At 71.7% G+C, this 115343-nt stretch carries 97 protein-coding genes and 1 tRNA gene (2 of these 98 only partly in view); 61 read left to right on the top strand and 37 right to left on the bottom strand.

Annotation, left to right across the window (positions count from 1 at the left end):
- Positions 1-2070: the 3' portion of a DUF4132 domain-containing protein gene (locus tag ABGB05_RS00995; protein ID WP_347651156.1), read on the top strand. It extends 360 nt beyond the left edge of the window; the window shows 2070 of its 2430 coding nt (coding positions 361-2430); its start codon lies off the left edge, out of view; its stop codon occupies positions 2068-2070.
- 60 nt (positions 2071-2130) lie between these two features.
- Here the strand turns inward: ABGB05_RS00995 and ABGB05_RS00990 are convergent, their stop codons facing one another.
- From ABGB05_RS00990 to ABGB05_RS00970, 5 genes are all read right to left on the bottom strand, one after another.
- On the bottom strand, positions 2131-4068 hold the full coding sequence (locus ABGB05_RS00990) for a hypothetical protein (protein ID WP_347651155.1): 1938 nt from the start codon (positions 4066-4068) through the stop codon (positions 2131-2133).
- Between the two features lie 225 nt (positions 4069-4293).
- Positions 4294-5181, bottom strand: a complete 888-nt coding sequence (locus ABGB05_RS00985; RefSeq protein ID WP_347651154.1) for an oxidoreductase — start codon at positions 5179-5181, stop codon at positions 4294-4296.
- Between the two features lie 201 nt (positions 5182-5382).
- On the bottom strand, positions 5383-7251 hold the full coding sequence (locus tag ABGB05_RS00980) for a serine hydrolase (RefSeq protein WP_347651153.1): 1869 nt from the start codon (positions 7249-7251) through the stop codon (positions 5383-5385).
- A gap of 296 nt (positions 7252-7547) precedes the next feature.
- Complete coding sequence (locus tag ABGB05_RS00975; RefSeq protein ID WP_347651152.1) at positions 7548-8348, bottom strand: ABC transporter permease; 801 nt, start codon at positions 8346-8348, stop codon at positions 7548-7550.
- Positions 8345-9316 carry an ATP-binding cassette domain-containing protein gene (locus ABGB05_RS00970; protein WP_347651151.1) on the bottom strand — a complete coding sequence of 324 codons (972 nt, stop codon included), beginning with the start codon at positions 9314-9316 and terminating at the stop codon, positions 8345-8347. The genes ABGB05_RS00975 and ABGB05_RS00970 overlap by 4 nt, the downstream gene beginning before the upstream one ends.
- Positions 9317-9581: 265 nt before the next feature.
- On the opposite strand from ABGB05_RS00970, the gene ABGB05_RS00965 reads away from it, so the two are divergent.
- Complete coding sequence (locus ABGB05_RS00965) at positions 9582-9725, top strand: hypothetical protein (protein WP_347651150.1); 144 nt, start codon at positions 9582-9584, stop codon at positions 9723-9725.
- On the opposite strand, the gene ABGB05_RS00960 is transcribed toward ABGB05_RS00965, so the two are convergent.
- Together ABGB05_RS00960 and ABGB05_RS00955 are read right to left on the bottom strand one after the other, a co-directional pair.
- Positions 9709-10569: a DUF4097 family beta strand repeat-containing protein gene (locus ABGB05_RS00960; protein WP_347651149.1), complete on the bottom strand. Its 861-nt coding sequence runs from the start codon at positions 10567-10569 to the stop codon at positions 9709-9711. The genes ABGB05_RS00965 and ABGB05_RS00960 overlap by 17 nt on opposite strands.
- Before the next feature lie 54 nt (positions 10570-10623).
- The gene (locus ABGB05_RS00955) at positions 10624-11172 is read right to left on the bottom strand and encodes a toxin-antitoxin system HicB family antitoxin (protein WP_347651148.1); all 549 of its coding nucleotides are present in this window, start codon (positions 11170-11172) and stop codon (positions 10624-10626) included.
- Between the two features lie 169 nt (positions 11173-11341).
- On the opposite strand from ABGB05_RS00955, the gene ABGB05_RS00950 reads away from it, so the two are divergent.
- The 3 genes from ABGB05_RS00950 (at position 11342) to ABGB05_RS00940 (ending at position 15791) form a co-directional block, all read left to right on the top strand.
- Positions 11342-13321 (top strand): ATP-binding cassette domain-containing protein, encoded by a 1980-nt coding sequence (locus ABGB05_RS00950; RefSeq protein WP_347651147.1) that lies wholly within the window; start codon positions 11342-11344, stop codon positions 13319-13321.
- The gene (locus tag ABGB05_RS00945) at positions 13318-15147 is read left to right on the top strand and encodes an ABC transporter ATP-binding protein (RefSeq protein WP_347651146.1); all 1830 of its coding nucleotides are present in this window, start codon (positions 13318-13320) and stop codon (positions 15145-15147) included. Before ABGB05_RS00950 ends, ABGB05_RS00945 begins: the two co-directional genes overlap by 4 nt.
- A gap of 74 nt (positions 15148-15221) precedes the next feature.
- The gene (locus ABGB05_RS00940) at positions 15222-15791 is read left to right on the top strand and encodes a nucleosidase (protein WP_347651145.1); all 570 of its coding nucleotides are present in this window, start codon (positions 15222-15224) and stop codon (positions 15789-15791) included.
- Between the two features lie 21 nt (positions 15792-15812).
- Here the strand turns inward: ABGB05_RS00940 and ABGB05_RS00935 are convergent, their stop codons facing one another.
- The 3 genes from ABGB05_RS00935 to ABGB05_RS00925 all read right to left on the bottom strand — a co-directional run bounded on the left by ABGB05_RS00935 (position 15813) and on the right by ABGB05_RS00925 (position 20084).
- Positions 15813-16775 carry a hypothetical protein gene (locus tag ABGB05_RS00935; RefSeq protein ID WP_347651144.1) on the bottom strand — a complete coding sequence of 321 codons (963 nt, stop codon included), beginning with the start codon at positions 16773-16775 and terminating at the stop codon, positions 15813-15815.
- Entirely contained in the window at positions 16772-18367 is a 1596-nt protein-coding gene (locus ABGB05_RS00930; RefSeq protein ID WP_347651143.1) for a cellulose binding domain-containing protein, read from the bottom strand. The genes ABGB05_RS00935 and ABGB05_RS00930 overlap by 4 nt, the downstream gene beginning before the upstream one ends.
- 397 nt (positions 18368-18764) lie before the next feature.
- Positions 18765-20084: a cellulose binding domain-containing protein gene (locus ABGB05_RS00925; RefSeq protein ID WP_347651344.1), complete on the bottom strand. Its 1320-nt coding sequence runs from the start codon at positions 20082-20084 to the stop codon at positions 18765-18767.
- Positions 20085-20461: 377 nt separating this feature from the next.
- Between ABGB05_RS00925 and ABGB05_RS00920 the strand changes: the two genes are divergently transcribed.
- Positions 20462-21829, top strand: a complete 1368-nt coding sequence (locus ABGB05_RS00920) for a PHB depolymerase family esterase (protein ID WP_347651343.1) — start codon at positions 20462-20464, stop codon at positions 21827-21829.
- A 21-nt stretch (positions 21830-21850) separates the two neighbouring features.
- Here the strand turns inward: ABGB05_RS00920 and ABGB05_RS00915 are convergent, their stop codons facing one another.
- From ABGB05_RS00915 to ABGB05_RS00870, 10 genes are read right to left on the bottom strand one after another with little or no spacing between them, the layout of a single operon-like run.
- On the bottom strand, positions 21851-22645 hold the full coding sequence (locus ABGB05_RS00915) for a MaoC/PaaZ C-terminal domain-containing protein (RefSeq protein WP_347651142.1): 795 nt from the start codon (positions 22643-22645) through the stop codon (positions 21851-21853).
- Positions 22645-23820: a thiolase family protein gene (locus ABGB05_RS00910; protein ID WP_347651141.1), complete on the bottom strand. Its 1176-nt coding sequence runs from the start codon at positions 23818-23820 to the stop codon at positions 22645-22647. The genes ABGB05_RS00915 and ABGB05_RS00910 overlap by 1 nt, the downstream gene beginning before the upstream one ends.
- On the bottom strand, positions 23817-24302 hold the full coding sequence (locus ABGB05_RS00905) for a maleylpyruvate isomerase N-terminal domain-containing protein (protein WP_347651140.1): 486 nt from the start codon (positions 24300-24302) through the stop codon (positions 23817-23819). The genes ABGB05_RS00910 and ABGB05_RS00905 overlap by 4 nt, the downstream gene beginning before the upstream one ends.
- Positions 24299-25120, bottom strand: coding sequence for a fumarylacetoacetate hydrolase family protein (locus ABGB05_RS00900; protein WP_347651139.1), 822 nt, complete (start codon positions 25118-25120; stop codon positions 24299-24301). Before ABGB05_RS00900 ends, ABGB05_RS00905 begins: the two co-directional genes overlap by 4 nt.
- Before the next feature lies 1 nt (position 25121).
- Positions 25122-25949, bottom strand: coding sequence for an SDR family oxidoreductase (locus ABGB05_RS00895; RefSeq protein WP_347651138.1), 828 nt, complete (start codon positions 25947-25949; stop codon positions 25122-25124).
- Positions 25946-27565 carry a long-chain-fatty-acid--CoA ligase gene (locus tag ABGB05_RS00890; protein ID WP_347651137.1) on the bottom strand — a complete coding sequence of 540 codons (1620 nt, stop codon included), beginning with the start codon at positions 27563-27565 and terminating at the stop codon, positions 25946-25948. Before ABGB05_RS00890 ends, ABGB05_RS00895 begins: the two co-directional genes overlap by 4 nt.
- A gap of 24 nt (positions 27566-27589) precedes the next feature.
- On the bottom strand, positions 27590-28000 hold the full coding sequence (locus ABGB05_RS00885; protein WP_347651136.1) for a thioesterase family protein: 411 nt from the start codon (positions 27998-28000) through the stop codon (positions 27590-27592).
- A gap of 9 nt (positions 28001-28009) precedes the next feature.
- Positions 28010-29227 carry an FAD-dependent oxidoreductase gene (locus ABGB05_RS00880; protein WP_347651135.1) on the bottom strand — a complete coding sequence of 406 codons (1218 nt, stop codon included), beginning with the start codon at positions 29225-29227 and terminating at the stop codon, positions 28010-28012.
- The gene (locus tag ABGB05_RS00875) at positions 29224-30246 is read right to left on the bottom strand and encodes a cupin domain-containing protein (protein WP_347651134.1); all 1023 of its coding nucleotides are present in this window, start codon (positions 30244-30246) and stop codon (positions 29224-29226) included. Before ABGB05_RS00875 ends, ABGB05_RS00880 begins: the two co-directional genes overlap by 4 nt.
- Before the next feature lie 43 nt (positions 30247-30289).
- The gene (locus ABGB05_RS00870) at positions 30290-31198 is read right to left on the bottom strand and encodes a PaaX family transcriptional regulator C-terminal domain-containing protein (RefSeq protein WP_347651133.1); all 909 of its coding nucleotides are present in this window, start codon (positions 31196-31198) and stop codon (positions 30290-30292) included.
- A gap of 173 nt (positions 31199-31371) precedes the next feature.
- Here ABGB05_RS00870 and ABGB05_RS00865 point away from each other — a divergent pair, with 173 nt between their 5' ends.
- From ABGB05_RS00865 to ABGB05_RS00820, 10 genes are all read left to right on the top strand, one after another.
- A complete protein-coding gene (locus tag ABGB05_RS00865) occupies positions 31372-32562 on the top strand; it encodes an ABC transporter substrate-binding protein (RefSeq protein ID WP_347651132.1) in 1191 nt (396 codons plus the stop codon).
- Positions 32559-33332 carry an ABC transporter ATP-binding protein gene (locus tag ABGB05_RS00860; RefSeq protein ID WP_347651131.1) on the top strand — a complete coding sequence of 258 codons (774 nt, stop codon included), beginning with the start codon at positions 32559-32561 and terminating at the stop codon, positions 33330-33332. The genes ABGB05_RS00865 and ABGB05_RS00860 overlap by 4 nt, the downstream gene beginning before the upstream one ends.
- Positions 33329-33982, top strand: coding sequence for an ABC transporter ATP-binding protein (locus tag ABGB05_RS00855; protein ID WP_347651130.1), 654 nt, complete (start codon positions 33329-33331; stop codon positions 33980-33982). The genes ABGB05_RS00860 and ABGB05_RS00855 overlap by 4 nt, the downstream gene beginning before the upstream one ends.
- Positions 33979-34839, top strand: a complete 861-nt coding sequence (locus ABGB05_RS00850) for a branched-chain amino acid ABC transporter permease (RefSeq protein WP_347651129.1) — start codon at positions 33979-33981, stop codon at positions 34837-34839. Before ABGB05_RS00855 ends, ABGB05_RS00850 begins: the two co-directional genes overlap by 4 nt.
- Positions 34839-35831, top strand: a complete 993-nt coding sequence (locus ABGB05_RS00845; protein WP_347651128.1) for a branched-chain amino acid ABC transporter permease — start codon at positions 34839-34841, stop codon at positions 35829-35831. Before ABGB05_RS00850 ends, ABGB05_RS00845 begins: the two co-directional genes overlap by 1 nt.
- A gap of 16 nt (positions 35832-35847) precedes the next feature.
- Complete coding sequence (locus ABGB05_RS00840; protein ID WP_347651127.1) at positions 35848-36000, top strand: hypothetical protein; 153 nt, start codon at positions 35848-35850, stop codon at positions 35998-36000.
- A gap of 196 nt (positions 36001-36196) precedes the next feature.
- Positions 36197-37369 (top strand): FAD-dependent oxidoreductase, encoded by a 1173-nt coding sequence (locus ABGB05_RS00835; RefSeq protein WP_347651126.1) that lies wholly within the window; start codon positions 36197-36199, stop codon positions 37367-37369.
- A 29-nt stretch (positions 37370-37398) separates the two neighbouring features.
- The gene (locus ABGB05_RS00830) at positions 37399-38295 is read left to right on the top strand and encodes an RNA polymerase sigma-70 factor (RefSeq protein WP_347651125.1); all 897 of its coding nucleotides are present in this window, start codon (positions 37399-37401) and stop codon (positions 38293-38295) included.
- An 80-nt stretch (positions 38296-38375) separates the two neighbouring features.
- Positions 38376-39362: a hypothetical protein gene (locus ABGB05_RS00825; protein ID WP_347651124.1), complete on the top strand. Its 987-nt coding sequence runs from the start codon at positions 38376-38378 to the stop codon at positions 39360-39362.
- A gap of 172 nt (positions 39363-39534) precedes the next feature.
- Positions 39535-40230, top strand: a complete 696-nt coding sequence (locus ABGB05_RS00820; RefSeq protein ID WP_347651123.1) for an NAD(P)H-binding protein — start codon at positions 39535-39537, stop codon at positions 40228-40230.
- 370 nt (positions 40231-40600) lie between these two features.
- Here ABGB05_RS00820 and ABGB05_RS00815 read toward each other — a convergent pair.
- From ABGB05_RS00815 to ABGB05_RS00800, 4 genes are all read right to left on the bottom strand, one after another.
- Positions 40601-40672, bottom strand: a tRNA-Arg gene (locus tag ABGB05_RS00815).
- Positions 40673-40790: 118 nt separating this feature from the next.
- A complete protein-coding gene (locus tag ABGB05_RS00810; protein WP_347651122.1) occupies positions 40791-41474 on the bottom strand; it encodes a winged helix-turn-helix domain-containing protein in 684 nt (227 codons plus the stop codon).
- A gap of 190 nt (positions 41475-41664) precedes the next feature.
- Positions 41665-42474: a DUF305 domain-containing protein gene (locus ABGB05_RS00805; RefSeq protein ID WP_347651121.1), complete on the bottom strand. Its 810-nt coding sequence runs from the start codon at positions 42472-42474 to the stop codon at positions 41665-41667.
- 5 nt (positions 42475-42479) lie between these two features.
- Positions 42480-43379, bottom strand: a complete 900-nt coding sequence (locus tag ABGB05_RS00800) for a DUF3105 domain-containing protein (protein ID WP_347651120.1) — start codon at positions 43377-43379, stop codon at positions 42480-42482.
- 95 nt (positions 43380-43474) lie between these two features.
- Here ABGB05_RS00800 and argS point away from each other — a divergent pair, with 95 nt between their 5' ends.
- The 4 genes from argS (at position 43475) to thrC (ending at position 49165) form a co-directional block, all read left to right on the top strand.
- On the top strand, positions 43475-45136 hold the full coding sequence (gene argS, locus ABGB05_RS00795) for an arginine--tRNA ligase (protein ID WP_347651119.1): 1662 nt from the start codon (positions 43475-43477) through the stop codon (positions 45134-45136).
- A gap of 122 nt (positions 45137-45258) precedes the next feature.
- On the top strand, positions 45259-46644 hold the full coding sequence (gene lysA, locus ABGB05_RS00790; RefSeq protein ID WP_347651118.1) for a diaminopimelate decarboxylase: 1386 nt from the start codon (positions 45259-45261) through the stop codon (positions 46642-46644).
- Positions 46641-47990 (top strand): homoserine dehydrogenase, encoded by a 1350-nt coding sequence (locus ABGB05_RS00785; protein ID WP_347651117.1) that lies wholly within the window; start codon positions 46641-46643, stop codon positions 47988-47990. Before lysA ends, ABGB05_RS00785 begins: the two co-directional genes overlap by 4 nt.
- Before the next feature lie 125 nt (positions 47991-48115).
- Entirely contained in the window at positions 48116-49165 is a 1050-nt protein-coding gene (thrC, locus tag ABGB05_RS00780) for a threonine synthase (protein ID WP_347651116.1), read from the top strand.
- A 12-nt stretch (positions 49166-49177) separates the two neighbouring features.
- Here the strand turns inward: thrC and ABGB05_RS00775 are convergent, their stop codons facing one another.
- Positions 49178-52000, bottom strand: a complete 2823-nt coding sequence (locus ABGB05_RS00775) for a BTAD domain-containing putative transcriptional regulator (protein ID WP_347651115.1) — start codon at positions 51998-52000, stop codon at positions 49178-49180.
- A gap of 143 nt (positions 52001-52143) precedes the next feature.
- Here ABGB05_RS00775 and ABGB05_RS00770 point away from each other — a divergent pair, with 143 nt between their 5' ends.
- The 9 genes from ABGB05_RS00770 to rho all read left to right on the top strand — a co-directional run bounded on the left by ABGB05_RS00770 (position 52144) and on the right by rho (position 71587).
- The gene (locus tag ABGB05_RS00770) at positions 52144-55497 is read left to right on the top strand and encodes a LamG-like jellyroll fold domain-containing protein (protein ID WP_347651114.1); all 3354 of its coding nucleotides are present in this window, start codon (positions 52144-52146) and stop codon (positions 55495-55497) included.
- Positions 55498-55520: 23 nt separating this feature from the next.
- Positions 55521-61766, top strand: coding sequence for an RHS repeat-associated core domain-containing protein (locus tag ABGB05_RS00765; RefSeq protein ID WP_347651113.1), 6246 nt, complete (start codon positions 55521-55523; stop codon positions 61764-61766).
- A 311-nt stretch (positions 61767-62077) separates the two neighbouring features.
- Positions 62078-65401 (top strand): efflux RND transporter permease subunit, encoded by a 3324-nt coding sequence (locus tag ABGB05_RS00760; RefSeq protein WP_347651112.1) that lies wholly within the window; start codon positions 62078-62080, stop codon positions 65399-65401.
- Positions 65402-65574: 173 nt separating this feature from the next.
- Complete coding sequence (locus ABGB05_RS00755; protein WP_347651111.1) at positions 65575-66783, top strand: MFS transporter; 1209 nt, start codon at positions 65575-65577, stop codon at positions 66781-66783.
- 48 nt (positions 66784-66831) lie between these two features.
- Positions 66832-67071, top strand: coding sequence for a hypothetical protein (locus ABGB05_RS00750; RefSeq protein WP_347651110.1), 240 nt, complete (start codon positions 66832-66834; stop codon positions 67069-67071).
- 95 nt (positions 67072-67166) lie between these two features.
- Positions 67167-68033, top strand: a complete 867-nt coding sequence (locus ABGB05_RS00745; RefSeq protein WP_347651109.1) for an SPFH domain-containing protein — start codon at positions 67167-67169, stop codon at positions 68031-68033.
- Positions 68034-68047: 14 nt separating this feature from the next.
- Complete coding sequence (locus tag ABGB05_RS00740) at positions 68048-68314, top strand: hypothetical protein (RefSeq protein WP_347651108.1); 267 nt, start codon at positions 68048-68050, stop codon at positions 68312-68314.
- Positions 68315-68376: 62 nt separating this feature from the next.
- Positions 68377-69360 carry a homoserine kinase gene (gene thrB / locus ABGB05_RS00735; protein WP_347651107.1) on the top strand — a complete coding sequence of 328 codons (984 nt, stop codon included), beginning with the start codon at positions 68377-68379 and terminating at the stop codon, positions 69358-69360.
- A gap of 295 nt (positions 69361-69655) precedes the next feature.
- On the top strand, positions 69656-71587 hold the full coding sequence (rho, locus tag ABGB05_RS00730; RefSeq protein ID WP_347651106.1) for a transcription termination factor Rho: 1932 nt from the start codon (positions 69656-69658) through the stop codon (positions 71585-71587).
- An 88-nt stretch (positions 71588-71675) separates the two neighbouring features.
- On the opposite strand, the gene ABGB05_RS00725 is transcribed toward rho, so the two are convergent.
- On the bottom strand, positions 71676-72566 hold the full coding sequence (locus ABGB05_RS00725) for an NAD(P)-binding domain-containing protein (protein WP_347651105.1): 891 nt from the start codon (positions 72564-72566) through the stop codon (positions 71676-71678).
- Positions 72567-72722: 156 nt separating this feature from the next.
- On the opposite strand from ABGB05_RS00725, the gene ABGB05_RS00720 reads away from it, so the two are divergent.
- Positions 72723-73025 (top strand): helix-turn-helix domain-containing protein, encoded by a 303-nt coding sequence (locus tag ABGB05_RS00720; protein WP_347651342.1) that lies wholly within the window; start codon positions 72723-72725, stop codon positions 73023-73025.
- A gap of 65 nt (positions 73026-73090) precedes the next feature.
- Complete coding sequence (locus tag ABGB05_RS00715; RefSeq protein WP_347651104.1) at positions 73091-76555, top strand: phosphodiester glycosidase family protein; 3465 nt, start codon at positions 73091-73093, stop codon at positions 76553-76555.
- Between the two features lie 60 nt (positions 76556-76615).
- On the opposite strand, the gene ABGB05_RS00710 is transcribed toward ABGB05_RS00715, so the two are convergent.
- The 4 genes from ABGB05_RS00710 to ABGB05_RS00695 all read right to left on the bottom strand — a co-directional run bounded on the left by ABGB05_RS00710 (position 76616) and on the right by ABGB05_RS00695 (position 79292).
- Positions 76616-76858, bottom strand: coding sequence for a hypothetical protein (locus ABGB05_RS00710; RefSeq protein WP_347651103.1), 243 nt, complete (start codon positions 76856-76858; stop codon positions 76616-76618).
- Between the two features lie 71 nt (positions 76859-76929).
- The gene (locus ABGB05_RS00705; RefSeq protein ID WP_347651102.1) at positions 76930-77136 is read right to left on the bottom strand and encodes a ribbon-helix-helix domain-containing protein; all 207 of its coding nucleotides are present in this window, start codon (positions 77134-77136) and stop codon (positions 76930-76932) included.
- A 96-nt stretch (positions 77137-77232) separates the two neighbouring features.
- Complete coding sequence (locus tag ABGB05_RS00700) at positions 77233-78132, bottom strand: AAA family ATPase (protein ID WP_347651101.1); 900 nt, start codon at positions 78130-78132, stop codon at positions 77233-77235.
- A gap of 56 nt (positions 78133-78188) precedes the next feature.
- Positions 78189-79292, bottom strand: coding sequence for an RNA ligase (locus tag ABGB05_RS00695; RefSeq protein ID WP_347651100.1), 1104 nt, complete (start codon positions 79290-79292; stop codon positions 78189-78191).
- Between the two features lie 232 nt (positions 79293-79524).
- Between ABGB05_RS00695 and rpmE the strand changes: the two genes are divergently transcribed.
- Both rpmE and prfA read left to right on the top strand, forming a co-directional pair.
- Entirely contained in the window at positions 79525-79749 is a 225-nt protein-coding gene (gene rpmE / locus ABGB05_RS00690) for a 50S ribosomal protein L31 (RefSeq protein WP_120780597.1), read from the top strand.
- A 97-nt stretch (positions 79750-79846) separates the two neighbouring features.
- Positions 79847-80941: a peptide chain release factor 1 gene (prfA, locus tag ABGB05_RS00685; protein ID WP_347651099.1), complete on the top strand. Its 1095-nt coding sequence runs from the start codon at positions 79847-79849 to the stop codon at positions 80939-80941.
- Positions 80942-81052: 111 nt separating this feature from the next.
- Here the strand turns inward: prfA and ABGB05_RS00680 are convergent, their stop codons facing one another.
- Complete coding sequence (locus ABGB05_RS00680; RefSeq protein ID WP_347651098.1) at positions 81053-82615, bottom strand: GGDEF domain-containing protein; 1563 nt, start codon at positions 82613-82615, stop codon at positions 81053-81055.
- A gap of 191 nt (positions 82616-82806) precedes the next feature.
- On the opposite strand from ABGB05_RS00680, the gene prmC reads away from it, so the two are divergent.
- From prmC to ABGB05_RS00665, 3 genes are read left to right on the top strand one after another with little or no spacing between them, the layout of a single operon-like run.
- Positions 82807-83883 carry a peptide chain release factor N(5)-glutamine methyltransferase gene (gene prmC, locus ABGB05_RS00675; protein ID WP_347651097.1) on the top strand — a complete coding sequence of 359 codons (1077 nt, stop codon included), beginning with the start codon at positions 82807-82809 and terminating at the stop codon, positions 83881-83883.
- Positions 83883-84524, top strand: coding sequence for an L-threonylcarbamoyladenylate synthase (locus ABGB05_RS00670; RefSeq protein WP_347651341.1), 642 nt, complete (start codon positions 83883-83885; stop codon positions 84522-84524). The genes prmC and ABGB05_RS00670 overlap by 1 nt, the downstream gene beginning before the upstream one ends.
- Positions 84524-85156 (top strand): phosphotyrosine protein phosphatase, encoded by a 633-nt coding sequence (locus tag ABGB05_RS00665; protein WP_347651096.1) that lies wholly within the window; start codon positions 84524-84526, stop codon positions 85154-85156. The genes ABGB05_RS00670 and ABGB05_RS00665 overlap by 1 nt, the downstream gene beginning before the upstream one ends.
- Before the next feature lie 62 nt (positions 85157-85218).
- On the opposite strand, the gene ABGB05_RS00660 is transcribed toward ABGB05_RS00665, so the two are convergent.
- Positions 85219-85515 carry a hypothetical protein gene (locus ABGB05_RS00660; protein ID WP_347651095.1) on the bottom strand — a complete coding sequence of 99 codons (297 nt, stop codon included), beginning with the start codon at positions 85513-85515 and terminating at the stop codon, positions 85219-85221.
- Between the two features lie 298 nt (positions 85516-85813).
- Here ABGB05_RS00660 and ABGB05_RS00655 point away from each other — a divergent pair, with 298 nt between their 5' ends.
- On the top strand, positions 85814-86278 hold the full coding sequence (locus tag ABGB05_RS00655) for a hypothetical protein (protein WP_347651094.1): 465 nt from the start codon (positions 85814-85816) through the stop codon (positions 86276-86278).
- Positions 86275-86622 (top strand): hypothetical protein, encoded by a 348-nt coding sequence (locus tag ABGB05_RS00650; RefSeq protein ID WP_347651093.1) that lies wholly within the window; start codon positions 86275-86277, stop codon positions 86620-86622. The genes ABGB05_RS00655 and ABGB05_RS00650 overlap by 4 nt, the downstream gene beginning before the upstream one ends.
- A gap of 582 nt (positions 86623-87204) precedes the next feature.
- Here the strand turns inward: ABGB05_RS00650 and ABGB05_RS00645 are convergent.
- Positions 87205-87558, bottom strand: coding sequence for a cyclic-phosphate processing receiver domain-containing protein (locus ABGB05_RS00645; protein ID WP_347651092.1), 354 nt, complete (start codon positions 87556-87558; stop codon positions 87205-87207).
- A gap of 475 nt (positions 87559-88033) precedes the next feature.
- On the bottom strand, positions 88034-88198 hold the full coding sequence (locus ABGB05_RS00640) for a hypothetical protein (RefSeq protein WP_347651091.1): 165 nt from the start codon (positions 88196-88198) through the stop codon (positions 88034-88036).
- A 454-nt stretch (positions 88199-88652) separates the two neighbouring features.
- Between ABGB05_RS00640 and ABGB05_RS00635 the strand changes: the two genes are divergently transcribed.
- The 3 genes from ABGB05_RS00635 to ABGB05_RS00625 all read left to right on the top strand — a co-directional run bounded on the left by ABGB05_RS00635 (position 88653) and on the right by ABGB05_RS00625 (position 93584).
- The gene (locus tag ABGB05_RS00635) at positions 88653-89438 is read left to right on the top strand and encodes a helix-turn-helix transcriptional regulator (RefSeq protein ID WP_347651090.1); all 786 of its coding nucleotides are present in this window, start codon (positions 88653-88655) and stop codon (positions 89436-89438) included.
- Positions 89429-89617 (top strand): DUF397 domain-containing protein, encoded by a 189-nt coding sequence (locus ABGB05_RS00630; protein ID WP_347651089.1) that lies wholly within the window; start codon positions 89429-89431, stop codon positions 89615-89617. The genes ABGB05_RS00635 and ABGB05_RS00630 overlap by 10 nt, the downstream gene beginning before the upstream one ends.
- A 901-nt stretch (positions 89618-90518) precedes the next feature.
- Positions 90519-93584, top strand: coding sequence for an ice-binding family protein (locus ABGB05_RS00625; protein ID WP_347651088.1), 3066 nt, complete (start codon positions 90519-90521; stop codon positions 93582-93584).
- Positions 93585-93706: 122 nt separating this feature from the next.
- On the opposite strand, the gene ABGB05_RS00620 is transcribed toward ABGB05_RS00625, so the two are convergent.
- Positions 93707-94513 (bottom strand): hypothetical protein, encoded by an 807-nt coding sequence (locus ABGB05_RS00620; RefSeq protein ID WP_347651087.1) that lies wholly within the window; start codon positions 94511-94513, stop codon positions 93707-93709.
- A 76-nt stretch (positions 94514-94589) separates the two neighbouring features.
- Between ABGB05_RS00620 and ABGB05_RS00615 the strand changes: the two genes are divergently transcribed.
- The 3 genes from ABGB05_RS00615 (at position 94590) to ABGB05_RS00605 (ending at position 97068) form a co-directional block, all read left to right on the top strand.
- Complete coding sequence (locus ABGB05_RS00615; protein ID WP_347651086.1) at positions 94590-95147, top strand: TetR family transcriptional regulator; 558 nt, start codon at positions 94590-94592, stop codon at positions 95145-95147.
- Positions 95148-95174: 27 nt separating this feature from the next.
- Entirely contained in the window at positions 95175-95981 is an 807-nt protein-coding gene (locus ABGB05_RS00610) for a maleylpyruvate isomerase family mycothiol-dependent enzyme (RefSeq protein WP_347651085.1), read from the top strand.
- 139 nt (positions 95982-96120) lie between these two features.
- On the top strand, positions 96121-97068 hold the full coding sequence (locus ABGB05_RS00605; RefSeq protein WP_347651340.1) for an aldo/keto reductase: 948 nt from the start codon (positions 96121-96123) through the stop codon (positions 97066-97068).
- Between the two features lie 298 nt (positions 97069-97366).
- Here ABGB05_RS00605 and ABGB05_RS00600 read toward each other — a convergent pair whose 3' ends face one another.
- The gene (locus ABGB05_RS00600) at positions 97367-97666 is read right to left on the bottom strand and encodes a helix-turn-helix transcriptional regulator (protein WP_347651084.1); all 300 of its coding nucleotides are present in this window, start codon (positions 97664-97666) and stop codon (positions 97367-97369) included.
- 280 nt (positions 97667-97946) lie between these two features.
- Here ABGB05_RS00600 and ABGB05_RS00595 point away from each other — a divergent pair, with 280 nt between their 5' ends.
- From ABGB05_RS00595 to ABGB05_RS00525, 15 genes are all read left to right on the top strand, one after another.
- A complete protein-coding gene (locus tag ABGB05_RS00595; RefSeq protein ID WP_347651083.1) occupies positions 97947-100349 on the top strand; it encodes a transglycosylase domain-containing protein in 2403 nt (800 codons plus the stop codon).
- 67 nt (positions 100350-100416) lie between these two features.
- The gene (glyA, locus tag ABGB05_RS00590; protein WP_347651082.1) at positions 100417-101694 is read left to right on the top strand and encodes a serine hydroxymethyltransferase; all 1278 of its coding nucleotides are present in this window, start codon (positions 100417-100419) and stop codon (positions 101692-101694) included.
- Positions 101687-102337 (top strand): hypothetical protein, encoded by a 651-nt coding sequence (locus tag ABGB05_RS00585; RefSeq protein WP_347651081.1) that lies wholly within the window; start codon positions 101687-101689, stop codon positions 102335-102337. The genes glyA and ABGB05_RS00585 overlap by 8 nt, the downstream gene beginning before the upstream one ends.
- 217 nt (positions 102338-102554) lie before the next feature.
- Entirely contained in the window at positions 102555-102788 is a 234-nt protein-coding gene (locus ABGB05_RS00580) for an AtpZ/AtpI family protein (protein WP_331212841.1), read from the top strand.
- A 12-nt stretch (positions 102789-102800) separates the two neighbouring features.
- Entirely contained in the window at positions 102801-103604 is an 804-nt protein-coding gene (gene atpB, locus ABGB05_RS00575; protein WP_347651080.1) for a F0F1 ATP synthase subunit A, read from the top strand.
- 67 nt (positions 103605-103671) lie between these two features.
- Entirely contained in the window at positions 103672-103911 is a 240-nt protein-coding gene (locus ABGB05_RS00570; RefSeq protein WP_347651079.1) for a F0F1 ATP synthase subunit C, read from the top strand.
- A 27-nt stretch (positions 103912-103938) separates the two neighbouring features.
- On the top strand, positions 103939-104502 hold the full coding sequence (locus tag ABGB05_RS00565; protein WP_347651078.1) for a F0F1 ATP synthase subunit B: 564 nt from the start codon (positions 103939-103941) through the stop codon (positions 104500-104502).
- On the top strand, positions 104502-105323 hold the full coding sequence (locus ABGB05_RS00560; RefSeq protein ID WP_347651077.1) for a F0F1 ATP synthase subunit delta: 822 nt from the start codon (positions 104502-104504) through the stop codon (positions 105321-105323). The genes ABGB05_RS00565 and ABGB05_RS00560 overlap by 1 nt, the downstream gene beginning before the upstream one ends.
- Positions 105324-105405: 82 nt before the next feature.
- Entirely contained in the window at positions 105406-107055 is a 1650-nt protein-coding gene (atpA, locus tag ABGB05_RS00555; RefSeq protein WP_347651076.1) for a F0F1 ATP synthase subunit alpha, read from the top strand.
- Between the two features lie 9 nt (positions 107056-107064).
- Positions 107065-108003, top strand: coding sequence for a F0F1 ATP synthase subunit gamma (locus tag ABGB05_RS00550; protein ID WP_347651075.1), 939 nt, complete (start codon positions 107065-107067; stop codon positions 108001-108003).
- Positions 108003-109433 (top strand): F0F1 ATP synthase subunit beta, encoded by a 1431-nt coding sequence (gene atpD / locus ABGB05_RS00545; RefSeq protein ID WP_347651074.1) that lies wholly within the window; start codon positions 108003-108005, stop codon positions 109431-109433. Before ABGB05_RS00550 ends, atpD begins: the two co-directional genes overlap by 1 nt.
- A 314-nt stretch (positions 109434-109747) precedes the next feature.
- Positions 109748-110965 (top strand): LCP family protein, encoded by a 1218-nt coding sequence (locus tag ABGB05_RS00540; protein WP_347651073.1) that lies wholly within the window; start codon positions 109748-109750, stop codon positions 110963-110965.
- A gap of 260 nt (positions 110966-111225) precedes the next feature.
- Complete coding sequence (locus ABGB05_RS00535; RefSeq protein ID WP_347651072.1) at positions 111226-112473, top strand: LCP family protein; 1248 nt, start codon at positions 111226-111228, stop codon at positions 112471-112473.
- A gap of 111 nt (positions 112474-112584) precedes the next feature.
- Positions 112585-112866: a F0F1 ATP synthase subunit epsilon gene (locus tag ABGB05_RS00530; protein WP_347651071.1), complete on the top strand. Its 282-nt coding sequence runs from the start codon at positions 112585-112587 to the stop codon at positions 112864-112866.
- A gap of 12 nt (positions 112867-112878) precedes the next feature.
- Entirely contained in the window at positions 112879-113316 is a 438-nt protein-coding gene (locus ABGB05_RS00525; protein WP_347651070.1) for a DUF2550 domain-containing protein, read from the top strand.
- Between the two features lie 68 nt (positions 113317-113384).
- Here ABGB05_RS00525 and ABGB05_RS00520 read toward each other — a convergent pair whose 3' ends face one another.
- Positions 113385-113993 (bottom strand): SAM-dependent methyltransferase, encoded by a 609-nt coding sequence (locus ABGB05_RS00520; protein WP_347651069.1) that lies wholly within the window; start codon positions 113991-113993, stop codon positions 113385-113387.
- 165 nt (positions 113994-114158) lie between these two features.
- On the opposite strand from ABGB05_RS00520, the gene ABGB05_RS00515 reads away from it, so the two are divergent.
- Both ABGB05_RS00515 and ABGB05_RS00510 read left to right on the top strand, forming a co-directional pair.
- A complete protein-coding gene (locus tag ABGB05_RS00515) occupies positions 114159-115337 on the top strand; it encodes a histidine kinase (RefSeq protein ID WP_347651339.1) in 1179 nt (392 codons plus the stop codon).
- Positions 115334-115343 carry the 5' portion of a response regulator transcription factor gene (locus tag ABGB05_RS00510; RefSeq protein ID WP_347651068.1) on the top strand. The gene runs 791 nt beyond the window's last position, so only the first 10 of its 801 coding nucleotides appear in the window; the start codon lies at positions 115334-115336; its stop codon lies beyond the right edge, outside the window. The genes ABGB05_RS00515 and ABGB05_RS00510 overlap by 4 nt, the downstream gene beginning before the upstream one ends.

The following is a 115343-nucleotide window of genomic DNA, read 5'->3' as shown; positions in this document are numbered from 1 at the left end:
GCCCACCCCGACGGCAATCCGCCGGACGAGGTACGCGAGCTGGTGCAGGACCGGTCCGGGGAGAGCCCGCACCTGCGGCAGCTGCTCGCCGACCTGGTGGGGCCGGCGGTGCGCGGGGGTGACCCGTGGGCCGACCGGATCCTGGCGGACCTGCCCGGCCTGGAGCCGGTCTGGACAAAACTGGTCGGCCACGCCAGCACCGCGACCAGCGCCCGTCCGTCCGCCGACTGGCGTCGCGGCGCCGAGGCTCTCCTGTCCACGATGGACGCGGCACGGGTCCGGGCCGTGCTCGGCGACTGGGTGGCGACGGGGACCCGGACGCCGCACCGGCAGCCGGACCCGCTCAACGCCGACACCCTGCGCGGGCTGCTCTGGACCCTGGAATTGGTCGGCCCCGCACCGGAGCAGGTGCGCATGCTGGCCGCCCTGGTCGAGGCGATGCTGCGCCGGCTGCCCGGGATCGGGCCGGCCAGCCCGAAACTGGCCAACGCGGCGGTCGGCGTACTGGGCAGGCTCGACGGAGAGGACGCCCTCGGGCAGCTCGCCCGGCTCGCCAACCGGGTCAGCTACCGGGGCACCCTCAACGAGATCGACAAGGCGCTCGCGGTCCGGGCCGAGGCGCTCGGACTCTCCCGGGACGAGATCGAGGAACTCGCCGTACCCGACTACGGGCTCACCGACGTCGGCCGGCACACGGTGCGGTTCGCCGCCGGCCGGGCCGAACTGGAGATCCAGGCGAGTGCGGTCACCGTCACCTGGTTCACCGATGCCGGTCGCCAGGTCAAGAGCCCACCGGCGGCGGTACGCCGGGACCAGCCGGGTGAGCTGGCCGAACTCAAGGCCATGGTCAAGGAACTCTCGGCGATGCTGAGCGCCCAGTCCGCCCGGCTGGACGGGCTGTTCCTGGCCCGACGGGAGTGGTCCGCGCCGGTCTGGCGGGAGCGCTACCTCGACCACCCACTGGTGGGCACGCTGGCCCGTCGACTGATCTGGGTGGTCGACGGGGTGCCCTGCGGGTACGTCGACGGCGTCCTGCGTACCGTCTCCGACGCCGAACACGTCGTCGGCGCCGCTGCCCGGGTCGAGCTGTGGCATCCGATCGGCCGACCGGTGCCGGAGGTGGTCGCCTGGCGGGAGTGGCTGGAGCGGCACCGGGTCGTGCAGCCGTTCAAGCAGGCGCATCGCGAGGTCTACCTGCTCACCCCGGCGGAGGAGCAGACCGGGACGTACTCGAACCGGTTCGCCGGCCACGTCCTGCGCCAACACCAGTTCCATGCCCTGGCCGCGGCTCGGGGCTGGCGGGACAAGCTCCGGCTCTCGGTCGACGACACCTATCCGCCGCCGGTCCGGGAGCTGCCCCGGTGGGGCCTGCGAGCCGAGTACTGGGTGGAGGGCGTCGGCGACGAGTACGGCGTGGACACCACCGAGTCCGGGGCGTACCTGCGGCTCGCCACCGACCAGGTGCGGTTCTATCCGATCGACGCCGACTCGAACTGGACCCATGCCTGGACCGGGGGATATTCCGCCTCCGGGGCCGCCTGGGACAACCCGGAGCCGGTGCCGGCGCTGCGATTGGACCAGATTCCGGCCCTGGTGTTCAGCGAGATCATGCGGGACGTCGACCTCTTCGTCGGGGTGGCCAGCATCGGCAACGACCCCACCTGGTCGGACGGCGGGCCGCAGGGCCGGTTCCGCGACTACTGGACGTCGTACAGCTTCGGCGAGCTGTCCGAGACCGCCCGGACCCGGCAGCAGATCCTGACCCGGCTGCTGCCCCGGCTCTCGGTCGGTGCCCGGGCGACGATCGACGGACGGTTCCTGGTCGTCCGGGGCGACCTGCGGACCTACAAGATCCACCTGGGGTCGGGCAACATCCTGATGAGCCCGAACGACCGGTACCTCTGTGTGGTGCCGGCCTGGGGCGCCGCCGCCGGTGGCGGCACCGAGCGGCAGTTCCTGCCCTTCGAGGGGGACGGCCTGCTCGCGGTGATCCTTAGCAAGGCGATGCTGCTGGCCGACGACACCGCCATCACCGATCCCTCGATCACCCGACAGTTCGAGGCCGGCTGAGCCGGCCCGGCTCCGCACCACCGGGTGTCCGGTGGTGCGGGGCCGGCCTTCCGACACCCGTCAGGGCTGGCTGCGCGGGCTGTCCGGGTCGAGGCTGTCGATGAACTCGTGCGGCTCGCCGAGCTCCACGCTGGAGCGGGCCACCTGGGCGTTCCGCCTCAGTTCGGCTTCGGCCCGGTCGGCCGGGACCCCGGCCTCGCGGGCACCTTCGACCACCTGGCGGTAGGCCTGGTCGGCGTACTCGTACGCCGCCGGGTAGTCGTGGGCGGCGAGCGCGCCCCTGGCCCGGCCGAGCAGCCGGTCCGCCGCCTTCAGCTCGTCGGACGCCCGGTGCGCCCGGGGGGCGGCGAGCACGTCGGCCGCCAGCCGGTTGGCCGCCTCGTTGTACGCGGCGGTCAGGAACCGGTCGCTGTTGTCGTGGTCGAACTGGCTGAAGTCCCAGTTCAGGTCGATGTAGCTCATCATCGAGTTGACCTGGTCACCGGCGTTGACAAAGTAGAACTCGTCGGCTGGGGCGTAGTCGACCCCGGTGCTGCTGTCGTAGCCGTCGTGCGGGTGGCTCATCCCGATGTGGTGCCCGACCTCGTGGATCAGCGTGGTGGTGAGGCCGTACCCGAACTCGACGATCTCCGGCGAGACGAACGCGAAGACGTACGACTGGGTGCCGTCGACGTAGTTGTCGTCGGCGAAGCCGAGCCCCGGAGTCGGGGTGCCCTCCGGCAGCGCATAGCTGAAGATCGGCAGCTCGTAGTCGACCCGGCCCTGGTCGTCCTGGGTCCGCGCCAGCTCCTTGGTGTTCTGCAGGTAGAAGTTGGCGAACCCGGGATAGCCCTCCTCCGGATAGCAGGACTCGTCCGCCTCGATAGCCAGGAAGTAGCAGCGCTCGGCGTCACCGGTGAACGGCAGGTCCTGGCTGTCGTAGTCGAGCGTGTTCCGCCAGCGCAGCTCCCGCAGCTCGTCGAGGAGGAGCTTCGGCTTGACGTACGTGGCGGAGGCATCGACGCCCGGCCAGCCCTCGTAGACGTTGCTGTCCAGGTTGATCGAACGGGGCGGTTCCGCCGTCGGCAGTTCGGCCGGATAGAGCGGGGAGGTGGTGAAGAGCAGGTTCAGCGCGACGTACCGGGTGATCTTGCTGAGGTCGCCGGCGAGCGCGTCCGGCGCCCGGTAGCCGCCCGTCCGGTACTCCCAGGTCGCCGGCATCCGGTAGTCCTCGACGCCGTTGCCGTCGAGGTCCGGCTCGTCGACGTTCCAGTTGGAGGTCCAGGACTCGGGGCCGGCGGAGAGGTCGTGGAACCAGATCCGGCGGGTCGAGCCGAGGCCGTTCTCCTCGTCCCGGGCGGTGGTGCCACCCCAGGCGATGATCTTGCGGCTGTCCCGTTCGACGCCGAAGTTGTAACCGGTGTCCGGGTCCGGCTCGTCGGTCTTGGTGTAGACGTGGAACCGGAAGTCGGACCGGCCGTACCAGTTGATGAAGAAGACCGTGTTGCGGCGGGTGTCGACCCCGACCGGCGGGTTCTTCGCCAGCCAGCGCTCCACGCTCGGCGCGTCGATCTCGTGGTTGTCCGTGACGTCGAGGACGTTGTTCTGCTGCTCGTTGTACGCCTGCTGGTAGTCGGTCAGCGGCGCGGGCCGGGCCAGCCGCTTCAACTCACCGAAGAACCGGTCCTCGTAGCGCCGGTCGGCGTAGCTGATCCGGTAGTCGTACGTGTACTGCAGTCCGAGCTTCTCCTCGATGCCGTAGAAGAGCCGATACCGGACCGCGGGCTCGTAACCCGACGGAAGGCCGGCCCGGAACGTCGGCTGCGGCACCTGGGACGGCGAGTAGCCGACGAAGACCACGTTCACCGGGACCCGCTCGGTCAGCCGGGGCTGCCCACCCGGATCCAGGTGCGTGTAGCGGTCCTTCCCGGCCGCGGTGGCCTGGCCCGCCGGTGCCAGCGCCAGCACGGTGAACACCGCGGTGGCCGCCGCCACCAGAATCCTGCGTTTTCCTTTCATGCCTGCCCCTCCCGCCATGACGACTGGTCGATTCCTCAGTCGCGCCGAGGCGAGCGTACGTCTGACGTGGATCTATGAACAGGGCGTCGACACTGGACGGATCGAATCGCCGGGGTCGATTCCCCAGCGGAGTGGGGCAGGCCGGACAGGGCGCCGGGCCGTCCCCGGAGGAGGGACGGCGATCCGCTCGTCACCGTACTGGACCCGGCAGGACGTGCTCCGCCGCTACCCGGTACGCGGGGCCAGCATCGCGGCGACCGGCGTCTTCGCGAGGTCGACGCTGCTGTCGAAGTCGGTGCTCCGGCTGAGGTCGGCCCAGGCGGTCGTCTCCTGGGCGCGAGCCTTCGCCGACTGTTCGGTGAGCTGCACCGCGTCCGAGCCGAGCAGCAGCCGCAGCGGCGGCGCCGCCAGGTCGACCAGGTCGACCAGGATCCTCGCCGCCCGCGCCGGGTCGCCGGCCTGCTTGCCGTCCATCTCGCGGCGGAAGTCGTGCATCCGGCCCACGGTCTGCCGGTAGTCCTCGCCGACCTCGGCGATCCGCATCGACGAGCCGCCCCAGTCGGTCCGGAACGCGCCCGGCTCGACGATGGTGACCCGGATCCCGAACGGCTTGACCTCGTTGGCCAGCACCTCCGAGAATCCCTCGACGGCGAACTTCGCCGACTGGTACGCGGCCAGCCCCGGCGTGCCGCCGACCCGGCCCCCGACCGAGGAGAACTGCAGGAAGTAGCCCGAACGCTGGGTACGCAGGATCGGCAGCGCCGCCTTCGTCACGTTGACGACCCCGAAGAAGTTCGTCTCGACCTGGGCCCGGAAGTCGTCGTCCGGGGTCTCCTCGATCGGCGCGCTGTTGGCGTACCCGGCGTTGTTGGCCACCACGTCGAGCCGGCCGAAGGTCTGCACCGCCGCCTCGACCGCAGCCCGGGCGGCGGCCGGGTCGGTCACGTCGAGCGGGTACGGCCGCACCTGGTCGCCGTACTGGTCGGCGAGGTCGGCGAGCTGGTCGGGCTGGCGGGCGGTGGCGAGCAGGTTGTCGCCCCGGATCAGGATCTCCCGGCACAGTTCCCGGCCCAGTCCCCGGGAACTTCCGGTGACCAACCACGTCCTGGTCATGTTGTTTCCTCCTCGGGGCGCCCCGCTCGACTCTGCTACGCGCCGGGCGGCGAACCCGGGGGAACATCGGGTTTCACCCGACCGGGCGACCCGGTCCGGTAACAGGGGAGGGTCCCCGACCGGTCGGCCGGGGACCCTCCACCGCCTGTTCCGCCCCACCCGACCCGGGGATGTACCCCGGGGGAACGGACCGTCGGGACGTCAGTCCCAGGTGGCCAACGCCGCCCGCAGGTACGGCCGCAGCGTCTCGGCCATCGCCGCCTGCACCGCCGGCCGGGTCGCCGCCGACTCCTGGCTGCAATCCTTGTCCGAGCCCGCCCCGCAGTCGAACTCGCCGTCGATGAAGGCGCCGTAGACGTACCGCCGCTCGGTGACGGTGCCGTCGGCGGCCCGGTGCGGCAGGGCGATCATGCCGCCGCCGGTGGTGCGCAGCAGGAGCGCCGTGCAGCCGGTCGTGTCGCAGGTCGAGTTGGGAGCGGCGTTGGCGTACCCGCCGGGCTTGTACGCACCCCACCACGCCGCGGTGAACGCGTTGCGCTGCGCGGTGGTCAGTCCCAGCGCCGTCGCCTCCTCCTGCAGCACGGTGCTGAAGATGCCGAGCCCGGTGGCGGCGAGGTCGGTGAAGGCGTCCTGCTCGGCACCGGTGCCGAGGTACGGCGAGCCGGCCCGGTAGACCGCCTCGTAGAGCCGGCCGGCGTCGGCCAGGGTCAGCTCGTTGCTGGCCTTGACCTGGCCGGGTGCCTCCCAGGTGCAGCCGATCCGGTGGTTGAGCTGGGTACGGCTCATCCCGAGCGCGTCGGCGGTGTTGTTCAGCGCGGTCGGGCCGTAGCGGTCGTAGATGGCGTCGGTCTGCCGGTTGTCCGAACGCTCCATCATCCCGCGCAGGGTGTTGCCCAGGGTGTCGTTCACCGGCAGGGTCCGGATCGGGGTTCCGTTGTCGGCGTAGGCGCAGACGCCGCCGTTGTCGCTGAGGTCGGGGTCCGAGTGCCGGTACCAGGTCACCGGGTCGGTGAGTTCACCGCTGCCGAGGAAGACCCGCCGCATGGCGTGTACGTGGTGCAGTGCCTTGAGCATGCTGGCCGGCTCGAACGTGGTGTCCGGGTTGAGTGCGGCCAGCACGTTGCCGTCGACGCGTTTCAGGTAGAAGCCCCGCTTGACGGCGCTGCTGCCGTTCACGCCCTCCTCGATGGCGTCCCGGGCCCGGACCGAGGTCGCGTCGAGGTTGTCGACGAAGATCGCGGAGTATCGGGTTCCGCCGTTGAAGGCGAACGGCTTGAGGTGTACCGGCCGCAGGCCGCGGTTCGCCTGCAGGTCGGCCGCCTCCTGGGCGGTGATGTTCGGGTGCCACTCGGAGTGGAAGTCACCCTCGTCGGCCACCAGCACCGCCGACCACTTGCCGTCGGAGTGCCGTTCGATGTCCACCACCCGGGCGTCGTGGGCACCGATGCTGCTGGTGATCTCGGTCATCGTCTTGCCGAACAACGCCCACGAGTCGCGCTGGTCGACCCCGACGTTCGGGATCATGATCGCGTCGTACCGGTCGCCGGAGACGTGGTCCAGGTCGATGATCCGGGCGTTGTGCTCGGTCATCTTGTCCCGGATGTAGCTCTCGGTGCTGTTCAGCCACCACCAGTAGCCGTGGTTGTTGCTCGCCGGGTTGTCCACCCAGGCGGCGGCGAACCGGGTCTGCCCGTTCACCGTGTAGCGCTCCAGGTCGAGCAGCCGCTTGTCGGCGAGCTTGCCGCCGAGCGACTCGGCGGTCTCGTCGACGGTCCAGGAGGCGCTGCCGGAGACACCGCGCTGGTAGACGCCGGAGTTGTGGACGGCAACCGCGGTGAAGTCGTCGGGCCCGTTCACCTCGATGCCGGTGATCCGCATGTGGTGTTCGTCGGCCCAGTCGTTGATGGTGGCCTGGGTGGCCGAGAACCACCATCCGAAGCCGGTCGGGTTCGCCGAGTAGCGTTCGGGGTCGATGACCGCCGCGGCCGAGGCCGGGGTGGCGGCCCAGCCGAGCAGTCCGGCGGCCAGGGCGGTGACGACGCCGCTGGCCAGTAGTCGTCTCGTTCGCATGGAACTCTTCCTCCACCGTGTTGTCCGGTGCCGCGGTCCGATCGCCGAACGCGGCCTGGCAGGCCGGGGCACGCTGACTGCGGCATCCGGGGGCGCGGGCGGACCGCACCGCCGGAGCCCCCCGGAACCGGCGGACCGTGGTCGCGGTCGTGGTCGCCGGCCCGGGGCCGGCCACCGTGTTCGGCCGGGTTCGAGAATGCGGCGCCGGCGTGCTCCGCGACGGCGATCCTGGACCGGGCTGGACAGCGCTGGACACGGCATGGACCGTCGGGTGCCGTGGGTGGTCGGGTGGTCGGTTACCGGTTCGGCAGCCGCTGGTACGACGTCCGGGCCCACAGGTAGCCGACCAGGGTGATACCGACGCACCAGGCGGCGGCGAGGTACCCGCTGTTGCCGATCGGAGCGCCGCTGAGCAGGCCACGCAGCGTTTCGATGATCGGTGTGAAGGGCTGGTACTCGGCGAACCAGCGCAGCCCGGTCGGCAGCGAGTCGGTGGGTACGAAGCCACTGCCGAAGAAGGGGAGCAGCATGAGTGGCATCGGGATGTTGCTCGCGGACTCGACCGACTTGCTGATCATGCCGAGCGCCACCGACAGCCAGGTGAGGGCGAAGGCGACCAGGGTCAGCAGCCCGAGGACACCGAGCCACTCGACCGGGGTGGCGTCCGGGCGGAAGCCGATCAGCACCCCGACGCCGAGTACCACCGCCACCGCGAGCAGCGCCTGGATCACGCTGCCGACGACGTGTCCGGTCAGCACCGCCGCGCGGGAGATCGCCATGGTGCGGAACCGGGCGATGATCCCCTCGGACATGTCCATCGCGACCGTGATCGCGACCCCCTGGGCGGTGCTGGTCAGGGCGAGCAGGATGATGCCGGGCAGGACGTACTCGACGTAGGCGGCCCGACCTCCGGAGCCGATGGCGGGCCCGCCGATGCCGGCCCCGAGGGTGCCGCCGAAGACGTAGACGAAGAGCAGCAGGAGGACCAGCGGCATCGCGACCAGGATCGCGGTCATCGAGGGGTAGCGCTGCATCCGTCGGAGGTTGCGGCGCAGCATGGTCATCGAGTCGGTCACGGCGTAGCCGAGGGCGCTCATCGTACGGCTTCCTTCTCCTGGTCGGGTTGGCCGGTGAGGGCCAGGAACACGTCGTCGAGGTCGGGGGTGTGCACGGAGAGTTCGTCGACCTCGACCGTCGCGTCGTCGAGGTGGGCGAGCAGGGTTCGCAGCGACCGGACACTGCCGTCGGTCGGCACCCGCAGGGTGAGGGTGTCGTGGTCCGGCGTGGCCCCGTCGACGACGTGGGCGGCCCGGTTGAAGCCGTACGTGTCGGAGAACCGCAGTTCGACGTGGCCGCCGGGGACGAGTCGTTTGAGCTGGGCCGGGGTTCCCTCGGCGACCAGCCGGCCGTGGTCGAGTACGGCGATCCGGTCGGCGAGCTGGTCGGCCTCCTCCAGGTACTGGGTGGTCAGGAAGACGGTGGTGCCACCGGCCACCAGATCCCGGATGATCTGCCACATGGTGCGTCGGCTGCGCGGGTCCAACCCGGTGGTCGGCTCGTCGAGGAAGATCACGCGTGGCTCGCCGACCAGCGTCATCGCCAGGTCGAGCCGACGACGCATCCCGCCGGAGTACGTCGCGGCCGGCTTCCGGGCCGCCTCGACCAGGTCGAACCGCCCCAGTAGCTCCTCCGTCCGCTGCCTGCCCTCGGCCCGGCCCAGGTGGCGCAGGTTCGCCATCAGCCGGAGGTTCTCCTCACCGGTGAGCAGGTTGTCCACTGCGGAGAACTGTCCGGTGACGCCGATCGCGGCGCGTATCCCGTCGGGGTCGGTGTCGAGGTCGTGACCGGCGATCCGTACCTGGCCGGCGTCCGCGTCGACCAGGGTGGAGAGGATGTGCACGGTGGTGGTCTTGCCGGCACCGTTGGGGCCGAGCAGTGAGAAGACGGCTCCTTCCGGGACGGTCAGGTTGATGCCGTCGAGGACGACCTTGCTGCCGAACGACTTACGTAGGCCCGTCACCTCGATGGCGGGTGGGGGAATGGCCACAACCTGTCCTTTCGTCATGTTCTGTCCTGTCGGAGTGTGTGGTCGTCCCACGGGCGGGCAGGGTCGTCCCGACCGTGGGCAGGGTGGGATCACGGATGACGCCGTCGGCGGTGGGCCGGGGGTGGTGTGTCGGTCGGGCCGCGGGTCGGAGGCGCCGTCGCGGCGGCGGACCGTGGGGTACGTCGGGAGACCGGCCGCCGGTGTGTGGTGCGGCCGTGGCGAGGGGGCCGGGCGTCAGCGACGTCGGACCCTGGGCTCACCGGACGGGTGGAAGGGAATTCAGGTGCGGGAAGAACGGCAGGTGGGGGGGATCGCCCGGGCGGGAGGGCGGCGGGTGATCCAGGTGCGGGCCGAGGCGGTGCCGGTGGGACCGGCGGATCGGGTGGCGGGACTGGGCCGGGAGCGGCGGATCAGGCGGCGGGGCTGAGCCAGGAGCGGCGGATCACGATGTCGCCGGAGTAGGTACGGGCCTGGATCCGGACGGTCTCCTCCGACTGTCCGGGCGCACCCGAGGTGTCGAGCGAGTTGCGGACCTGCCCGGACATCGTGGCCAGGTCGAGCCAGGCCGCGCTGCCCTCCCGGATGCCGACCTCCAGTTCGCCCGAGGCGGCGCCGACCGTGACGTCGCCCCGGGCCACCTCGGCGAGCCGTACGCTGCCGTTGGCGGTCTTGGCGCTGACCCCGCTGCCCGCCCGGTCGACGGAGATGTTGCCGTTGGCCGCGTTCAACCGCAGGTCGCCGGCGACCGCGCCGACGTACGTGTCGCCGTTGGAGTTCTTGACCACCGCGCTGCCGTCGACCTGGCCGACCCGGACGTCGCCGGAGTGGGTGGTCACCTCGGCCCGGCCGTCGACCCGGTCCACGGTGATCGCGCCGTTGCTGGCGTACAACTGGACGGAGCCGGCCTGCGCGACCCGGAGCTGTCCGGAATGGGTCTTCAGTCGGCAGTCGCCGACTCGGCCGTCGCAGTGGATGTGGCCGGCCGTGGTGCCGGCCTGCACGGACGAGCCGGTGGGCAGCGCGATCGTCAGGTCCACCGAACCGACCCGGACGTTGAACAGCGACAGCGGCTTGTACCCCTTGACCAGGAGCTTGCCGTTGCCGAACTCGATGCGGGTCTGCTCGGCCGCCCGTACGTCCAGGGCGCTGCCGGGGTCGGTGGGGTGGACCTCGACGACGGTGTCGGCCCGGTCGGTGGCGGTGATCCGGATGTCGCCGAGCGCGAGGTCGACAGTGGCGGAGATGGGGTCGGGTGTGTCGTACGTCGGCATGACAGGTGCCCTTCCATGGGAGTTCGGTGCGGACGGGGGAGGATTCGGGCGCGGCTAGCGGACCCAGCCCGTGTAGCGCTGGCCCAGCGCGCTGCCCCGGCCATCCGGAGCCGGTCTGGGATGGGTGTCGGCCAGGGCGGCGGTGACGACCCGGACGAGCCAGGCGTTGACGGAGAGCCGCTCCCGGCCGGCGGCCTCCTCGATTCGGGCCTTGAGCTGCTCGGGCACCCGGAGGTTGATCCTGGACACGGTGCCCTCGTCCGGCTCGGCCGGTGACGGACCGCCGAGCGGGCCGGCCGTGGTGTCGGTACCGGCTGTGCCGGTCGGCGGCGGCACCGGTGACTCGTACGACTGTGCGGTCGGCGGCGGCGTCACCACGAAGTCGGGCTCGCCGCCGCGTAGCCGCAGGTCGACCGAGCCGGGGGCAAGATCCCGGGTGATCTCGTCGGCGGCCGCCGAGAGTGCCTCCAGCAGGGTGAGTCGGACCGCCGACTCGAGTGGCACGGCCAGCCGTTCGGCGAGCGCCCGGGTCTCCTCGCCGCCCATCTCGGCGGAGAGGGCGAGCTGGTGTCGCAGGCGGTCGACGTACTGCGAGATTTCCATGGCGCCACTATGGCACCTCTGTGGCGCCATCGCAAGTGCTTTGGCGCTTGAGTGGCGCCAGTCGTGGCGTCTGGCTGGTGGCTGACAAATCCGTTGCGGTACCGGCGGCGGGTGGCCACCATCAATACGGGTCGATCGGGGGAGGCGGATCCGGAGTGGTGAGCGGCTGATGAGAAGTGCCGTACGGCTGTTCGCCACCCGGATCCGGCTGTTGCGGCTGCTCGCCGGTGGCGGTGGCATCCCGACCGGAGCCCTCGTCGGTGTCCAGCTCGTCCGGGCGGTGGTGCCGACCGCCCAGGCGCTGTCGGTCGGCCACCTGGTCGCCGTCTTCGGGCGGGGGGAACTCGGCGGTCCGGTCTTCGTCGCGGCGGCCCTGGTCGCCGGTCTGCTTCTGGTCGACCAGTGGGTCTGGCTGACGCTCGCCGCCGTACGGAACCTGGTGGTCAGACGGATCGACGGCGGACTCCGGGCCGGACTGCGTACCCTCGCGGTCAACCTGCCCGGCCTCGACCGGCTGGAGAGCCGGGAGTTCCAGGACCGCGCCGCCCGCGCGGTGGACGTCGGCTCCGGGTTCGGCCGGGACCGCTCGCCCGGCACCGCCGCCACCGGCCAGCTCGAACTGGTGTTCCGGATGGTGGGCGCGGTGAGTGCCACGGTGCTGCTCGCCACCTTCTCGGTGCCGCTCGCGGTCGGCCTGCTCGCGGTGTCGCTGCTGATCCGGGCGACCCTGCGCCGGCAGTGGCTGGGCATCATCGACGTCCTGGACGCGGACACCGTCGGGCACCGCCGGAACTACTACGTCTCGGAGCAGGCCGTCCACGGTGCCGCGAAGGACGTCCGGCTGTTCGGGCTCAGCGACTGGTTCGCCGGACGACTGCGGGCCACCTCGGCCCGGACCTACGGGCCGGTCTGGCGCCGGCAGTTGGCGGTGCTGCGGCGGCAGTGGTGGATCGTACTGCTCGCGGCCGGCTTGGCGGTGGCGACGATGGCCGTACCGGCCGGCGCGGTCTTCGCCGGTTCGCTCGACCCGGCCCGGATGATCACGTACGTGCTCGCCGGCTTCGGGATCATGGAAATCGGCCGGATGGGCGAGGAGGCGTTCGACATCGAGTACGGCCTGCGCGGCATCCAGGCCACCGACGAACTCGCCGCCGAGTACCGGGCCACCGGCCGCTCCGGCACCCCGACGACCACGACCCCCCGCCGACCCGCCGGACCGGAGCCGGCCAGCGGACCGGCGTCGGCAAGCGGACCGAAGTCGCCCACCGGACGCGAAGGCGGGACACCGGAGTCGGCCGCCGACCGGGGCGGGGCAGGATCGCCGCCGGTCGCCGGGCCGCCGACGATCCGGTTCGAGGAGGTCGTCTTCCGGTACCCGGGCGCGACCCGCCCGGTCCTCGACGGGCTGACCCTGACCCTGCGACCGGGCGAGACGGTCGCCCTCGTCGGGGAGAACGGCGTCGGCAAGACCACCTTCGTGAAACTGCTCGGCGGGCTCTACCGTCCCGACTCGGGTCGGATCACCCTGGACGGCGTCGACCTCGCCGCCCTGGACCCGGCGCTGTGGCGGCAGCGGCTCGCCGTCCTCTTCCAGGACTTCGTCCGGTATCCGGCGAGCCTGCGGGACAACGTGGCGCTGGCCGCCGCCGAGCGGATCACCGGCGGCCCGGCCGACGACCGCGCGGTACGGGACGCCCTGGACCGGGCCGGCGCCACCAAGCTGCTCGCCGGCCTGCCCGACGGGCTGGACAGCTCGCTGTGGCGGGCGGGGACCGGTGGCACCGACCTCTCCGGCGGGCAGTGGCAACGGGTCGCCCTGGCCCGGGTGCTGTACGCGGTGGCCGCCGGCCGGCGGGTCCTCGTCCTCGACGAACCCACCGCCCACCTCGACGTCCGGGCCGAAGCCGAGTTCCACGAGCGGGTGGTGTCCCGGGTACGGGAGACGACGACCCTGCTCATCTCACACCGGCTCGCCACGGTGCGGCCGGCCGGGCGGATCATCCTGCTCCGCGCCGGCCGGGTCGCCGAGGACGGCCCGCACGACGAGCTGATGGCGCTCGGCGGCGGCTACGCCCGGTTCTTCACCGTCCAGGCCGAGGCCTTCACCGCCGCCGGGGAGCGCCGACGAGCCGCCGGGGAGTGCCGGTGAGTGGCCGGGGAGCGCCGACGAGCCGCCGGAGGGCGGCGACGCGAGACTGGTACCAACTGCTGCGTCACGTCACCCGGACGGCGCTGCGGGCCGACCGACGCTCGGTCACCATCCTCTGTGTACTGACCGTGGGGCAGGCAGGCATCATCGCCGCGCTGGGGCTGAGCCAGCGCTGGCTCGTCGACCACAGCGCCGGCCGGGACCTCGCCGGAGTGGTCGGCGCAGTCGCGCTCGGCGCCGCCGCGTTCGGGCTGTCGGCCGGGGCGGGCCGGATCCAGAGCAACCTGATGCTCTACGTCACCTACCGGACCCAGGGGAACCTGAACGAGGAGACCCAGCGCCGGGTCTCCGCCATCCCGACCATCACCCACGTGGAGCACGGGCCGTATGTCGACCGGTGGAACCGGCTGTTCCAGAACGCCTGGTCGATGGCGTCGATGCCGTGGTCGGTCCTGAACGCCACCGCCGCCCTGTTCAGCCTCGCGGTCACCATCGGCCTGCTGGCCTGGGTCAGTCCGGCACTCTGCCCACTGGCCCTGCTCGCCGTACCGCTCTTCCTGGCCAACCGACGGGCCGACCGGCTGCTGCGGGAGGCCCGCGACGCCGGCACCGAGCTGCTCCGGCACGAGCGACGGCTGCACGAGCTCTGCGTCGATCCGGAACCGGCGAAGGAGGTGATGCTCGCCGGCAGCGGCGGGATCCTGAGCGGACGGGCGACCGAGTCCTGGGACGCCGCCGTGGCCCGGGAGAACAGCGCCCGGCTGCGCGGTGCCGCGTACCAGGGAGGTGCCTGGCTGCTCTACACCACCGCCCTGGCGGGCGCGCTGGTGGTGGTCGCGGGCCTGATCGCCGACGGTCGGACGACGGTCGGCGCCGTGGTCATGGTGATCACGCTGGCCACCCAGCTGCAGCACCAACTGCACACCGTCCTGCAGAACCTGAGTGTCGTCGCCCAGGCCGGCCAGGTGGTGGAGAACTACTGGTGGCTGCGGCGCTACGCCGAGGAGGCGGACCGACCCGGCGACCCCGCCCCGGCCACCCTGACCGACGGGATCAGCCTGCACGACGTACGGTTCCGGTATCCCGGCGCCGACCACGACGTGCTGCACGGCGTCACCCTGCACCTGCCGGCCGGCAGCACGGTCGCGGTCGTCGGCGCCAACGGGGCCGGCAAGTCGACCCTGGTCAAGCTGCTCACCGGCATCTACCAGCCGACCTCCGGGACCATCACCGTCGACCGGCGGCCCCTCTCCGGACTCGACTCCACCAGCTGGCGGTCCCGACTGACCGGGGTCTTCCAGGACTTCGCCCGGCTCCGGCTGCTGACCTGGGAGACCGTCGGCGTCGGCAGCGCCCGGCACATCCGGGACCGGGGGACGGTCCGGGCCGCCGTCGACCGGGCGGACGCCACCGACGTGGTCACCGGCCTGCCGGACGGGCTCGACACCCAGCTCGGGGCCTCCTTCGACGGGGTCGAACCCTCGCTCGGCCAGTGGCAGCGGCTGGCTCTCGCCCGGTCCCTGATGCGGGAGGTCGGCGGCGGCCGGCCGCCGCTGCTCGTGGTCCTCGACGAGCCGACCGCCGCGCTGGACCCGATCGCCGAACACGACCTGTTCCAGCACTTCACCGCCCAGGTCCGGGCCGCCACCCGGCAGGGCGCGGTGACCGTACTGGTCTCGCACCGGTTCACCACCGTCCGGATGGCCGACCTGATCGTGATGCTGGTTGACGGGCGGGTGGCGGAACTCGGCTCCCACGCCGAGCTGATGGCGGCCGACGGCTGCTACGCCGAGCTGTACCGGCTCCAGGAACGGGCGTACCGGTAGGTCCGGTTGTGGGCCGTTCCACCCCACGTCACGGGAGCACCGGGGGATGGCCGGAGCCCGGATAGCATGCCGCCGTGGAACTGACGGGAGTGCTGACTCCGGACCGGCCGCTGCTTGTCGTCGCGCTCGCCGAGGAGGCGGCGTACCTCGACCGGAGCCTGCCGGTGCTGGTCACCGGGATGGGCAAGGTCAACGCCACCCTCGCGCTGGCGACCACCCTCGCCCGGGGACCGCTGCCGTCGGCCGTGGTCAACCTGGGCACCGCCGGGGCGCTGCGGTCCGGGTGGACCGGCCTGCACGAGGTCGGCCAGGTCTTCCAGCACGACCTCGACACCGACTTCCTCCGGGCCCTGACCGGCCTGACCGTCGGCGCGCCGGTCACCCTGGCCGGCGACGGTCCGGTGCTGGCCACCGGCGACCAGTTCGTCGCCGAGGAGTCGGCCCGGGCCCGACTCGCCGAGCAGGCGCACCTGGTCGACATGGAGGGCTACGCCGTGGCGTCGACCGCGGCGCGGTTCGGCGTACCGGTCCGACTGATCAAGCAGGTCAGTGACGAGGCGGACGAGTCGGCGGCCCGGAGCTGGCAGGAGTCGGTGGACGGCTGCGCCCGGATCCTCGCCGAGTGGGTCCGTACCCACCTCTGAGCGGTTCCGCAGCCCGGAGCCTCACCCGGCGTACTCCGCCGCCTTCGCCCGGACCGCCGGGTCGGCGGAGCCGAGCAGCGCGGTGACCACGGCCGGGCGGTCCGCGGGCCCGAGCCGGTCGAGCAGGTCCTCGATCGGATCCCAGTTCCACAGGTACGGGCCGACGGCGTAGCCGTCCTCGACCGGGGTGCGGTCGAACCACGGGTCGCCGTCCGCCCAGCCGGCCCGGACCGCCTCGACCGCCGGCGTACCGGGCCAGGGGCCGGCACGCCGGGCGGCGGCCAGCGCGGCCGCGGCGCGTACCGGGGCCGGCTGGCCCCCGACGAGCGCCTCGGCGAGCAACGCGGTCTCCGGGTCCAGTGCGGCGGCCGAGATGACCAGACCACCCCGGACCTGCGGATCGGTCTCGACCGCCCACCGGTGGTACAGCGCCGGCAGGATGTCGTCGGCCCGGCCCGGACAGTTCCCGAGCGCGTAGCCGGCGGCCAGCCGGGTCCACTGCTCGGGAGCGGCCAGCAGCGGCAGCAGCCGGTCGACCTCGGCGGTGACCGCGGCCCGGAGCGCGGCCAGCACGGGATCGTCCGGGTCGACGATGTCGGCCATGTCGCCGAGCAGGTGCGCGATCCCGTCCGGGAACGTGGTGGCGGGGTCGGCGAGCAGCGCACCCAGGAACGGCACCACCGGGGCGGTGGCCGAGCAGACGTTGCCCTGGTGCAGCACGCTGGCCCGCAGCTCGTACAGCGCGTGGACCGCGTCCTCCTCGTCCGGCCCGGCGACCCGGCGCAACAGCCCGGGTACGTCGTCGGCGGGACCGTACGCGTGCCTCAGCTCCGCCCACGGCACCCGGTCGAGATCGTCGAGCAGCACGACGCGACCGTACCCGGCCGGCGCCAACGCCCGGACGGCGGAGCGGGCCGGGCCCGGTGTGGCGGCGGTCGGCCACCACACCGGGCCCGGGAGGAACGCGTCGGGCGTGACGGTCACCTGGCGGTACAGGTGGGACTGAGCCCGGTGCCGGTACCGGTGCCCTGGAAGCCGAACTCGGTCGACTGTCCGGCGGCGATCGATCCGTTGTAGCCGACGTTGGTGAACTGGACCGCTCCGCTGTTACCGCTGCGGTTGACGTTCCAGGCGTTGGTGACGCTGACCCCGGACGGCAGGGTCAGCGCAACCGTCCAGCCAGTGACCGGCGCGGAGCCGGCGGTGACCCGTACCGTGGCGACGAAACCGCCGTTCCACTGGTTCACCGACATCGACGCCGCGCAGCCCGCCCCACCGGCCGGCGGAGTGGTCGGCGGCACCGTCGGCGGGGTCGCCGGCGGGGTGGTCGGGTTCACCGGCGGGGTGGTCGGGGTGCCGGTCGGCGGCGTGGTCGGCGGGTTGGTCGGGCCGTCGGCCAGCGTCGGCGTGGTCCAGTCCCGCCACTCGGCCAGGTTGCCGGCCTTCCGGCTGGAGATCCGGAAGACGCCGGCGGCGTTGCCGGTCTTCACCAGGAACTTCTGGATGTTCTGCTGCAGCGGGGTACGCCACTCGTTGCGGGTGGCGCAGTGTGTGCCGTCCTGGACGTCGGACCAGTAGCTGATGTTCTCGCCCGCACCGAGCGCCTTGTAGATCTCCGCGCCGCCCAGCGCCGCCACACTGCCGGAGCGCGAGCCCAGCCAGTCGACGTGCGGGTTCTCCATGATGAATAGGCCACGCGGGGCGACCATGCCCACCATCTGGTGGGTGTCCACCGGCAGTCCGTTCGGGTTGCCCGTGTAGGAGCCGAACGCGTCGCCGAGCCACGGCTGCTCGCCGTACGCGCTGCTCAACGGCTGTGCGCCGCTCTCTGCGGCGATCGCCCGGAAGGCGGGTACGCCGGCGCTGCCGGACTCGATCGGCATGGTCAGCGCCACCCGCTGGTCGAAGACGCCGGCGGTGAAGGCGCCCTTGCCGTACCGGGAGCAGCCGGTGACCCCGATGTCGGTCCGCAGGACGTTGCCGCCCGACTGCTGGATGACGTCGATGATCCGGCTGACGCCCCAGGCCCAGGCCATCAGCAGCCCGGTGCTGCTGTTGTTGCCGTAGATCGTGTAGAACGCGCCCTGCTTGTTGTTCCGGGGCGTGCCCTCCCGCCCGACCGTGAACGGGTCGTAGTTGATCACGGCGGCGCCGGCGGACCGGATGGTGGCGGTGTCCGCCCCAAATCCGCCGTAGACGATGACGGCGGGGAAGGGACCGGTGCCGCTCGGCAACTGGACGCTGGCGGAGAAGCTCGCACTCCGGCCGTTCTGCGAGACGTTCACCGTGATGCTGGAGCTGGAGACCGTACCGCTGACGGTCGCCGGCTTGGCGGGTTTGTCGCCGTAGACGTACCGCTCGGCCAGTTCCCTGGTCTCGGCCCGACGGCAGCGCCAGTCGGCCTTGCTGGTGATCCGCGAGCCGTCGAACTTCCGGAACGGGTCGGGGAGTCGTGAGCTGGACGGGAGTGAGCCGGGCGGGTTCACCGGGCAGTCGGCGCCCTCGTCCTCGACGGTCGAGGCGGCCAGGACGACGTCGCCGGGGGCGGCTTCGGCGACGGTTGACTTCGCTACCACTGAGACTGCTCCGCCGACCGCGAGTGCCGCTGCCGCCAGCACGACGACCGTCGAACGGATCTTTGAGCGGCCCGAGCTGATGATCACTAGGGCCTCCTTCCGGATAGGGTGAGGGACGACGACGGCGATCGATGATCACGGATGTCGATAGTCAAGTTTCGAACGGAACAGCGAAACATGTCAATGCTGTTGCGTTCGCCGCCCGGTTTCGGTCAGGCGGCGTGGACCGGACCGCCCGGGCGGCGGGCCTGACAGGGCGGCGCGCGTTTCCCCGGTTGCCCGGTGGCAGCAGGTCGGCGTCATGCCACGGGTGGGTACGGAGCATGTCGATCGAAAAACGAGCCGAGCCCCGGGGCGCCTGGTCGTCGCCTCCGGGGCTCGGTTCGGGTGCTGTTGATCAAGTGGTGGTGCAGGTGGCGCCGTTGAGGGCGAACGAGGTCGGGATTCCCGTGTTGCCGGTGTGGTTGGCCTGGAAGCCGATGGTCACCGAGGCGTTGGGGCCGATCGTGCCGTTGTAGGAGACGTTGCGGGCGGTGACCTGTCCGGAGGTGGGGGAGTAGCTGGCGTTCCAGCCGCCGGTGATGGTCTGGCCGCCCGGCAGGGTGAAGGCCAGGGACCAGCCGTTGACCGCGCTGCCGCTCGTGTTGGTGATGGTGATGTTCGCGGTCAGGCCGGTGTTCCAGGCGTTGATCGCGGTGCTGACCCGGCAGGCGCCGGTCGCCGGCGGAGTGGTGGGCGGCGTGGTCGGGGTGCCGGTGGGCGGGGTCGTCGGCGGCGTGGTGGGTGGCGTCGTCGGGGCGGTGCCCTCGAACTGGGTGAAGAACTTCCAGGTCTCCGCCGGGACCCAGGTCCGGGAGCCGCTGGGGTTGGACCCGTCGACCGGGCTGGGGGTGTGGTCGCCGTCGAACGCCGCCCAGACAACCGGATATCCGGCCCGGCATCCGCTGTACGCGGTCAGGGTGTGGGTTCGGCTGCCCTGCCCCGGCTCCGGCGGGTTCTGCCGGGTGCAGCCGTTGTTGGTGACGAACCGGTCGCGCAGGGATCGCCCCTGGGAGATGTTCAGGACCGAGTCGCCGATGCCGTGCACCCCGAGGTAGGCGACCGGCTGGCTACCGCCGCTGCACCCGCTGAGCTGGGCTCCGGCCAGCACCGCGACCGCCCGGAACACGGTCGGTCGGGCGCACGCGAGCGCGAAGCTCATGCCGCCGCCGTAGCTGAAGCCGGTGGCGAACCGTTGGGCCGTGTCGATGCACAGCGCCCCGTCGAGCAGCCGGATCATGTCGTCGACGAAGGTCACGTCCTGGCCGCCCGAGTTGGCCCAGCCGGCGTTCAGACCCTGGGGGGCGACGAAGATCGTGCTGTTGTTCGCCAGGCGGTGGAGCCCGTAGTAGGCCCAGGCCGCTCCGTCGCTTCCGCCCGAGGCCACGTCGTTGGCTGAGCCGTTCAGCCAGTGGAATCCGAAGACCAACCGGTAGGGCCGGTTGTTGTCGTAGTTGTCGGGCAGCCGCAGGATGAACGAGCGGTTCATGCCGCCGGTCTGGATGGAGTGTGTCCCGTTGGCCAGGGTCGGGGCCCGGCCACATCCGGCGGTTGCCGCGAGGATGCCGGCGTCAGCGGCCGACGCGGTCGTACCGGCGTTTCCGACCAGCGTCGTGCTGGCGGCGGTCAGCAGGAGCGCCGCCGCGGCCACGACGGGCCCGAGGGTGAGCTTGGGCATGGACATCGCGAAGCTCCGTCTGTCGATGATCGATGTTTGTGGGAGGGGATCGGGGACGCGGGCGGGCGTGCCGCTGACGGCCCGGGCCCGGTCGGTTGGTCAGGTGGCTGCCCGCTCCCCCGGGTATGTATCGATGACAGTCACTATGGACGGTCGTCGGATGAAAGTCAACGATCCGCTTTGTTCCTGCTGGTGGCCGCTCCGCCCGGGTCGCTCCGGTCTGCTGGCCGGTCCGCGTCACCCCCGGGGTGGGTGGGGTGTCGGCGGTCGGTCCGGCTCGCCGTGTGCCCCGGAGTCGATCGGCGCCGGGCTGTCGATCCGGAGAAGCCATACACTTTATTGACGACCGTCGCTCAAGTTGCTAGCTTACGGCAATGATGACAATCAATATGTTGCGCGCGCGTCGGGGACGCGCCGCGCTCATCGGACTGGCCGCCGCGGCGCTCGTGGCGGCAGGCGGGGTGGTGGCGTTGCCGACCCCGGCCGCCGCGGCGTCGCTGGTCGAGGTGACCGGGTTCGGCGACAACCCCGGTGGCATGCGCATGCACGTCTACGTGCCGGACAACCGGCCGGCCAACCCGGCGATCGTGGTCGCCATGCACGGCTGCGGCGGCTCGGGCCCGGGCTTCTACTCGGGCAGCGAGTTCGCCTCGCTCGCCGACCGGTACGGGTACGTGGTCATCTATCCCAGCGCGACCCAGCAGGCCGGCTTCGGCAACTGCTTCGACACCTGGTCGGCGGCGGCCAAGCGGCGGGGCGGCGGCAGTGACCCGGTGTCGATCGCCTCGATGGTGGCCTACGTGCAACGGCAGTACGGCGGCGACGGCAACCGGGTCTACGCCACCGGCAGTTCGTCCGGCGGCATGATGACCCAGCACATGCTGGCCGTCTATCCGGACCTGTTCCGGGCCGGTGCCTCGTTCATGGGGGTGCCGTTCAACTGCTTCGCCAACGCGGCCGACTACCCGCCCGGCGCCAGCCAGTGCACCAACGGGCGGATGGACCGGACCCCGCAGCAGTGGGGCGACGCGGTACGCCAGGCGTACCCGGGCTACACCGGCCGCCGGCCGCCGATCCAGCTCTGGCACGGCACCAACGACACGCTGGTGCCCTACCAGCTGCTGCAGGAGTCGGTCGACCAGTGGACCAACGTGCACGGGTTGAGCCTCAACCCGACCTCGACCGACACGCCCCAGTCGGGCTGGAACCGCCGACGCTGGACCAGCGGCGGCAGCACCCTCGTCGAGGCGATCGCGGTCAACGGTGCCGGTCACAGCCTGCCCTCGAGCGGCATGGCCCTGGCGGCGATCCAGTTCTTCGGGCTGACCACCCCGCCGACCACGCCACCGACAACTCCACCGACCACCCCACCGACCACCCCGCCCACGACCACCCCGCCGACCACCCCACCGACGACTCCGCCGGGCACCGGCACCTGCCGGGTCAACTACACGGCCAACAGCTGGGGCAACGGTTTCACCGCCAGCGTCACGGTGACCAACACCGGTACCAGCGCGGTGAACGGCTGGACCGTGCAGTGGTCCTGGTCGGGCAACCAGCAGGTGACCAACGCATGGAACGCGCAGGTCAGCCAGTCCGGCCCCCAGGTCTCCGCGCGCAACGTCTCGTACAACCCGTCCATCGCGCCGGGCGCCAGCGTCAACTTCGGCTTCCAGGGCACCTACAGCGGCAGCAACCAGACGCCGACCCAGTTCACCCTGAACGGCACGGGATGCTCCCCGTGATGGCGTCCTGACAAACGACGATCAACGAACATGTCGCAGTTCGGCCAGGCCGGCGCCCAGCACCGGGGCGCCGGCCCCGTCCTGACTCTCGAACCGGTACCCACCCTCGTGCTTCCAGACCCGGGTGGTCAGCGTGTCGCCCGGGGCGATCGGACGGGTGAAACGACAACTCAGCCGCGTCACCTGCGAATCGGCGCGCAACACCGTCTGCCCGGCGAGGGCGAGCAGGGCCAGGCCGTGCACGATCACCCCGGGCAGCCCGGCCGCCCGGGCGACCGCGTCGTCCAGGTGGATCGGGTTGTGGTCACCGGAGGCGGCGGCGTACCGGCGGGGAAGGTCCGCCGGAAGCGGGACGATGCTGACCCGGACCGGCTCGCCGGCCGGCGGGTCGACCGGCAGGGCGGGGGAGGACACACCGAGCCGCAGATCCGTCGGGACCCCCCGGTAGAACTCGGTGACGTACTGCTCGTTGAGCAGGTCGCCGTCGACGGTCCGGGTCTGTACGCCGATCGTCGCCACCGTGCCGCTGCGCTTGCCGTGCAGGCCGACCACGGCGGCGCGTACCGTCACCCGGCCGTCGACCGGCAGCGGGTGGTGGAAGAACATGTCCTGCTGGCCGTGCACCACCCGGGTCCGCAGGTCGGCCGGTGCGGCGGTGCCGGCCACCGCGAAGACGAGGTCCATCGCCGGTACGACGGCGTACACCGGGGAGGGCCCGCCGACCGCCTCGGCATAGTCGGCGACCCCGGCGGGCGTCACGTCGAACAGGTGGTCGTCGCTCCAGCGCCCGACCACCGAGGTGTCGAAGGGCGCCATCAGTCGGTCACCTCCACCACGACCGCACCGGCGGTGTCGCCGGCCGCACAGCCGGTGAACAGCCCTCGGCCACCGCCCCGGGCGTGCAGGGCGGCGACGAGTTCGGCCAGCGCCCGCATCCCGGTGGGCCCCTGCGGGTGGCCGTAGACGAGGCTACAGCCGTACGGGTTCATCCGGTCGAGCGGAAAGCCGGTCTGGCGGGAGAAGTACAGGTCGTTGACGGCGAACGGATTGTGGGTCGTCACCACGTCGACCGCGTCGATGTCGAGGTCGGCTGCGGCGAGGGCGGCCCGGGCCGCCGGTACCGGCGCCTTCGGCATCCGGGCCCGCCCGGCCCGGGCGAACCCGACCGCGCGCAGCCGGGCGACCCCGGCGCCGCCGCTCAACTCGCGGGCCCGGGCGACGGTGGTGACCACCAGGCCGGCGGTGCCGTCGCCCGGATGGGTCTGCGACCCGTACGTCACCACGCCGTCCGGCCGTACCGGGGACAGTTTGGCCAGGCCCTCGGCCGTGGTGTCGTGCACGCCCTGGTCGTCGGTGACCACGGTGTCGCCGCGTCGACCCGGCACGTGGACCTCGACCAGGTGACCGGGCCGCCGCGCCGCCGCCCGGTACTGCTCGTGGCGCAGCAGGGTGACGGCGTCGATCTCGGCGCGCGGATAGCCCTCCTCGGCCGCGACGTTCTCCGCGGTGTCCAGCATGGACTGACCGGTGTTCGGGTCGTGTCGCATCGGGTCGAGCACCCAGTGCTCGGTGACCGGCGCCGCGCCGGGGGTGCCCTGCGCCGACCAGACCATCAGCGGGCCGTTGCTGGTCCGGTCGGTGGTCAGCGCGAGCACCGTCCGGTGCGCGCCGAGTTCGACCTGTACGGCGGCGGCCTGCAGCACCGCGACCGAGGTGGCGCACGCCTGGGCGATCGTGGGGCCGGTGACCCCGTCGAGCCCGAGCCGGGGGGTGACGGTGGTGACGCCGTAGAAGGAGGTCGGCTGCGGCACGGTGGTGCCGAGCACCACCTGCGTCACCTCCGTGACGTCGAAACCGCGCGTCTCGAGGGCCCGGCCGGTGACGTCGACCAGCAGGTCGACGCTGGACATCCCGGCCAGTGCTCCCTGCCAGCGGCAGAACGGCGACGACCAGGCGAAACCGATCGGCACCGCCACGTCGGAGAGTCTCATCGCGTCTCCTTGACCAGGTCGGCGAGCTGCTGGGCGTGGCCCTGCTTGTGCCCGAGGACGTAGCGGTCCAGGAACGCGGTCAGCGGCTCCGGGCCGTACCGCCGGTTGTTGGTCCGCACGGCCAGGTGGTCGTCCTCCAGCGCGTCGAGCGCGGCGGCGAGGTTCGCGAAGGCCGCGGTGACCTCGGCGCGCAGCTCGTCCAGCGAACGGCTCCCGGCGGCGGCGACCGCGGCGAGCCGCTCCGGATGCTCGTGGGTGCGCCCGACCGCGACGGCCGGGTCGGCGAGGAGCCGGCGCAGTTCGGTGGCGAAGAACCGGGAGAACTCGGCGACGTGCGCGAGGACCGTCGCGGCACTCCAGGCCTCCACCCCCTCGGGCTTCTGCTCCGGTACGTGCAGTCGGCGCGGGTCGATCAGATCCACGATCGAGAGCAGGTGGTCGTCGAGTTCACCGTTGCGGCGACGGACCTCGTCGGCGTTCATCCGACCTCCTTGACGCACTCGTTCACACACTCGCCCAGCCCTTCGATGCTGGTGCGGAGCACCTGCCCCGGGCGGAGGAAGACCTTCGGGTCGCGGGCGTTGCCGACCCCGCCGGGGGTGCCGGTGGCGACCAGGTCGCCGGGGCGCAGGGTGGTGAACCGGCTGATGTAGGCGAGCGTCTCGGCCGGCCCGAAGAGCAGGTCACCGGTACGGGCCCGCTGCATCACCTCGCCGTCCACCGCGCAGCGCACCTCCAGGTCGGGCTCGGCGCCGACCTCGTCGACGGTGGTCAGCCACGGCCCGACCGGGGTGCTCGCCTCGAACGCCTTGCCGGGCAGCCACTGTGTGCTGTGCGTCTGCCAGTCCCGCATCGACACGTCGTTGAGCACCGTGTAGCCGGCGATCGCGGCGGCCGCCTCGGCGGCGGTCCCCCGGCGCAGCGGCCGTCCGACCACCACGGCCAGCTCGACCTCCCAGTCGACCCGGTCGCTCACCGCCGGCAGGACGAGCGGGTCGCGGGCGCCGAGCAGCCCGGCCGGGAACTTCGCGAAGAGGGTCGGCGTGGTCGGCATCTCCCGGCCCATCTCGACGATGTGGGCGCGGTAGTTCAGTCCGACGCAGAAGATCTGCGACGGGCGGGGCACGACCGGGGCGAGGTCGAGTTCGGCGACGGGCAGCCGGGGTCCGCCGGTCGGGGCGGACCGGTCCGGGTCGGCGAGCAGCGCGCCGACGTCGGGTGCGGAGAGCAGGACGGCGTGCTCGCCGACCAGGCGGGCGGCCCGGGTGCCGCCGTCGGTCCGGATGGTGGCCAGGCGCATCTCAGCTCATTCCCTCGGCCTGCCCACCGGCGACGGTGAGCACCTGTCCGTGGACGAAGTTCGACCACGGTGTGCAGAGCAGGAAGACGCCGCCGGCGGCCTCGGCCGGGGTGGCCGGCCGGCCGAGCGGGATGCCGGCGGCGGCCCGCTCGCGTACCGCACCGGGGATGCCCAGCGGTATCCGGCGGTCGCCGTACGCGAAAGCGCCGCCCTCGTCGGCGTCCGCGGTGAGCCGGGTCTGCACGAACCCGAACGCCACCGCGTTGACGTTGATCTTCAGCGGTCCCCACTCCTTGGCGAGCGTCTTCGTGAGCCCGACCAGCGCGGACTTGGCGGCGGCGTAGTTGGCCTGGCCGACGTTGCCCATGGTGCCGGCGATCGAGGTCACGTTGACCACCTTGCGGAACACCTCCCGCCCCTGCGCGGCGTCCCGCTTGGCCGCCTCGCGCAGCACCGGGGCGGCCGCGCGCAACAGCCGGAACGGGGCGACCAGGTGGATGTCGAGCATCGCGGTCAGCTGCTCGTCGCTCATCTTGTGGAAGATGCCGTCCCAGGTGTAGCCGGCGTTGTTGACCACGATGTCGAGCTGCCCGTACCCGTCGACCGCCCGGGCGACCACCTCGGCCGGCGCCGCCGGGTCGGTCAGGTCGGCGGTGACCGCCGTGCCCTGGCCGCCGAGCAGCTCCACGGTCTCCCGGGCCGCGTCGCCGTCCAGGTCGGCGCAGACCACCCGGGCGCCGTGTACGGCCAGCAGCTCGGCCGTGGCCCGCCCGATGCCCCGGCCGGCGCCGGTGACCACGGCCACCCGCCCGTCCAACACTCCACTCACGACTGCCCCTTCCGGCCTGCCGGCCCGGTTCGGTCGGCGAGGATGTCCCGCCACAACGCACGTGCCGTCTTCTTGTCGAACTTCCCGGTGGCCGTCGTGGGCAGCGTCTCGACGAACCGGATGACGTCGGGCAACCACCAGCTCGCCACCCGGGGGCGCAGGTGCGCCAGCAGCGTCCCGGCGGAGACCGGCTCGGCGGCCACGACCAGCGCCGCCGGACGTTCACCCCAGATCGGGTGGGGCACCGCGATGACCATCGCCTGCGCCACGGCGGGGTGGTCCATCAGGTGGTTCTCCAACTCGATCGAGCTGATCCACTCGCCGCCCGACTTGATCAGGTCCTTGGTCCGGTCGACCAGGTGCAGGTAGCCGTCGGGGTCGACGGTGCCGACGTCACCGGTACGCAGCCAGCCGTCCCGGAACCGGGTGCTGTTCGTGTTGTCGTCGGGCCGGTGGTAGGAGGCGGTGACCCAGGGGCCGCGTACCTCGATCTCGCCGGCGGACACGCCGTCGTGCGGCAGGACGCGGCCGTCCGGGTCGACCACCCGCAACTCCACCCCGGCGGTGGGTACGCCCTGGGTGGCGTGCCGGGCCAGCCGCTCCGCCTCCGGCCGGTCCTCCAGGTGGCGGCGGACCATGGTCAGGTTGCCGGACGGCGACATCTCGGTCATGCCCCAGCCCTGCCGCATCGTCACCCCGCGTGCGTGGTACCGGTGGATCAGCTCCAGCGGGATCGCCGCGCCCCCGCACAGGATCCGGTCCAGGCTGGCCAGGTCGTCGGCGGTCGGCCCGAGCTGGTCGACGGCGAGCCAGAACGTCGGCACCCCGGCCGCCACGGTCACCCGCTCCTCCCGGATCCGTCGGACGACGGTGGCCGGGCTGGTGTCCGCGCCGGCCAGGACCAGGCCGGCGCCGGCCAGCGCGGCCGCGTACGGCATGCCCCAGGACAACGCGTGGAACAGCGGGGTGAGCGGCAGCAGGACGTCCCGTTCCCGGATCCCGAACGAGTCGACGAACAGCCCGCTCATCGCGTGCAGGGTCAGCGAGCGGTGCGAGTAGACCACCCCCTTGGGGTGGCCGGTGGTGCCGCCGGTGTAGCAGAGGCAGGCCGGCGTCCACTCGTCCACCTCGGCCGGCTCGTCGGTCGACGCGCCCGCCAGGAGCTGCTCGTAGTCGACCGCGTCGGCGAAGTCGGGATGCGGGTCGGTGCCGTCCGGCAGCACCACGTAGCAGCGGACGCCGGACAGCATGGGCCGGATCGGCGCGAGCTGCGCGGTCAGTGCCGCGGCCACGAAGATCACCCGGTCCTCCGCGTGCGCGACCACGGCCGCCACCTGGTCGGGGTGCAGCCGGATGTTCACCGGCTGCAGCACGGCACCGGCCAGCGGCACGCCGTAACAGAGCTCCAGGTGCGGCAGGCAGTTGCCGGCGAAGGTGCCGACCCGGTCACCCGGGCGGACACCCAGGGCCGGCAGGGCGTTGGCGAGCCGCCGGGCCCGGACGGCCAGCTCCGGCCAGGTCCGGGTGTCGCGGCCGGCGGCGGTGAAGTCGACAAGCCGCGCGTACGGGCCCATGGCGTCGCCGCGACGCAGCACCATGGCCACGGACAGCGGCATCGATCCCATCGTGCTGCGCATCGGTCAGCCCTCCTGCGGCCCGGCCTGGGTCAGGAGCGTGCGGAGCCGGTCCGGCCACGGTGCCCCGCGTCCGGTCGCCGGGTCGAGCAGCACCACGGTCAGCGTGCCGCGCGCCAGCGGTGTGCCGTCCCGGGCGACGTGGAAGGCGTACCGCAGGGAGGTGCGTCCGACGTCCTCCACCGCGAGCGTGGTCTGCCCGACCTCGCCGAAGTGCAGGGAGCCGAGGTAGTCGACGGTGAGGTTGACCCGGACCATCCGCCGGAAGTCGGCGTCCGGGACGCCGAGCCGGTGGTGCAGCAGGGTCTCCGCGCTCTCCACGAAGCGCAGCACCGCGCCGTAGTGCCACCGGTCGGCCGGGTCGGTCTCCGACCACTCGAGGCGGCGGCTGGTGACGATCGACGCTGGCTCGGCCATCACGCTCTCTCAGTACTTGTGGATGGTGTTGCCGGGTGGCAGCCCCCGTGGCCCGTACGGCGTGGTGTCGAGCCAGTGCCCACGGCTCTCGTCGGTCGGCGCGTCCCGGGCCGCCTGCTCCAGCACCGCCCGCTCGGTCGGGCCGGGCCGCAGGTGGGTCAGCGCGGCACCGGCCGCGTCCCGGTTGAACAGCGCGGCCCGCCGCCGGGCGAGCACGAAGTCCTCCACGGCGGCCCGGGCCCGGGCCGGTACGACGGTGGAGAGCGCGACGTGCACGGCGGTCGCGGCCGCCTCCGCGTCGGCGACGCCGGAGTTCAGGCCCCGGGCCCCGAACGGTGCGAACAGGTGCGCCGCCTCTCCGACCAGCAGGGTGCGCCGGGCCGGTTCGGCGAAGTCGTCCGCCACGACCTGGAGGAAGCGGTAGGTGGAGGCCCAGCCGACCCGGTCCGCGTACGCCGGTGGCAGCACGGCCCGCAGCCAGTGGCGTAACCCGTCGCCGTGGCCCAGTTCCTCCGGATCGTCGTCGTCGTGCAGTTGCAGGTCGACCCGCCAGCCGCCGGCGAACGGCACCAGCAGCACGTTGCGGCCGCCGACGGCCGGGTGCGCGTAGTGGAAGACCCGTTCCACCGGCAGCGGTGTGGCCGGATCCTCCTCCACGTCGACCACGACGTACCAGCCGTCGGAGCGGCTGCCCTCCATCGGTACGCCGAGCGCGCGGCGGACCCCGGACCGGGCGCCGTCGGCGGCGATCACGTAGTCGGCGGTCCACCGGGCGCCGGCGCCGGTCCGCAGTGTGACGCCGTCCGGGCCGGAGTCGACCTGCGCGACCTCCGCGTTCCAGGCGAACTCCACGCCGGCGGCCTTGCACGCCTGCAGCAGGTAACGCTCGGTCTCCACCTGCGGCAGGCTGGTGAAGTGCGGCAGCGTACCGGCCGGTGGCGGCGGGTAGCTGCGGGCGAAGACCTGCCGGCCGGCGTAGAAGGTGCGCTTGGTCTGCCACACCAGCCCGTACGCGGCGAGTTCGGCGGCGAGCCCCGGCGCGGCGCGGTCGAGTATCTCCAGGGTGGCCCGGTGGACGAAGATGGCGCGGCTGCCGGGCCGCAGCCGGTCCTCGGCGCCGGCCTCCAGGACGGTGGCCGGTCGGCCGAGCGCACGCAGCGCGAGTGCGGCGGCCATCCCGACCGGGCCGGCCCCGACCACGACCACCGGTCGGTGCCCGCCGCTCACGCAACCTCCTCGCGGTAGAGGCCGAGTGCGGTGATCGCGGGTGCGTCGCTGTACGAGAAGAGGATGGCGTCCTCGCTCGCCGAGGAGTTGACGTGCTGGTACCGGGCCCAGCCGGGAACGGCGAAGACGTCCTTCTCGCCCCACTCCAGCAGCTGTCCGTCCACCATGGTGGTTCCGCTGCCACGTACCACGTGGTAGATGGTGCTCGGGGTCTGCCGGCGGGTGACGCCCCGGAAACCGGGGCGCAGCCGGGCGATCCGGCAGCCGATGGTGGGCATCACCGGCCCGCCGGTCCACGGGTTGGTGTATTCCAGCACCACGCCGTCGGCGTCGCTGCCGGTGGCGTCCTCGGCGATGGCGTCGAAGGCGCGGACGGTCTCCGCCCAGGGGTAGTTGCCGATCGGCGAGGTGGGGCCCGGGCGGGGATCCCAGGCGGGGGTCAGCCGTCCGTGGATGAACTGCCGCGAGGAGAGGTCGTCGGGCACCTCCGCCTTCTGTGTCCGTTCGCCGAACAGCTCGAAGAACCCGGCCTCCACTGCGTTGACCAGGGGGAAGTCCAGGCCGTCCAGCCACAGCATCGGGCCGTCGCCCTCGTGGGCGTGGTCGTGCCAGTGCCAGCCGGGGGTGAGCAGCAGGTCGCCGGGGTGCATGTGCACCCGCTCGCCGTTGACCGTGGTGTACGCGCCGCGCCCCTCGATGATGAACCGGAACGCGCCGGCGGTGTGCCGGTGTGCCTGCGCGGTCTCGCCGGGCAGGATCACCTGGATGCCCGCGTACAGCGTGGTCGTGGTCGCCGGTGGGTCGGGCAGGCCGGGGTTGACCAGCATCAGTACCCGACGTTCGGCCTCCTCCAGGGAGAGCACCTCGGCGAAGTGCAGCAGGTACGGCCGCAGCTCCGCATAGCGCCACAGGTACGGGACGGCCCGGCTGTGCGGTTCGGCGTTGAAGAGGTTGCCGAAGTATCGCCAGAGTGGGGCTGTGCCGAGCCGGGCGATGGCTTGGTAAGCCTCCTCGGTCATGCGCCGAGTCTGACTCCATCGATGCCTGGCGTCAAGACTAGTGTCACATGTCCCGGGTGGTGTGGCTGCGGACGAGCGCGGCCAGCGCGGGGTCGTACGCGGCGACCACCTGGACCACCCGCTGCTCGGCCAGGCCGGCGAGTCCGTCGTACAACTCGACGAAGAGTTGCCGGGCCCGCGCCCGGGGCCAGCGGGGCGGCAGCAGTTCGGTCGGCAGTTCCGGGTCGAGGCTCGGCAGGGTGCGCCACTCGTCCATCAGCGCGGTCCGGGAGACCAGCGCCTCCGCGGTGCCGATCCGCCCGCCACGCCACTGCCGCAGGACCGGGTCGAACCTCGACAACAGACGTTCGTAGCCGGCCCGCAGCGCGTCGAGGTCCCAGGCCCGGATCGGGTGGCCGGCCACCGGTCCGCCCTCGGCCAGTTCGGCGGTGAAGACCGTCGCCCGGTCGATGCCCAGCTCGGACAGGATCGCGGTCACCTCGGTCACCCGCTCCTGTGGGGAGACCCAGAGCCCGTCGTAGAGCGGCGCGAAGCCGTACCAGCCGAGGCGGGTGCGCAGCGCGTTGCGGCGGGAGCGGTCGTCCTCCGGCACGGAGAACGCGGCCACCGTCCACCGCCCGGTCCAGCCGGTCCGGTCCGCGCCGAACGACAGGATGTGGGCCCGGCCCTCGGTGAGCACCTCGGCCGCCCGGGGGCTCAGCGCGTAGGAGGTGCGCCGGCCGGTCTTGGACTGCTCCAGCAGGCCGCGGCGGGCCAGCCGGCTCAGCGCCGCGCGGGCGCCGACCTCGGTGATGTCGAACTCGCCGAGCAGCGCCACCAGCGCGGCCGAGGGCAGCGGTGCGCGCTGGCCGTACCAGTAGTCGCCGAGCAGGGTCAGCAGCAGGTGCTGCGGGCTTCCGCCGGTCTGCATCCGGGGCAGGTCGGCGGCGGGCGCGGCGGGCGGGACCGACATGCCGGTAACTATACAGTTGGCGTGTCGTGCGCCATCTCATCAGCTTCGCGCCTTGCGGCGACGTCGGTGACGCTACTGCACCGGTTAACAGAAGGCATGAATATTGACCGGCGTGCAATAGGTGTCTAGCGTCCTGGTAACACACCCGTCCCCCTCGTGGTGGGAGGCACCCCGTGCGACGTACCGCCGTACCCGTCGCCGCGCTCGCCGTGGTCCTCGCCACGGCCGCCTGCGCCGACGACTCACCCGCCGGGACCGGCGCGGGACCGATCAGGGTCGGCCAGATCGTGTCGCTGACCGGCAACTACGCCCCGCTCGGCACCGAGAACGAGAAGTCCGTCGCGCTCGCCGTCGAGCAGGTCAACACGGCCGGCGGGGTGCTCGGTCGGCAGATCGAACTCGTTGTCCGGGACGACAAGAGCCAGCCCGACCAGTCGGTGCTGGCCTTCAACGACCTCCGGGGCCGGGACGCGGTCGCGGTGATCGGCTCGCCGTTCTCCAACTCCGCGCTGGCGACCATCCCACTGGTCGAGCGGGAGAAGATTCCGTACATCTCGTTGACCCCGGCCGACGAGCAGGTCGACCCGGTCCGCCCGTACGTCTTCGTCGTGCCGGCCACCTCCGCCACGTACGCGGACCGGATCCTGCAGTACCTGAAGGCGGAGCGGATCAGCCGGGTCGCGGTCGCGTACGACGGCAAGAGCTCGTACGCCCGGGCCGGCTTCGACGGAACCAGGGAGAAGGCCGCCACGTACGGCATCACGCTGACCGCCACCCCGGAGTTCCAGACCACCACGACCGAGTTCTCCGCGGTCTTCAACCAGGTGCGGTCCTCAGGTGCGCAGGCCCTCGTGGTCTGGGCGACCGGCCCGCCCGGCGTCGCCCTGGCCAAGCAGTACGCCACCGCGGGCCTGGACCTGCCCGTCGTCTTCACCGGGGCGCAGGCCAGCAAGCTGTGGCTGGAGCCGGTCGGCGCCGCCGCCGAGGGGGCGCTGGTGGCCAGCTCGATCGGGGTGGTCGGTGCCGAGCTGCCCGATGGTGCCCAGAAGCGGGCGATCGACGAACTGGCCGGCCCGTTCCAGAGCAAACACGGCTACGCACCGCCGCAGTTCGCCCAGGACGGCTACACCGGGGTGAAGCTGCTGGTCGCCGCGATCGAAAAGGCCGGCAGCACCGATCGGGAGAAGGTCCGGGCCGCGCTGGAGGGGCTGACCCTGACCACCCCGAACGGCAGCTACGCCTACAGCGCCACCGACCACGCCGGCCTCAGGGCCGACTACATCTCGATCAACGTGGTGAAGGGCGGGGGGTTTTTACCCACCGAGTGGGCGCGGGAGCAGTTGGCCACGGTGGCGGGCCGGTGACCGAGCCGCTGCTGCGGGTGGCCGGCGTCGCCCGGTCCTTCGGCGGCGTCTACGCCGTACGCGACGTCCACCTCGACGTCGCCCCCGGGGAACTGCGCGGAGTGATCGGGCCGAACGGCGCCGGCAAGTCCACGTTGTTCGGCCTGATCGGTGGGCAGTTGGCGAGCCAGGCCGGCACGATCACGTACGCGGGGGAGCGGATCGACCGGCTGCCGCCGCACCGCCGGGCGACCCGGGGCATCGCGATCGTCTTCCAGGGGGCCCGGGTCTTCCGGGGCATGACCGCGCTGGAGAACGTGATGGTGGGTGGGCACGCCACCACCCGGGGCGGCTTCCTCGGCGCGGCGCTGCGGCTGCCCCGGCACCACCGGGAGGAACGGGAGATCCGGCAGCAGGCCCGGACGGCACTGGACCGGGTCGGGTTGGCCGACTGGGCGGACCGGCCGGCCGAGTCCCTGCCGCTGGGTCAGCAGCGGGCCCTCCAGGTGGCCCGGGCCCTGTGCGGCCGGCCCCGGCTGCTGCTGCTCGACGAGCCGGCGGCCGGCCTGCGGGCCGCCGAGCGGGAGGCGCTCGCGCAGCTCATCGAGGAGCTGAAGGCCGACGGCCTGACCATGATCAAGATTGAGCACGACGTGGCCTTCGTGACCCGGCTCGCCGACCGGGTCACGGTGCTGGACCTCGGCCGGGTGATCGCCGAAGGCACCCCGGCCGAGGTCCGCGCCGACCCGGCCGTGGTGGCCGCGTACCTCGGTGCGGAGGTGAGCAGGTGATCGAGGTCCGCGAGCTCACCGTCCGGCACGGGGCCGCGGTCGCGCTCGACCGGGTCGACCTCACCGTGGCGGCCGGCGAGATGGTCGCCCTGATCGGCCCGAACGGCGCCGGCAAGTCCACCCTGGCCGACACCCTGGCCGGGATCCTCCGCCCGGCCGCCGGCACCGTCGCGGTCCGGGGCCGACTCGGGTACGTGCCGGAGGGGCGCCAGATGTTTCCCGACCTGACCGTCGACGACAACCTCCGGCTCGGCGGCTGGGCGATCCGCAACCGGACCACCGCGCCGGTCTACGACATCCTGCCCCGCCTCGACCCGCTGCGCCGCCGCCGCGCCGGCTCACTCTCCGGCGGCGAACAGCAGATGGTCGCGGTAGGCCGGGCGCTGATGGCCCGCCCGGAGGTGCTCGTCGTCGACGAACTCTCCCTCGGCCTCGCCCCGCTGGTCGTCGCCGACCTGGCCCGGCACCTGCGCGAACTCAACACCGACGGCCTCGCCGTCCTGCTCGTCGAACAGAACGCCCGGCTCGCCCTCGACCTCTGCGGCCGTGGGTACGTGCTCGAAGCCGGCCGGGTCGTCGCCACCGGCACCGCCGCCGACCTCGCCGCCGACCCCCGGGTCGCCGACGCCTACCTGGGGGCGGCCCGGTGAGCGACCTCCTCCAGTACCTGATCACCGGACTCGGCGGCGGCTGCGCCTTCGCCCTGGTCGGCAGCGGCATGGTGGTCATCCACCGGGTCACCCGGGTGGTCAACTTCGCCCAGGGCAGTTTCGCGGTGCTCGCCGCCCTGACCACCTCGACCCTGCTCGCCGCCGGGCTGCCGCACGGGCTGTCCGAACTGCTCGCCGTGGCGGTCGGTGCCGGGGCCGGACTGCTGGTCGGCCTGGTCGCGATCGGGAAACCGGGTACCCCGCCCGGCGCCTCGCTCATCATCACGCTCGGACTCGCCGTCGCCGCGTACGCGGTCGAGGTGCTGATCTGGGGCGACCAGCCCCGCTCGTTCGCCGGTGTGCCCGGCGCCGTGGAGCTGGCCGGCGCCCGGTTCCAGGCCCACTACCTGCTGATCATCGGCGCGACGGTGGCCGTCTTCGTGACCCTGGCGATCCTGTTCGCCCGTACCGACGTCGGCCGAGCGCTGTCGGCCTGCGCGTCCAACCCGTACGCCGCGAAGGTGGTCGGGATCAACGTCACCCGGATGGGCCTGCTCTCCTTCGCCGTCGGCGGTGCGCTCGGCGGCCTCGCCGGGGTGCTGGTCACCCCGATCCAGCTGGTCACCTTCGACTACGACGTCACCCTCATCGTCGGCGGCTTCGCCGCCGCGATCCTCGGCGGACTGGTCCGGCCGGCACTCACCCTCGCCGGTGGACTGCTGCTCGGCGTCGCACAGGCACTCGTCGCCGGCTACGGCAACGCCGCGTACCAGTTGGAGGTCGCCCTCGTGCTGATGCTGGCCGCGATGATCTGGCAGGCCGCCCGCCAGCCGGCCGCCCAGCGGGAGGTGGCCTGATGACCCGGTGGGCACCGGTGGCGGCGGTGGCCGCGCTGACCCTCGCCCTGCCGCCGCTGCTCTCGGCCAGCCACCTGGCCATGTACATCCTGCTCGGCCTCGCCGCGATGGTCACCGTCGGACTGTCCCTGCTGATGGGGTACGCCGGGCAGGTCTCGCTCGGGCAGGCGTCGTTCTACGCCATCGGCGGTTACACCGCCGGCCTGCTCAGCGTGCACAGCCTGCCGCCGCTGCTCGGGCTGCTCGCCGCGCCGCTGGTCTCCGCCGCGTTCGCCACAGTGGTCGGGGTGCCGCTGCTGCGACTGCGCGGCCACCACCTGGCCTTCGCCACCCTCGCCATGCAGCTGATCCTGCTGTCGCTGCTCAGCCAGGCGGAGTGGGCCGGCGGCGCGATCGGCCTGCAGGGCATTCCCCGGCTGTCGGTCGGCGGCTACGAGTTCGCCGACGATCTCTCGTACGCGTACCTGGTCTGGGCGGCGGTCGCGCTCACCCTGCTGGTGGCCCGCAACGTCGTCGCCTCCCGACCCGGCCGGGCGCTGCGCGCCCTGGCGACCAGCGAGACCGCGTCGGCCGCCAGCGGCGTCCCGGTCGGCCGCTACCGGCTCACCGTCTTCGCGCTGGCCGCCGCCTGCGCCGGCCTCGCCGGCGGCATCTACGCCTTCTATCTCGGCTATCTCGCGCCGGGCTCGTTTCCGGTCCTGCTCTCCATCGAGTACGTCGTGATGGCCGTCGTCGGCGGTCTCGGCACCCTGTGGGGGGCCCTGGTCGGGGCGACCGCCATCGTCCTGCTCGTCCAGCTGCTCAACACCCTGGGCACCCAGCCCGGCATGCCCAGCTACGCGCCCAGCGTGCTGTCGTACGCGGTGTACGGGCTGCTGCTCGTCCTGGTGGTGCTCTTCCTGCCGCACGGCATCGTCCCCGCCGCCCGGGACCGCCTGACCCGGTTCCGGTTCCGTACCCGGCCGACGGAGCCGGTCGCCCCGGAGCCGTGAGCATGCCCGGCGCCGCATGACCGCTGCCCGCTGCCGCGCCGGCGCAGTCGACCCGGCGTCCGCCCGCAGGATCGTCGAGGAGTTCCTCGCCGCCCCCACCCGCCTCGCCCGTCTCACCGCAGCCTGGCGGCGACACGAACCGGACACGCCGCTCAGCACCTGGTGGTGACCCGACGCCGACCGCGGCCAGGCGTGGCACCCGCGCTGGTTGTCAGCCTCGGCTACCACGGCGCTTGGTTGCCTATCGGCCCGCCGCTTGTCGAACGCCGGCCGTTGGCCGGGACGAGTGACCCGGCTCACGCGCTGTTATGCCAGCCCCTCAGGCGGTGTCCTGTGGCCGAACACCGAAACACGAGGGAGACACGATGACGGAGAACATCAGTGTGGTCGTGGTCGGCGGCGGATACGCCGGTGTCATGGCGGCCAACCGCCTCACCCAACGCGACGACGTGACCGTGACCCTGATCAACCCGCGGCCGGACTTCGTTCACCGCATCCGCCTGCACCAGCTCGTCGGCGGAACCGGCGACGCGGTCGTCGGCTACCGCGACGTCCTGGCCGACCGCGTCCGGCTGATGGTCGACACCGCCAGCCGGATCGACGCGGCCGAGCGCACCGTTTTGTTGGCGAGCGGTGGCACGGTTGGTTACGACTACCTCGTCTACGCGGTGGGCAGCGGCAGCGCCGACCCGGGTGTGCCTGGGGCCGCCGAGTACGCCCACAACATGGCCAGCCTGGAGGAGGCGCAGCGGCTGCGGGCAGTGCTCGAGACCACGCCCACGACGGACGTGGTGACGGTGGTCGGAGCCGGCGCGACAGGCATCGAGGTCGCCACCGAACTGGCGGCCGAGGGCCGCGCCGTGACGCTCGTGTGTGGCAGGGTGCTCCACCCGTACCTGCACCCCCGGGTTCGCCGCAGGTTCGCCAAGCGGCTGGCCAAGCTCGGGGTGACCGTCATCGACGGTCCTGGTGCGAAGGTTACCGCGGTGAGCCGAGACGCCGTCCTACTGGCGGACGGCCGGGAGCTGCCCAGCACGGTGACCATCTGGACGGCCGGGTTCAGCATTCCCGACCTGGCCGCCCGCAGCGGGCTCACGACCGACGTGGCCGGACGCCTCCTGACCGACGAGACGCTCACCAGCATCGACCACGACCACATCGTCGCCGCTGGCGACTCGGCGGCACCGTCGAATCTGCCGCTGCGAATGAGCTGTCAGGCCGCCAATCCCCTCGGCGCACATGCGGCCGACACAGTGCTCGCCCGGATCGCGGGCAGGCAACCGGCGACCATCGCCATCGGCTTCTTCGGGCAGTGCGTCAGCCTGGGCCACGGCGCCGCCACCGTACAGATCGCCTCGAGGAACGACCTCGCCAAAGGCTTCGCGATCGGCGGCTTCCTCGGCGCGAAGATCAAGAGCGGCAGCTTCCCGGGCCTGGTCGAGCACCTGGCGCACGAGGCGCACAAGCCCGGCTCCTACACCTGGAAGTTCCGCGACGACACCCGTCGTCAGCGGCTCCAGGCGCGCGCCGCCCGCTGACCTGACCCGTCGGAATGGAAGGTCCTGCAGTGGACACACCCCCCGCCGACCCCGCCACCGAAACCTTTGTGGCCCACCGGAACCTGCTGTTCACCGTCGCCTACGAGATGCTCGGATCGGCGGCCGACGCCGAGGACGTCCTCCAGGAGACCTGGCTGCGCTGGGTCAAAGTGGACCTGGCGCGGGTCAGCGACGAGCGGGCCTACCTGGTCCGGATCACCACCCGACAGGCGCTCAACCGGCTGCGTACCATGCGGCGTCGCAGGGAGGCGTACGTCGGCTCCTGGCTGCCGGAGCCGCTGCTCACCGCGCCGGACGTGGCCGACGACGTCGAGCTTGCGGAGAACATGTCGATGGCGCTCATGCTCGTCCTCGAAACGCTGACGCCGACCGAACGCGCCGTCTTCGTCCTTCACGAGGCCTTCGACGTCAGCTACGACGAGATCGCGGCAGCCCTCGACAAGACCCCCTCGGCGGTCCGCCAGATCGCCTACCGCGCCCGCCAGCACGTCGACGCCCGCCGCCCGCGCCAGGTGGTCCCGGCGAGCCTGACCCGGGCGGCGCTGGACTCGCTGCGGCACGCGATCGAAACCGGTGACCTGCAAGGCCTCCTCCACGTGCTCGCCCCAGACGTGGTCCTGGTGGCCGACGGCGGCGGTATCAAACAGGCCGCGCTGCGGCCGGTGACCGGTGCCGACAAGGTGGCCCGCATGTTTGTCGCCGGCATCGGCAAGGTGGACAGCATCCTCACCGCCGAACCCTCCGTGGTCAACGGCAACCCGTCACTGGTGTTGCGCCTGGACGGCCAGCTCGACGGCGTCCTCGCCGTCCGCGTCGAGGACGCCCGCATCACCGGCCTCTACTACGTCCGCAACCCGGAAAAGCTCACCCGTGTCGAGTCCGCAACCCCACTCACCCTGCGGTGAACACCGACTATCTTGGAGAACACGACATGGCCGTTCAGGCCCAGCCCGTAACCGATGCATCACCGTCGCCCTGGACGGCGGTGGCCCGGGCCGTCGCCCTGCTCACGGCGGTCGTCAGCGTGCTCCTGACCGCCTTCGCCTGGCCCTCGGTGCGATCGTCGATGCACGACGTGCCAATCGCCGTCGCCGGGCCGGCACCCGCGGTCAGACAGCTCAGCGTCGCCCTCGACGAACGCCTTCCCGACGCCTTCGACATCACCGAAGTCGCCGACACCGCCACCGCCGAACAGTTGATCCGCAACCGCGATGTCTACGGGGCGATCGACGTAAGCTCCGGCGCACCGCAGGTCATCCTCGCCTCGGCAGGCAGCGCAGCCGTCGCCCAGACCCTCAACGGCATCGCCACCGCGCTCAGCCAGGCGCAGTCCCAGGGCGTCAGTTCGCCGTCCGGCGTCCGCGACCTTGTCCCGTTGCCGGCCGACGACCCGCGTGGCGCCGGGCTGGCCGCCGCGGCCCTACCCTTGGTCATGGGCGGTCTGCTCGCCGCGTTTCTGCTGACGAGACTCGTCCTCGGCGCCACCCGCCGGGTCGTCGGAGCGCTCGCCTTCGCCGTCACCGGCGGTCTCGCCGTGGGGGGCATTCTGCAGTTCTGGCTCGGCTCCCTGACCGGCTCCTACTGGGCGAACACCGGCGCGGTCGCCCTGACCATCGCGGCCACCTCCCTGAGTATCCTCGGGCTGGAGGCCCTGCTCGGATCCGCCGGGCTCGGCCTGGGTGCGGCCATCATGATGCTCCTCGGCAACCCCCTGTCGGGCACCGCGACCGCGCCCGAAATGCTGCCCGGCTGGTCCGGCACGCTCGGCCAACTGCTACCGCCCGGTGCGAGTGGCGGGCTGCTGCGGTCCACCGCGTTCTTCGACGGCCACGGTGCCACCCATTCGGTCATCGTCCTCGCCACGTGGCTAACGCTCGGCATACTGTTGTGTCTCGCCGGCGGCATGCTTCGGCGGCGCCCGGCCGCCGACCGAGTGACCACCACCGGGCAGCCCGCACAGGCGACCGTATGAGGCGCGGCGCTGCTGGTGGTCCTGGAAACCCTCACCCCGCTGGACACCCGCTACTTGCGGTATCGAGTTCGCCAGCGCCACGGCCACTTCGGCGAACGAGGAGCGGCACCGCTTACCGGACAACGTCTCCAGCTTCTGATCAAGAAACAGACGCCACAGGAGAACAGTCATCATGCGTATCACAATCTTCGGCGCCAACGGTCCCACCGGCCGCCTGCTGACCGGCCAGGCACTCGCCGCCGGGCATCAGGTCGTCGCGGTCACCCGGCAGCCGGACGCGTTTCCGCTGCACCATGATCGCCTCGAGGTGGTCGGTGCCGATGTGCTCGATCCGGTGGCCGTCGACGCCGCCGTGGCGCAGCGGGATGCGGTGCTGTCGACGCTCGGAGTGCCCGCTGGGAAGAGCCCGATCAGCACCTACTCACGTGGTGTGACGAATATTGTCGCCGCGATGGGTCGGCATCGGGTACGTCGCCTCGTCGTGGTCAGCTCAAGCGGGGTCGCTCCGCACCCGTACTCCGATGGCGGGTTCCTGTTCAACCGGGTACTACTGCCGTACGTGACGCGGGTGCTGGGGAAAACGCTGTACGACGACATGCGGCGGATGGAAACGCTGGTCCGCGCCAGCGATCTGGACTGGACGATCGTGCGCCCGAGCGGCCTCTACCACCTGCCGTCGCCCACCGACTACACCCTCGTGGAAGGCCATGCCGACGGCAGGTTCACCGCCCGCACGGATCTGGCCGCGTGCATGTTGGCCTTGCTGGACGACGACCGCTACCTCCGCACCACCGTCGGCGTCATCACCACCGTCGACAACCCCACCCTGCTCCAGTGGATCCGCCGCGAAGCACTCGCCAAGCGCTGAGCGACCGCCCGGAGTACCGGAAGCCTTCACACGCCGGTCGCCGCCTATGGCGACGCGGTGCGCCGCCGGAGTTGGACGTGACCCACAAGGCTGGCTTCGCCAACCTCGCGGCCACTCTGGCCCGGACGCCTTGTGGCTGACCTGAGGCACGCGGCGGTGTCGACGTGGCTCAACGGGGGAGTGCCGCAGACTTGGATCATGCCGTTCCAGGTGCTCGGCAGGCTGCGAGAAACCTGGCCGCGTATGTGCCGTGACTGGCTGCCGACGGCCGTGGATCATCGGACACGGCCGGACAGACGAAGAACGCCCCTGACCGGGTTGCGCCTGGTCAGGGGCCTTTTCGTGCTGCTCAAAGCTTTCTTAGCAAGTGTGCCCCCGGCAGGATTCGAACCTGCGCCCCCGCCTCCGGAGGGCGGTGCTCTATCCCCTGAGCTACGGGGGCTCAGCGACTGGAGAAGAGTAGCAAACGAGGGCGGCGGACGCCGAATCGGTATCCGTCGTGGCGTCCGGCGCCGCCACAACCGCCCTCGTCGAACCGCGTGCCACCAGCCCGGGTCACGTCACCGGCCGCAGCTCGGCAGCGGGTGCGCGACGATGTGCGGCGGCAGTCGGCGCGGCCACTCGGTACGGGTCCAGGACCCGTCGACCACCACGTGCAGGGCCCGGTTCTCGCTGCCGCTGAGCCGGAGCAGGAAGTCCCGGGGCAGCGGCGGGTCGACGTTCGGGGTGGCGATCAGGAACCGTACCCGGCCCCGGGCCGAGAGCGCGGAGAGAACGTCGGCGGCCGGCACCACGCCGTGCAGCCGGGTACGCCCGATCCACCAGACCTCGGCCCGGTGTTCCAGGGCCGACCGGAGGATCGCCGGGTACTCCTGCTCGACCCAGCTGGCCACCGACTCGACGCAGAGGCCGCAGGCCCGGTCGGTCGGCTGGCGCGGGCCGAGGCCCCAGGCGCGCAGGTAGCCGCTCATCTCGGCGTCGTCGGCGGAGAGACCGTACTGCCGCTGGGCGAGGGCGGCGACGCTCTGCCGGCTCCAGAGCTCGTCGTCGAGGCCGTGCTGGTCGGGGTAGCTGCCGCGCAGCGTTTCGATCAGTTCCAGTTCCTGGTCGCGGCTGAGGCCCCCGGTGGCCTCGCCCGACCGCTGTCCGCGACGGGCGGCCGCCACCGCGCCGTCGCCGCCGATGGTGTGTCGACGGCACCAACTGGTGGCCGACCGACGTCCGTCCCGGAGAGCAACCGTCATGTCTAGGACAACGAAGGCAGATCGGACCCGTCACGTTATGTACGGAGAAAACTCGTCAAACTGGGCAAGTCCTACAAGCCACCCTTAAGCGGACGTACCGTCGGCAGGGCGCGAGACGGGCGGTGATCATCAAAACGGCGGCCGCCCCGCAGGACGGCCGCCGTGGTGACGGTGCTGGTGATCTGGGCCGCTACCGGGCCCCGAGCTTGCCGAGCAGCGACTGGATCAACTGGATCTCCTTCTGCTGGCCGTTGATCATCGACTGGGCCAGTGCGGTCACCTGGTCGTCGTCGCTGGCCTCGGTGACCGCCTCGGCCATGTGGATGCCGCCGATGTGGTGGTCGAGCATCAGCTTCAGGAAGAGGACGTCGAAGTCACGGCCGGTGGCCGCACGCAGCTCGGTCCGCTGCTGGTCGGTGGCCATCCCGGGCATCAACCCGTTGCGGACCATCGCCGTACCCTCCGGCATCCAGGCCATCCTCGGCTGGCTGCCGGTCGGGTTCAGACCCCAGGTCTTCAACCAGGTCTGCATGGTGCCGATCTGCGCCTGCTGGGTGAGGGCGATGTCGGCGGCCAGGGTCCGGACGTCCGGGTCGGTGGCCCTCTCGTGGGCGAGGATCGACATCTCGACCGCCTGGGCGTGGTGCGTCGACATGTCCCGGGCGAAGCCGGCCTCGGCGGAGTCGTCACCGGGCTTGAACAGGTTCGGTGCGAGCAGGCCGGCGGCCAGTCCGAGCACCAGCCCCAGTACGACGCCGAGCGCCAGCAGGCCGGTGCCCGGTCCACGCCGCCCCGGACCGTCCGCCACGTCGCCGCCACCGGGGCCGCCGACCGACGGCCCGCCGGTGCCCGGCTCGCCGACCGACGGCTCACCGGTCCCGGTCACGTCCGGGCCGGTCGCGGTCGATCCTGCCGGGCCGGACGCGGTCGATTCCGCCGGCCCGGCCGACGTCGTCAACTCCGCCGGGCCCGCGGTCACCGTCTCCGACCTGCTGGTCATGGTGGTCAGCTCCCCGGCGGCGGCACCGGCTGGTCACCGGGGGCGCCGCCCGGCGGCATCGGCTGGTCGCCGGGGACGTTGTCTCGCGGCGTGGTGCCGGTGGCGGTGATTCCGCTGGAGCAGGGCGCACCCGGCTCCATGCTGGCGTTCTGCCGCAGGGCGGTGATGAACTCGTCGATCCGGCCGTCGTCGGCGCTGTCGACCTTGAGCTGGTAGCCCCAGGCCTGCAGCGAGATCGGCTTGTCGAGGCCCTCGACCGGGCTCATCAGCATGAACTCGTTGTTCCGGACCTTGCCGGCGAGCTGCTCCACCTGCTCGGCCGGCAGGCTCGGGTTGTAGGTGATCCAGACCGCGCCGTGCTCCAGGCTGTGCACCGCGTGCTCGTTCGCGATCGGCGCGTCGTAGACGTCGCCCATGCAGTTCTGCCAGGCGTTGTTGTGGGTGCTGCCGACCGGCGGGTTGATCTTGTAAGTCTGCGGGCCCGGCTCGTGCGACTGCTTGCCCGGCAGCGGGTCGACCACCGACGGGTCGCTCTTCCGGTAGTTGACGATGCCGCTGATCGCCTCCGCCTTGTCCTCCCAGCTCTTGCCGTTCTGGATCACCGCGTACGCGCCGTACCCGATGATGCTGGCGGCGATCACGCCGACCGCGACGAAGATGGCGATGTTCGGCCATGAGCGACCGCCGCTGACCTTGACCGGGGCGACCGGGCGACGCGGCGGCTTCTTGCCGCTGCCGGTACGGCCGGCCGGCACCCGCCCGGCGGAGGCGCCCTTCGCCGTGCTGGTCGCGGTCTTGGTCCCGGCCGCCTTGCCCTCGGAGGGCTTGCCGCCGGCCGGCGCCTTCTTTCCGGTGCTGACCACGGACGGGCGGCGCTGTTCGCCACCCGAGGTGCTGATGCTCATGGTCCCTCGTCAGGTCGGTCGGTCAGGGGATGGCGGCTGGCACACCTGCAGGGTCGCCACCGAGGGACCGAGTCTACCCCCGGTAACATGTTTCGGTGACTCCCGCCAACCTCGCCGAGGCCGTTCTCGCCGCCGCCCACGCCGTCTTCACCCGGCGTGGCCTGGATCACACCATGCTGCCGGAGTCGGTGACGCTGGAGCGACCCCGCAACCCCGAGCACGGCGACTACGCCTCGACCATCGCCCTGCAGCTGAGCAAGAAGGTCGGCGTCCCGCCCCGGGACCTCGCCGCCGCGCTCGCCGAGGAGCTGGCCCGGACTCCGGGGATCAAGTCGGTCGAGATCGCCGGCCCCGGCTTCCTCAACCTCCGGCTCGACCCGGCCGCCGCCGGGCAACTCGCCCGCGAGGTGGTCGAGGCCGGCGGGGCGTACGGGCGCAGCGACCGGCTCACCGGCCAGAAGGTGAACCTGGAGTTCGTCTCGGCGAACCCGACCGGCCCGATCCACCTCGGGCACACCCGGTGGGCGGCGGTCGGCGACTCGCTGCGCCGGATCCTCACCGCGGCCGGCGCCGAGGTCACCAGCGAGCACTACATCAACGACGCCGGCGCCCAGATCGACCGCTTCGGGCAGTCGCTGTACGCGGCCGCCAACGGCGAGCCGACCCCGGAGGACGGCTACGGGGGCGAGTACGTCGCCGAGATCGCCGAGCGGATCGTCCGCGAGCAGCCCGACCTGGCCGGCCAGCCGGCCGGGGAGGCGCTGCCGGTCTTCCGGGACCGGGGCTACCAGCTGATGCTGGACGAGATGCGGGCCAGCCTGGAGCGGTTCGGCGTGCACTTCGACGTCTGGTTCTCCGAGCGCACCCTGCACAGCAGCGGGGCGATCGAGCACGCCCTGGGCCGGCTGCGCGAGCAGGGCCACGTCTACGACGCGGACGGGGCGATCTGGCTGCGCACCACCGACTTCGACGACGACAAGGACCGGGTGCTGATCCGCAGCAACGGCGAGCTGACGTACTTCGCCGCCGACTCGGCGTACTACATCAACAAGCGGGAGCGCGGCTTCGACAAGTGCGTCTACCTGCTCGGCGCCGACCACCACGGCTACGTCAACCGGCTGCGGGCGATCGCCGCCTGCGCCGGTGACGACCCGGACTTCAACATCGAGATCCTGATCGGCCAGCTGGTCAACCTGGTCCGCGACGGTCAGCCGGTCCGGCTCTCCAAGCGGGCCGGCAACATCATCACCCTGGACGAACTGGTCGACGCGGTCGGCGTGGACGCGGCCCGGTACTCGCTGGCCCGCTCCTCCACCGACTCGCCGCTGACCCTCGACATCGAGGTGATCACCCGGCACTCGAACGACAACCCGGTCTACTACGTCCAGTACGCGCACGCCCGGATCGCGTCCCTGCTGCGCCGGGGCGCCGACCTGGGGGTGGTACGGGGTGCCGACTTCGACCCGGGGCTGCTCAGCCACGAGAAGGAGAACGAGCTGCTCAAGACGCTCGGCGAGTTCCCCGAGGTGGTGGCCACCGCGGCCGAGCTGCGCGAGCCGCACCGGATCGCCCGCTATCTTGAGGAGCTGGCCGGTACGTACCACCGGTTCAACGACGCCTGCAAGGTGCTGCCGCTCGGCGCCAACCCGCCGGCGCCGGAGCTGACCCAGGCCCGGTTGTGGCTGGTCGACGCGACCCGGATCGTGCTGGCCAACGGGTTGGCGCTGCTCGGTGTCTCCGCGCCGGACCAGATGTGAGCGACGCGCCGGACCAGATGTGAGCGACGTGCCGGACCAGATGCGAGCGACGTGCCGGACCAGATGCGAGCGGCGAACCGGAACAGATGTGACCCACAGGCGGCGAACGGAAGGCTGAGCTGATGCGCGCGCACGAGGCCGGGGCACTGCACGGCGAGATCGGGGTACGGGGGCCGGCGTGGCTGCGTACCCCGGAGGACGTCAACGCGCTGGTGCCGCGACTGTGGCCGCGGACCGTGGCGCGCGGCGCCGAGGGCGCGCTGACCGTCGCCGGCCTCGACGTCCGTGAGCTGGCCGCCGAGTACGGCACCCCGGTGTACGTCCTCGACGAAGACGACCTGCGGGCCCGGTGCCGGGAGTTCCGGGCGGCCTTCCCGGACGAGGACATCTTCTACGCCGGCAAGGCGTTCATCTGCAGGGCGGTCGTCCGGATCATCGCCGAGGAGGGGCTGCACCTGGACGTCTGCTCCGGCGGTGAGCTGGCGGTGGCGCTGGCCGCCGGGATGCCCCCGGAGCGGATCGGCTTCCACGGCAACAACAAGTCGGTGGCGGAGCTGACCCGGGCGGTGGACGCCGGGGTCGGGCGGATCGTCGTCGACTCGTTCCAGGAGATCGACCGGCTGACCGCGCTGGCCCGGGAGCGGGGTGTGCGGCCCCGGGTGCTGGTCCGGGTCACCGTCGGGGTCGAGGCGCACACCCACGAGTTCATCGCCACCGCGCACGAGGACCAGAAGTTCGGCTTCTCGCTGGCCGGCGGCGCGGCGGCGACCGCCGCTTTCAAGATCCTCGACGAGGACGTGCTGGAGCTGCGCGGGCTGCACTCGCACATCGGTTCGCAGATCTTCGACACCAGCGGTTTCGAGGTGGCCGCCCGGCGGGTGCTCGCGCTGCAGGCGCAGATCCGGGACGCGCGCGGCGTCGAGCTGCCCGAACTGGACCTCGGTGGCGGCTTCGGGATCGCGTACACCACCCAGGACGACCCGTCGACCCCGCACGAGCTGGCGAAGCGGCTGCACAAGATCGTCGAGGGGGAGTGCGAGGCCGAGCGGCTCGGCGTACCCCGGCTGTCGATCGAGCCGGGCCGGGCGATCATCGGCCCGGCGATCTTCACCCTCTACGAGGTCGGCACGGTCAAGGACGTGGACGGGATCCGGACCTACGTCAGCGTCGACGGCGGCATGAGCGACAACATCCGGACCGCGCTGTACGGGGCGTCGTACTCGGCGACCGTCGCCTCCCGGGCGTCGGCGGCGGAGCCGATTCTCGCCCGGGTGGTGGGAAAGCATTGCGAGGCCGGGGATGTGGTGGTGAAGGATGAATTCCTGCCCGCCGACGTGCAGCCCGGAGATCTTGTCGCCGTGCCCGGCACGGGCGCCTACTGCCGGAGCATGGCCAGCAACTACAACCATGTTCCCCGGCCACCCGTCGTCGCGGTCCGCGACGGCCGGGCGCGGCTGATCGTCCGGCGGGAGACCGAAGACGATCTGCTCGCATTGGATGTGGGATGACAAAGCCTGTCCGCCTGGCCCTGCTCGGCTGTGGGACCGTCGGTGCCGAGGTGGTCCGCCTGCTGCACGAGCAGGCCGACGACCTGACCGCGCGGGTCGGCGCCCCGCTGGAGCTGGCCGGCATCGCCGTACGCCGGGCGGGCCGGGACCGAGGGCCGCTGCCGGTCGACCCGACGCTGTTCACCACCGACGCGCTCGGCCTGATCAAGCGCGACGACGTCGACCTGGTCATCGAGGTGGTCGGCGGGATCGAGCCGGCCCGGGGCTGGCTGGTCGAGGCGATGCGGGCCGGCAAGAGCGTGGTCACCGCCAACAAGGCCCTGCTCGCCGAGGACGGCGGCACGCTGCACGACGCCGCCGCCGAGGGTGGGGTCGACCTCTACTACGAGGCGGCGGTGGCCGGCGCCATCCCGCTGCTGCGCCCGCTGCGGGAGTCGCTGCACGGCGACACGATCACCCGGGTCACCGGGATCGTCAACGGCACCACCAACTTCATCCTCTCCGCGATGGACGCCAGCGGCGCCGGCTTCGCCGAGGCGCTGGAGGAGGCGACCGAACTCGGCTACGCCGAGGCCGACCCGACCGCCGACGTGGAGGGCTTCGACGCCGCCGCCAAGGCCGCGATCCTCGCCTCGCTCGCCTTCCACACCCGGGTCACCGCCGCCGACGTGCACCGCGAGGGGATCACCGAGGTCACCGCCGCCGACATGGCCAGCGCCAAGGCGATGGGCTGCACGATCAAACTGCTCTGCATCGCCTCCCGGGGCCCGGACTCGGCCGGCGTCGAGTCGGTGAGCGTCCGGGTGCACCCGGCGATGATCCCGGTCGGCCACCCGCTGGCCAGCGTCGGCGACGCCTTCAACGCGGTCTTCGTCGAGGCCGCCGCCGCCGGACAGCTGATGTTCTACGGCCGGGGCGCCGGCGGGGCGCCGACCGCGAGCGCGGTCCTCGGCGACGTGGTCGCCGCCGCCCGCAACCACCTGGCCGGGGTCCGCGCGGCCAGCGAGTCGGCGTACGCGGCACTGCCGATCCGGCCGATGGGGGAGGCGGTCACCCGCTACCACATCAGCCTCGACGTGGCCGACCGTCCCGGTGTGCTCGCCGCCGTCGCCGGGGTCTTCGCCCGGCACGACGTGTCGATCGCGACCGTACGGCAGGCGTCGGTGCCACCGGGACCGGCCGGTGGGCCGACCGGCTCGGCGACCCGTGGCGGCGACGCCGACCTGGTCATCGTCACCCACGCCGCGCCGGACGCGGCGCTCGCCGCGACCGTCGCCGAACTGCGCCGACTGGAGATCGTCCGGTCGATCGCCAGCGTGCTGCGGGTCGAGGGCGAGGGCGGCTGACCCCGGTCGGCCGTCCCGCCAGGTGGTTACCGGCTGGTGCGCGGAGAGCCGATCGACGACGGTGGGTCACCGTGGAGAGAGGCCGCCGCGGGTGCGGCCGACGCGGGAGTCGCGAGGAGAGCGTTATGTGGCGGGGTCTGATCGAGGCGTACCGGGACCGGCTGCCGGTCAGCGAGGCCACGCCGGTGATCACCCTGTACGAGGGGAACACGCCGCTGATCCCGGCGCCGGTCCTCGCCGACCGGCTCGGCTGTGACGTCTACCTGAAGGTCGAGGGGGCGAACCCGACCGGTTCGTTCAAGGACCGGGGCATGACACTTGCCGTCTCCAAGGCGGTCGAGGCCGGCAACAAGGCGATCATCTGCGCCTCCACCGGCAACACCAGTGCCTCGGCGGCGGCGTACGCGGCCCGGGCCGGGCTCACCTGCGCGGTCCTGGTGCCGCAGGGCAAGATCGCGCTCGGCAAGCTGGCCCAGGCCCTGGTGCACGGCGCCCGGCTGCTGCAGATCGACGGCAACTTCGACGACTGTCTGGCGCTCGCCGCCAAACTGGCCGTCGACTATCCGGTGGCGCTGGTCAACTCGGTCAACATCGACCGGCTGCACGGGCAGAAGACGGCGGCGTTCGAGATCGTGGCCGCCCTCGGTGACGCCCCGGACATCCACTGCCTGCCGGTCGGCAACGCCGGCAACATCACCGCCTACTGGATGGGTTACCAGGAGGAGGCCGAGGCCGGCAACACCACCCGCCGGCCGAGGATGTACGGCTTCCAGGCCGCCGGCGCCGCACCGATCGTCACCGGCCAGGCGGTACGCGAACCGTCCACCATCGCTACCGCGATCCGGATCGGCAACCCGGCGAGCTGGACGAAGGCGGTCGACGCCCGGGACGCCTCCGGTGGGCTGATCGCCGCCGTCACCGACCGGGAGATCCTCGCCGCGTACCGGCTGCTCGCCCGGGAGGTCGGGGTTTTTGTCGAGCTGGCCAGCGCGGCGAGTGTCGCCGGGCTGTTGCAGCAGGCCGCCGCCGGACTGGTGCCGGCCGGCTCCACGGTGGTCTGCACGGTGACCGGGCACGGGCTCAAGGACCCGGAGTGGGCGATCTCGACCGCGCCGTCGCCGATCACCATCCGCAACGACGTACTGACCGCGGCGCGGGCCCTCGACCTCGCCTGAGCGGTCGACAGGTCAGGCGGCGGCGAGTCTGGCGCGAACCTCGGCCGCGTCGGGATGGTGGAGTTCGGTGAGGATCTCCAGCGCCTGACGCCAGGCCCGGTCGGCGGCGGACCGGTCACCGGACTCGGCGTACAGGTCACCGAGGCGGGTCAGGGTACGTGTCTCGTAGTAGCGGCTGCCGGATTCGCGGTGCAGGTCGACCGCCTGCGCGTAGTGCGCGACGGCCCGCCCCCGGTCGCCGAGCCGGTGGTACGTGTAGCCGAGGCTGTCGTAGGCGTTGGCCCGGTACGCGGCGTCGTCGTACCCGTCGCACAGCCGCAGGCTCTCCTGGCAGTAGCGCAGCGCCTCGGCGTGGTTGCCGAGCCGGGCGTGGGTCCAGCCGACGCTGTTCAACGCGGCGACCTGCCCGGCGTGGTCGTCGATCCGGCGGGACAGCTCCAACGCCCGCAGGGAGTGGTGCAGCGAGGTGTCGTGGTCGCCCTGCCGGTCGCTCAACCAGGCCAGTCCGTGGTGCACGTCGGCCTGGTGCAGCGGGTCGGCCACCTCGGCGAACAACTCGAGGGCACGGGTGAGGTGGTGCTGGGCCTCCTCGTGGCGCAGCGTCCCGGCGTACGCGACGGCGAGGCCGCGCTGCATGTGCGCCTCGCCGGCCCGGTCGCCGAGGCGTCGGGTCGCCGCCAGCGCGGTCCGGTGCGCGGCGATCGTGCCGTGCCAGTGTCCGCCGCGACGCAGGAAGGTCGCCAGGCACCACGCCAGCTGCCAGGCATGGGTGTCGAATCCGTGCGCCGCCGCGTACTCGACGGTGGCGAGCAGGACCTCCTGCTGGTCGGTGAACCAGGCGAGCGCCGGTGCCCGGTCGGCGAGCCGTTCCGCCGCGGCGCCGGGCTGGACCGCCGACAGCGTGATCGACATCCGGTACGGGTACAGCATGTGGTTGGCCTGGTAGGCGCTGTGCAGGTAGTGGTCGAGCAGCCGGTGCGCGGCAGCCCGGCGGGCCGGTTCCGGCTCGTGGCCGTCGAGCAGTTCCCGGGCGTACGCGCGGAGCAGGTCGTGCATCCCGTACCGCCCCGGGGCCGGTTCGGTGACGAGGTGGGCCCGGGCCAGTTCCATCAGCAGCGGACGTACCCGGTCGGCCGGGACCCCGGCGAGGCTGGCCGCGCCCGCCGTCGTGCTGGTACCGGCCGGGTGCAGGCCGAGCAGCCGGAACAGCCGCTGGCTCTGCGGGCTGAGCGTGCGGTACGACCAGGAGAACGTGGCCCGTACGTCGGTGCCGCGGTCGCCGTCGTCGAAGACGTCGAGGCTGCCGCGTGCCTCGTCCAGTTCGGTGGCGATCGCGGCCAGCCGGAAACCGGGGTTGGTGGCGGCCCGGGCCGCGACGATGGCGAGGGCGAGGGGAAGCCGGGCGCACTGGGTGACGATCCGGGCCAGGGCCTCCGACTCGGTGGCGAGCCGGTCCGGGGCCAGCCGGGCGGCCAGCAGTTCCCTGGACTCGGCGGCGGTGAGCAGGTCCACCTGCACCGGCTGGGCGCCCTCGGTGGTGACCAGGCTGGTGAGCCGGTTCCGGCTGGTCACCAGGACGAGGCTGCCGGAGGTGCCCGGAAGCAGCGGCCGGATCTGTTCGGCGTCGCGGGCGTTGTCCAGGACGACCAGGACCCGGCGGTCGGCGAGCAGGCTGCGGTACAGGCCGGCCTGTGCGGTGAGGCCGAGTGGTACCCGCCCGGCCGGTGCGGGCAGGGCGGCCAGGAAACCCTGGAGCGCCTCACCGGGGCTCACCGGGGCGGCGCCCGGGTCGAAGCCGCGCAGGTTGACGTAGAGCTGACCGTCCGGGAAGAGGTGCCGGACCCGGTGTGCCCAGTGGACGGCGAGGGTGGTCTTGCCGATGCCGGCCGTCCCGGTCAGGCTCAGCACCAGCGGGGCGGCCGGGGCGCCGGACCAGCGTGTGACCAGCCCGTCGAGCCGGTCCAGGTACGCCCGCCGGCCGACGAAGCTGGGCAGGTCGATCGGCAACTGTGCGGGGACCACCGGCTGGGCCGCGACCGGGGTGGTCGCGGTGTCCGTCGTCGCTTGGGGCGACCCGACCTGCGCGACGGTGCCGTTCAGGATCGCCACGTGCAGCTCCCGTAGCTCCCGGCCGGGGTCGAGGCCGAGTTCGTCCCGGAGCAGCGCCCGACCCGTGTGGTACACCGAGAGGGCCTCCGCCTGCCGCCCGCAGCGGTACAGGGCGACCATGAGCTGGCCACGCGGCCGTTCGCGCAGGGGATGCTCGGCGAGCAGTCGGGCCGCCTCGCCGGCCACCTGCCGGTGGTCGCCGGCCCGGAGCAGCGCGTCCAGCCGGGTCTCGGTGGCGATGACCCGCTCCTCGTCGAGCGCGGCGCTGAGTCGCTGCCCCCGGGCGGTCCCGGTCAGCTCCGCCAGGGCGGGGCCGCGCCAGAGGCCCACCGCCTCGGCGAGCAGCCGGGCGGTGGCCGCCGGGTCGGATCCGGCCGGCTCGGCGGCGGCCCGTGCGGTGAGGTCCCGGAAGCGTCGCAGGTCGAGGGTGTCGGCGGGAACCTCCAGGCGGTACCCGTGCCGCGATCCGTGGACGACGACCCGGGGTACGTCGGCGAAGAGTCGCCGGAGCTTCGACACGTAGACCTGGACGGCCTTGCGGGCGGTCGGTGGCGCCTCGTTCTCTCGCCACAGCAGCTCCAGCAGGGTGTCGACGGAGACGACCTGGTTGGCGTGCAGCAGCAGGGCGGTGAGCAGTTGTCGCGGGCGCCCCTCCGGGACCCGGACGACCGCGTCGGGAACCCGGACCTCCAACGGGCCCAGCACCCGAAACCAGACCTCTGGCATCGGCAGCTCCATTCCCGGGCGTCACCAGGGGATTTACCGCGGACCAGGCTCGGATTTACCACCGGGCCAAGGATGAATTGTGGTCGATCTTGGCTCGGTGCACCACCACCAGGTTCGACGACCTTCTATCGGAGGAGTGTGTGATGCGTACTCGGCTGTGGCACGGGTCGCGCGGGTCCGGCCCGTCCGGGCGCGGCTTCGGGCGGCGGATCGCGACCGGATCGGTGCTGGCCCTGCTGGCCGGTTCGCTCTCCGTCGCCGCCCCGGCCACGGCGGCGCCGGTTCCGCTCGCGGCGGAGCTCGACGAGGCGGCGGCCCGGGCGGCGGCGGTGAGCTCCGGCCGGCCGGTCGAGGTCACCGCGATGAGCGACGAGCGGCAGCGGGTCGTGGCGAACCCGGACGGCAGCTTCACCCTGACCCAGACGGTGGTGCCGACCCGGGTACGTCGTGGCGACGGCTGGGTGCCGGTCGACACCACCCTCCGGTTCTCCGCCGACGGCCAGGTCGCGCCGGTCGCCACCCCACTGGAGATGACCTTCTCCGGCGGCGGTACGGCGCCGATGGCCCGGCTGCGCCGCGACGGCACGGAACTGGCGCTGAGCTGGCCCACCCCGCTGCCGAGGCCGGTGCTCTCCGGTGACACGGCGACGTACCCGGAGGTGCTGCCCGGCGTCGACCTGACCGTACGCGCGCTGGTGGAGGGCTTCTCCGAGCTGCTGGTGGTCAGGTCGGCGCAGGCGGCGGCGAATCCGGCGCTGGCCCGGCTCCGGCTGCTGACCTCGACGGCCGGACTGTCGGTGCGGACCACGGCGGACGGCAGCCTGGCGGCGCTGGACGCGGCGGGGCGGGCGGTCTTCGAGGCGCCGGCGCCGTACATGTGGGACTCCAGCGGCTCGGGTCGACGTACCGTGCCGGGCGGTCAGGTGCGGTCGGTCCGGGCCGCGGTGAGCACCGGCGAGGTGGCCCTGGTGCCGGACCGGGGCCTGCTGACCGGCAGGAACACCAAATATCCGGTCTACATCGACCCGTCCTGGACGGGGTCGCGGACGGCCTGGACCCAGGTGTGGAGCAACTATCCGACGCTGTCGTTCTGGAACGGGGCCAACGACGCCGAGGACGAGGCCCGGGTCGGGTACGACGCCACCGACCGGAAGACCACCCGGTCGTTCTTCAAGTTCAACGTGAGCGGGGTCAAGAACAAGCACATCCTCGGCGCGACGCTGCAGACCCACGAGGTGTGGTCGCGTTCGTGCACGGCGCGGGAGGTGCAGGTCTGGGAGACCGGCGGCATCTCGTCGTCGACGACCTGGAAGAACCAGCCGAGTTGGATCACCAAACTCGCGGCCAAGAGCGTGGCGAAGGGCTACTCGTCGAGCTGCCCGGCCGGCGGGATCGAGTTCAACGTCACCGCACATGTGGTCAAGGCCGCGGCCGCCGGACGGGACACCCTGGACCAGGGCCTGAAGGCCTCGGCCACCGCCGAGTCGAACAAGGACACGCTGTCCTGGAAGCGGTTCCGCAACAACCCGTCGATCAGCATCACCTACAACACGGTGCCCGGGGTGCCGACCAGTCTGACCACCGACGGCGCCAGCGTCTGCAAGACCGGCACCGGACGTCTGGTGATCGGCACCACGACCCCGACCCTGCGGGCCACGGTGAGCGACACCGACAACTCGGTGAAGGCCCGCTTCCAGTGGTGGACCCTGGACGGGACCGCGCCGGTCGGGGAGTTCCTCTCCGCCTCGGTCGCCGGCAAGACACCGACGATCGTCGCGAAGCAGATCCCGTCCGGGGCGTTCGCGAACGGCGCGACCGGCCGGTGGCGGGTACGCGGTGAGGACGGCACGGACAACAGCGCGTGGAGCGCCTGGTGCGAGTTCCAGGTGGACACCAGCCGTCCGCCGATCCCGACGGTGACGTCGACGGCGTTCCCGGACGGTGCCGAGGGGACCGCGGTGATGGGCCGGGGTGTGCCCGTCGGGTTCGGTCCGAACGGCGGAACCGACGTCGCCAGCTACGAGTACGTGCTCAACGGCGACTCGACCGCGTTGTCCGGCCGGGTCACCCCGGCCGCCGACGGTACGGCGACCGTGTCGGTCACCCCGGACCGGTTCGTGAACTGGCTCCACGTCCGGTCGGTGGACCGGGCGGCGAACCGGTCGACGGTGGCGACGGTGGTCTTCTACGCCGGGGCGCCGTCCGGCCCGGTCGCCGACTGGACGATGGACGAGTCCGGGGACGGTACGACGGCGGTGGACGGCACCGCCAACGGCCGGCACGCCACACTGGTCGGCGGTGCCGCCTGGGCCGACGGGGTGACCGGCGGGGCGCTGGACCTGGACGGGGTGAGCGGGCACGCGGTGACCGCCGGCCCGGTGCTGGACACCATGCGGTCGTTCTCGGTGAGCACCTGGGCGCGGATCGACGACCTGTCCCGTAACTCGGTGCTGTTCACCCAGCCGGGCAACCGGGCCAGCGCGTTCGCGCTCTACTACTCCAGCGCGTACAGCCGGTGGATTTTCAACCGGACGTCGGCGGACGTCGACAAGCCGACCTTCGTCCGGGCCACCTCGACCACCGTCGCGGTGGCCGGTACCTGGATTCACCTGGCCGGGGTCTACGACGCGTCGGCGCAGCGGATCCGGCTCTACGTCAACGGTGTGCTGGAGGCGGAGACGGCGTTCACCACCCCCTGGAGCGCCACCGGCCCGTTCCAGATCGGGCGGGCGCAGGTCGCCGGGGTCTGGGGCGAGTACTGGCCGGGTGAGATCGACGGGGCCCGGGTCTACGACCGGGTGCTGCTGCCGGGCGAGATGCAGCAGGTACCCCGGCTGGCCGGGCACTGGAAACTCGACGAGACCAGCGGTACGACCGCGGCCGACCCCGTCGGCGGACATCCGGCGACGTGGTCGTCGACCGGGGTCACCCGGACCACCGGGGTCAGCGGCAACGCGGTGGTGGTCAACGGCAGCACCGGCGTGCTGACCGCCTCCGGCCCGGCGGTGCGTACCGACGCCAGCTACACGGTGACCGCCTGGGCCCGGCCGGACGCGCTGACCAAGAACGGGATCGCGGTGAGCCAGCTCGGTGCCGCGGTCGCCGGCTTCAACCTCGGCTACTCCTGGAACGACGACCACGCGGCCTACCTGTGGTCGGTGCGCAGCTCGACCACGGACGCCGCCGGCGCGGAGCTGCGACAGGCGGAGAACCTGTTCGACGCCCCGGTCGCCGGGACCTGGACCCATCTCGCGGCGGTCTACGACGCGCAGGCGCACCGGCTGCGGCTGTACGTCAACGGCCAGCTGGCGGACGAGACGCACCACGCCGGTTCGTGGCACGCGAACGGCGCGCTGCTGATCGGCCGGGGCCAGGTCTCGAACGTGAGCTTCTCGCAGTACTTCACCGGCGGGATCGACGACGTGCGGGCCTATGCCGGCGTCCTCTCCGACCAGGAGATCTTCGATCTCCACAACGCCGTCGCCAACCCCAACTGACGCGTCCGGGACAGGGGAGAGTCGTGCAGAGACAACTGTGGAACGGCAGGACGTCGGTGGCGGCCGCGCTGACCGCGGCGGTGATGGCGGCGGGCCTGCTGGTCGTGCCCACGCCGCCGGCCTCGGCCGCGCCGGCCTTCCGGGCACCCGACACCCAGGTGGAGCGTTCCGTGCCGGGTACCGACTTCGTGCCGCGTGGCACGTCGGCGGGCCGGACCGCCGCCGGGGTGGGGTCGGCACCGGCGTCGGTGACCTGGCCGGCCGGGACCGCCGACACGGTGCTGTCGGCCGGCAGCCGGGCCCGGGCCGGCCACCTGCCGGTACGCGTCGGCGTGGCGGCCGGGCAGCGGTCGCGGGAGACGGACGGCGTCGGTCGGGCGGCTGACCCGGCACCGGTGCCGGGCCGGGCCCGGGTGCGGGTGCTGGACCGGGCGGCCACCGAGCGGGCCGGTGTCGCCGGGCTGCTCCTCACCGTCACCCCGGACCGGGCCGGTGAGCTGTCGCTGGAGGTCGACTACTCGGCGTTCCGGTCGGCGTACGGCGGGGACTGGGCCGCCCGGCTGCGGCTGGTCCGACTGCCCGACTGTGCGCTGACCACCCCGGACGAGACCGACTGCCGGACGGGTACGCCGCTGGCCACCACCAACTCGGTCCGCGACGCGCGGCTGGCCGCCGACGTGTCGGCGGGGGCCGGAGCGACGCTGCTGGCGGTGACCGCCGCCCCGGCCGGCAGCGCCGGTGACTACCGGGCGACGAAGCTGTCGGCGTCGTCGTCCTGGCAGGCCGGCGGCTCGGCCGGCGACTTCACCTGGTCGTACCCGCTGGAGGAGCCGCCCGCGTTCGGCGGCCCGACCCCCGACCTGGACCTGCAGTACTCCTCCGGCAGCGTCGACGGGCGTACCGCGTCGACGAACAACCAGTCGTCCTGGGTCGGCGAGGGCTGGGACCTCAGCGAGGGCTTCATCGAGCGGCGCTACAAGTCCTGCTCCGACGACGTCACCACCACCCCGAAGCCGTACGACCTCTGCTGGGAGACCGACAACGCGTTCCTGAACACCGGCGGCCGGACCGTCGAACTGGTCCGGGACGCCACCTCCGGCAGCTGGCGGCTGCGTAACGACGACGGCTCCCGGGTCGAGCGGCTGACCGGGGCGAGCAACGGCGACAACGACGGCGAACACTGGCGGATCACCACCCGGGACGGCACCCGGTACCACTACGGGCTGCACCGGCTGCCCGGCTGGGCCAGCGGCAACGAGGTGACGAACTCGACCTGGACCTCGCCGGTCTTCGGCAACGACTCCGGCGAGCCCTGCCACGCGAGCAGCTTCGCCGCGTCGTACTGCACGCAGGCGTGGCGGTGGAACCTGGACTACGTCGTGGACCCCAACGGCAACGCGATGTCGTACTTCTACGAGACCGAGACGAACCACTACGGCCGGAACCGGACCGCGAGCGCCGGTACGTCGTACGTCCGCGCCGGTCATCTCAAGCGGATCGACTACGGGCAGCGGTCCGACACCATGTACTCCGCGTCGGCGCCGATGCGGGTGGTCTTCGGCACCGAGGAGCGCTGTGCCGCCGGGGCGACCTGCGGCACCGGCGCGATCACCAAGGACACCGCGAAGAACTGGCCGGACGTGCCGTACGACCAGTCGTGCGCCGCCGGCGCGACCTGTACGGACCTCTTCGCGCCGACGTTCTGGAGCCGCAGGCGGCTGGCCAGCGTGACGACCCGGGTGCTGGCCTCCGGCACCACCTACCGGGACGTGGACACCTGGACGCTCGGCTACCAGTTCCGGGACCCGGGCGACGGGACCTCGCCGGCGCTCTGGCTTGCCTCGATCACCAACACCGGCAAGGTGGGCGGCAGCCTCGCCCTGCCGGCGGTGCGCTTCGAGGGAATCCAGTTGGAGAACCGGGTGGATGCCGAGGAGGGCATCCCACCGATGTACAAGTGGCGGCTCAGCGACGTGTACGACGAGTCCGGCGGGCATGTCCGGGTGAACTACTCGGCGAAGGACTGCACCCGTTCGGCGACCCCGACCCCGGACTCGAACACCCGACGCTGTTTCCCGCAGTACTGGGTTCCGGAGGGCGCCCTGTCGCCGAAGCTCGACTGGTTCCACAAGTACGTCGCGGTGCAGGTGTTGGAGGACGACCAGTCCGGGCTGGCCGGCATCGAGCAGACCGACTACGCGTACCTGGGCGGCGCGGCCTGGCACTACGACGACAACGAGCTGACCCCGGCGAAGTACCGGACCTGGAGCGAGTGGCGCGGTTTCGCCCGGGTCCGGACCACCCGGGGCGCCCCCGGCGGGGTGCGGTCGCAGCACGAGGAGCTGTATCTGCGCGGCATGGACGGCGACCGGCTGAGCAGCGGTACCCGCAGTGTCTCGGTCACCGACTCGGAGGGGGTCGCGGTGACCGACCACCCGGCGCTCGCCGGGTTCGTCCGGGAGGAGATCACCTACGACGGCGTCGGCGGCGCCGTCGTGGACGGCGAGATCCGCGACGGGTGGGTCTCGGCGGCGACCGCGACCCGGGGTGCCACCCGGGCGTACCTGACCGGGGTGGCCCGGGAGCGGAGCCGGCTCGCGCTGGCCGCCGGCGGCTGGCGGCGTACCGAGACCCGGACCGCCTTCGACTCCTACGGTCTGCCGAGCCAGGTCGACGACCTGGGTGACCTGTCGACCACGGCGGACGACGAGTGCCTGCGGACGACGTACGCCCGCGACACCGGCGCCTGGATGATCGAGTTCGTGGCCCGGCAGGAGCGGGTCGGGGTGGCCTGCGGCACCACCCCGTCCCGCCCCGGCGACGTCATCTCCGACCTGCGGACCTTCTACGACGGCGCGACGACCTTCGGTGCCGCGCCGACCCGGGGCGACGTGACGCTGACCCAGGAACTGTCCGGCTACTCCAACGGCAACCCGGTCTACGTCCAGGCGACCCGGGCCCGGTACGACGGCTACGGCCGGACCGTCGAGGCGTACGACGCGCTGGACCGGAAGACGACGACGGCGTTCACCCCGGCCAGCGGCGGCCCGACCACCGGCACCGTCGTCACGGACGCGCTCGGACACACGGTCACCACGACCCTGGAGCCGGCGTGGGGCCAGGAGACGGCGATCGTCGACGCGAACGGCCGCCGGGTCGACCAGACGTACGACCCGCTCGGTCGGGCCACCGCGATCTGGTTCGCCGACCGGTCGAAGGCGGGCGGGGCGTCGCCGAACCAGAAGTACTCCTACCTGGTCCGGACCGACGCGCCGAACGTCGTCACCACCCAGACCCTGCGGGACGACGGCGGCTACGAGTCGACGTACGAGTTCTACGACGGCCAGTTGCGGGAGCGTCAGACGCAGGCGCCGGCACCCGACGGCGGCCGGACCGTCACCGACACCTACTACGACTCGCGGGGCCTGGTGTCGAAGGAGAACGGCGCCTACTGGAACGAGGGTGCCGCCGGGACGACGCTGCTGGTCGTCGCCGACAACACCGTTCCCGCCCAGACACGGTACGTCCACGACGGCGTCGACCGGGAGACCGTCGAGATCCTGGTCTCGTACGGCACCGAGAAGTGGCGTACCACCAGCTCCTACGGCGGGGACCGGACGCACGTCACCCCGCCGGCCGGGGGCACCGCCACGACCACGGTCTTCGACGCCGAGGGGCGGACCACCGAGCTGCGGCAGTACACCGGGCCGACGCCGTCCGGCGGCTACGACGCGACGACCTACACGTACGCCCGGGACGGGCAGCTCGCCTCGGTGACGGATGCGATGGGCAACGTCTGGCGGTACGGCTACGACCTGCGGGGCCGCAAGGTCGAGGAGCGGGACCCGGACCGGGGAACCGTCCGCTACAGCTACGACGACGCCGACCAGCTGCTCACCACCACCGACGCCCGGGGCGTGACCCTGGCGTACGGCTACGACCAGCTGGGCCGCAAGACCGCCCTGTACGAGGGGTCGACGTCCGGTCCGAAGCGGGCCGAGTGGACGTACGACCGGCTGGTCAGCGGGGTGACGGTGAAGGGACAGCTGGCCAGCTCGACCCGGTACGTGAACGGCAACGCCTACGTCGTCTCGGTCAACGGCTACGACACCCGGTACCGGTCGCTCGGCACCACGGTGACGATCCCGGCGGCGGAGGGGGCGTTGGCCGGCAGCTACCGGCTGGACAGCGGCTACACCGACACCGGGCTGGACCTGGCGGTCGGCTATCCGGCGGTCGGTGGGCTCGCCGCGGAGACGCTGCGCTACGGCTACGACGCGCACGGCCGGCTGCAGTCCGCCCAGTCCGGGCTCGGTACCCAGCTCGTCGCGGCCAGCTACACCCCGTACGACGAGGTGTCGCAGTACACCCTGCAGGCGGCGGCCGGGAAGCAGTTGGTCCAGACGTTCTTCTACGACGACACGACCCGGCAGCTCAGCCGGGCTCTGGTCGACCGGAGTGTGTCGCCGACCCGGCTGGCCGACGTCAACTACACGTACGACCCGGCCGGCAACGTCACCCGGATCTCGGACCGGCCGACCGCCGGCACGACCGACACCCAGTGTTTCCGGTACGACCACCTGCGTCGGCTGCGCGAGGCGTGGACGGCGACCGACGACTGTGCCGCCGCACCGACGCCGGCGGTGCTCGGCGGCCCGGCCCCGTACTGGCAGTCGTGGGAGTACGACAAGACCGGCAACCGGTTGACCGAGACCAACTACAGCACCACCACCGGGGCCGGGGTGACCAGCCGGTCGACGTACCCGGCGGCCGGCGGTGCCCAGCCGCACGCGCTCGCCACGGTCACCACCGGGGACCGCACCGACCGGTTCGGCTACGACGCCACCGGTAACACCACCGGCCGGACCGTCGGCGGGTCGTCCCAGGTCCTGACCTGGGACGCCGAGGGTGATCTCAGCCGGGTCACCGAGGGCGCCAAGGTCACCGAGTTCCTGTACGACGCCGACGGTGACCGGCTGATCCGCCGCGATCCCACCTCGGTGACCCTCTACCTGCCGAACACGGAGGTGAAGCTTACCCGGTCGACCGGTGCCGTCTCGGCGGCCCGCTTCTACGACCTCGGCGAGGTGACCGCGGTCCGGACCAGCACCTCCGGGCTCGCCTTCGAGGTGGCCGACCGGCACAACACCGCGCAGCTGTCGGTCGACGCCGCCGACCTGGCGGTGACCCAGCGCCGGTTCCTGCCGTTCGGGGAGCTGCGTGGCGCGGGATCGGGTGGCTGGCCCACCGATCGGGGGTACGTCGGCGGCACCGTCGACGCGTCCACCGGGCTGACCCATCTCGGCGCCCGGGAGTACGACCCGGAGCTCGGCCGGTTCCTCTCGGTCGACCCGCTGATCGACCCGGAACAGCCCCAGCAGATGAACGGGTACGCCTACAGCGACAACACCCCGGTGACGATGAGTGACCCGGACGGCCAGTGGCGGATCCTGCCGGGCGGGCACTACTGCGACGGCTGCGGCGGCTACAACAACCCGCCCCCGAAGAAGGGGAAGAAGGCCAAGAAGAAGACCAAGAAGAAGGCGACCCACCGGAAGAGCCCGGCCCGGAGCTACTACTGCGACAGCTGCCACTACAGCAAGCCGAAGCCCAAGGTCTACCCCGGTGACCTGCGCCAGCACGACCAGGCGATCGCCGCGGAGGCCCGCCGGCTCGCCCGGGAGTACGCCGCGAAACAGCAGCGGAAGGAGCGGGAGAAGAAGGCGCGGGAGGCGGCGGAGAAGCGGAAGAAGAGCAGCAGTTGCAAGTTGACCAGCTTCTGGAGCAGTGCCTGCCGCAACGCCGCCGGACGGGCCGTCAAGTCGGTCGGTCGCGGCGTCAAGAAGGTCGGCAAGTGGGCCTGGAAGAACCGGTCGACGATCCTCGCGGCCTGCTCGGCCGTTGCCGTGGTGGTCTGCGGGATCGGCGCGGCGATCAGTTCCGGCTACGACGCCTACAAGGATTTCAAGAGCGGCAACTACCGGTCCGGGGCGCTCAACGCGCTCTCCGGTCTCAGCGGCGGTCTGGGCGCGGGCTTCGCGGCCGGGTCGAAACTGGCGGCCCGGGGCGCGAAACTGGTGAACAAGATCCCCACTCCGAACCTCTGGACGAAGCGGGGCTACCGGGTCAGCTCCTCGATAGCCCGGGGACTGGGCCGTTCCGAGGCGGCGCTGCGGCGCGGCACCGTCGGCGGCAACTTCAAGTCCAACATGTGGGGCACGGCGAGCTTCGGGTTTGGGGTGTCGAACACCGCCTGGAACATGTGGTGAGCCGGACCGGCGAGGGCCGGCACCGACACACCGACCTGGTGGGCTGACCACCGTGGCCGCCGCCGGAGGACCGGCGGCGGCCACCGTCGTCCGGTGGCGCGGGGCCGGGAGCTGAGAGGACCCTGAGGCGGGTTGGCGAGGGGCCGGGCGGGCCCCGGACGATGGGGGCGGCGCCACCGTGGCGGGTGCTGGACGCGTCCGCCCCCGCAGCGGGGACAAGATCGGCGTCAGGCACACTGCTGGTGCCGCGCAGCCTCGAAGCCCGCGTGAGCGTCACCTCGCGCTACTCATGCACAGGAGTGAGCCGCCGCATGTCGTTGCTCGCCAGACTCAGTCTCGCCAACCGGGGGCTCGTCGCCCTCGTCGCGATAGTGATCACCGGGTTCGGGGCGTTCGCCGTACCGTCGCTGAAGCAGCAGCTGCTGCCCTCGCTGGAGTTCCCGGCGGCGTTCATCGTCGCGCCGTTCCCGGGTGCCGGACCCGAGGTGGTGGAGGCGCAGGTCGCCGAACCGATCGAGAACAGCATCCAGGGCATCGCCGGACTGTCCAAGGTCACCTCGACGTCGCGGGAGGGCAGCGCGACGCTGCAGGTCGAGTTCGAGTTCGGCACCGACCTCGACGACGCGGTCAACAAGCTGCAGACCTCGATCAACCGGATCGGGGCGCAGCTGCCGGCCACCGTGGAGCCGCAGGTCCTTGCCGGCAGCACCGCGGACATTCCGGCGGTGGTGCTGGCCGCGGCCGGCGCCGGCGACCAGCAGGCCCTCGCGGACCGGCTCGCCGAGACCGTCGTACCGGAACTGGAGGCGATCGAGGGGGTCCGCACGGTCGAGGTGACCGGGGCGCGTGACCAGCAGGTGGTGATCACCCCCGACCCGGCGAAGTTCGCCGCCGCCGGGGTCGCGCCGACCGCGATCGGTGCGGCGCTGCAGGCCAACGGCGTGACCATCCCGGCCGGCGCGGTCACCGAGAACAACCAGACCCGGACGGTGCAGGTCGGCGGCCGGATCGCTTCGGTCGAGGAGTTGGCGGACATCTACCTGCCGCCGTCCGGGCGGGGCAAGGCGCCGGTACGACTCGGCGACGTCGCCACCGTGCGGCAGCAGCCGGCCGCACCCACCTCGCTGACCCGTACCGACGGGGTGGACAGCCTCGGCATCATGGTCACCGCGACCCCGGACGGCAACGCGGTGCGGATCTCGCACGAGATCCAGGACCGGCTCGACGACCTCACCGCCGCCTCCGGTGCGACCCTCACCGTGGTCTTCGACCAGGCGCCGTTCGTCGAGAAGTCGATCGAGAGCCTCACCACCGAGGGCCTGCTCGGCCTGGTCATGGCGGTGTTGGTGATCCTGGTCTTCCTGCTCTCCGTCCGGTCCACCCTGGTCACCGCGGTCTCCATCCCGCTGTCGGTGCTGGTGGCGCTGCTGGCGCTCTGGATCGGCGACTACTCGCTCAACCTGCTCACCCTCGGCGCGCTGACCATCGCGGTCGGCCGGGTCGTCGACGACTCGATCGTCGTACTGGAGAACATCAAACGACATCTCGGGTACGGCGAGGACAAACGCGCCGCGATCCTGACCGGCGTCCGGGAGGTGGCCGGCGCGGTCACCGCCTCCACCCTCACCACGGTCGCGGTCTTCACCCCGATCGTGCTGGTCGGCGGTTTTGTCGGGCAGCTCTTCGCCCCGTTCGCGATCACCGTGACGGTGGCGCTGCTCGCCTCGCTGCTGGTCTCGCTGACCATCATCCCGGTGCTGGCGTACTGGTTCCTCCGGCCGGCGAACGGCGGTGCGGACGCCGAGGAGATCCGTCGCGAGGCGGAGGAGAAGGAGTTGCGCAGCCCGCTGCAGCGGGCGTACCTGCCGGTGATCGACTTCGCCACCCACCGGCGTTGGCTCACCGTCGGTATCGGCCTGGTGGTCCTCTTCGGCACCTTCGGTCTCGCCACCCGGCTGGAGACCAACTTCATCGACAGCTCCGGACAGGACACCCTGAGCATCAGCCAGGAGCTGCCGGTCGGCTCCAGCCTGAACGCCACCGACGCGGCGGCCCGGCAGGTCGAGGGGGTGCTGTCCCGGACCGACGGTGTCGAGTCGTACCAGGTCACCGCCGGTGGTGGCGGTGGACCGTTCGGCGGTGGAGGCGCCGCCAACACCGCCAGCTTCTCGGTCGCCCTGGACGAGGGGACCGACGCCGAGCGGGTCGAGAAGGCGCTGCGGACGGAGTTCGACAAGCTCACCGGCGTCGGTGACCTCCGCTTCGGCGGAGCCGGCGGACCGGGCGGCGGCTCGACAAACGAGATCCAGGTGATCGTCCGGGCGCCGGACGCCGACGTGCTGGCCCGGGCGAGCGAGCAGGTCCGGCAGCTGATGGCGGACGTGCCCCGGGTGACCGACGTGCGGAGCAGTCTGGCGGAGAGCGCACCCCGGATCGACGTCACCGTCGACCGGGCCGCCGCCGCCCGGGTCGGGCTCACCGAGGCCGCCGTCGGGCAGTTGGTCGCCCAGCAGTTCCGGGGCACCCCGCTCGGCCAGGTCGCCCTCGGCGGCGAGCCACGGGACGTGGTGCTGCGTGGTGGGCTGCCGCCGGCCGGGATCGAGGCGCTGCGGGCGCTGCCGATCGGGCCGGGCGGTGCGGTCAAGCTCGACGACATCGCCGACGTGGCCGAGGTGCAGGGGCCGCTGGCGGTCACCCGGATCGACGGCGAGCGCAGCGTCACGGTGAGCGGCACCGCCGCCGGGTCGAACCTGGGTGCGATCACCGCCGACCTGCGGGAGCGGCTCGACGGGCTGGACGTGCCGGGGGCGACGTTCACCATCGGCGGCGTCAGCGCCGAACAGCAGGAGGCGTTCGCCGACCTGTCGCTGGCCGTACTCGCCGCGATCGCGATCGTCTTCGTGATCATGGTGGCGACCTTCCGCAGCCTGATCCAGCCGCTGATCCTGCTGGTCTCGGTCCCGTTCGCGGCCACCGGTGCGGTCGGTCTGCTGCTGGCCACCGGTACGCCGCTCGGCGTACCGGCGCTGATCGGGATCCTGATGCTGGTCGGCATCGTGGTGACCAACGCGATCGTGCTGCTCGACCTGGTCAACCAGTACCGCGAGCAGGGGATGGGGATCGTCGAGGCGGTGGTCGAGGGCGGCCGGCGGCGGCTGCGGCCGATCCTGATGACCGCCATCGCGACCATCTTCGCGCTGCTGCCGATGGCGCTCGGCCTGACCGGCGAGGGCGGCTTCATCTCCCGGCCGCTGGCCATCGTGGTGATCGGCGGGCTGGTCAGCTCGACGCTGCTCACCCTGGTGCTGGTGCCGACCCTCTACACGATGGTGGAGAACACCAAGGAGCGGTTCCGGCGGCGGCGGGCCGGCAGGGCCGGCCAGGACGTCGCCGTCGCCCCGGAGACGCCGACCGGCGGTGCCGGGTCGGCCGGGCCGGTGCCGGCCGGCGCGGGTGTGGCCGGTTCCGGTGCGGTTCCGGCGGCCGCCGGTACGACCGTGGCCGCCCCGGCGTCGGCACCGGTCGCCGGTCGGCCGGCGCCGTCCGGTGCGCTGATCGACGGCACCGACCAGTTCGAGGTGCTGCGGCTGCCGAAGAGCCGCCGGTCACCGCTGCCCCCGCCCGGCGAGAACTGACCGTCGGGGATCGGTCGCCGATCCCGCGGGCTCCGCGCCGCACACCGGCCCCGGGCCGGACCGGATGTGATCCGGTCCGGCCCAGGGGCCGGCTGCGGGCCCGGGGTCCTGCTGCTGGCGCAGGGCGGGCGCTGCCGGTCGACCCCGGACGCCGGCCGGTAAGGTTCGCGTACGTGTCGTCACCCCTTTCGGTCCTTACCGGTAATCGGGACTTCCGTCGCCTCTTCGCCGCCGAACTGGTGGTCTTCGGGGCGGACTGGTTCGTCATGGTGCCGCTGCTGGTGCTGCTGCCGAAGCTGACCGGCAGCGGGGTCTGGGGCGCCCTGGTGCTCGCCGTGGACACCGGGGTCCTCGCCCTGCTGCTGCCGTACGCCGGAACGGTGGCCGACCGGGTCGACCGCAAGAAGATCATGATCGTGGCGAACCTGACCGCGCTGGCAGCGGTCCTGCTCCTGTTCGGCGTCCGCAGCGCCGCCACCGCCTGGCTGGCCCTGCTGGCGATCGGGGCGGTCGCGGTCGCCAAGGCGTTCTACTCGCCGGCCGCGCAGGCGGCCCTGCCGAACGTGGTCGACCCGGTCGACCTCGCGCCGGCGAACGCGGTCGCCGGTTCGGCCTGGGGCACCATGACCGTCGTCGGCGCCTCGCTCGGCGGGGTGTTGACCGCCGCCGTCGGCCCGTACGCCTGCTTCTGGGTGGCGGCGGTCGGCCTGGCGGTGGCCGCCGGCCTGGCCTGGCTGATCCGCCGGCCCCTGCAGGCCCCGCGCGACCACACCGCACCGGTCCCGCGGCCCTGGGCGGCGATCCGGGAGGCGCTCGCCTACATCGGCGCCCGTCCCCGGGTACTGGCGCTGGTCACGGTCAAGAGCGCGGTGGGGCTCGGCAACGGCGTCCTGACCGTCTTCCCGCTGATGGCCGCCCTGTACGGGGTCGGGGCGATCGGTACCGGGCTGCTCTTCGCGGTACGCGGGGCCGGCGCCCTGGTCGGTCCGCTGCTGATGCGCCGGGTCCTGGGCCACCGCTCCTGGCTGCTCACCGGCCTCGCCGTCTCGATGTCCGCGTACGGCATCGCGTACCTCGGGGTGTCGCTGGTCCGGTGGTTCCCGCTCGTGCTGCTGCTGGTCTTCGTCGCCCACTTCGGCGGTGGCGCCAACTGGGTGATGTCGAACTTCGCCCTGCAGGGCGAGGTGCCGGACCGGTTGCGGGGCCGGGTCTTCGCCACCGACATGATGCTCGCCACCCTCGCCATCTCGGTGAGTCAACTGGGGGTGGCCGCGGTGGTGGACCACGTCGACGAGCGGGTGGTGATCGCCGGCTGCGGCCTGGTGACCGTGGTCTACGCGGCCGGCTGGTGGGTGGCGACCCGCCGCCTCGACCGGTCCTGAGCTGAGGGGGTGGCAGCCGGGCGGGCGCCCGGGGCCCGGTTAGGCGTGGTGGCGAACGGGTACCGCCCCACCGTCGACACACTGCCCCGGACCCGGTACGCCAGCCGCCTCGCCAGGTGGCGGGGCGGTCGACTGCTGCACCCGCGCGGGATGTCGTTCTTCGACCCGGCCGGGAACCACTGTTCGGAGCTGCGTCCGCGTGGAGTGGCGCCGTGGCTGCGTACGGTCAGCTATCCGTACTCGCAACGCGTCCGGGGCGCGGCCCGCGACCAGAACAGCCTGCCCTGAGACCGGCCGTCGCGGTGGCGGCAGCGAATCCCGCTTGAACCGGGTTGCGGGCGCTCGCTATCGTAGTGATATCACTTTAATAGCGAGGAGATGTCATGGAGCGATCCGCCTTCCGGCTCTCGGGCTTCGCCGCGATCGGAGCGCTGCTGATCCTGACCGCCGTCGGGCTGGCAGTGACCGTCCCGGTCCTGGCCAGCTCGGGGCCGGCGCCCTGGATGCTCGCCGTGGTCATCGGCTACGGCCTGGTGGTCCTGCCCGCCGCCACCGGATTCATCGTGGTCAACCCGAACGAGGCCCAGGTGGTGCAGTTCTTCGGTCGTTACGTCGGCAGCATCCGGCAGCCCGGCCTGCACTGGACCTGGCCGCTGACCGACCGCAAGAAGGTCACCCTGCGGGTCCGTAACTTCGAGACCGACCGGCTCAAGGTCTCCGACGCCGACGGCAACCCGGTGGAGATCGCGGCCGTCGTCGTGTGGCAGGTGGTCGACACCGCCAAGGCCGCGTTCGCGGTGGACAACCACGTCGAGTACGTCGCCGTGCAGTCCGAGGCCGCCGTCCGGCACCTCGCCACCAGCTACCCGTACGACGCGCACGACTCGGCCCGGGCGAGTCTGCGGGACAGCACGGTGGTCAGCGACGAGTTGACCCACGAGCTGCGGGAACGGGTCGAGTTGGCCGGTGTCGAGGTGCTCGAGTCGCGGACCACCCACCTGGCGTACGCGCCGGAGATCGCCCAGGCGATGTTGGCCCGTCAGCAGGCGAACGCCATCGTGTCGGCCCGGTTCAAGATCGTGGAGGGGGCGGTGGGCATGGTCTCCAACGCCCTGGAGCGGCTGCGCGAGGAGCACGTGGTGGAGTTGGACGAGGAGCGGAAGGCGCAGATGGTGTCCAACCTGCTGGTCGTACTCTGCGGCGACCGGGCCGCCCAGCCGGTGGTGAACGCCGGATCCCTCTACAGCTAGGACCTCCCTCTCCCATGGCCGAGCGTAAGAAGCTCCTGCTGCGGCTTGACCCACAGGTCTACGACGCGATCGCGAAATGGGCCGCGGACGACCTCCGTAGTGTCAACGCCCAGATCGAGTACGCGCTGCGCCTGGCGCTCCGGACGGCCGGCCGCACGCTGCGGCCGGCCCGTGGCGACGACGCGGCGGACGGCCGTACCCCGGAACCGGAACGGTCCGACGCGGCGAAGGCACCGGACGGCGGTGCCGGGTCGGCGGCCGGTCCGGCGGAATCCGGGTAGCCGACGTCCCAGGGCGCGGACACCGCGACGGCGCCGGACCGGCCGACGCCTAGCATGAACCGGTGCGCCCGTCCTTCCTCTCCGAGCCGGTCCGGGTCCGGGTGCCCGCGACCAGCGCCAACCTCGGCCCGGGTTTCGACACTCTCGGCCTGGCCCTGGCGCTGTACGACGACGTCAGCGCCCGGGTCGCCCCGGCCGGTTGTCACGTCGACGTCACCGGCCAGGGCGCCGGTGAGCTGCCGACCGACGACGGACATCTCGTGGTACGCGCCATGCGGGCGACCTTCGACCTGCTCGGCGGCCAGCCGACCGGTCTGGCGGTGGAGTGTGTCAACCGGATCCCGCAGGCCCGTGGCCTCGGCTCCTCCTCGGCGGCGATCGTCGCCGGGGTGACGCTGGCCCGGGCGCTTGTCGTCGACGGTGACCAACGGTTCGACGACGCGGCCGTGCTCCGGCTGGCCGCCGAACTGGAGGGGCATCCGGACAACGTCGCGCCGTGCCTGCTGGGCGGCTTCACCATCGCCTGGACAGCAGGGCCGCAGGGCTCGGACGGTGCCGGGGGCGCCGGTGCTGGTGGCGGGGCCGGGGCGTGCCGGCTCGAGGTCGCGCCCGGGGTTCAGCCGACCGTGCTGGTGCCGGACGAACGCGGGCTGACCTCGGAGGCCCGGGCCGCCCTGCCGGCGGTGGTGCCGCACGCCGACGCGGCCCGCAACGCCGGCCGGGCGGCGCTGCTGGTGCACGCGTTGACCGCGGCGCCGGAACTGCTCTTCACCGCCACCGAGGACCGGCTGCACCAGGACTACCGGGCGCCGGGAATGCCGGCGACGGCCGCCGTGTTGGCCGGGTTGCGTGCGGCGGGTGTGGCGGCTGTGGTCAGTGGGGCGGGACCGACGATCCTCGCCCTGACCAGCATCCCCGACGAGCACCTGCCGGGAATGGGATGGGCCGCGCAAAGGTTGGCGGTAGACGTAGCCGGGGCCCGGGTTGATAGGGGTAGACTGGGACACGCCGAGCGGGACCCTGTTGCCGCAGGTCGGAAGAGTTGATTACGCTCTAGACCTAGCACAGCCGCGAAGCAATGCGACTCCTGCGGGTCGGTGCACCCCCGAAGCTTTCGGCGGTCAGCCCGTCTCACCCCTGCCTAGGTTCACGCCGCACCGCAGTTTCCACAGGTCGCCGCAGGCGGCGAGACCTGCCCACCGATGTTGGTGGGTCGGAAATCTACCGGCTGCTGTGTTACAGACTCCCGCGACGCGTCAGGCGAGGCGGGTGCACCGAGGCCGCCCGGCCCCGTTATTCCGGGCCAAGGGCAGCCCCGGCCTTATCGAGGGAAGGACTCCATTGAGCGACACCACCGACGTGACGTCGGATGTTTCCAACGTCGCTGGCGAAGCCACCGCAGGTTCCACCCGCCGTCGGCGGACCGGGACCGGGCTGTCGGCAATGCTGCTGCCCGAGTTGCAGAGCCTGGCCGCGTCGCTCGGCATCTCCGGTACGGCCCGGATGCGCAAGGGCGAGCTGATCAGCGCGATCTCGGAGCGGCAGTCCGGCGGAGCCACTGCCAGCACCGGTGGAGCGCCCCGCCCCCGGGCCGAGGTGGCGGCCGCGGCCGCGCCGCCCCGGGACGAGGTACGCGCCGAGGTGCGCGACAGTGGTGAGCGGCGGTCCGCCGAGCAGGTGCCGGCGACGGCCGCCGAGCAGGCGCCGGCCGCCACCGAGGGACGTACGCGGACGTCCCGCCGGTCGCGTGCGGCCGCGACGGCCGCCACCGCCGTGGAGACCGAGGCGACGCCGACGGAGCGCACCGAGCGCGGTGAGCGGGCGGACCGTACCGACGGCGGCGAGCGTGCCGACGGCGGCGAGCGCGCCGACCGGGGCGAGCGCGGCGAGTCCCGCAACGGCCGGGACCGCAACGACCGGGGCGACCGGGGCGAGCGCGCCGAGTCGCGCAACGACCGCAACGACCGTGACCGTGGTCAGCGTTCGGCGGATCGGGACGACAACGACGACGACGACGCCGGTGGCCGGCGCAGCCGGCGCAGCCGTTTCCGGGACCGGCGGCGTGGCCGCGGGGACCGCGCCGAGGGCAACGAGGGCGGCGGCAGCGGTGGTGGCGGCCGGGAGCCGCAGGTCAACGAGGACGACGTGCTCGTCCCGGTGGCCGGCATCATCGACGTGCTGGACAACTACGCCTTCGTCCGGACCACCGGTTACCTCTCCGGTCCGAACGACGTCTACGTCTCGATGTCCCAGGTCAAGAAGTACGGCCTGCGGCGTGGTGACGCGGTCACCGGCGCGGTGCGGGCGGCCCGGGACGGCGAGCAGCGGCGGGACAAGTACAACCCGCTGGTCCGACTGGACACCATCAACGGGATGGACCCGGACGAGGCGAAGCGGCGTCCCGAGTTCTACAAGCTGACCCCGCTCTACCCGCAGGAGCGGCTGCGGTTGGAGACCGAGCCGCACATCCTCACCACCCGGGTCATCGACCTGGTCACGCCGATCGGCAAGGGTCAGCGGGCGCTGATCATGTCGCCGCCGAAGGCCGGTAAGACCATGGTGTTGCAGGCGATCGCCAACGCGATCACCCACAACAACCCGGAGTGCCACCTGATGGTCGTGCTCGTCGACGAGCGGCCCGAAGAGGTCACCGACATGCAGCGCTCGGTCAAGGGCGAGGTTGTCGCGGCCACTTTCGACCGTCCGCCGCAGGACCACACCACGGTCGCGGAGCTGGCCATCGAGCGGGCCAAGCGCCTGGTCGAGCTGGGCCACGACGTGGTCGTGCTGCTCGACTCGGTGACCCGGCTCGGTCGGTCGTACAACCTGGCCGCGCCGGCCAGTGGCCGGATCATGTCCGGTGGTATCGACTCGACCGCGCTCTACCCGCCGAAGCGGTTCCTCGGCGCGGCCCGGAACATCGAGAACGGCGGCTCGCTGACCATCATCGCCACCGCCCTGGTGGAGACCGGTTCGGTGATGGACACGGTCATCTTCGAGGAGTTCAAGGGCACCGGTAACGCGGAGCTGAAGCTGGACCGGAAGATTGCCGACAAGCGGGTCTTCCCGGCGATCGACATCCACACCTCGGGTACGCGTAAGGAGGAGATCCTGCTCGCGGCCGAGGAACTGGCGATCACGCACAAGCTGCGCAAGGTGCTCCACTCGCTCGACTCGCAGGCGGCGCTGGACCTGCTGCTGGACCGGCTCAAGAAGACCCGGACCAACATCGAGTTCCTGATGCAGATCGCGAAGTCCACCCCGGGCGAGTAGCCCGGAGGCGTTTCGACGGTTCGCCACGTCGTGGGGCCCGGCCGGATCATCCGGCCGGGCCCCACGTGTCTGTCCGGGCTGGTTGGTGTCAGCGCAGCAGCAGGTCGACCACGCCGGCGTCGCTCTCGTCGCCGTGTCCGTCGGCGAGTCGGCGCGCCATCAGCCCGGTGTACGGGGTCAGCAGTTCGGTGCTGACCCCCTGCTCCTGCGCGGTACGCAGCAGGGTGGCGTTGGCCGTGACCATCATGGCGAGGTTGGACGTCACCCCCATGGTGTAGTCACCGCTGGCCAGTTGGGCCGCGGTCAGGTGCACGGCGCCGGCCATCGCGGCGAGCCAGTCGGCGAGCAGCGGGGCGAGGTCCTTCGGCGGGATCTCCTCCCGCCGGATCAGTGCGAAGGCGTGCGCGGCTCCGGAGAACATACCGGTCATCGCGCTCAGCAGGGCCACGTCGTACAGGGCGGCGAAGCCGGGATCCGTGCCGACGTACCGGGTGCCGGTCGGTACCGCCAGGGTGTGCCGGTACGCCTCGAAGACGTCGGTCGATCCGCTGTACAGGACGTAGCCGCCGGACTCCGGTACGCTGATCATCGGCGGCACCGCCATGATTCCGCCGTCGAGGAACCGGCCGCCCCGGTCGCCGATCCAGTCCGCGAGAGCGCGGGCCTGGCCGGGAGTGCTGGTGGTGAGGTTCACCACGTCCCGGCCGGTCAGGTCGACGTCGGACAGGGCCTGCCGGACCGAGTTGTCGTCGAGCAGGCAGACGACCACGAGGCGGTTCGCGGCCACCGCCTCGGCGGCGGTACCGGCGACTGTCGCCCCCTCGGCGGCGAGGGCCTCGGCCCGGGCGGGGGTGCGGTTCCAGACGGTCAACGGGTGCCCGGCGGCGAGCCAGGCGCGGGCGAGTGCGGTTCCCATGGCGCCGAGGCCGAGCAGGGTGAACGGGTGCTGGGCAGAAGGGTCAGAAGTGTGCTGTTCCACGCCCTGAAGACTCCCCGGAATCCTTGAACCGCTCAAGTACGCACTCTGAAGTGCGTGGTTACCCTGGGGTGCGTGAGCAGCCAGAAGAGGGTGGCCGTGGCGACGGTACGGAGGCCGGGTGGGCCGGGGGAGTACGTCTGCGGGATCGACGCGGCGATGGCGGTGGTCGGCGGGAAGTGGAAGGTGCTGATCCTCTGGGCGCTCGGCGAGCAGGCGTGCCGGTTCGGTGAGCTGCGCCGGCTGGTGCCCGGGGTCACCGAGAAGGTGCTCGCCTCCCACCTGCGGGAGCTGGAGGCGGACGGCATCGTGCACCGCGAGGTGTACGACGAGGTGCCGCCCCGGGTCGAGTACTCGCTGACCCCGCTCGGTGTCTCGCTGAACGGGGCGCTGGGGCCGCTCGGCGACTGGGGGCGGGCGCACGTGCTGGGGCGGAGCCCGGACACCGGCGGGCACCGATGAAGTTTTCCTTCAATTCTGCTGGCGGATATTGAAAGTTCTGTGCGTCGTCGGGTTGACTACCGGGCATGGTGAACCGCCGTCGATCCGCCGCCCTCGCCGGCCTCCTGCTGCTGCCACCGTCACTTGGCCTCGTCGCCCCGCAGCCGGCCGCCGCCACGGTCCGGGCCAACGCCGCTCCGATCTGGACCGCCGTCGCCGCACCGGCCCGGTCCGACACCGCGGTGGTTCCGCAGCGCACCGCCCCGGCTGTCGACGCGGGGATCACCACCGACGCGGGAATCACCACCGACACCCGGACCCGGCCGGTCGCGCCCGGGCTCCAGCTCACCTCGTACGACCGGATCGAGCCGAACGGGTGGATCCGGGCCGACGCGCTCACCGCCGACCTGGCCGGCGGGGTCACCGTCGACTACGTCAACTCCGGCGCGGTCACCCGGACCGAACCACTGCGCGGCCCGGTCGACCGGGCCGGCGCGGTCGCCGCGGTCAACGGCGACTTCTTCGACATCAACAACTCCGGCGCCGCCCAGGGCATCGGCATCCAGGGCGAAAAGCTCGTCCAGTCACCGGTCTCCGGCCACCACGAGGCGGTTGCGGTCACCGCCGACGGCGTCGGCCGGGTCGTCCAGGTCCACTTCGACGGCACCGCGACCCTGCCGACCGGACCGGTCACCCTCACCCAGTTCAACAACCTGGTCGCGGCCGACGGTATCGGCGTCTTCACCGCACTCTGGGGGTCGTACCCGCGCGACCGGGCGGTGGCGGGCGCGACCCGGGTCACCGAGGTCACCCTCACCGGCGGGCGGGTCGAGGCGGTGACCGGTGCCGCCGGCAGCGGACCGGTTCCCGCCGGCAGCACCGTCCTGCTCGGCCGGGACGCCGGCGCCGACGCCCTCGCCACCCTCCGCCCCGGCGACCCGGTCGACCTGCGGTACGCGCCGAAGACCTCCGACGGCAGCACCCCGTACGCCGCGATCGGCGGCAACCGGGTCCTGGTCCGCGACGGTGTGCCGCAGGAAATCGGTGACGTCAACCCGGAGCCCCGTACCGCGGTCGGCTTCTCCGCCGACGGCCGGACGATGTATCTGGTCACAGTGGACGGACGACAGGCCGACAGCCGGGGCGTGACCCTCACCGAACTCGGCCGGATGATGGCCGACCTCGGCGCCCACCACGCGCTCAACCTCGACGGTGGCGGCTCGTCCACCCTGCTCGCCCGGGAACCCGGCCAGTCGACGGTACGCGTCGAGAACAGCCCGTCGGACGGGACCGAGCGGGCCGTACCGAACGGGTTGGCGCTGTACGCCCCGGCCGGCAGCGGGCGGCTGCGGGCGTACTGGGTGAAAACCGTGCTGGACCCGGCGGCCGCACCCGGGACCGGGCCGGTCCCCGGCGGCCGTCCGGACCGGGTCTTCCCCGGACTGACCCGGCGGCTCACCGCGGCCGGCTACGACGAGACGTACGGGCCGGCGGCCGGAAAACCGACCTGGCGGACCAGCCCGGCGAGCCACGGCACCGTCGACCGCGACGGCCTCTTCCGGGCCGGCCGGCCCGGCCAGGTCACCGTCACCGCCGCCCGGGGCAGGGCCACCGGTGACCTCGACCTGACCGTGCTCGGGCCGCTGGACCGGATCGACGCCACCGCCGAGAAACTCGGCCTGGCCGGCGCCGACGCCACCGGCACCGTCGGCGTCGTCGGCTACGACGCCGAGGGGCGGAGCGCACCGGTCGAACCCGCCGACCTCCGGCTGGAGTACGACCCCGAACTGTTCGAGATCACTCCGACCCCGGGCGGACAGCTGTCGGTGCGGGCCAAGGTGGACAGCGGCGCCGGGCTGGTCACCGCCCGGGTCGGCGATGCCAGCACGGTGCTGCCGGTCACCGTCGGGCTCACCGACGTACCGGTGGCGATGTTCGACGACGCGGCGAGCTGGCGGTTCAGCGCCGCCCGGGCCACCGGCTCGGCCACCCCGGCGCCGGGCCACACCGGGACCGGCCTGAAACTGGCGTACGACTTCGGCCAGTCGACCGGCACCCGGGCCGCGTACGCCGACCCGCCGGCCTGGATCGAGGTGCCCGGCCAGCCGCAGGCGTTCGGGATGTGGATCCACAGCTCCGGCCACGGCGAGTGGCCGAGCCTGCACCTGCACGACGCACTCGACCAGCAGCACGTGCTCCGCGGCCCGTACCTCGACTGGACCGGCTGGCGGTACGTCGAACTGACGGTGCCGGCCGGCGTGGTGTACCCGGTCCGGATCCGTCGGTTCTACGTCGCGGAGACCGACGCGGCGACGGCGTACACCGGCGAGACGGTGATCGACGACATCGTGGCCCGGGTGCCGGTGGAGATCGACCCGCCGGTCGAGCCGCCCCGCACCGACCGGGTGGTGGTCACCGACGGCACCGTCGACCGGGCACCCTGGCGGTTCGCGGTCCTCTCCGACGCCCAGTTCGTCGCCGCCGACCCGGACAGCGACCTGGTCGCCCAGGCCCGCCGTACGCTGCGGGAGATCCGGGCGGCCCGGCCGGACTTCCTGGTGGTCAACGGGGACTTCGTGGACACCGCGTACCCGGCCGACTTCGCGCTGGCGAAACGGATCCTCGACGAGGAACTCGGCGGCGAGGTGCCCTACCACTACGTGCCGGGCAACCACGAGATCATGGGCGCGCCGATCGCCAACTTCCGGGCGGTCTTCGGCGACACCACCCGGGTCTTCGACCACCGTCCGGTACGCGGCGGCACCGCGACCCGGTTCGTCACCCTGGACACCTCCGCCGGCAGCCTGCGCGGCAGCGGATTCGGTCAGCTCCCGGCGTTGCGGGCGGCACTGGACGGTGCCGCCGCCGACCCCCGGATCGGCTCGGTGGTGGTACTGGAACACCATCCGCTGCGCGACCCGACCCCGGCCCAGGCGAGCCAGCTCGGCGACCGGAAGGAGGCGGCGCTGCTGGAACGCTGGCTTGCCGAGTTCCAGGAGCGGACCGGCAAGGGCACCCTTTTTGTCGGGTCGCACGTCGGCACCTTCGCCGCCGACCGGGTCGACGGGGTGCCGTACCTGATCAACGGCAACACCGGCAAGAACCCGTCGACCGCGCCGCACCTCGGCGGCTTCACCGGCTGGACGATGTTCGGGGTCGACCCGGTGAGCCCGGTTGAGGCGGCACAGGCCCGGCGGGACCCGGTCGCGGCCGGACCGCAGTGGGTGACCGCGCAGACCCGGGCACACGTCGACACGCTGGCGATCGCCGTACCGCCGAGCCTGCCGGTCGGGACGACCACGCCGGTGACCGCCACCCTCACCCAGCCGGCCGGTGGCCGGCAGGTGCCGGTGGCGGCCCCGGTCAGCGCCGACTGGACCGGCTCGGCGAACCTGCACGTCGGATCCCGGTCCGGGCTGCGACCCTGGCACGCCGCCTGGTTCGACCCGGCGACCGGCCGGCTGACCGGGCTGCGGTCGACCGGCACCGTCCGGCTCGCGGTCACCGTCAACGGCGTGCGGGCCGAGGGCACCGTCCGGCTCACCGGCTGAGGTGTCGGTTCGGACCCCGGTGCACGCCGGTCCGGCACGCCTCCGACCTGTGGGGTGCCGCTACAGGCCGAACAGGCGGCGCAGGCCGTGGTCGACCTTTGCGGCGAGTGTGGCCGCGATCCGCCCGTGACGGTGCCCGAACGCTGCCGGGTCGGCGAAACGAACGCGTGAAAGGTCGATGGTGCCGCCTCCGGCCAGATCACCAGGCAACGGCAGCAGGATTCCCGGAACGTCGCCGTCAGTGCGGTCGTGGATCAGGACGATCACGGGGTAGACGCGGCTGTACGCGGTCGCGCTGACCACCAGCACCCGGATGCGCCGACTGCCGAGGGCGTAGTCGTAGACATCGCCGCGAGCCGGTCCGCCGAACTGCCCTACCACTCGGCGTTGAACTCGGCGAACGCAGCAGCATCGTCGCCGGTCAACGAAGCGTGCCACGCGGCGGCTGCCGCGACAGCTCGGCGGTCCAGATATTCGCGGATCGCCTCCGCGACAACGGCGGACCGGTTGCCGCCGCCGACGGCCGTGTTGAGTTCGACGCCGAGATCGTCGTCCAACGTGATCGAAATGCTGACCGTCACGCCGCTGACACTATCACTGGTGCCTCTGTCAATGTTGGTGGCGACAATATCGATCTCCGGCTCGGCGGGTACGTCGCTGCCCCCGGGTGACGCGACTCAGAAGTCGCCCTCGGCGACCTGGAAGACGGTCAGGCCGAGGGCGCGCCACATCCTGACCACCTGCATCCGGTCGTCGAAGACCCCGACCACCCGGTAGCGGTCCCGGATCTCCCGGTCGAAGATCTCCCGTTTGACGACCGAGTCCCTGCGGGAGTCGCCGACCGCCCGCATGTGCAGGGCGAGGTACGGCACGCCGACGTGCTCGGCGAGCCAACGCTCGGTGGTGCTCCGGGCCGAGGCGTCCCGACCGGAGCAGAAGACGACGCCGTAGCCGGCGGCGTGCATCGCCCGTACCGCCGCGATCACGGCGGTGTTCGGCAGGTCCACGCCGACCCGGCTCATGTCGTACGGGCTGCGGTCGCCGAGCAGCGCGACGGTGCCGTCGATGTCGACCAGGACGATCTCCGGGGCGTCGCCGCTCGGCGGGGTGTAGACGGTGGCGGCGGCGCCCTGCTCGGCGGTCGGGACCGGCAACGGCAGGGTACGGCCGGCCAGGTAGCGCTCGTGCAGCCGACGGATCGCCTCCTCGCCGACCCGGTCCTGTTCGGGCCGTTCGGCGTCCCGGCGTACGCACTCCTCGACCGGCACGTCGGTGAAGTCGTGCACCTCGAACTCGGCCCCGAACCGGGCGGCGAGCTGCGCCCAGTCCCGCAGGGTGCGGGACCGCAGGTTGGTGTCGTCGACGCAGACGTCGACCCCGGCCCTCAGCAGCGCCTCGACCTGGGCCCGCTGCGCGACGGTCACCTGCCCCTCGGCCCACTGGGTGAAGAGCCGTTCGCCGTGCAGCATCCGGCGCAGGTCGTCCCGGTTCACCCGGACCACCGCCGGCTGCAGCTTCCGGGCGTAGGTGGTCTTGCCGGAGGCGGGCAGCCCACGGGTGGCGATCAGTCGGGTCATTCCTTCACTCACTCCTGGTCGGGGTTCGCGCTCGGCCGCCGTCGGCTGGCCGAGGGTCACTCCTGGTCGGGCTCGTGGCCGTGCGGCGTCCAGTCCGCCGACGGGCGTACCTGCTGCCAGAGCCGGGCACGGTAGTCCCGGCCGTCGAGGCGCAGGAACAGGTGGCCGGCGTCGGGGTGTCGGGCGGCGTGCGCGGCGAAGTCGCGTCGGGTCCAGCCGTCGGGCAGCCCGGCCACGATCTCACCGTACGCCTGCTCGATCTGCGCGGCGCGGGCCTCGACGGACGCGGTCAGCGCGGCCACGACGTCGCGGACCCAGGCGTGGAACTCGTCGGGCAGCGGCTCGACCAGGGCGGCGAGGTCGCCGTCGGTGACCAGCCGGTCCCAGACGGCGCGGGCGTTGAGTCCGAAGACCAGCCGGTGCAGCTGCAGGTACTCCGGATATTTGATCTTCACCCGGGTGTCGGTGTCCGGCCAGTGCACCACCAGCCCCTCCCGGCCGGGCCGGGGCGGCGCGGCGAGTGCCTCGGCCAGGGTCCGGTACGGCAGCCGTTCGACCACCGGTCCGGGCCAGTCGCCGACCGCCTCCGGTCCGTGGCTGCGGCCGGTCGCGATCTCCACCGTGCCGAGCAGCACCAGGTCGTCGAGGGCGCCGTAGTCGAGCACGATCCGGTTCGCCGGATAGACGATCTCGACGAGTACGGTCTGCCCGGGCGGCGGGGTGAAGTCCGGGTACCGGCCCTGGAGCACGGCGGTGGCGTGCCGGGCCTGGGCGGAGCCGAACGAGCCCCGGGTGGCGACGGCGTAGCCGTCACCGGCCGGGTAGACCACCCCGAGGCTGCCGTCCGCCTTGTCGGTGATCGCCGCCGCCGCGTCGAGCCGCAGCTCCGGCGCGCCCGGCTGGTCGTGGTTGAAGAACTTCCGGTACGGCCGCGCCACGACCGTCCCGGTCGGCTCGTCCACGATCAGCCCCCGGCAGACGAGTGTCTCCGGTGTCCAGTTGCCGGCGTAGACGCACGACTCGGTGTAGTTGTAGATCAGCAGCGGCAGTTCGGGGTGCCGCTGGACCCGGACGAACTTCTCGGCGATCGCCGCGTCGAGCGCGGTCGGGTCGAGAACGTCACGAAGCTGGACACCGGTCACGGCGGCGGGGCGGGTCACGGGGGTGTGCCTTCCGGCTGAGGGGGAATGCGGGAGGGGGGAGTGACGTTAACCGTCACGGATCAGCTGCGCCTCCCGATTTCGGGCCCGCCCGAACGGCATGGCAGACTGGTCAGTCGGCCACCGGTTCCGGTTCACGCCCGAGTCCGTCCCCGCCAGACACGCTTCTGAGCTGCGGGTACGGGTGTCGAGGGGCGACCCGGCGACCACTTGACGAAAGGACCACGGCGACATGAAGCCGAACATCCACCCCGAGTACGTCACCACCGAGGTCACCTGCTCGTGCGGTAACACGTTCACGACCCGCAGCACCGCCAAGGGCGGCGCGATCCACGTGGAGACCTGCAGCGCCTGCCACCCGTTCTACACGGGCAAGCAGCGTGTGCTGGACACCGCCGGCCGGGTCGCGAAGTTCCAGCAGAAGTACGCCAAGGTTCAGGCCAAGAAGGCCAAGTAGCTGCGTCGACGGCGCCCGTCTCCGGTACCGACCGGGGGCGGGCGCCGTGTCGTGCGCCACGGACCGGGCGGAGCAGTCGAGTAGAGGAGATGCGGGCATGAGTGCTGGTGGTGACCGGCTGGCCGGTCTCCTCGACGAGTACACCGAGCTGGAGCGGCGGCTAGCCGACCCGGGGCTGCACGCCGACCAGGCGACCGCCCGGCGGGTCGGCCGGCGTTTCGCCGAACTCGCCCCGGTCCACAAGGCCGCCGGTGATCTGGAGCAGGCCCGCGCCGACCTGACCGCCGCCCGGGAACTCGCCGCCGAGGATCCCGCGTTCGCGGCCGAGGCGGAGTCGATCGCCGAGACCCTGCCCGGGCTGGAGGCCCGGCTCGCCGAGCTGCTGATCCCGCGTGACCCGCACGACGCCAAGGACGTCATCGTGGAGATCAAGGCGGGGGAGGGCGGCGAGGAGTCGGCGCTCTTCGCCGGCGACCTGCTCCGGATGTACCTGCGGTACGCCGAGCGGCAGGGCTGGGTCACCGAGGTGATCGACGCCCAGGACTCCGACCTCGGCGGGGTGAAGGACGTCTCGCTGGCGGTCAAGACGAAGGGCGTACCGGAGGGCGGCAACGGCGTCTGGTCCCGGCTCAAGTGGGAGGGCGGGGTGCACCGGGTGCAGCGGGTTCCGGTGACCGAGTCCCAGGGGCGGATCCACACCAGCGCGGCCGGCGTCCTGGTGCTGCCGGAGGCCGAGGAGGTCGACGTCACCATCGACCCGAACGAGCTGCGGATCGACGTGTTCCGCTCGTCCGGCCCGGGCGGCCAGTCGGTGAACACCACCGACTCGGCGGTGCGGATCACCCACCTGCCGACCGGGATCGTGGTCTCCTGCCAGAACGAGAAGAGCCAGCTGCAAAACCGGGAACAGGCGATGCGGATCCTCCGGGCCCGGCTGCTCGCCAACGCCCAGGAGCAGGCCGACGCGGCGGCCTCGGACGCCCGCCGCTCCCAGGTCCGGACCGTCGACCGCTCGGAGCGGATCCGGACGTACAACTTCCCGCAGAACCGGATCACCGACCACCGGATCGGCTTCACCGCGTACAACCTGGACCTGGTGCTCGCCGGCGAGCTGGACGGCGTACTCGACGCGCTGGCCGAGGCGGACCGGGCGGCCCGACTGGCCGGCGAGACCGAACTCTCCCGTCGCTGATCCGACGCGCTTCAGCAGGCGGCGGCCCGTCTGGTAGGTGGCGGCCCGTCTGGTAGGTGGCGGCCCGTCTGGTAGGTGGCGGCCCGTCTGGTAGGTGGCGGCGCGGCGCGTTCAGCAGGCGGCGGCGCGGGCCTCCGCCTTGGCGCTGAGCATCCGCCGGTCGGCGACGTCGAACGCGGCGCTGAACGGGTCACGCGTGCCGACCCCGGCGGTCTGCACCTCGGCGAAACCGACACTCACCCCGACCGGTGTCCCGGGGACGATCGACTCCCAGTCCTCGGACCGGATCGCCGTACTGATCCGCCGGCCGACCTCGGCGGCCTCGGTCATCCCGGCGCCGGGCAGCACCACCACGAACTCGTCGCCGCCGTAGCGGGCCACGAAGTCGCCCCGGCGCATCACCCGGTTGATCACGCCGGCGACCCGTTGCAGCACCAGGTCGCCGGAGTGGTGCCCGTGCGCGGTGTTGACCGCCTTGAAGCCGTCCAGGTCGCAGACGCCGATGACGGCCCGCTCGCCCCGGCCCACCATGCCGGCCACGTACCGTTCGAGGCGGCGCCGGTTCGGCAGCCCGGTCAGCGGGTCGGTCAGCGCCTCGCCCTCGTACCGGGCGGCGGCCCGGCGCATCTCCTCGTGCTCGATCCGCGCTGCGATGCCGTCGACGTAGACGTCCCGGAGCCGGTCGTTGCGCCGGGTCGCCAGCCGGAAGGCGTACCGGTCGGCCCGGTGGGCGGCCGCGTGGTCGCCGGCCCGGGCGTGGGCCAGACTGCGGAGCCGGGCGTGTTCGGCCGAGCCGAGCGTCTCGGCGGAGACGTTGACCACGTCGAGCCGGGCCAGCGCCTGGGCCGACCGGCCGGCCGCGATCGCCAGGCAGGCCTCGCCGAGCTGCCGCATGTCCCGGGTACGCGCGCTGTCCCCGCCGTTGGCGAGCAGCCACGCCGGGTCGAGTTCCGGTCGGCTCGGCGGCTCGACCGGTGCGCCGAGGGCGGCCCGCCGGACCAGCGCGTAGCCGTACGCGGCCCGGCTGCTCGGCCGCAGCCGACCGGCGGTGCCGGAGCCGACGAACCGCTCCAGGTCGGCGCCGATGTCCCGGAGCACCCGCAGGCAGCCGTCGCTGTCGCCGTGGTGGTCGAGCGCGACGGCGTTGCGCAGCCGGATGCCGGGGGCGGCGAAGGTCTCCTCCGGGATGCCGGCGGCCAGACCCAGGGTGCGGGCCCGTTCGATCGCCCCGAGGGCGTAGCCGTGGAAACTCAGGTAGGAGTACGCCATCGCCAGGTCGTGCCAGCCCCAGGCGGTGTCCCGGTCCGGCTCGTCGACCGCGCTGAGCGCCCGGGCGCCCTGCACCAGGTGGCTGACGCAGCGGTCCAGCGCGCCCTGGTCGTGCGCGGCGAGCGCGGCGAGGGCGTGCAGGTGTCCGTGCAGGTACGGCTCGGTGACGTCCCGTACCGCGTCGAAGGCCCGTTCGACGGCGCTGGTGTACTCGGCGGTCCGGCCCAGGTTCAGGACCGCGGAGAGCCGCTGGACCAGCGCGTCGGCCCGGGCGTACGGATCGGTGGTGCTGCCGAGGACACGATCGAAGGCCACGCACGCCTCGGCGGAGCGACTGCTCTCCACCAGGGCACGGCCCTGCCGCAACGCCTCGGCCTGGTCGCCGACCCGGTCGAGCCAACCCACGCGGAACCTCCATCGGTCCAGCAGACCCGTCGGCCCGGCTGGACCCCGATGTCCAGGGGTGCCCGACCGGTCCGAGTAGCGGCGTCGGGACGGGGTGGCGCCACGGTCGTCCGGGAGCGGTACGCGGTGTTCCAGACGCGGAAACACACCCGGAACGAGATGATCCCCGGCCGACGTTTCATGATTATGTCGTGACCCACATTCCCCGGCATCCTCAGGAAGCGACGGATTGGACGCCGCCGTCCGTCGCGATCTCCGACGCGGCGTCCGCGCTGGCCGGTGCCGGGGTCGAGCCGGCCCGCGTCGAGGCCGAGCTGTTGGTCGGGTACGTCCTCGGCGTGTCGCGGGCCGCGCTGGTGCTGGCCGACCCGCTCTCCCCGGACCAGTCGCGGCGGCTGCGGGAGCTGGTGGCCCGACGGGTACGCCGGGAGCCGCTGCAGTACCTGCTCGGTACGGCGGCGTTCCGCTACCTGGAGCTGGCGGTCGGGCCGGGGGTCTTCGTGCCGCGTCCGGAGACCGAACTGCTCGCCGGGTGGGGGGTGGAGCAGGCTGCGGCTCTGCTTCCCTCGGACGGGCCTGGGGGGCGGGGCGGCCCGTCCCGCTCTGGGCGGTCAGGCTTGATCCCGTCGCGGGTCGGGCCGCCCCGCCCCGGGACGCCAGCATCCGGGGCGGCTGGGCCGGTGGTGGTTGATCTGTGCAGCGGGTCGGGGGCGGTCGCGCTCGCGGTCGCCCAGGAGGTGCCCGGGGCTCGGGTGATCGCGGTGGAACGGTCCCCGGCCGCGCTGACCTGGCTGAACCGCAACGCCGACGACCGGGCCCGGGCCGGTGACCCGCCGATCGGGGTGGTCGAGGGGGATGTCGCCGATCCGGAACTGCTGCCCGAGCTGACCGGCCGGGTGGACGTCCTGCTCTGCAATCCGCCGTACGTCCCGGACGGGACCGTGGTGGGGCCGGAGGTCGCCGGACACGACCCGGCCGAGGCGGTCTTCGGCGGCCCGGACGGGCTGGCGGTGATCCGGCAGGTGGTGGCCGCCGCCGCCCGGCTGCTGCGCCCAGGGGGCACGCTCGGCATCGAGCACGACGACACCCACGGCGCGGCGGTTCCGGCCCTGTTGTCCGCCGATGGCCGGTTCATCGACGTTGTTGATCATGTCGATCTGGTGGGTCGACCCCGGTACGTCACCGCACGGCGGGACGGAGCTGGTCCGGGACCGGACCGCACCCGTGACACGGTGGGCGGCGCGGCGTGGCAGACTGGCTCACCGTGATGCTCTACGACTGCCGGTCGGTGGCGGACCGGGACCGAGGCATCGCCGCGGCGATCGAGGCGGTCAAGAACGGCGAGCTGGTCGTGTTGCCGACCGACACGGTCTATGGAATCGGTGCGGACGCCTTCACTCCGTACGCGGTCAAGGCGTTGCTGAACGCCAAGGGCCGGGACCGGCAGCATCCGCCGCCGGTGCTGGTCGGCTCCCGGCGCACCCTCGACGGGCTGGTCTTCATGCTGCCGCCCGCCGCCCGGGAACTGGCCGACGCGTTCTGGCCGGGGGCGCTGACCATCGTGGTCGAGCACTCGCCGAGCCTGCAGTGGGACATCGGCGAGACGAACGGCACGGTCGCGGTCCGGATGCCGCTGCACCCGGTCGCCCTGGAGGTGCTCCGCGAGACCGGCCCGATGGCGGTCTCGTCGGCGAACAAGACCGGGCAGCCGCCGGCGGTCACCGCCGAGGAGGCGCGGGAGCAGCTCGGCTACTCGGTGCGGGCCTACCTGGAGGCCGGGCCGTGCCCGGACCCGGTGCCGAGCACCATCGTCGACGTGACCGGCGAGGTGCCGCGGATCCTCCGGCAGGGCGCGATCCCGCTGGAGAAGCTCCGGGACGTGGTGCCGGACATCGAGGGCGCGGACTGATGCCGCCGTTCACCGTCCTGCACGTCTGCATGGGCAACATCTGCCGCTCGCCGATGGCGGAGCGGCTGCTCGCCCTCGCCGTACGGGAGCGGCTGGCCCGGCGGGTCGGTGCCGGCGGCGGTACACCGGTCGACGCCACCCTGGCGGACCACCTGGTGCACAGCCACAGCGCCGGTACCGGCGGCTGGCACGCCGGTGAGGAGATGAACCCGCCGGCTGCCCGGCAGGTCCGGGCCCGGGGCGGCGACGTCGAGGACTTCGGCGCCCGCAAGCTCCGCTCCGAGCACATCGACGCGGCCGACCTGGTCCTCACCGCCACCGCCGACCAGCAGGAGTACGTGGTGGCGTTGCGCCCGGACGCGGCCGGCCGGACGTTCGTGCTGGGCGAGTTCGGCCGACTGCTGGCCGGGGTCGACGCCGGTACGCTGCCGCCGGCCGGGGACACCCCGGACGAGGTGTACGCCCGCGGCGTCGCCCTGGTCGAGGCGGTCAACGCCGCCCGCAGCCACGCCTCACCGCTGCCGGCCGACGATCTCGACGACCCGTGGGGTCGGGGCGAGCAGTGCTTCAGCCGGGTGGCGGACGAGATCGAGGAGACCGTCCAGCCGCTGGCCGCCGTACTCCTGCCCTGAGGCTCCGTACGCCGGGGGAGCTGCCGTCGGCGTCTGCGGGACCGTCGCCTTGCTGCCGCGTTCTAGCGTGACCGGATGACGGCATCCCGGGCGGCACCGCCGTCGGGCTGAGTCGTCCGTTGACGTTCCTGTTCGCGGTGGCGGCGGGAGTCGCGATCAGCAACCTGTACTGGGCGCAGCCGCTGCTCGGCCTCATCGCTGGCGACTTGCGCACCAACCACCGCGACGGCCGGCTGGCTGGTCACCGCCACCCAGGTCGGGTACGCCGCCGGATCCGCCGCCGCGGCCGTACTCTGGGCGGCGGGCGGCTCGACGGCGGTTACGAGCGCGGGAGCCGCGCTGTGCTGCGTCGCGCTCACCCTGTGGGCTCTGGGGCGTCGGGGTCCGCTGATCCCCTTCGCCGTGCGGACGGCGATCTGAGGACCGCTGTGTGGCCATGACGGACGAGCCGGGCTCAACGAGGACGGCCATGACTGGCCCACCTAACGATCTTGCTTGCGTTGAGTATGTGTCGGCTGCAGCCTTCGGCGTTGCCATCCGCACTACACGCATCTGCCGAGTGGAGTGCGTCTGATCATGCTGGCCCCCCGGCGTCGGGAACCGCTGGTTGCCGACGATCGAGTAGCTAGTCTGAACTACTTCAGATAAACTTGTCGCGTGGCAGTGCAGACCTTCCCATACAGCTCATTTCTCCGCGGACCCTCACAGGTCCTTCCGTCGCTGACTGACGCGGACGTCATCCTTGAACGCCGTGATGAGGAGAACCTGGTCCTCACCCGGATGGAGCGGTTCGAAGCCGTCGCGACCGGGCTTCGGATCGCGGCGCGGTCGCTGGCGATCCTCGCTCGACGCCACCGCGACCTCGCTGAGGAGGCTCTCGCTGAAGAACTGCCCTGGCTGTCCTGGCTGCCGGCCGAGGAGCGGCTCACCTGCGTCCGTGAACTCCTCGCGGATCTTGTCGCCGGGGCCGACACCGGCCTGCTGACGCCGTTCGCGCGAAACCTCGCTTCCTGGCGGTCCACCGCCGAAGCCTGGTCCGACCCGCGCCTGGCCCGCGAACTTCAAGGGCCCTTCGACGGCGACGGCCCCGTCATCGACCGCCCCGTCGAGGACGCCGCGTGACCGGACGGGGCGCCGAGATCCCACGACCGAAACCATGGACGGTCCGCGCCGCCGATCGTCAGGCATACCAGGGGTGGCAGCGCCTGCTGACCGTCATACCCGGCAACCTTGACCGGGCATGGGTCGCGTTGACCAGTGACCCCCGCCAGATCGATCAGCGCCAGCACCCGTTGAAAGGCGCGCTCGGGTTCGTCAAGGTCGGCGGGGCGACACTTGAGCAGTGGCAGTACGAGGTTACCGGAGGCGGTCGGATCTGGTACGCCATCAACGACGACACTCGGACCCTGTGGATCACCCGAGCCGGTACCGGTCACCCGAAGCAGACCGACACCCACCGACGTTGACGACATCGTTCTGGTCGGCCGCCGCATCCCCCGCCCACCAACGCGCTGCTATCGATAACCAGGTAGCCGGCCGAGTCCCGGACGCAAAGCCGCCATCGAAGCACTCATCGCCAAAGTCCAACTCGCCGACCAGGCGTTGGTCACCCGTCGCAGCGCCGCCAGACTGATCCGGATCCGCGAACAGCACCGGCGGCTGCGGCCCGATCACCCGACCGTCACTCGTGGATCATGAGGGCCAGGGCGGTGGCCCCCTGCTGCCGATCCTCCGCCAACATCGACGCTGTCCTCGGTTCTCGCACCACCACGATCGGCGTGCGACGCTTCGTCCCCGACATGCTCAGAACAACGAAGGCCCCGGCCGTACGGGAACGAGACCCGCCGCCGACGCCGCCAACCACACCAACTCGCAGGGCTTCCTCTCGGCGAGGATGCACTGTCATGCTTGATATGCGGGTAATCGTCGTTGGTCAGTTGGGCGGAGGCGTGGTCGTCGTTCAGCTGGGACGCCGGGCTGAGGGCGGTCGTCCGACAGCGGGGTCAAGCGCGTCGCGAACACGCTGGCCGAGGTGCGCGTCGGGAACGTCAAAGGTAACCGACGTCCGTCGAGGCGGACGCGACGTGCACCCGATAGCCCCAGTGCTGCAGAACCTGGACGACCTTTGTGGCACCGGCCGGGTTGGCGGAGTGGACGTGGATGACGCCGATGTCGAACCGGCGATCCTCGAAGGCTGCCCGTTCCAACACCTCCACGACCGGCCAGATCGTGTCGTCCCCACCCAGGTCGTGGTCCAGCCACAACTCGTCCAGCCGCCGATCCCGGTACTGGTCGAGGAGTTGGACCCCGGCCGCACTGGTACGGGCCACCTCCGCACGGCGGCCGTCCACGAAGCAACGGAGGTCGTCAACCAGGATGATCCTGGTCTCGCTGGCATCCATTCGGAGATGATGACTGGTTCCGTCGTGACTCGGCGTCCGGATTATTTGCCGGCCCCGGGGCGTGGCGCCGTTCCGTCACCCGACGAACCGCCTGCGCTCCCGGTCGGGTCCGTCATCCCCGTCCCGGGCGGGGGACGGGTCGGGTAGCCGGCGGCGATGCGGCGGGCGAGGGCGCCGACGATCAGGCGGCGTTCGGGTACCCAGCCGAGGAACCGGGCATGCAGGGCGGCCGGGTCCGGCCCCGGGTTCGGGTGAAGCTTGTAAAGATCCTCGGTCGCCTCGTAGAGACAGATCCCGAGGTAGACGGAAGAGCGCCAGCGGGTCGAGGCGGAACTGTGCCGGTAGCAGGGTCCTGGCCGTCCGGCACGGCCACTCGTCGTGGCAGGCGCGGCACGTCCACCGGGGGCGCTGCGGCACGTGTTCCCGGTCGGGGTCGTCGAGTCGCCTCAGGTTCCGCATCACGACCACACCCATCTCAGCGTGTGTTGCCGGCGGCGGTGCGGCTGTGGGCGCCGGCTCGGGCCTGTTGGGCCGGGGTGAGCCGGCCGGCCCGCCCGACCCGGTGGCCGAAGCCGGTCGGCCCGTCCCACGCCGGCCGCTGGTTGCGCCCGGAGATCACGGTCGGGACGTTCCACACCACTCGCTGATTGCGCGATCGTTTCGGTGTCGGATCGGGATTGAACGGCATTGGTACGACGGGTACCGCGTCCGGACATGCCCAGCGGAATCCGCACCAGCAGTACCGCCAGAGTCGGCGCCAGTCCCTCCGGTGTTCTTTCACAATGCGACCGCCTCTCGGAAGCTCCTGAATGTGTGGAGGCGGGGACCGCCGCGCCCGCCACCGGCGTCACCGGGGGGGTGGTGACGCTGGTACGGACCTTGCCGGTGGGCGGCCCCCGCCGACGGAGTACGACCCACGGGGAAACGCGAGGGGGACGATTCTCCCGGCGGGTTGGGCCTTGGCAACTCCGTCGATATCCACTCTGGATCCGTCTCGCCATCAACGGAACAATCTCGATGGGGGCAGGGAAGCCGTAGGCACGCCGAGGTAAATGACCATGAGGGCCGGAGTGATTTGGGGGATGTGAAGACCTATGTCTGCGAGTCAATATCTGATAAAGGAGCTTCGCTGGGCGCGGGAGACTCTCGGGCTGACCCAGGAGGCGTGGGGCGAGCGGATCCACTTCTCCGCCAAGCACGTCGGCGCGGTGGAGCGCGGTGAGCGGCCCGCACTGCTGGGCTATCTGACGGCGGTGGACCGCGCGTTCGGGACCGCGCTGATGGAGTTCTACCGGCTGTTCGTGACGGGAGAACACGTCCCGGTCTGGTACCGACCGTTTGTCGAGTACGAGGGTCGGGCGACCCTGCTCCGGGTCTATCACCCGCTGCTGGTCCCGGGGATCCTGCAGACCGAGGCGTACGCCCGGGCCGTCCTGACGGGATACCGCTTCCAACCGGACATCGTGGAGGGCATGCTGGCGACCCGGCTGGGCCGGCAGGAGATCCTGCGCCGCCGGCCCGACCCGTGCCAGTTGGTGGCGGTGCTGGACGAGGGGGTGTTGCACCGCCGGGTCGGCGACGCCGAGGTGATGCGTGACCAACTCAAGGCTCTGGTGGCAGCCTGCGAGCAGCCCAACGTGCGGGTGCAGGTGGTGCCGTTCGACGCCGGTGCCTATGTGGGGCTCGATGGCCCGCTGGCGATCGCGAGCGTGGACGGCCGGTCGGTCGGCTTCCTGGAGGGGTACCTGAAGGGCCGGGTGGTGGAGAGCCCGGACGCGGCTACGGATCTGGAAGGCGCCTGGGAGGCGATCCGGGACTACGCTCTGCCCAGTCACCAGAGCCTGGAAATGATCACGAGGGCGGCGGAGAGATGGACCTGAACACCACCCCGAACTGGCGCAAGTCGTCGCGTAGCGACAGTGGATCCTGCGTGGAGGTGGCGGACAACCTGGCCGGTGTGGTGCTGGTGCGGGACACCAAGGATCGGGACGGCGGGACGTTGAGCTTCGGCCCGGCCGCATGGCGGGCGTTCGTCAACCTGGCCAAGGCGCAGCGCTGACGTTGCCGGCCACCCGCCCCGGCCGTCTGTTGTCGTCCGGGGGGCCGACTCGGCGCATCGGGGCTCGGGGACGCATGGTAAGCGGTGAGCTGTCATGTACGGGGCGCCGCCGAGTCCCCGGACCCGATGATGATCTGAGCACTATGGCCCTTACCCGGGCGGGTTAGGGTCCGTAGCGCTCAGATCAACAACAGCGGAGCTGGCGTGGTGCTGATCCGGGACACCAGGGACCGGGATGGCGGGACCGACCCGCCACCATCTTGTCCGTCACCGGGCCAGTGAATCTCGGTACGCACCTGTGGCGTTCGCCCCCGGGCATGGTCGATGGCAACCGTCCACCACCAGCCGATGTGCCAGGTGATCCACCCGATCGTCGGGACGGGGATCGGGCCAGGTTCGACGTCCGCCCAGTCCGGTCCAGCCGCCGTCGGCGCCGGGACGCACGGCCCAGCAGTGCGGGGCGGGCTCCCACCGGAAGTCTGTCGGCTCCAGCCGTTCCAGGTGGTACTCGAACAGCGACCAGGTCAGATCGAACTGCCAACACGCAGCAGGTCGCGACGGGAAACAGACACTCGGCGACCTCGCCACACCCGAATGTGCCGGACCGAGTGGATTTCTTCATCGGCCGGGCCCCGACAGCTGTTCACATCCTGGCGGATACGTCGGGGACATTATCTCCCTAAGGGTGACTTAAGGCAATTGACATCGTTACGCCCTGTTAGGAGGTGATCCGGCCGAGGGGCCAGGATCGTGATTGGTGGGGGAATCCGTGACGGTGAACCGTGTGGCTCGCGTGCGTCGTACACGCCGTTGGTCTGCGACGTCGATGGCAGGAGTCATCGGCGCTACGACGATCCTCGTTGGGCTCGTGGGGATGCCGGCGGCGTGGGCCCAGCCTCCGGTGCCGTTGGGAGTGGCCGAGACCTACGGGGTGTTGGCGGGCCAGGCGGTCACCGACGTCCCGCCTCCGGTCGGTCCCTCGGTCATCAACGGGGACCTGGGCGTCTGGCCGGGCACATCGCTCACCGGCGCCCCCGTGGTGAACGGTGAGATCCACGTCGGTGACACCGAGGCGATGCAGGCCCAGGACGCGCTGACCACGGCGTACAACTTCGCTGCCGCGCAGCCCGCGACCGCGACCGTGAGTGCGGACCTCGGTGGCCAGACCCTGGTCGCGGGGGTGTACGAGTCGCCGGCCACCATGGCGCTGACCGGCACGCTCACGCTGGACGGCCAGAACGATCCCAACTCGGTCTTCATCTTCCAGGCGGGATCCGACCTGATCACCGCGACCGACAGCCGGGTCGTCCTGACCCGGGGCGCCCAGGCGTGCAATGTGTTCTGGCAGGTGACCAGCTCGGCGACCCTGAACACCAGGACGGTCTTCGTCGGAAGCATCCTGGCGCTGCAGTCGGCGACGCTGGGCGAAGGGGCCACCGTGGCCGGACGGGTGTTGGCCCGGAACGGCTCCGTCACGCTGATCAACAACACGATCACCCGGCCGTTCTGCGCCCCGTCCATCGCGCCGCCGACGATCGCCAAGGCGTTCGACGACGCCATCATTCCGCTCGGCGGGACGACGGCGTTGACTTTCACGCTCACCAACCCCAACGGCGGTACGGGGCTGACCGGGGTCAACTTCAGTGACGCGCTGCCCGCCGGGCTGGTGGTCGCCAGTCCCAGCGGCGTGACTGGTTCGTGTGGTGGTGGCACGATCACCGCGACGGCTGGTGGTGGCACGATCAGCCTGGCCGGGGCGAGCCTGCCGGCGGGTGGTAGTTGCACTTTCTCGGTGAACGTCACCAGCACGACCAGTGGTACGAAGGTGAATTCGAGTGGCCCGGTCGACTCGAACGAGAGCGGCCCGGGTGCCGCCGCCTCGGCGAGCGTCACCGTTGCCGCGCCGGTCGTCGCGCCGCCGACGATCGCCAAGGCGTTCGACGACGCCGTCATTCCGCTCGGCGGGACGACGGCGTTGAGTTTCACCCTGACCAACCCCAACCCGGGTACGGCGTTGACCGGGGTGAACTTCAGTGACACGCTGCCGGCGGGTCTGGTGGTGGCCACGCCGAATGGGCTGACCGGTTCGTGTGGTGGTGGCACGATCACCGCGACGGCTGGTGGTGGCACGATCAGCCTGGCCGGCGCGACCCTGCCGGCGGGTGGCAGTTGCACCTTCTCGGTTAACGTCACCAGCACGACCAGTGGTACGAAGGTGAATTCGAGTGGCCCGGTCGACTCGAACGAGAGTGGCCCGGGAGCCCCCGCCTCGGCGAGCGTCGCGGTCGGCGCCGAAGTGGTCGCGCCGCCGACGATCGCCAAGGCGTTCGACGACGCCGTCATTCCGCTCGGCGGGACGACCACGCTCGACTTCACGCTCACAAATCCCAACCCGGGTACGGCGTTGACCGGGGTGAACTTCAGTGACGCGCTGCCGGCGGGTCTGGTGGTGGCGACGCCGAATGGGCTGACCGGTTCGTGTGGTGGTGGCACGATCACCGCGACGGCCGGTGGTGGCACGATCAGCCTGGCCGGGGCCACTCTGCCGGCGGGTGGCAGTTGTACCTTCTCGGTCAATGTCACCAGCACGACCAGTGGTACGAAGGTGAATTCGAGTGGCCCGGTCGACTCGAACGAGAGTGGCCCGGGAGCCCCCGCCGCGGCGAGCGTCGCGGTCGCCGCCCCGGTGGTCGCGCCGCCGACGATCAGCAAGTCCTTCGAGGACGCCACCGTCCCGTCCGACGGGACGACGGCGTTGAGTTTCACCCTGACCAACCCCAACCCGGGTACGGCGATGACCGGGGTGAACTTCAGTGACGCGCTGCCGGCGGGTCTGGTGGTGGCGACGCCGAATGGGCTGACCGGGTCGTGTGGTGGTGGCACGATCACCGCGACGGCTGGTGGTGGCACGATCAGCCTGGCCGGGGCCACTCTGCCGGCGGGTGGCAGTTGTACCTTCTCGGTCAATGTCACAGGCACGACCAGTGGTACGAAGGTGAACACGAGTGGGCCGGTCGACTCGAACGAGAGCGGCCCCGGCGCCCGCGCCGCGGCGAGCATCACGGTCAGGGCGGTCATCGCACCGACGATCGTCAAGGCCTTCGCGGACACGACCATCCCGTCCGACGGGACGACGGCGCTGAGTTTCACCCTGAGCAACCCGAACACGGTCACGGCGTTGACCGGCGTCGGCTTCACCGACACGCTGCCGGACGGTCTGGTGGTGGCCACGCCGAACGGGCTGACCGGTTCGTGTGGTGGTGGCACGATCACCGCCACCGCCGGTGGTGGCACGATCAGCCTGACCGGCGCCACCCTGCCGGCCGACGGGAGCTGCACCTTCTCGGTCAACGTCACCGGAACCACCAGCGGTACGAAGGTGAATTCGAGTGGCCCGGTCGACTCGAACGAGAGTGGCCCGGGCACTCCCGCCCTGGCGAGCGTCACGGTCCAGGCCGCCGAAGCACCGGGGTTCGCCAAGGCCTTCGGAAGCCCGGTCATCCCCCGCAACGGGACGACGTCACTGACGTTCACCCTCACCAATCCCAACCCGGGTACGGCCCTGACGGGCGTCAGCTTCGTCGACAACCTTCCCTCGGGACTGGTGGTCGCCACGCCGAACGCCGCGCAGACCAACTGCGCCTCTGGAACCGTCGTCGCCGAGCCCGGTAGCGGCAGCATCAGCCTGTTCACCGCCACGCTGCCGGCTGGCGGGAGTTGCACGGTGTCGGTCAACGTCACCGGCACCACCGCCGGCACGAAGGTCAACACGACGGTCGCGGTCACCTCGGTCGAGAGCGGCCCTGGTTCCGCCGCCTCGGCAACCATCACGGTCGGCCCGGTACTGCCGGTCACCGGCAGCCGGATCTCCACCTACGTCGTCATCGCCCTGGCCATGATCGGTCTCGGTGTGGCGCTCCTCGTGCTCAGCCACCGGCTGATCCGACGCCGACGGTTCGTCGTCTGACCTCGGCCTCCCACGGAACAGCCGTGGTTCGAGGAGAGTGATTCACGGTGCCGGGGTGCCGGCACGGTGGCGGCCCGGCGGGCGGAGCAACGGTGCTCCGCCCCCCCACGGCGATTCAGGCGTCAACCTGTGCTGATCCAGAGGAACTCGGCCATCGCGGCGGTGGTGTGCAGGTCGTGGCTGGTGCGGCCGACCAGCCGGGGCGCCGGGTGCGGTCCCGGGATGGTGTGGCCACCGCCGCGCACGGTGTAGAGCCGGACCGGGGCGTGCCCGTCCTGGCGGTAGTCGGTGCGGCTGATCTCCTCGGACAGCTCGACCGTCACGGGCGGCGCCGTGATGCCGTTGCGTTGCGCGAAATAGGCGGCGGTGTCGGGCGTGGACAGCATCTCCCCGCCGACCCGGAAGGCGAAGCGGGCCCAGGCCGACATCTCGCCGCCCTCGTACGGCACGATCCGGTCGGCCGTGCCGTGCAGCAGGAGGACCGGCTTCGGTACGACGGGCAGACCGGGCACGAGGAAGTTGGCGGGCGCCGGTTGTTGGGCCGCGATGACCGTCGCGCCGGCGATCAGGTCGGGGTGTTCGTGCAGCAGCCGGATCACCATGCCACCGCCGTTGGAGTAGCCGGCCGCGTAGACCTCCCGCCCGTCCGCGTGCTGCTTGACCACCGCTTCGGCGAACGCCACGTCGTCGACGCCGGCGAGGCGGGCCGGGAAGCGGCTGGCCGTACGTGCGTCGTTCCAGTTGCCCCGGTAGCCGTCGAGGTAGGCGACGGCCGTGCCGGGGATCGTGTCGAACGCGCCACCGGTGAAGGTGCGGTGCTTGGCCGCGTTCTGCCGGGAGCCGTGGAAGACGAGCAGCAGGCGGTCGTGGCCGTCCTCCGGCTCGACAAGGGTGTAGGTGCGGGTCCGGCCCGCCGCTTCGATCTCCATGACAACCCCTCCCGGATAACCTATCCACTTCGAGGGTAAACGCAAGCGGATGAGCTATCCGGTTATCCTGGTCACCGTGACCCGCAGGGACGCTGCCCGCAACTGGCAGCACATCGTCGACACCGGCCGCGCCTTCCTGGTCGAGCAGCGGCCGTTGCGGCTCAACGACGTCGCCCGCGAGGCGGAGATCGGCGTCGCCACGGTCTACCGCCACTTCCCGACCCCGGAGGCGCTGCTCGAGACGCTGGCCCGCCCGAGCCTGGAAGAGCTGGTCGCGTACGCGGAAAGGGTCCTGGCCGACGACGACGCGTGGGGCGCGTTCGCCAATTTCCTGACCGCCGGCATCGACGCGCAGCTGGCCGACGCCGCCGTGCAGCCGGTCTTCGCCGCTGCCACACACGAGCTGCCGGAGACGGCCGAGGTCGTGGGTCGCCTGAACGCCCTGACCGCCGAGCTGCTCGGCCGGGTACGCGCGGCGGGCCTGATCCGTCCCGGCGTCGAGCACGCGGACGTGGTACGCCTGATGTGCGGGGTGGTATTCGCCGCCTCGGTCCACGCGACCCCGGCCGAGCGGGCGGCGCTCACCCGCCGCTATCTCGACGTCGTGCTCGACGGCCTGCGTGCCGACCGGTGAAACCCGCTGTCCAACTGCCGTTGCGTGGTGGTAGACAGCAGCGTGCACAACGCCTTGGAGTTCCCCACCCTGCTGCGGCTGATCGACGAACGGTCGACCGCCTTCCGTGCCGCGGTCGCCGCCGCGCCCAGCCTCGACGTGCAGGTGCCGACCTGCCCGGAGTGGACGCTGTTCGAGCTGGCGCGGCACCTGGGCGAGGGGCGCCGGGCCTGGGCCGCCACCGTTGCCGCCGGGCCGGACGCCTCGGCCAAGGCGGCGTTCGAGGGCCCGGAAGCGCCTCGGGAGCGGGCGGCCCTGCTGGACTGGCTGGCCGCCTCGACGCGGCAGCTACTGGACGCACTGCGCGAGGCCGGCCCGGATCGCGGCTGCTGGACGTGGTGGGGTGCCTCGCAGTCGCCGCAGACCTGTGGCGCCGTCGCCCGACACCAGCTCCAGGAGATCGCGGTGCACACGTACGACGCCCAGCTCACCGTGGGCGCCCCGCAGCCACTGCCGGACGAGGTGGCGCTCGACGGAGTCGAGGAATTCCTCTCCACCTGCTTCGCGACGACGGCCGCCTGGCCGCACGAGCCGGCTGTCGTCGACTACCACGCCACCGAGGGCCGCTCCTGGCGCAACTGGGTCTCGGCCGACGGCGCCCGGACAGCCCGGCTGCCCGTGTCCGACACGACGCCCGCCGTCGACCAGCCGGAGGTGGCCTACGCCTCCGCCCGGGGTACGGCCAGTCAACTGGTCCTGGCGGCGTTCTACGGCCGCCTCCCGCTGGACGCCCTGGAACTCGACGGCGACCGGCGCATCTTCGACCTGCTCATCGCCTGGGAGCCGGATGAGTAGGACCTGATGGTGCGCCACCTGTACGGCGTCGGAGCCGAACGAACCAACCGTTGTCGAGCCATCGCGGAGTGAACTGATTATGGAACAGCGCACCTTCGGTACCGCCGGCCCTCGGGTCTCCTGCTTCGCGTTGGGAACGATGACGTTCGGCCAGGAGTCCGACGAGCAACTTTCGCACGAGATCCTCGACGCCTACGTGGCGGCCGGTGGCACGCTGATCGACACGGCTGACGTCTACTCCGACGGGGAGAGCGAGCGGATCATCGGGCGCTGGCTGAACAAGAACGCCGGGGTTCGTGACCAAATGGTCATTGCCACCAAGGCCCGGTTTCCGATCACCGGCCAGCCCGGTGCCGGCCTCAGCCGGGACTATCTCCACCGTGCGCTCGACGCCAGCCTGTCCCGGCTGGGCGTCGAGCGCGTGGACATCTACCAGGCGCATGGCCCGGATCCGCGGGTCCCGCTCGACGAGTTTGCGACGTTCGCCGAGGAGGCGCAGGCCGCCGGCAAGGTGGCCCACGTCGGGTTGAGCAACTTCCCCGGCTGGCAGACCAGCCTCGCCCACGCCCTGTGCCGGCAATATGGCACCAGGCCGCCCGTTTCGCTGCAACCCCAGTACAGCCTGCTGGTCCGGGAGCCGGAATGGGAGATCATGCCGGCCGCCGAGGCGCTCGACATGGGCACGATGGTCTGGGGGCCCTTGGGGGCCGGCTGGCTGACCGGCAAGTACCGCCGCGACGAGCGGCCGCCGGCCGGCAGTCGGCTCGGAGACGACCCGAACCGCGGTCTGGAGGCCCTCGGGCGCCGGGGCACCGAGCGCACCTGGCGGATCGTGGAGACCCTGGTGCGCCTCGCCGGCGAGGCCGGGGTTCCGCCGGCACAACTGGCTCTGGCCTGGGTCCTCCAACGTCCCGGGGTCACGGCGGCCCTGGTCGGTGCGCGGACCGCCGGCCAGCTCGCCGCCTCGCTGCCGGCTGCGGGGCTGCGCCTGGACCAGACGATCGTCGCGCAGCTCGACGAGGTCAGCGCGCCGGAGACACCGGACTACCCCTACCGTTTCGTCGAGGAGATTTCCGCCATCCGCTGAACGCGGTGCCCGGTGAGCTTCCAGGGCCGCTGATCACACTTGCGGACGCCTCGGCCGGCGATGACCCGGATGCAGGTACCGGCTACCTGGGACGAATGGGGCGCGAGGAGTGCGCCATCGCGGCCAGCGGCGTGAGACCGTGGTGTGCCGGCATCGAGTCGGGGGTGGCAACCGGGTCGTAAGCCGATCAACCCGGGGCGGTACGCCTGGTCAGCTACATGCCTCTCGCTCCGCCCGGGCGACCAGGAGCTGGAGCACCTCATCGGCACCGATACCCTCGCCCGCAGCGAGATCGGACTCAGCTTGACGAATCTGCTCGGTCGCCCCGGCCGTGGATAGCAGATCCAACGTCTCCTTCAGCGCCTACCTGGCCGTGTTCGATCTGGGAGATTCGGGCCTGGCTGACCCCGAGGGCCGCCGCCACCTCGGTCTGGGTGAGTCCGGCCGACTTGCGCATCTCGGCCAACTCATGCCCCCGGATACGGCCGAGATTCTCGGCGCGAATCGCAGCCCGCTGACCCTGCGCCTCGGCACTAGCCAGCCACGGCTGCTGCGCCATTGCCTCGGCCTTCACATCACTCCACCGCCGGCCGCTCATGGCCCCTCCTTGTTTTTGCGTTCGATCAGGTGCTGCTCGAAACGTTGCTCCGCCATTGGGATGTTCTCCCGGTACCAACGGTTCCAGTGGCCAGCCTTGCGTCACCAAGCCCGGGGCGCGTAGTCCGGAGCGAGGGCGAGGGTGGAATCACCCCTGATCGTGAATTCGTCCCGGATTCGCGCGAAACGCGTGCGGCGTCGGGAATCGGGCGGCACGCTGGTCGAGGGACCGGCCGCCGGGCCGCGTCGTACGCCTGCCTGTTTCCGCCCGAGGAGCGCCCATGCTGCGGCTGCGGCTCAACCAGCTCTGGACCCTGACGCTGGCCGGGCTGCTGGCCGGCACCATCCTGGCCGCCGCGCTGCTGCCGGTGTACGTGCTGGGCGCGCTGGGGCTGAGGTCCGTCAGCACCCGCTACGAGGACCTGCCGCAGGACCTGCGGGTGCCGCCGACCGCCCAGCGCTCCTACCTCTACGCCAGCGACGGCAAGACCCTGATCACCTCGTTCTACGACGAGAACCGGACGAACATCCCGCTCGACCAGGTCGCCCCGGTGATGCGGCAGGCGATCGTCGCGGCCGAGGACATCCGGTTCCACGAGCACGGCGGCGTCGACCTGCGCGGCGTGCTCCGCGCCGTGGTCGCCAACCGGGGCGGTGAGGTACGCCAGGGCGCCTCCACGCTGACCATGCAGTACGTCCGCAACGTGCTCAAGACCGACCCGAACCTCACCCCGGAGCAGCGGGCCGAGGCGGTCGCCCCGAACGCCGGCCGCAAGATCCAGGAGATGCGGTACGCGCTCGCGCTGGAACGGCGACTGAGCAAGGACGAGATCCTGAGCCGCTACCTGAACATCGCCTACTTCGGCGCCGGGGCGTACGGGATCGCGGCGGCCAGCCAGCGCTACTTCTCCAAGCCGGCCAGCCGGCTGACCCTGCCCGAGGCGGCGCTGCTCGCCGGGCTGGTCCGGTCACCGGAGACGGACACCCCGATCGGCGGCGACACCGACGCCGCCCTCAGCCGGCGCGGCTACGTACTGGGTCAGCTCGCCGAGACCGGGGTGATCACCGCCGAGACCGCGATCCGTACCCAGGCCGCGCCGCTCGGGCTGCGGCCCGGGGCGGAGCCGAACGACTGCGCCGGGATCCCGGACGCCCACTCCGACTGGGGCTTCTTCTGCGACTACTTCCGGCAGTGGTGGAACGACAATCCGGCGTTCGGCGACACCGTCGACGAGCGGCGGCAGAACCTGCGCCGGGGCGGCTACCGGATCACCGCCACCCTCGACCTGACGGTGCAGGCCGCCGCGATGGCCCAGACCCTCCAGGTGTACGACCGGAACGACCGGCGGGCCGCGCCGATGGCGGTGGTGCAGCCCGGCACCGGCAGGATCCTGGCCTTCGCGGTGAACCGGAACTACCGGCTCGACCCGAACCCGCCCGGGCAGGGCAACTATCCGAACACGGTGAACCAGTTGATCGCCGGTGGTGGTGACATCGCCGGCTACCAGGCGGGCTCCACCTTCAAGATCTTCACCCTGCTCGCCGCCCTGGAGGCCGGTATCCCGCTGCGGGCCGGCTACGTCGCCCCGAGCCGGCTGGTCACCGACTATCCGGTGGACAGCCCGGACAGCTGCGGCGGCTACTGGTGCCCCACCAACTCCAACCCCGCCTGGATGGACGGCTACCACACCATGTGGACCGCCTTCGGCCGCTCGGTGAACACCTACTTCGTGGCGCTCGCCCGCCGGATCGGCGTCGACCAGGCGGTCCGGATGGCGGAACGGCTCGGCATCGTCTTCCGCGCCTCCAGCGACGCCCGGCTGGCGACGTACGGGACGGACCAGTGGGGGGCGTTCACCCTCGGGGTCTCCGCCACCACCCCGCTCGACCTGGCCAACGCGTACGCGACGCTGGCCGCCGACGGGACGTACTGCAAACCGCTGCCCGTGACCGCGATCGTCGACCCGACCGGCCGACCCCTGCCGTCCGCCACCCCGACCTGCGGAAAGATGCTCAGCCCGGAAATCGCCCGGGCGGCCACCGACGCGGCCCGCTGCCCGGTCGGCAACCCCTCCGCGTACGGGCAGTGCAACGGCGGCAGCGCGCCGGAGGTGACCCGGATCCTCGGCGACCAGCCGGTGGCCGGCAAGACCGGCAGCGCCGAGGGGTACGCGACCGAGACGTTCGTGGCGTACACCCCGCAACTCGCCGCGGCGGCGATCGCCGCCAACCCGGACGACCCGAGTGACGCGGTCGGGCAGGCGGTGCAGCGGCGGGTGATCGCCGCGGTGGCGCACACCATGGCGTTCGCCCTGCGTGACCAGCCCCGCCGTGCCTTCACCGCGCCGGAACGGGAGATCGCCCTCGGCAGCAGCGCCGACGACCTGACCCCGCCACCGGGTACCGGCGGTCCGGGCGTGCCTTCGTCGGGCCCCGGGGCTCCGCCGCCGGGGGCGGTGCCGGTCGTGCCGGTGCCGGAGCCGGGACCGGCGCTGCCGCCGACGGCACCTCCGCCGGCTGTGCCTCCCGTACCGCCGGTGCCGGTGCCGGTGCCGACCGCGACCGTGCCGCGACCGGTGGTCCCGCGCCCGACCGTGGTGGTACCACGCCCCGGCGTACCCCGGTCGACGGTGCCGCCTTCGAGTACGCCGCCCCCGACCGCCCCGGCCCCGCCACCGCTCTGAGCCCGACCCCGCCGGCGGCCCTTCCCTACACTCGGGGGATGAGTGGCTGTGGGTGTGGAGTGGCGAGGTGACGCTCTTCTGGGGGCCGGACTTCGGTGAGCTGACCGAGACCGATCCGGAGATCGCGGCGGTGGTGCTCGGCGAGCTGGACCGGCTCCGGGGCGGGTTGCAGTTGATCGCCAGCGAGAACCTGACCTCGCCGGCGGTACTGGCCGCGCTCGGCTCGACCCTGACCAACAAGTACGCCGAGGGCTATCCGGGGCGGCGGTACTACGGCGGGTGTGCCCAGGTGGACCGGGCCGAGCAGATCGGCATCGACCGGGCGAAGGCGCTGTTCGGGGCCGAGCACGCGAACCTGCAGCCGCACTCCGGGGCGAGCGCCAACCTGGCCGCGTACGCGGCACTGGTCCAGCCCGGCGACACGGTGCTGGCGATGGACCTGCCGCACGGCGGCCACCTGACCCACGGCAGCCGGGTCAACTTCTCCGGGAAGTGGTTCGACACGGTCGGCTACCGGGTACGCCGGGACAGCGAGGTGATCGACTACGACGAGGTGCGGGACCTCGCCCTGGCACACCGACCCAAGATGATCATCTGTGGGGCGACCGCCTACCCCCGCCTGATCGACTTCGCCCGGTTCCGGGAGATCGCCGACGAGGTCGACGCGTACCTGATGGTGGACGCGGCCCACTTCATCGGACTGGTCGCCGGCGGGGCGATCCCGTCCCCGGTGCCGTACGCCGACGTGGTCTGCGCCACCACCCACAAGGTGCTGCGCGGGCCGCGCGGCGGAATGATCCTGTGTCGCGACTCGCTCGCCGAGCGGATCGACAAGGCCGTCTTCCCGTTCACCCAGGGCGGCCCGCTGATGCACGCCGTCGCCGCCAAGGCGGTCGCCCTGCGCGAGGCGGCGTCCCCCGAGTTCCAGGCGTACGCTGCCCAGGTGGTCCAGAACGCGAAGGCGCTGGCCGGCGCCCTCGCCGAGGCGGGGATGCGGCCGGTCTCCGGCGGCACCGACACCCATCTGGCCCTGATCGACCTGCGGACGCTCGGGGTGACCGGTCGGGACGCCGAGGCCCGGTGTGATGCCGCCGGCATCACGCTGAACAAGAACGCGATCCCGTACGACCCGGAGAAGCCGATGGTCGCCTCCGGGATCCGGGTCGGTACGCCGAGCGTCACCACCCAGGGCATGAAGGAGCCGGAGATGCGGCGGATCGCCGACCTGATCTCCCGGGCGGTACGGACCGACCCGGCCGGACCCGGGGGCACCGACACCCTCGCCCGGGTCGCCACCGAGGTCACCGAGCTGGTGACGGCGTTTCCGGCGTACCCCCGTGGCTGAGCCGGCGGGGCGGGTGGCCGGGGCGACCACCGGCGTGGTGGGCGGCGGCGTGGCGGACGGCGGCGTGGCGAACGGCGGCGTGGCGAACGGCGGCGTGGCGAACGGCGGCGTGGCGAACGGCGGCGTGGCGGACACGGGCGTGTCGGCCACCGGCGTGGCGACCGGTGTCGACACGCCGCGCGGCGGCGACACGCCGGACGATCCGGCCGGGGCGCCGGCGGCCGGCGCCGGTTGGGGAGAACGGCACTGGCGGCTGGCGCATCTGCCGACGGTGCTCGGCGCCTCGCTGGCGCTGCTGGTCCTCGCCGCCGTGGTCGGCGGGCTGGCCGCCGGCGGCGTCGGCGCGCTCGGGGCGGCCACCGGCGTCGGCGTGGTCACGGTCAGTTATCTCCTCTCCACCCTGGTGATCGCCTGGGCCGACTCGGTGGACCCGAGACTGGTGCTCCCGTCCGGGCTGGGCATGTACATCGTGAAGTTCACCGTGCTCGGTGTGGTGATGGCCGGGGTGGCCGGCAGCGGCTGGGCTGGTCTTCGGCCGTTCGGCGTCGGTGTCATGGTCGGTGTGGTGGTCTGGACCGGGGCGAACATCTGGTGGGTGACCCGGATCCACCAGGCCCGGCTGCGGCGCGCGACCGACGGCTGAGGCGGCTTCCGGACGCCTCGCGTGGCGCCGTCCGGTTCGGCGTCGGTCCGCTTCGTGGGACGCCACAGCAAACTGTCAGTGATCGGTCATTCCTGAGTGGGCCGAACCGGAGTAGCGTGCCGGGGAGACGACGCGCCCACCCAGCTGCCCACACAACCAGGGTTGTGCGGGGGGTGAGGCTCAGCCTGGTATCCCCGGCTGATATCGTTCGGCCGTCATGACCGGTGACCAAACCCCCCAGCCCGCAGGCGGCTCAGGCCCTCCGCCCGAGTCCGGCGCTGGCTACACCGCGCTCGGATACCTCATCGGAGGTCTGGCGGTGTGGGGTTTCATCGGTTGGTTGGTCGACCAGTGGCTCGACACCGGTGGTCTGGCCACCGGGATCGGGTTCCTGCTCGGCGGGGCCGGGGGCGTCTACCTGGTCATCCGCCGACTTGGCACCCCTAGCTAGGGAAGGGACGCGGTGATCGGACAGTCGATCGTCCTCGCGGCAGAGGGCGACATTCCGTTTCCACCCAGCGTGGAGGACTTCTTCCTGCCGGCCATCGTGCCGTGGGGCGAGCACAACTCGTACTGGTTCACCAAGTTCACCGCACTGGTCTGGGTGTCCGTCGGCATCCTGATCATCTTCTTCCTGCTGAGCTACCGGAAGCCGCAGCTGGTGCCGACGAGGAAGCAGTGGATCGCCGAGTCGATCTACGGCTTCGTCCGGAACAACATCGCGGTGGACATGATCGGGCACCGTGGAGTCGCGTTCGCGCCGTACTTCACCACGCTGTTCGTGTTCATCCTCATGAACAACCTCTGGCAGATCATCCCGGGCGTGCAGATCTCGCCGAACACACACATCGCCTTTCCGGCGATTCTGGCGATCATCAGCTACGTGATGTTCATCTGGGTCGGCATCCGACACCACGGTTTCGCGAAGTTCATGAAGCATTCGCTGATGCCGCCGGCACCGTGGTTCATGCAGCCGCTGCTGATCCCGATCGAGATCATCTCGACCTTCATCGCCCGGCCGGTCTCGCTGGCGCTGCGGTTGTTCGCCAACCTGTTCGCCGGACACATCATCCTGCTGGTCTTCACGCTCGGCGGGTTCGTGCTGCTGAACGCCGACGCCTTCTTCCTGAAGCCGATCTCGGTGCTGTCCTGGGCGGTGTCGATCGCGATCACCTTCCTGGAGGCCCTGGTCATCGTCCTGCAGGCGTACATCTTCACCGTGCTGAGCGCGAGCTACGTGCAGGGCGCGCTCGCTGACGAACACTGAGCCCACAACCGCACACCGTTGTCGTCCCGCGTGAACCGTCACGCGTGATCTCAGGAGGAACCAACCAATGTTGTCGTCGACCCTCGCCGCCGTCGAAATCACCGGCAGCCTCAGCTCCATCGGCTACGGCCTCGCGGCCATCGGCCCGGGTATCGGTGTCGGCCTGGTCTTCAGCGCCTACATCCAGTCGACCGCCCGCCAGCCGGAGTCGTCCCGCCTGACCCTGCCGTACGTCTGGATCGGCTTCGCCGTCATCGAGCTGCTCGCCCTGCTGGGCATCGCCTTCGGCTACGCCTTCGGCAACTAGCCGTACCCCTCGAACGGGAGGTTCCGGATGTTCAGTCTCGCCGCCGAGGGTGGCCACAACCCGATCGTGCCGCTCTGGCAGGAGATCGTGGTCGGCTCGGTCGCCTTTGCGCTGCTCTGCTTCGTACTGATTAAGTTCGTCTTCCCGCGCATGGAGCAGACGTTCCAGGCCCGGGTCGACGCGATCGAGGGCGGCATCAAGCGTGCCGAGGCCGCGCAGGCCGAGGCCAACCAGCTGCTGGAGCAGTACCGCGCGCAGCTCGCCGAGGCGCGCACCGACGCGGCGAAGATCCGCGACGACGCGCGGGCCGACGCCGAGGGCATCCGTTCGGACGTGCTGGCCAAGGCCCGCGAGGAGTCCGAGCGGATCATCCAGGCCGGCAAGGACCAGCTCGCCGCCGAGCGGGCCACCATCGTGCGCGAGCTGCGTACCGAGGTGGGCACCATCGCGGTCGACCTGGCCGGCCGGATCGTCGGTGAGTCGCTGGCCGACGAGGCCCGCCGCAAGGGCACCGTCGAGCGGTTCCTCGCCGACCTGGAGGGCGTCGGGGCCGGTAACGGCGCCAACGGCTCCGCCGTGAGGACGAGCTGATGCAGGCCGCAAGCCGGGAGTCGTACGCCGCCGCGCGGCAGCGTCTCGACGCGTACGCCGGGGCGGCCGCGGCCGACGAGGTCGCCAGCACCGGTGACCAGATCGGTCTGGTCGCCGGCCTGCTGCGGCGGGAGCCGCGGCTGCGCCGGGCCCTCTCCGACCCGGCCCGGGCCGGTGAGGACCGGGTCGGCCTGCTGGGCAACCTGGTCGGCGACAAGATCGGCGCCGACGCCCGCGAACTGCTCGGCACGCTGGTCGGCGGCCGCTGGTCGGCCCCGTCGGAGCTGTTGGCGGGGACCGAGCGGCTCGGTGTGGAGGCGCTGCTGGCCAGCGCCGACCGCGCCGGGGAGCTGGGCGAGGTGGAGGACGAGTTGTTCCGCTTCGGTCAGCTGGTCGCCGCCAACCCGGAGCTGAGCAACGTGCTCTCCGACCCGATCGCGCCGGTGGCGCAGCGGGCCGAGCTGACCGGGTCGCTGCTGGCCGGCAAGGCCTCGGCGGTCACGGTCAAGCTGGTCGAGGTGGCGCTCGCCGGGTTCGGTGGGCGCTCCTTCACCGGGGCGCTGACCCGGCTCGTCGAGTTGGCCGCGGACCGGCGGGACCGCCAGGTCGCGTACGTCACGGTCGCGGCCCCGCTCTCCGACGACGAGGAACGCCGGCTGGGCGCCAAGCTCACCGAGCTATACGGTCGAGAGGTCTCCGTCAAGCAGACGGTGGACCCCTCGGTGCTCGGCGGCCTGAGCGTCCGGATCGGTTCGGACCTCTACGACGGCACGATCCTGCGCCGCCTCACCGACACCCGAAACGCGCTCGCGAAGCGTTGAGTTCCCTCGACGCGTACGCAGAGCGCTGAGCAGACATCCACGCCGTTCCGGTTAACCGGGCCCTGAATAGAGGAAGAAGAGGATGGCCGAGCTGACCATCTCGTCGGAGGAGATCCGCGGCGCGCTGGAGCGCTACGTCTCCTCCTATTCGCCCGACGTCTCCCGTGAGGAGGTCGGCACCGTCGCCGACGCCGGTGACGGCATCGCCCACGTCGAGGGCCTGCCCTCGACCATGACCAACGAGCTGCTCGAGTTCGAGGACGGCACCCTCGGTGTCGCGCTGAACCTCGACGTCCGGGACATCGGCGTCGTGGTCCTCGGTGACTACGGCGGGATCGAGGAGGGGCAGCGCGTCAAGCGCACCGGCCGGGTGCTCTCGGTGCCGGTCGGCGACGCGTTCCTCGGCCGGGTGGTCAACCCGCTCGGCGAGCCGATCGACGGCCTCGGCGACATCGCCAACGAGGGCTACCGCGAGCTGGAGCTGCAGGCCCCGAACGTGATGGCCCGGCAGTCCGTCAGCGAGGCGCTGCAGACCGGTCTCAAGGCCATCGACGCGATGACCGCGATCGGCCGGGGCCAGCGGCAGCTGATCATCGGTGACCGGCGTACCGGCAAGACCACGGTCGCCCTGGACACCATCCTCAACCAGCGTGACAACTGGCTCTCCGGCGACCCGGCGAAGCAGGTCCGCTGCATCTACGTGGCGATCGGGCAGAAGGGCTCGACCATCGCCTCGGTGAAGGGCCTGCTCGAGGAGCACGGCGCGATGGAGTACACCACCATCGTCGCGTCGCCCGCCTCCGACCCGGCCGGCTTCAAGTACATCGCCCCGTACGCCGGCTCGTCGATCGGCCAGCACTGGATGTACGGCGGCAAGCACGTCCTGATCGTCTTCGACGACCTGACCAAGCAGGCCGAGGCGTACCGGGCCGTGTCGCTGCTGCTGCGTCGCCCGCCGGGCCGTGAGGCGTACCCGGGTGACGTCTTCTACCTGCACTCCCGGCTGCTGGAGCGCTGCGCGAAGCTCTCCGACGAGATGGGCGGCGGCTCGATGACCGGTCTGCCGATCATCGAGACCAAGGGCAACGACATCTCGGCGTTCATCCCGACCAACGTCATCTCGATCACCGACGGCCAGATCTTCCTGGAGACGGACCTGTTCAACCAGGGTGTCCGGCCGGCGATCAACGTGGGTACCTCGGTCTCCCGGGTCGGTGGTGCCGCGCAGGTCAAGCCGATGAAGAAGGTCGCCGGCCGGCTCCGCCTGGACCTCGCCCAGTACCGCGAGCTGGAGGCGTTCGCCGCCCTCGCCTCGGACCTGGACAAGGCCTCGCAGGACCAGCTCAGCCGGGGTGCCCGGCTGGTCGAGCTGCTGAAGCAGACCAACTACTCGCCCTTCCCGGTGGAGGAGCAGGTGGTCTCGGTCTGGATCGGCACCGAGGGCAAGCTGGACGACATCGCGATCGGTGAGGTCCGGCGCTTCGAGTCCGAGTTCCTGGAGTTCCTCCGTCACCAGTACAAGCCGACGATGCAGTCGATCGCGGACAACAACTGGGACGACGACATCATCAACTCCCTGAACGAGGCCGTCACCCGGTTCAAGCAGATGTTCCTCGGCAAGGAGGACGGCGTGCGGATCAACGAGGCGCCGGCCCAGCCGCTGGAGGGCGAGCAGGACCGCGAGACCGTCACCCGGTACCGGGACGGCGAGCCCGCGTCGGACGAGAAGTAGGGCTGACCCGTGGCTGCCCAGGTTCGCGTTCTTCGTCAACGGATCCGCTCGGCGAAGTCGATGAAGAAGATCACCAAGGCGATGGAGCTCGTCGCGACGAGTCGGCTCGCCAAGGCCCAGTCCCGGGTCGAGGCCTCGCTGCCGTACGCCCAGGCCATCACCGGCGTGCTCACGGCGCTGGCCTCCAACGCGAGCATCGACCACCCGCTGTTGACCGCCCGGCCGAAGGTGCGCCGGGCGGGGGTGGTCGTGGTCACCAGCGACCGTGGTCTGGCCGGTGGATACACCTCCAACGCGGTCAAGGCGGCCGAGTCGCTGATCGCGCGGCTGCGGGCCGACGGCAAGGAGCCGGTGCTGTACGTGATCGGCCGCAAGGGGGTCGGTTACTACCGGTTCCGGCAGCGCAAGGTCGAGGCGAGCTGGACCGGCTTCTCCGAGCAGCCGACCTTCGAGGACGCCAAGCAGGTCGGTGACACGCTGGTCAAGGCGTTCGTCTCCGGCGCGGACGACGTCGACGGCGGCGGCCCGGGCATCGACGGGGTGCTCGGCGTCGACGAGCTGCACATCGTCTACACGCAGTTCAAGTCGCTGATGTCCCAGACCCCGGTGACCCGGATCATCGGTCCGATGGAGGTCGAGACCCGGCCGCGCAGCGAGGCGAACACCCCGCTGCCGGCGTACGAGTTCGAGCCGGAGGCGGAGGCGCTGCTCGACGCGCTGCTGCCGAAGTACATCAACACGCGGATCTACGCGGCGTTGATCGAGTCGGCGGCGAGCGAGTCCGCCTCGCGTCGTCGGGCGATGAAGAGCGCGACCGACAACGCCGAAGAGATGATCGAGAAGTACACGCGCGAGATGAACTCGGCCCGCCAGGCCGGCATCACCCAGGAGATCAGCGAGATCGTCGGCGGCGCCAACGCGCTGGCCGCGTCGGGAAGTGAAGTGTGATGACTGCTCCAGTTAAGACCGCGACGGGCCGGGTGGTCCGGGTCATCGGCCCGGTCATCGACGCCGAGTTCCCGCGCGATGGCATGCCCGAGATCTTCAACGCCCTCCAGCTGGACGTGGAACTCTCCGGCGGGCGCAAGACCCTCACCCTGGAGGTCGCCCAGCACCTGGGCGACAACATGATCCGGGCGATCTCGATGCAGCCGACCGACGGTGTGGTCCGGGGCACCGAGGTACGCGACACCGGTTCGCCGATCACCGTGCCGGTCGGTGACGCGGTCAAGGGTCACGTCTTCAACGCCATCGGCGAGGTGCTGAACCTCAAGGAGGGCGAGAAGTTCGAGGCCTCCGACCGCTGGGTGATCCACCGCAAGGCGCCCGCCTTCGCGGACCTGGAGCCGAAGACCGAGATGCTGGAGACCGGCATCAAGGTCATCGACCTGCTCGCCCCGTACGTCAAGGGTGGCAAGATCGGCCTGTTCGGCGGTGCCGGCGTCGGCAAGACGGTGCTCATCCAGGAGATGATCACCCGGGTGGCGAACAACTTCGGTGGTACCTCGGTCTTCGCCGGTGTGGGTGAGCGGACCCGTGAGGGCAACGATCTCATCCACGAGATGACCGAGTCCGGCGTCATCGACAAGACCGCGCTGGTCTACGGCCAGATGGACGAGCCGCCGGGCACCCGGCTGCGGGTGGCGCTCTCCGCGCTGACCATGGCGGAGTACTTCCGGGACGTGAACAAGCAGGAAGTGCTGCTCTTCATCGACAACATCTTCCGGTTCACCCAGGCCGGTTCGGAGGTCTCCACCCTGCTCGGCCGGATGCCGAGCGCGGTGGGCTACCAGCCGACCCTGGCGGACGAGATGGGCGAGCTGCAGGAGCGGATCACCTCGGTCCGGGGCCAGGCGATCACCTCGATGCAGGCGATCTACGTGCCGGCGGACGACTACACCGACCCGGCGCCGGCCACCACCTTCGCCCACCTCGACGCCACCACCAACCTGGAGCGGTCGATCTCCGACAAGGGCATCTACCCGGCGGTGGACCCGCTGGCGTCCTCGTCGCGGATCCTCGCCCCGGAGTTCGTCGGCGCCGAGCACTTCGCGGTCGCCTCCGAGGTGAAGCGGATCCTGCAGCGCTACAAGGACCTGCAGGACATCATCGCCATCCTCGGTATCGAGGAGCTGTCGGAGGAGGACAAGCTCACCGTCGGCCGGGCCCGTCGGATCGAGCGGTTCCTCTCCCAGAACACGTACGCGGCCGAGGTCTTCACCGGCATCAAGGGCTCGTACGTGCCGGTCAAGGACACCGTCGAGGCGTTCAAGAAGATCGCCGAGGGTGAGTACGACCACTTCCCCGAGCAGGCGTTCTTCATGTGCGGTGGCCTGGACGACCTGGAGCGCAACGCCCGCGAGCTGATGAAGGACTAGTTCGAGGGCCAGCTCACACGACAGGACCGCGTCGGTTTCGTCCGACGCGGTCCTTTGTCGTTTCTGCTGGTCGTGGTCAGGTCGTCCCAGACCTTTCTTCGTCCTTGACCCGTTTCCGACCCTTTCGTAACGCGTTATTAACGCGGACCGCCGTTGGCGGTCAAGCAAATCCGGCGTTAATCTCTGCAACGTCTCTGCCCGGTGGGCTCGTCCTTCTCTACGGGGCGCTACGAACGGAGAAGCTGGTGAGTGAAGGCGGCAAGGGCGGAGGCCGACCGGGCGGGAGAGCCGGCCGCCCGAACCGGGAGTACCCGGTGCTGAGGCAGCCCGGTGGCCGTTCGGACGCCGCGCGACCCGGTGGTGTCGAGGCGGGCCCGGTCCGCGAAGGCAGGGTTCGCACCGGCAAGGGGCGGGCGGGGCAGGGCGGGCCGGCGAAGGAGAAGAAGTCCCGGGCGCCCCGCTGGGCCCGGCTCTGTACGATCTTCGGCGCGGTGCTCGTGGTCCTCAGCGGCGTGTCGCTGGGTGGTTTCCAGATGGCGCTCGCCCGCTTCGAGGGTGCGGTGACCGAAGCCGACCTCTTCGGCGACGAGGCCGGTGCTGGGGCGCCGAAGGTGGCGGACATCAAAGGCCCGCTGAACATCCTGCTGGTCGGCATCGATCCCCGGAACCCGGAGACTCCGCCGCTGGCCGACTCGATCATGATCCTGCACGCCAACGCGACGCTCGACTCGGCGTACCTCTTCTCGCTGCCCCGGGACCTGCTGGTCCAGATCCCGCGGTTCGACAAGGCCAACTACCCCGGTGGCCTGGAGAAGCTGAACGGCGCGATGGCGCACGGCAGCAAGGTGCCGGGCGAGTTGCCGAGCGCGGCGCAGGGCTTCGAACTGCTCTCCCAGACGGTCAGCAAGGTCACCGGGATCAAGCGGTTCGACGCGGGCGCGATCATCAACTTCGGCGGCTTCCAGAAGATCGTCGACGCGATGGGCGGTGTCACCATGTACATCGACCAGAACGTCAAGTCCGAGCACAAGCAGCCGAACGGCAAGCAGCGCACGCTGAAGCCGGGCGGCGGCGGTTACCTCGGTCCGCAGAAGGAGTACAAGAAGGGCACCCGCCACCTGGAGGGCTGGGAGGCGCTGGACTACGTCCGGCAGCGGTACGGCCTGCCCAACGGCGACTACGACCGGCAGCGGCACCAGCAGCAGTTCGTCCGGGCCATGGCGGACCAGGCGCTGAGCAAGGACGTGGTGACCAATCCGCTCAAGCTCGACAAGGTGGTGCAGGCGGCCGGGAAGTCGCTGATCTTCAGCGGTCGGGGCCACCGACTGTTGGACTTCGGCTGGGCCCTGCGCAACCTGCGCTCCGACACCATTCAGATGATCAAACTGCCGGGTGGCGGTGTGGTCGAGGGCGGCGACTACAGGGGCGAGCGGTTCGACCCGATCGCCGACGACTTCTTCGCCGCCCTGCGGGACGGGACCATCGACACCTTCGTGATGTCGAATCCCAAGCTGTTGAACAAGGTCAAGTGACCTGACCTGACGGGTCGACGCCGAGCGGTGGTGCCACCGCCGCCCGGCGCCGTCCCACCGTCGGGTCGGCGGGATCCGAGCGTCGCCAGACGCGGTCGGAGTCCGGACGCGTACCCACCGTGGTGGGCACGCGCGGCGCGCGTGCCCGTGGACAAGCCGCCGGCGGCGGAACGGATCGTGAAGGACGGGGCGCGCAGACCCGCGCCCGACCGGGCTGTACGGGTGAGGCGCGCCGGCAGAGGCGTGGGACGAACGGAGAGATGCGGGTGAGCGAAGGCGGCAAGGGCGCTGGCCGGTCCGACAGACGTACCCGTCGGTCGGACGGAAGCCGACCGGACGGCGGCGGTGGCGGTGGCAAGGGCTGGTCGAGCAGCGCGCGGACGATCCGGGAGGGTCGGCGGAAGAAGTCCACGGTGCCCAGGTGGGCCCGGGTCTGCCTGATCTTCGGGATCGTGCTCGTCGTGCTCAGCGGGGGCAGTCTGGTCGGGTTCGAGGCGGTGCTCGCCCGGTTCGAGGGCGCGGTCCAGCAGGAGGACCTCTTCGGGGACGAGGCGGCCGGGGTCACCGAGGTCAAGAAGGTGGACATCAAGGGTCCGCTGAACATCCTGCTGGTCGGTATCGACCCCCGGCGACCGGACGTACCGCCGCTGGCCGACTCGGTCATGGTCCTGCACGTGAACGCGTCGCTCGACTCGGCGTACCTCTTCTCGTTGCCCCGGGACCTGGTGGTGCAGATCCCTCCGTTCCAGAAGGCGAACTTCAGCGGTGACACGACCAAGTTGAACGCCGCGATGTCGTACGGCAGCCACAACCCGAAGAAGAACCTTCCCGACGCCGCCCAGGGCTTCGAACTGCTCTCGCTGACGGTCAGCAAGGTCACCGGGATCAAGCGGTTCGACGCGGGCGCGATCATCAACTTCGGCGGCTTCCAGAAGATCGTCGACGCGATGGGTGGTGTCACGATGTACGTCGACCAGAACGTCAAGTCCGAGCACAAGCAGCCGAACGGCAAGCAGCGCACGCTGAAGCCGGGCGGCGGCGGTTACCTCGGCCCGCAGGCGTCGTACAAGAAGGGCACCCACCACCTGGAGGGCTGGCAGGCGCTGGACTACGTCCGGCAGCGCTACCCGGAGAACGGGGTCACCGACGGCGACTACGGACGGCAGCGGCACCAGCAGCAGTTCGTCCGGGCCATGGCGGACCAGGCGCTGAGCAAGGACGTGGTGACCAACCCGCTCAAGCTCGACAAGGTGGTGCAGGCGGCCGGGAAGTCGCTGATCTTCAGCGGTCGGGGCCACAAGCTGCTGGACTTCGGCTGGGCCCTGCGCAACCTGCGCTCCGACTCGATCCAGATGATCAAACTGCCGGGTGGCGGTGTCTTCGAGGGAACCAGCTACCGGGGTGAGGCGTTCAAGCCGATCGCCGGGGAGTTCTTCGCCGCTCTGAAGGAGGGGACGATCGACACCTTCGTGATGTCCCATCCGGAACTGCTGAACAAGGTCAAGTGAGCCGGCCCGGCCCGGAGCGGACGATCCGCTCCGGGCCGGGCACCCGGCTGGGAGCGATGCTGGGAGCCGGACTAGAATTTGCCCATCCCGCCGCCGCAGCAAGGAGACAGCGTGGCACAGCTACAGGTCGAGCTCGTAGCCGTCGAGGAGAAGATCTGGACCGGCGACGCCGAGATGGTGGTGGCCCGGACGACCGAGGGCGAGCTCGGGGTGCTGCCGGGGCACGCTCCGCTGCTGGGTCAGCTCGCGGAGCCCGGACAGGTGCGGATCAAGCTGGCCGGTGGTGAGGAGCTCCGCTACGACGTGACCGGCGGATTCCTGTCGGTGACCGGTTCCGGGGTCACGGTACTGGCCGAGAGCGCCAGCCGCGTCACCGAGTCCGTAGCGCGCTGATCCGGGGCGTCGATGCTGGTCTTGCGATGGATCGGAGTCGGCGTCCTCGTCCTGCTCGTCGCGATCGCGGCACTCTTCATCCGCCGGGCCTGGGTCACCAGGTCCGGCGGAATCATTCGGCTCAGCGTCCGGGTCTCCACCCTCCTGGACGGCCGGGGCTGGTCGCCGGGGTTCGCCCGGCTCTCTGAGACCGAGCTCCGTTGGTACCGGATGTTCAGCCTCGCCGGGCCGAAGCGGGTGCTCTCCCGGCGTGGCCTCGCCGTCGAGCGCCGGCGGCTGCCCGAGGGTCAGGAACGGCTGATCATGCCCGCCGACTGGGTCATCCTCCGCTGTACCAGCCACCAGGCGCCCGTGGAGATCGCGATGGCGACGTCCACGGTCACCGGATTCCTCTCCTGGCTCGAGTCCGCCCCTCCGGGGGCGGTTTCTCATTTGGTGCTCCGGGACTGAGCCGACCCGCCGGGGCGTCACCGACCGGAACGGTCAGGAGATCGCCAGCGCGCTGCCGACCGGAACGGTCAGGAGACCCCGGTGTGCTGCCGGATCGGGCGGCGACAGTGGTAGACCACCGCCGGCGGCAGGTTCGCCCACACCGTGCCCCCGACCACCACCTCCTCGAAGAGTTCCCGCAGCATCCGGTGCAGTCGCCGGGCCGGTGGCGCCCACCGGGCGTGCTGGTAGGCGAAGGTGGTGAAGACGCCGTCGTCGGCGAGCGCCGAGACGACCGCGACCAGGATCTCCCGCTGCCGCTCGGCGGTGAAGACGGCCCAGGGCAGACCGCTGACGATCACCTCGGCCCGGGGCAGGTTCCGCTCGGCGAGCAGCCGGGCGACCGACCCGGCGTCGGCCTCCAGCACGTCGACCTCCGGATGCCGGCGTGCCAGCAGGTCCGCGAACATCGGATTGATCTCGAGCGCGAGGTGCCGACCCTGACCGGCGAGCCGCTGCTGGATCATCCTGGTGAACGACCCGGTGCCCGGTCCGAGTTCGACGACCAGCGGCTGACCGGTACGCGGAATGGTGGCGGTGATCCGCTCGGCGAGCGGCAGACTGCTCGGCGCGACCGCGCCGACCGCCAGCGGGTTGCGCGCGAACTGTGTCAGAAACGAGATCATCTCGGTGGGCACGGTCCGAAGCTAGGCGAACCGGGTCATCTCCGAGGTCGTACGGACGGCCGGTATACCGGCCACTCGGAGGAGGCGGCACGGCCGGTGGCAGGAGTAGCTGCTCCGCCCGCGCCTCCGTATCGTTGCCGGGTGCGGGAACCGCGAAGATGGTGGCCAGACGTGCTGATGGGACTTCTCGGCGGCAGCCTGGGCCTGGTCAAGATCGGCTGGCCGGTGGTGCAGAGTGAACCGCTCGCCCTGGTCGTCTCGCTGACCGCCGGGCTGGCCCTGCTGGCGGTCCGCCGCTGGCCGTGGCCGGTGCTGGTGGTGGAGTGCCTGCTGCTCGCGACCGCCAACTGGACCGAGCCGTTGAGCGGCGACGTCGCGCAGTGCGGTTCACTGATCGCACTGGGGTTGATCGCGTACACCGCCAACTGGCCGACGGCCACGGTGGCGCTCGGTCTGGCGTACGGGGCCTCGCTGGTGCACCTGATCGGACCGGGCAGCGAGGGACTGCTCCCCGGACAGCAGGGCTTCGTCCAGCTCGCCGGCTTCGCCGGGATCGCCGTCGCCCCGGTCGCCCTGGCCCGCTACCTGGGCGGGCTGCGCCGGGCCGCCCAGGCGGCCGAGGAACGGGCCCGCGAGGCCGAGGCACGGCAGGAGGTCCAGACCCGGGCGGCCCGGTTGGCCGAGCGGGCGGCGATCGCCCGGGACCTGCACGACATCGTCGCGCACCACGTCGGCGCCATCGCGCTGCAGGCGGGCGCGGCCCAGTACGCGGCCCGGCGTACCGGTCGGGTCGACGACGCGGTGCAGGCGCTCGGTGAACTGCGGATCACCGCCGGACAGGTGCTGGACGAACTGCGGGCGTTGCTCGAGGTGCTGCGGGATCCGGACGCGGTCACCGCGGGTGGCCCGCCGATCGAGCCGGAGCAGTTGATCACCGACGTCGAACAGCGGGTACGGGCGGCCGGGGTGGCGGTCAGCATGAGTCTGGCCAGCGACATCGGCGACGCCCCGCTGGTGGTACGGACCACCGCCGCCCGGGTCGTCCAGGAGGGGCTGACGAACACGCTGAAGCACGCCGGGCCGGGGGCGAGTGCCTCGGTCGACGTCCGGCCCGACGACACCGGCCTGCTGGTCGAGGTCCTCGACACCGGTCCGGAGCATCCCCGACCGAACCTGCTCCCGCCCTCCGGGCACGGGCTGGCCGGCATGCGGGAACGCGTACGCCTGCTCGGCGGCACCCTGCGGGCCGGCCCCACCAGCGCCGGTGGCTGGCGCCTCTCCGCCCACCTGCCGATCCGGGAGAAGACGACGTGCCGGCCGATCCGGACCGACCAGAGCGGCCGGGCGGGGCGATGATCCGGG

This window comes from Plantactinospora sp. B5E13 (genome assembly GCF_039871775.1).
Classification (GTDB): Bacteria; Actinomycetota; Actinomycetes; order Mycobacteriales; family Micromonosporaceae; genus Plantactinospora.
The sequence above is the reverse complement of the archived record's forward strand: the minus strand, read 5'-3'. Positions and strand labels throughout refer to the sequence as shown.

Bases quoted from the DNA above. Each gene is read 5' to 3' on its own strand.
- ABGB05_RS00740 (WP_347651108.1), top strand. From the start codon at position 68,048: ATGGCCGAGCGTAAGAAGCTCCTGCTGCGGCTTGACCCACAGGTCTAC.
- ABGB05_RS00955 (WP_347651148.1), bottom strand. From the start codon at position 11,172: ATGGAAATCTCGCAGTACGTCGACCGCCTGCGACACCAGCTCGCCCTC.
- ABGB05_RS00760 (WP_347651112.1), top strand. From the start codon at position 62,078: ATGTCGTTGCTCGCCAGACTCAGTCTCGCCAACCGGGGGCTCGTCGCC.
- ABGB05_RS00745 (WP_347651109.1), top strand. From the start codon at position 67,167: ATGGAGCGATCCGCCTTCCGGCTCTCGGGCTTCGCCGCGATCGGAGCG.
- thrC (WP_347651116.1), top strand. From the start codon at position 48,116: ATGTGGCGGGGTCTGATCGAGGCGTACCGGGACCGGCTGCCGGTCAGC.
- ABGB05_RS00990 (WP_347651155.1), bottom strand. From the start codon at position 4,068: ATGAAAGGAAAACGCAGGATTCTGGTGGCGGCGGCCACCGCGGTGTTC.
- ABGB05_RS00980 (WP_347651153.1), bottom strand. From the start codon at position 7,251: ATGCGAACGAGACGACTACTGGCCAGCGGCGTCGTCACCGCCCTGGCC.
- ABGB05_RS00635 (WP_347651090.1), top strand. From the start codon at position 88,653: ATGTCTGCGAGTCAATATCTGATAAAGGAGCTTCGCTGGGCGCGGGAG.
- ABGB05_RS00570 (WP_347651079.1), top strand. From the start codon at position 103,672: ATGTTGTCGTCGACCCTCGCCGCCGTCGAAATCACCGGCAGCCTCAGC.
- ABGB05_RS00595 (WP_347651083.1), top strand. From the start codon at position 97,947: ATGCTGCGGCTGCGGCTCAACCAGCTCTGGACCCTGACGCTGGCCGGG.
- ABGB05_RS00910 (WP_347651141.1), bottom strand. From the start codon at position 23,820: ATGAGACTCTCCGACGTGGCGGTGCCGATCGGTTTCGCCTGGTCGTCG.
- ABGB05_RS00525 (WP_347651070.1), top strand. From the start codon at position 112,879: ATGCTGGTCTTGCGATGGATCGGAGTCGGCGTCCTCGTCCTGCTCGTC.
- lysA (WP_347651118.1), top strand. From the start codon at position 45,259: ATGCGCGCGCACGAGGCCGGGGCACTGCACGGCGAGATCGGGGTACGG.
- ABGB05_RS00885 (WP_347651136.1), bottom strand. From the start codon at position 28,000: ATGGCCGAGCCAGCGTCGATCGTCACCAGCCGCCGCCTCGAGTGGTCG.
- ABGB05_RS00560 (WP_347651077.1), top strand. From the start codon at position 104,502: ATGCAGGCCGCAAGCCGGGAGTCGTACGCCGCCGCGCGGCAGCGTCTC.
- ABGB05_RS00665 (WP_347651096.1), top strand. From the start codon at position 84,524: ATGCCGCCGTTCACCGTCCTGCACGTCTGCATGGGCAACATCTGCCGC.
- ABGB05_RS00820 (WP_347651123.1), top strand. From the start codon at position 39,535: ATGCGTATCACAATCTTCGGCGCCAACGGTCCCACCGGCCGCCTGCTG.
- ABGB05_RS00960 (WP_347651149.1), bottom strand. From the start codon at position 10,569: ATGCCGACGTACGACACACCCGACCCCATCTCCGCCACTGTCGACCTC.
- ABGB05_RS00700 (WP_347651101.1), bottom strand. From the start codon at position 78,132: ATGACCCGACTGATCGCCACCCGTGGGCTGCCCGCCTCCGGCAAGACC.
- ABGB05_RS00535 (WP_347651072.1), top strand. From the start codon at position 111,226: ATGCGGGTGAGCGAAGGCGGCAAGGGCGCTGGCCGGTCCGACAGACGT.
- ABGB05_RS00775 (WP_347651115.1), bottom strand. From the start codon at position 52,000: ATGCCAGAGGTCTGGTTTCGGGTGCTGGGCCCGTTGGAGGTCCGGGTT.
- ABGB05_RS00905 (WP_347651140.1), bottom strand. From the start codon at position 24,302: ATGAACGCCGACGAGGTCCGTCGCCGCAACGGTGAACTCGACGACCAC.
- ABGB05_RS00915 (WP_347651142.1), bottom strand. From the start codon at position 22,645: ATGGCGCCCTTCGACACCTCGGTGGTCGGGCGCTGGAGCGACGACCAC.
- ABGB05_RS00810 (WP_347651122.1), bottom strand. From the start codon at position 41,474: ATGACGGTTGCTCTCCGGGACGGACGTCGGTCGGCCACCAGTTGGTGC.
- ABGB05_RS00925 (WP_347651344.1), bottom strand. From the start codon at position 20,084: ATGCCCAAGCTCACCCTCGGGCCCGTCGTGGCCGCGGCGGCGCTCCTG.
- ABGB05_RS00770 (WP_347651114.1), top strand. From the start codon at position 52,144: ATGCGTACTCGGCTGTGGCACGGGTCGCGCGGGTCCGGCCCGTCCGGG.
- ABGB05_RS00835 (WP_347651126.1), top strand. From the start codon at position 36,197: ATGACGGAGAACATCAGTGTGGTCGTGGTCGGCGGCGGATACGCCGGT.
- ABGB05_RS00605 (WP_347651340.1), top strand. From the start codon at position 96,121: ATGACGTTCGGCCAGGAGTCCGACGAGCAACTTTCGCACGAGATCCTC.
- ABGB05_RS00805 (WP_347651121.1), bottom strand. From the start codon at position 42,474: ATGACCAGCAGGTCGGAGACGGTGACCGCGGGCCCGGCGGAGTTGACG.
- ABGB05_RS00515 (WP_347651339.1), top strand. From the start codon at position 114,159: ATGGGACTTCTCGGCGGCAGCCTGGGCCTGGTCAAGATCGGCTGGCCG.
- ABGB05_RS00620 (WP_347651087.1), bottom strand. From the start codon at position 94,513: ATGGAGATCGAAGCGGCGGGCCGGACCCGCACCTACACCCTTGTCGAG.
- ABGB05_RS00985 (WP_347651154.1), bottom strand. From the start codon at position 5,181: ATGACCAGGACGTGGTTGGTCACCGGAAGTTCCCGGGGACTGGGCCGG.
- ABGB05_RS00875 (WP_347651134.1), bottom strand. From the start codon at position 30,246: ATGACCGAGGAGGCTTACCAAGCCATCGCCCGGCTCGGCACAGCCCCA.
- ABGB05_RS00845 (WP_347651128.1), top strand. From the start codon at position 34,839: ATGACCCGGTGGGCACCGGTGGCGGCGGTGGCCGCGCTGACCCTCGCC.
- ABGB05_RS00645 (WP_347651092.1), bottom strand. From the start codon at position 87,558: ATGGATGCCAGCGAGACCAGGATCATCCTGGTTGACGACCTCCGTTGC.
- ABGB05_RS00565 (WP_347651078.1), top strand. From the start codon at position 103,939: ATGTTCAGTCTCGCCGCCGAGGGTGGCCACAACCCGATCGTGCCGCTC.
- rpmE (WP_120780597.1), top strand. From the start codon at position 79,525: ATGAAGCCGAACATCCACCCCGAGTACGTCACCACCGAGGTCACCTGC.
- ABGB05_RS00950 (WP_347651147.1), top strand. From the start codon at position 11,342: ATGAGAAGTGCCGTACGGCTGTTCGCCACCCGGATCCGGCTGTTGCGG.
- ABGB05_RS00580 (WP_331212841.1), top strand. From the start codon at position 102,555: ATGACCGGTGACCAAACCCCCCAGCCCGCAGGCGGCTCAGGCCCTCCG.
- ABGB05_RS00800 (WP_347651120.1), bottom strand. From the start codon at position 43,379: ATGAGCATCAGCACCTCGGGTGGCGAACAGCGCCGCCCGTCCGTGGTC.
- prfA (WP_347651099.1), top strand. From the start codon at position 79,847: ATGAGTGCTGGTGGTGACCGGCTGGCCGGTCTCCTCGACGAGTACACC.
- ABGB05_RS00890 (WP_347651137.1), bottom strand. From the start codon at position 27,565: ATGCCGCTGTCCGTGGCCATGGTGCTGCGTCGCGGCGACGCCATGGGC.
- ABGB05_RS00600 (WP_347651084.1), bottom strand. From the start codon at position 97,666: ATGAGCGGCCGGCGGTGGAGTGATGTGAAGGCCGAGGCAATGGCGCAG.
- ABGB05_RS00970 (WP_347651151.1), bottom strand. From the start codon at position 9,316: ATGACGAAAGGACAGGTTGTGGCCATTCCCCCACCCGCCATCGAGGTG.
- ABGB05_RS00630 (WP_347651089.1), top strand. From the start codon at position 89,429: ATGGACCTGAACACCACCCCGAACTGGCGCAAGTCGTCGCGTAGCGAC.
- ABGB05_RS00920 (WP_347651343.1), top strand. From the start codon at position 20,462: ATGACAATCAATATGTTGCGCGCGCGTCGGGGACGCGCCGCGCTCATC.
- ABGB05_RS00785 (WP_347651117.1), top strand. From the start codon at position 46,641: ATGACAAAGCCTGTCCGCCTGGCCCTGCTCGGCTGTGGGACCGTCGGT.
- ABGB05_RS00870 (WP_347651133.1), bottom strand. From the start codon at position 31,198: ATGTCGGTCCCGCCCGCCGCGCCCGCCGCCGACCTGCCCCGGATGCAG.
- ABGB05_RS00720 (WP_347651342.1), top strand. From the start codon at position 72,723: ATGGCGGTGGTCGGCGGGAAGTGGAAGGTGCTGATCCTCTGGGCGCTC.
- atpD (WP_347651074.1), top strand. From the start codon at position 108,003: ATGACTGCTCCAGTTAAGACCGCGACGGGCCGGGTGGTCCGGGTCATC.
- ABGB05_RS00715 (WP_347651104.1), top strand. From the start codon at position 73,091: ATGGTGAACCGCCGTCGATCCGCCGCCCTCGCCGGCCTCCTGCTGCTG.
- atpA (WP_347651076.1), top strand. From the start codon at position 105,406: ATGGCCGAGCTGACCATCTCGTCGGAGGAGATCCGCGGCGCGCTGGAG.
- ABGB05_RS00900 (WP_347651139.1), bottom strand. From the start codon at position 25,120: ATGCGCCTGGCCACCATCCGGACCGACGGCGGCACCCGGGCCGCCCGC.
- ABGB05_RS00840 (WP_347651127.1), top strand. From the start codon at position 35,848: ATGACCGCTGCCCGCTGCCGCGCCGGCGCAGTCGACCCGGCGTCCGCC.
- ABGB05_RS00975 (WP_347651152.1), bottom strand. From the start codon at position 8,348: ATGAGCGCCCTCGGCTACGCCGTGACCGACTCGATGACCATGCTGCGC.
- ABGB05_RS00670 (WP_347651341.1), top strand. From the start codon at position 83,883: ATGCTCTACGACTGCCGGTCGGTGGCGGACCGGGACCGAGGCATCGCC.